This is a genomic window from Chitinophaga sp. GbtcB8 (genome assembly GCF_019091455.1).
Lineage (GTDB): Bacteria > Bacteroidota > Bacteroidia > Chitinophagales > Chitinophagaceae > Chitinophaga.
On record NZ_JAGXJN010000008.1, the window covers coordinates 7600 to 122942 of the forward strand.

General features: G+C 46.7%; 92 protein-coding genes, 1 tRNA gene and 1 pseudogene (1 of these 94 running past the window's edge). 52 read left to right on the forward strand and 42 right to left on the reverse strand.

Translation table 11 applies throughout. The annotated features are described in order from the left end of the window. Window positions 1–1540 (reverse strand): ABC transporter ATP-binding protein (locus KVT36_RS09985; RefSeq protein ID WP_217603356.1); only part of this gene is annotated, 1540 nt, incomplete at its 3' end. Between the two features lie 151 nt (window positions 1541–1691). Here KVT36_RS09985 and rbfA point away from each other — a divergent pair. Next, window positions 1692–2066, forward strand: a complete 375-nt coding sequence (gene rbfA, locus KVT36_RS09990; protein ID WP_089906601.1) for a 30S ribosome-binding factor RbfA — start codon at window positions 1692–1694, stop codon at window positions 2064–2066. A 9-nt stretch (window positions 2067–2075) separates the two neighbouring features. Next, complete coding sequence (locus KVT36_RS09995; protein ID WP_217603357.1) at window positions 2076–3296, forward strand: ABC transporter permease; 1221 nt, start codon at window positions 2076–2078, stop codon at window positions 3294–3296. 233 nt (window positions 3297–3529) lie between these two features. On the opposite strand, the gene KVT36_RS10000 is transcribed toward KVT36_RS09995, so the two are convergent. Further along, a complete protein-coding gene (locus tag KVT36_RS10000; protein ID WP_217603358.1) occupies window positions 3530–4372 on the reverse strand; it encodes a transketolase in 843 nt (280 codons plus the stop codon). Between the two features lie 410 nt (window positions 4373–4782). Between KVT36_RS10000 and KVT36_RS10005 the strand changes: the two genes are divergently transcribed. Together KVT36_RS10005 and frr are read left to right on the forward strand one after the other, a co-directional pair. After that, the gene (locus KVT36_RS10005; protein WP_254639935.1) at window positions 4783–5724 is read left to right on the forward strand and encodes an MraY family glycosyltransferase; all 942 of its coding nucleotides are present in this window, start codon (window positions 4783–4785) and stop codon (window positions 5722–5724) included. 317 nt (window positions 5725–6041) lie between these two features. After that, window positions 6042–6605, forward strand: a complete 564-nt coding sequence (gene frr / locus KVT36_RS10010; protein ID WP_217603360.1) for a ribosome recycling factor — start codon at window positions 6042–6044, stop codon at window positions 6603–6605. A 122-nt stretch (window positions 6606–6727) separates the two neighbouring features. On the opposite strand, the gene KVT36_RS10015 is transcribed toward frr, so the two are convergent. After that, window positions 6728–7591 (reverse strand): DMT family transporter, encoded by an 864-nt coding sequence (locus KVT36_RS10015; RefSeq protein WP_217603361.1) that lies wholly within the window; start codon window positions 7589–7591, stop codon window positions 6728–6730. A gap of 127 nt (window positions 7592–7718) precedes the next feature. Between KVT36_RS10015 and KVT36_RS10020 the strand changes: the two genes are divergently transcribed. The 8 genes from KVT36_RS10020 (at window position 7719) to KVT36_RS10055 (ending at window position 14570) form a co-directional block, all read left to right on the forward strand. Next, window positions 7719–8468: a PPK2 family polyphosphate kinase gene (locus KVT36_RS10020; protein WP_217603362.1), complete on the forward strand. Its 750-nt coding sequence runs from the start codon at window positions 7719–7721 to the stop codon at window positions 8466–8468. 75 nt (window positions 8469–8543) lie between these two features. After that, on the forward strand, window positions 8544–8975 hold the full coding sequence (gene mscL, locus KVT36_RS10025; protein ID WP_217603363.1) for a large conductance mechanosensitive channel protein MscL: 432 nt from the start codon (window positions 8544–8546) through the stop codon (window positions 8973–8975). Between the two features lie 165 nt (window positions 8976–9140). After that, window positions 9141–10082: a DUF3078 domain-containing protein gene (locus KVT36_RS10030; protein WP_217603364.1), complete on the forward strand. Its 942-nt coding sequence runs from the start codon at window positions 9141–9143 to the stop codon at window positions 10080–10082. 96 nt (window positions 10083–10178) lie between these two features. Continuing rightward, entirely contained in the window at window positions 10179–10967 is a 789-nt protein-coding gene (locus KVT36_RS10035; RefSeq protein ID WP_217603365.1) for a segregation/condensation protein A, read from the forward strand. Continuing rightward, window positions 10968–11894 carry a helix-turn-helix domain-containing protein gene (locus tag KVT36_RS10040; RefSeq protein ID WP_217603366.1) on the forward strand — a complete coding sequence of 309 codons (927 nt, stop codon included), beginning with the start codon at window positions 10968–10970 and terminating at the stop codon, window positions 11892–11894. It abuts the gene before it with no gap. Between the two features lie 549 nt (window positions 11895–12443). After that, the gene (locus KVT36_RS10045) at window positions 12444–13322 is read left to right on the forward strand and encodes a pirin family protein (RefSeq protein ID WP_217603367.1); all 879 of its coding nucleotides are present in this window, start codon (window positions 12444–12446) and stop codon (window positions 13320–13322) included. Window positions 13323–13372: 50 nt separating this feature from the next. Then, window positions 13373–13897, forward strand: a complete 525-nt coding sequence (locus tag KVT36_RS10050; protein WP_217603368.1) for a YceI family protein — start codon at window positions 13373–13375, stop codon at window positions 13895–13897. A 262-nt stretch (window positions 13898–14159) separates the two neighbouring features. Beyond that, window positions 14160–14570: an OsmC family protein gene (locus KVT36_RS10055; RefSeq protein ID WP_217603369.1), complete on the forward strand. Its 411-nt coding sequence runs from the start codon at window positions 14160–14162 to the stop codon at window positions 14568–14570. 3 nt (window positions 14571–14573) lie between these two features. Here the strand turns inward: KVT36_RS10055 and KVT36_RS10060 are convergent, their stop codons facing one another. Continuing rightward, window positions 14574–16469, reverse strand: a complete 1896-nt coding sequence (locus KVT36_RS10060) for a glycoside hydrolase family 3 protein (protein WP_217603370.1) — start codon at window positions 16467–16469, stop codon at window positions 14574–14576. 162 nt (window positions 16470–16631) lie between these two features. On the opposite strand from KVT36_RS10060, the gene KVT36_RS10065 reads away from it, so the two are divergent. From KVT36_RS10065 to KVT36_RS10080, 4 genes are all read left to right on the forward strand, one after another. Next, window positions 16632–17345 (forward strand): pirin family protein, encoded by a 714-nt coding sequence (locus tag KVT36_RS10065; RefSeq protein ID WP_217603371.1) that lies wholly within the window; start codon window positions 16632–16634, stop codon window positions 17343–17345. A gap of 137 nt (window positions 17346–17482) precedes the next feature. Beyond that, the gene (locus KVT36_RS10070) at window positions 17483–18556 is read left to right on the forward strand and encodes a mechanosensitive ion channel family protein (protein ID WP_254639936.1); all 1074 of its coding nucleotides are present in this window, start codon (window positions 17483–17485) and stop codon (window positions 18554–18556) included. A gap of 10 nt (window positions 18557–18566) precedes the next feature. Further along, a complete protein-coding gene (locus KVT36_RS10075) occupies window positions 18567–19277 on the forward strand; it encodes an HAD-IIB family hydrolase (protein ID WP_217603372.1) in 711 nt (236 codons plus the stop codon). Between the two features lie 126 nt (window positions 19278–19403). Next, entirely contained in the window at window positions 19404–19772 is a 369-nt protein-coding gene (locus KVT36_RS10080; protein ID WP_217603373.1) for a hypothetical protein, read from the forward strand. 152 nt (window positions 19773–19924) lie between these two features. On the opposite strand, the gene KVT36_RS10085 is transcribed toward KVT36_RS10080, so the two are convergent. The 3 genes from KVT36_RS10085 to dxs form a co-directional block, all read right to left on the reverse strand. Beyond that, window positions 19925–21049 (reverse strand): PAS domain-containing protein, encoded by a 1125-nt coding sequence (locus tag KVT36_RS10085; protein WP_217603374.1) that lies wholly within the window; start codon window positions 21047–21049, stop codon window positions 19925–19927. Between the two features lie 159 nt (window positions 21050–21208). Beyond that, a complete protein-coding gene (locus KVT36_RS10090) occupies window positions 21209–22267 on the reverse strand; it encodes a ferredoxin--NADP reductase (protein ID WP_217603375.1) in 1059 nt (352 codons plus the stop codon). Between the two features lie 208 nt (window positions 22268–22475). Then, complete coding sequence (dxs, locus tag KVT36_RS10095; protein ID WP_217603376.1) at window positions 22476–24401, reverse strand: 1-deoxy-D-xylulose-5-phosphate synthase; 1926 nt, start codon at window positions 24399–24401, stop codon at window positions 22476–22478. A gap of 307 nt (window positions 24402–24708) precedes the next feature. Between dxs and KVT36_RS10100 the strand changes: the two genes are divergently transcribed. After that, complete coding sequence (locus KVT36_RS10100) at window positions 24709–25746, forward strand: sensor histidine kinase (RefSeq protein WP_089908255.1); 1038 nt, start codon at window positions 24709–24711, stop codon at window positions 25744–25746. A gap of 93 nt (window positions 25747–25839) precedes the next feature. Next, on the forward strand, window positions 25840–26568 hold the full coding sequence (locus tag KVT36_RS10105) for a LytTR family DNA-binding domain-containing protein (RefSeq protein WP_089906581.1): 729 nt from the start codon (window positions 25840–25842) through the stop codon (window positions 26566–26568). A 133-nt stretch (window positions 26569–26701) separates the two neighbouring features. Here KVT36_RS10105 and KVT36_RS10110 read toward each other — a convergent pair whose 3' ends face one another. Then, a complete protein-coding gene (locus KVT36_RS10110) occupies window positions 26702–27460 on the reverse strand; it encodes a geranylgeranylglyceryl/heptaprenylglyceryl phosphate synthase (RefSeq protein ID WP_089906580.1) in 759 nt (252 codons plus the stop codon). Between the two features lie 529 nt (window positions 27461–27989). Between KVT36_RS10110 and KVT36_RS10115 the strand changes: the two genes are divergently transcribed. Then, window positions 27990–31349, forward strand: a complete 3360-nt coding sequence (locus tag KVT36_RS10115; RefSeq protein WP_217603377.1) for a vitamin B12-dependent ribonucleotide reductase — start codon at window positions 27990–27992, stop codon at window positions 31347–31349. Window positions 31350–31909: 560 nt separating this feature from the next. Here the strand turns inward: KVT36_RS10115 and KVT36_RS10120 are convergent. Then, window positions 31910–32683: an adenine nucleotide alpha hydrolase gene (locus KVT36_RS10120; protein WP_217603378.1), complete on the reverse strand. Its 774-nt coding sequence runs from the start codon at window positions 32681–32683 to the stop codon at window positions 31910–31912. 59 nt (window positions 32684–32742) lie between these two features. Here KVT36_RS10120 and KVT36_RS10125 point away from each other — a divergent pair, with 59 nt between their 5' ends. Both KVT36_RS10125 and KVT36_RS10130 read left to right on the forward strand, forming a co-directional pair. Then, a complete protein-coding gene (locus tag KVT36_RS10125; protein WP_217603379.1) occupies window positions 32743–33330 on the forward strand; it encodes a hypothetical protein in 588 nt (195 codons plus the stop codon). A 34-nt stretch (window positions 33331–33364) separates the two neighbouring features. Beyond that, window positions 33365–33844: a YcxB family protein gene (locus tag KVT36_RS10130; RefSeq protein ID WP_217603380.1), complete on the forward strand. Its 480-nt coding sequence runs from the start codon at window positions 33365–33367 to the stop codon at window positions 33842–33844. Here the strand turns inward: KVT36_RS10130 and KVT36_RS10135 are convergent. From KVT36_RS10135 to KVT36_RS10155, 5 genes are all read right to left on the reverse strand, one after another. After that, window positions 33837–34229, reverse strand: coding sequence for an AraC family transcriptional regulator (locus KVT36_RS10135; RefSeq protein ID WP_217603381.1), 393 nt, complete (start codon window positions 34227–34229; stop codon window positions 33837–33839). The two genes, KVT36_RS10130 and KVT36_RS10135, sit on opposite strands and share 8 nt — an antisense overlap. 161 nt (window positions 34230–34390) lie before the next feature. Then, a complete protein-coding gene (locus tag KVT36_RS10140; protein WP_217603382.1) occupies window positions 34391–35125 on the reverse strand; it encodes a DUF2490 domain-containing protein in 735 nt (244 codons plus the stop codon). Window positions 35126–35247: 122 nt separating this feature from the next. Further along, complete coding sequence (locus KVT36_RS10145) at window positions 35248–36711, reverse strand: SusD/RagB family nutrient-binding outer membrane lipoprotein (RefSeq protein WP_217603383.1); 1464 nt, start codon at window positions 36709–36711, stop codon at window positions 35248–35250. Window positions 36712–36729: 18 nt separating this feature from the next. After that, entirely contained in the window at window positions 36730–40245 is a 3516-nt protein-coding gene (locus tag KVT36_RS10150; protein WP_217603384.1) for a SusC/RagA family TonB-linked outer membrane protein, read from the reverse strand. Window positions 40246–40400: 155 nt separating this feature from the next. Then, window positions 40401–40850, reverse strand: coding sequence for a GNAT family N-acetyltransferase (locus KVT36_RS10155; protein WP_254639937.1), 450 nt, complete (start codon window positions 40848–40850; stop codon window positions 40401–40403). A gap of 473 nt (window positions 40851–41323) precedes the next feature. Between KVT36_RS10155 and KVT36_RS10160 the strand changes: the two genes are divergently transcribed. After that, window positions 41324–41971: a carboxypeptidase-like regulatory domain-containing protein gene (locus KVT36_RS10160; protein WP_217603385.1), complete on the forward strand. Its 648-nt coding sequence runs from the start codon at window positions 41324–41326 to the stop codon at window positions 41969–41971. Between the two features lie 160 nt (window positions 41972–42131). Here KVT36_RS10160 and KVT36_RS10165 read toward each other — a convergent pair whose 3' ends face one another. The 3 genes from KVT36_RS10165 to KVT36_RS10175 all read right to left on the reverse strand — a co-directional run bounded on the left by KVT36_RS10165 (window position 42132) and on the right by KVT36_RS10175 (window position 47922). Then, window positions 42132–43451, reverse strand: a complete 1320-nt coding sequence (locus KVT36_RS10165; RefSeq protein WP_217603386.1) for a TolC family protein — start codon at window positions 43449–43451, stop codon at window positions 42132–42134. 73 nt (window positions 43452–43524) lie between these two features. Continuing rightward, the gene (locus KVT36_RS10170; protein WP_217603387.1) at window positions 43525–46668 is read right to left on the reverse strand and encodes an efflux RND transporter permease subunit; all 3144 of its coding nucleotides are present in this window, start codon (window positions 46666–46668) and stop codon (window positions 43525–43527) included. A gap of 168 nt (window positions 46669–46836) precedes the next feature. Beyond that, window positions 46837–47922: an efflux RND transporter periplasmic adaptor subunit gene (locus KVT36_RS10175; RefSeq protein WP_217603388.1), complete on the reverse strand. Its 1086-nt coding sequence runs from the start codon at window positions 47920–47922 to the stop codon at window positions 46837–46839. Window positions 47923–48325: 403 nt separating this feature from the next. On the opposite strand from KVT36_RS10175, the gene KVT36_RS10180 reads away from it, so the two are divergent. From KVT36_RS10180 to rnc, 3 genes are read left to right on the forward strand one after another with little or no spacing between them, the layout of a single operon-like run. Beyond that, a complete protein-coding gene (locus KVT36_RS10180; RefSeq protein ID WP_012788038.1) occupies window positions 48326–48562 on the forward strand; it encodes an acyl carrier protein in 237 nt (78 codons plus the stop codon). Window positions 48563–48586: 24 nt separating this feature from the next. Then, window positions 48587–49840, forward strand: a complete 1254-nt coding sequence (gene fabF / locus KVT36_RS10185; RefSeq protein WP_217603389.1) for a beta-ketoacyl-ACP synthase II — start codon at window positions 48587–48589, stop codon at window positions 49838–49840. A gap of 7 nt (window positions 49841–49847) precedes the next feature. Then, on the forward strand, window positions 49848–50567 hold the full coding sequence (gene rnc, locus KVT36_RS10190; RefSeq protein ID WP_368670015.1) for a ribonuclease III: 720 nt from the start codon (window positions 49848–49850) through the stop codon (window positions 50565–50567). 34 nt (window positions 50568–50601) lie between these two features. Here the strand turns inward: rnc and KVT36_RS10195 are convergent, their stop codons facing one another. The 3 genes from KVT36_RS10195 to KVT36_RS10205 all read right to left on the reverse strand — a co-directional run bounded on the left by KVT36_RS10195 (window position 50602) and on the right by KVT36_RS10205 (window position 53142). Next, window positions 50602–51051, reverse strand: a complete 450-nt coding sequence (locus KVT36_RS10195) for a VOC family protein (protein WP_217603391.1) — start codon at window positions 51049–51051, stop codon at window positions 50602–50604. Then, window positions 51048–52088, reverse strand: a complete 1041-nt coding sequence (locus tag KVT36_RS10200; RefSeq protein WP_217603392.1) for a DJ-1/PfpI family protein — start codon at window positions 52086–52088, stop codon at window positions 51048–51050. The genes KVT36_RS10195 and KVT36_RS10200 overlap by 4 nt, the downstream gene beginning before the upstream one ends. 94 nt (window positions 52089–52182) lie before the next feature. Further along, window positions 52183–53142 carry a YafY family protein gene (locus KVT36_RS10205; RefSeq protein WP_217603393.1) on the reverse strand — a complete coding sequence of 320 codons (960 nt, stop codon included), beginning with the start codon at window positions 53140–53142 and terminating at the stop codon, window positions 52183–52185. 1747 nt (window positions 53143–54889) lie between these two features. On the opposite strand from KVT36_RS10205, the gene KVT36_RS10210 reads away from it, so the two are divergent. From KVT36_RS10210 to KVT36_RS10285, 16 genes are all read left to right on the forward strand, one after another. Further along, window positions 54890–55576, forward strand: a complete 687-nt coding sequence (locus KVT36_RS10210; protein ID WP_217603394.1) for a YceI family protein — start codon at window positions 54890–54892, stop codon at window positions 55574–55576. Window positions 55577–55688: 112 nt separating this feature from the next. After that, entirely contained in the window at window positions 55689–56378 is a 690-nt protein-coding gene (locus KVT36_RS10215) for a basic secretory family protein (RefSeq protein ID WP_217603395.1), read from the forward strand. Between the two features lie 275 nt (window positions 56379–56653). Continuing rightward, the gene (locus KVT36_RS10220; RefSeq protein WP_217603396.1) at window positions 56654–57010 is read left to right on the forward strand and encodes a carboxypeptidase-like regulatory domain-containing protein; all 357 of its coding nucleotides are present in this window, start codon (window positions 56654–56656) and stop codon (window positions 57008–57010) included. Window positions 57011–57028: 18 nt separating this feature from the next. Then, window positions 57029–59632: a SusC/RagA family TonB-linked outer membrane protein gene (locus KVT36_RS10225; protein WP_217603483.1), complete on the forward strand. Its 2604-nt coding sequence runs from the start codon at window positions 57029–57031 to the stop codon at window positions 59630–59632. Window positions 59633–59642: 10 nt separating this feature from the next. Beyond that, complete coding sequence (locus tag KVT36_RS10230; protein ID WP_254639938.1) at window positions 59643–61232, forward strand: RagB/SusD family nutrient uptake outer membrane protein; 1590 nt, start codon at window positions 59643–59645, stop codon at window positions 61230–61232. 102 nt (window positions 61233–61334) lie between these two features. Continuing rightward, window positions 61335–61421 (forward strand) — tRNA-Ser (locus KVT36_RS10235). A 693-nt stretch (window positions 61422–62114) separates the two neighbouring features. Next, a complete protein-coding gene (locus KVT36_RS10240; RefSeq protein ID WP_254639939.1) occupies window positions 62115–64274 on the forward strand; it encodes a cbb3-type cytochrome c oxidase subunit I in 2160 nt (719 codons plus the stop codon). A 26-nt stretch (window positions 64275–64300) separates the two neighbouring features. After that, window positions 64301–65308 (forward strand): cytochrome c, encoded by a 1008-nt coding sequence (locus tag KVT36_RS10245; protein WP_217603397.1) that lies wholly within the window; start codon window positions 64301–64303, stop codon window positions 65306–65308. Window positions 65309–65323: 15 nt separating this feature from the next. Next, window positions 65324–65584: a hypothetical protein gene (locus tag KVT36_RS10250; RefSeq protein WP_217603398.1), complete on the forward strand. Its 261-nt coding sequence runs from the start codon at window positions 65324–65326 to the stop codon at window positions 65582–65584. After that, entirely contained in the window at window positions 65584–65988 is a 405-nt protein-coding gene (locus KVT36_RS10255; protein ID WP_217603399.1) for a cytochrome C, read from the forward strand. Before KVT36_RS10250 ends, KVT36_RS10255 begins: the two co-directional genes overlap by 1 nt. A gap of 552 nt (window positions 65989–66540) precedes the next feature. Next, window positions 66541–66957 carry a cupin domain-containing protein gene (locus KVT36_RS10260; protein WP_217603400.1) on the forward strand — a complete coding sequence of 139 codons (417 nt, stop codon included), beginning with the start codon at window positions 66541–66543 and terminating at the stop codon, window positions 66955–66957. A 297-nt stretch (window positions 66958–67254) separates the two neighbouring features. Beyond that, window positions 67255–67608, forward strand: a complete 354-nt coding sequence (locus KVT36_RS10265) for a DUF488 domain-containing protein (protein WP_217603401.1) — start codon at window positions 67255–67257, stop codon at window positions 67606–67608. Between the two features lie 39 nt (window positions 67609–67647). Continuing rightward, on the forward strand, window positions 67648–68112 hold the full coding sequence (locus tag KVT36_RS10270; protein ID WP_217603402.1) for a universal stress protein: 465 nt from the start codon (window positions 67648–67650) through the stop codon (window positions 68110–68112). A gap of 26 nt (window positions 68113–68138) precedes the next feature. Next, window positions 68139–70916, forward strand: a complete 2778-nt coding sequence (gene acnA / locus KVT36_RS10275) for an aconitate hydratase AcnA (RefSeq protein ID WP_217603403.1) — start codon at window positions 68139–68141, stop codon at window positions 70914–70916. Between the two features lie 607 nt (window positions 70917–71523). Then, on the forward strand, window positions 71524–73092 hold the full coding sequence (locus KVT36_RS10280) for an FMN-binding glutamate synthase family protein (protein WP_217603404.1): 1569 nt from the start codon (window positions 71524–71526) through the stop codon (window positions 73090–73092). A 40-nt stretch (window positions 73093–73132) separates the two neighbouring features. After that, window positions 73133–73639, forward strand: coding sequence for a hypothetical protein (locus KVT36_RS10285; protein ID WP_217603405.1), 507 nt, complete (start codon window positions 73133–73135; stop codon window positions 73637–73639). Window positions 73640–73740: 101 nt separating this feature from the next. Here KVT36_RS10285 and KVT36_RS10290 read toward each other — a convergent pair whose 3' ends face one another. Further along, window positions 73741–75156, reverse strand: coding sequence for a PLP-dependent aminotransferase family protein (locus KVT36_RS10290; RefSeq protein WP_217603406.1), 1416 nt, complete (start codon window positions 75154–75156; stop codon window positions 73741–73743). Window positions 75157–75251: 95 nt separating this feature from the next. Here KVT36_RS10290 and KVT36_RS10295 point away from each other — a divergent pair, with 95 nt between their 5' ends. The 4 genes from KVT36_RS10295 (at window position 75252) to KVT36_RS10310 (ending at window position 77545) form a co-directional block, all read left to right on the forward strand. Then, window positions 75252–75686, forward strand: coding sequence for a GNAT family N-acetyltransferase (locus tag KVT36_RS10295; RefSeq protein ID WP_217603407.1), 435 nt, complete (start codon window positions 75252–75254; stop codon window positions 75684–75686). Window positions 75687–75768: 82 nt separating this feature from the next. Beyond that, window positions 75769–76467, forward strand: a complete 699-nt coding sequence (locus KVT36_RS10300) for a YafY family protein (RefSeq protein WP_217603408.1) — start codon at window positions 75769–75771, stop codon at window positions 76465–76467. Window positions 76468–76536: 69 nt separating this feature from the next. Further along, a complete protein-coding gene (locus KVT36_RS10305; protein ID WP_217603409.1) occupies window positions 76537–76953 on the forward strand; it encodes a DUF1761 domain-containing protein in 417 nt (138 codons plus the stop codon). A gap of 10 nt (window positions 76954–76963) precedes the next feature. Beyond that, complete coding sequence (locus KVT36_RS10310; RefSeq protein WP_217603410.1) at window positions 76964–77545, forward strand: YdeI family protein; 582 nt, start codon at window positions 76964–76966, stop codon at window positions 77543–77545. 116 nt (window positions 77546–77661) lie between these two features. On the opposite strand, the gene KVT36_RS10315 is transcribed toward KVT36_RS10310, so the two are convergent. From KVT36_RS10315 to KVT36_RS10340, 6 genes are all read right to left on the reverse strand, one after another. Then, window positions 77662–78498 carry an oxidoreductase gene (locus KVT36_RS10315; RefSeq protein WP_217603411.1) on the reverse strand — a complete coding sequence of 279 codons (837 nt, stop codon included), beginning with the start codon at window positions 78496–78498 and terminating at the stop codon, window positions 77662–77664. Between the two features lie 189 nt (window positions 78499–78687). After that, a complete protein-coding gene (locus tag KVT36_RS10320) occupies window positions 78688–79038 on the reverse strand; it encodes a hypothetical protein (protein WP_217603412.1) in 351 nt (116 codons plus the stop codon). Window positions 79039–79169: 131 nt separating this feature from the next. Continuing rightward, a complete protein-coding gene (locus tag KVT36_RS10325; RefSeq protein ID WP_217603413.1) occupies window positions 79170–79655 on the reverse strand; it encodes a hypothetical protein in 486 nt (161 codons plus the stop codon). Continuing rightward, window positions 79642–80016, reverse strand: a complete 375-nt coding sequence (locus tag KVT36_RS10330; protein WP_217603414.1) for a hypothetical protein — start codon at window positions 80014–80016, stop codon at window positions 79642–79644. The genes KVT36_RS10325 and KVT36_RS10330 overlap by 14 nt, the downstream gene beginning before the upstream one ends. A gap of 9 nt (window positions 80017–80025) precedes the next feature. Beyond that, window positions 80026–84201, reverse strand: coding sequence for a DUF6531 domain-containing protein (locus tag KVT36_RS10335; protein WP_217603415.1), 4176 nt, complete (start codon window positions 84199–84201; stop codon window positions 80026–80028). Between the two features lie 139 nt (window positions 84202–84340). Further along, window positions 84341–85075, reverse strand: a complete 735-nt coding sequence (locus tag KVT36_RS10340) for an N-acetyltransferase (protein ID WP_217603416.1) — start codon at window positions 85073–85075, stop codon at window positions 84341–84343. 337 nt (window positions 85076–85412) lie between these two features. Between KVT36_RS10340 and KVT36_RS10345 the strand changes: the two genes are divergently transcribed. Further along, complete coding sequence (locus KVT36_RS10345; RefSeq protein WP_217603417.1) at window positions 85413–85856, forward strand: MauE/DoxX family redox-associated membrane protein; 444 nt, start codon at window positions 85413–85415, stop codon at window positions 85854–85856. A 168-nt stretch (window positions 85857–86024) separates the two neighbouring features. Here the strand turns inward: KVT36_RS10345 and KVT36_RS10350 are convergent, their stop codons facing one another. The 4 genes from KVT36_RS10350 to KVT36_RS10365 all read right to left on the reverse strand — a co-directional run bounded on the left by KVT36_RS10350 (window position 86025) and on the right by KVT36_RS10365 (window position 88363). Continuing rightward, entirely contained in the window at window positions 86025–86636 is a 612-nt protein-coding gene (locus KVT36_RS10350) for a ClpP family protease (protein ID WP_217603418.1), read from the reverse strand. Between the two features lie 11 nt (window positions 86637–86647). After that, the gene (locus KVT36_RS10355) at window positions 86648–86908 is read right to left on the reverse strand and encodes a hypothetical protein (RefSeq protein ID WP_217603419.1); all 261 of its coding nucleotides are present in this window, start codon (window positions 86906–86908) and stop codon (window positions 86648–86650) included. Beyond that, window positions 86889–87419, reverse strand: a complete 531-nt coding sequence (locus KVT36_RS10360) for an RNA polymerase sigma factor (protein ID WP_217603420.1) — start codon at window positions 87417–87419, stop codon at window positions 86889–86891. Before KVT36_RS10360 ends, KVT36_RS10355 begins: the two co-directional genes overlap by 20 nt. Before the next feature lie 116 nt (window positions 87420–87535). Then, window positions 87536–88363: a class I SAM-dependent methyltransferase gene (locus KVT36_RS10365; protein ID WP_217603421.1), complete on the reverse strand. Its 828-nt coding sequence runs from the start codon at window positions 88361–88363 to the stop codon at window positions 87536–87538. A 641-nt stretch (window positions 88364–89004) separates the two neighbouring features. On the opposite strand from KVT36_RS10365, the gene KVT36_RS10370 reads away from it, so the two are divergent. The 6 genes and pseudogenes from KVT36_RS10370 to KVT36_RS10385 all read left to right on the forward strand — a co-directional run bounded on the left by KVT36_RS10370 (window position 89005) and on the right by KVT36_RS10385 (window position 98507). Beyond that, window positions 89005–92139, forward strand: a complete 3135-nt coding sequence (locus KVT36_RS10370) for a SusC/RagA family TonB-linked outer membrane protein (protein ID WP_254639940.1) — start codon at window positions 89005–89007, stop codon at window positions 92137–92139. 9 nt (window positions 92140–92148) lie between these two features. Beyond that, window positions 92149–93765, forward strand: a complete 1617-nt coding sequence (locus KVT36_RS10375) for a SusD/RagB family nutrient-binding outer membrane lipoprotein (RefSeq protein WP_217603422.1) — start codon at window positions 92149–92151, stop codon at window positions 93763–93765. A gap of 126 nt (window positions 93766–93891) precedes the next feature. After that, window positions 93892–94278, forward strand: a complete 387-nt coding sequence (locus tag KVT36_RS32680; protein WP_254639941.1) for a VCBS repeat-containing protein — start codon at window positions 93892–93894, stop codon at window positions 94276–94278. A 36-nt stretch (window positions 94279–94314) separates the two neighbouring features. Beyond that, window positions 94315–94449: pseudogene (locus KVT36_RS32985) on the forward strand (FG-GAP repeat domain-containing protein); the annotation flags it as partial. Window positions 94450–94455: 6 nt separating this feature from the next. After that, a complete protein-coding gene (locus KVT36_RS10380; protein ID WP_254639942.1) occupies window positions 94456–97182 on the forward strand; it encodes a VCBS repeat-containing protein in 2727 nt (908 codons plus the stop codon). A 2-nt stretch (window positions 97183–97184) separates the two neighbouring features. Next, window positions 97185–98507 (forward strand): vanadium-dependent haloperoxidase, encoded by a 1323-nt coding sequence (locus KVT36_RS10385; RefSeq protein ID WP_217603423.1) that lies wholly within the window; start codon window positions 97185–97187, stop codon window positions 98505–98507. Window positions 98508–98619: 112 nt separating this feature from the next. On the opposite strand, the gene preA is transcribed toward KVT36_RS10385, so the two are convergent. The 11 genes from preA to KVT36_RS10440 form a co-directional block, all read right to left on the reverse strand. After that, window positions 98620–99888, reverse strand: a complete 1269-nt coding sequence (gene preA / locus KVT36_RS10390; RefSeq protein WP_217603424.1) for an NAD-dependent dihydropyrimidine dehydrogenase subunit PreA — start codon at window positions 99886–99888, stop codon at window positions 98620–98622. Between the two features lie 97 nt (window positions 99889–99985). After that, window positions 99986–101329 carry an NAD(P)-dependent oxidoreductase gene (locus KVT36_RS10395; RefSeq protein WP_217603425.1) on the reverse strand — a complete coding sequence of 448 codons (1344 nt, stop codon included), beginning with the start codon at window positions 101327–101329 and terminating at the stop codon, window positions 99986–99988. A 30-nt stretch (window positions 101330–101359) separates the two neighbouring features. Then, window positions 101360–102226, reverse strand: a complete 867-nt coding sequence (locus KVT36_RS10400) for a nitrilase-related carbon-nitrogen hydrolase (RefSeq protein ID WP_217603426.1) — start codon at window positions 102224–102226, stop codon at window positions 101360–101362. Between the two features lie 47 nt (window positions 102227–102273). Next, window positions 102274–103656, reverse strand: a complete 1383-nt coding sequence (gene hydA, locus KVT36_RS10405; protein WP_217603427.1) for a dihydropyrimidinase — start codon at window positions 103654–103656, stop codon at window positions 102274–102276. Next, the gene (locus KVT36_RS10410) at window positions 103640–105127 is read right to left on the reverse strand and encodes an NCS1 family nucleobase:cation symporter-1 (protein WP_217603428.1); all 1488 of its coding nucleotides are present in this window, start codon (window positions 105125–105127) and stop codon (window positions 103640–103642) included. The genes hydA and KVT36_RS10410 overlap by 17 nt, the downstream gene beginning before the upstream one ends. A gap of 46 nt (window positions 105128–105173) precedes the next feature. After that, window positions 105174–106529, reverse strand: a complete 1356-nt coding sequence (locus tag KVT36_RS10415) for an aminotransferase class III-fold pyridoxal phosphate-dependent enzyme (protein WP_217603429.1) — start codon at window positions 106527–106529, stop codon at window positions 105174–105176. A gap of 170 nt (window positions 106530–106699) precedes the next feature. Continuing rightward, entirely contained in the window at window positions 106700–108157 is a 1458-nt protein-coding gene (locus tag KVT36_RS10420) for a CoA-acylating methylmalonate-semialdehyde dehydrogenase (protein ID WP_217603430.1), read from the reverse strand. Window positions 108158–108247: 90 nt separating this feature from the next. Further along, a complete protein-coding gene (locus KVT36_RS10425; RefSeq protein ID WP_217603431.1) occupies window positions 108248–108784 on the reverse strand; it encodes an RNA polymerase sigma-70 factor in 537 nt (178 codons plus the stop codon). Window positions 108785–108927: 143 nt separating this feature from the next. Next, window positions 108928–111015: a T9SS type A sorting domain-containing protein gene (locus tag KVT36_RS10430; protein WP_217603432.1), complete on the reverse strand. Its 2088-nt coding sequence runs from the start codon at window positions 111013–111015 to the stop codon at window positions 108928–108930. Between the two features lie 19 nt (window positions 111016–111034). Continuing rightward, complete coding sequence (locus tag KVT36_RS10435; protein WP_217603433.1) at window positions 111035–112195, reverse strand: carbohydrate-binding protein; 1161 nt, start codon at window positions 112193–112195, stop codon at window positions 111035–111037. Between the two features lie 311 nt (window positions 112196–112506). Then, window positions 112507–115343, reverse strand: the 3' portion of a protein-coding gene (locus KVT36_RS10440; protein WP_217603434.1) for a glycosyl hydrolase family 18 protein. 1276 nt of this gene lie beyond the right edge of the window; only the last 2837 of its 4113 coding nucleotides appear in the window; the start codon falls outside the window, past its right edge — the gene reads right to left on this strand; the stop codon is at window positions 112507–112509.

Consider the following 115343-nt stretch of genomic DNA (forward strand, 5'->3'; position numbering starts at 1 on the left):
GCTGGCGCTGGCCGCCGCTCAGCTTCATGCCACGGTCGCCAATGCTGGTTTCATAACCTTCATCCAGCTGCACAATAAATTCATGCGCATTGGCAATTTTAGCGGCCTGTATCACAGCTTCCTTATCGGCATTGGGCTGGCCAAAAGCAATGTTATTGAATACAGTATCATTAAACAAAATAGCCTCCTGGGATACCATACCCATTAACCCGCGTACGTTTTCCATTTGCAGGTCGCGTATGTCCTGCCCGTCAATGCTGATGCGGCCTTCTGTAACATCATAAAAACGGGGCAGCAGGTCGGCCATGGTTGATTTGCCGGCGCCGCTTTTACCTACCAGCGCTACCATTTTACCTTTCTGAATGCGGAGGTTTATATTTTTCAGCACATCCTGCTGCTCATAGCGGAAAGTAACGTTCTGATACTCGATCTCTTTTTCAAAACTACGTATAGCCCCGGCGTTAGGTTTATCCTGTATGGTGCTGGGTACATCCAGCACGCGCAGCACACGCTCGCCGGCAGCCAGGCCACGGGGCATTACCGCAAAGGCATTGGCAATATTCTTTGCCGGTGCAATGATCTGGAAGTACAGCGCAATGTAGGCAATAAAGGCGGCGGCCGTAAGCTCGCTACGCCCGGTAAGTATAAGATTGCCCGCATACACCATGATAATAACGATCACCAGCACACCCATGGTTTCAGACAGCGGGGAAGCCAGCTCCCGCTGGTTTTGCATAGCCCTTACCGTCTCGGCATAATCCCCGTTCTCCCGGGCAAATTTCTTTTTCATGAAGCCCTCTGCATTAAAGGCCTTGATAATACGTATACCCGATAACGTTTCCTCTGCCGTATTTACAATTTTACCCAGCAAATTCTGGCTTAGAGTCCCCTTTTTCTTTAGCTTGCCGGTGATCAGGGAGATCAGGTAACCCGAAACAGGAAACACCAGCAAAGTGAACAGTGTAAGGGTTTTAGAGAGAATGAACAAAGCAATGAATGTGGAGATGACCTGCAGCGGATCCCGGAAAATAGTTTGCAGGGAGGTTACCACAGAAGCTTCCACCTCTACCACATCGCTGCTGATGGTGGACAGCAGATCGCCTTTACGCTCCTGCTGAAAAAAGCGCAGGGATTGGGTGCTGAACTGTGCATACAGCTTTTCACGCATTCTCATCACCATGGTTACACGCATGCGGGTAAGCACCTTCTGACCCAGGAAGCCAAACAGGTTCTTAAGCAGCACTGCTACCAGCACCACTATGCACACATACACCAGCATACCAAACTTGCCGGTAGTATTCATATAGTAAGTGAGGTAGTAGTTAAAAACATCCTTAAAATAAGCTATAGAAAGTGAGAATTTGGGTAGGTGTGTTACAACGGCCTGCTGCCCGGTGGCAAACAGGGCATCCATCAAAGGCATTACAAGGGTGAAGCTGAACAGGCTGAAAATGGTATAAAGAAAAATATATACTATATATTCCGGCACATAATGGTGGTAGGGCCGGGATAATTGCAGTAAGCGAAAAAACGTTTTCATTCCTAATTATTTGTCTTTTCAGCGGCAATACGGAACCCCGCATTAACCATGCAAGGTTTCATGTATCTTTGCCAGATCAGAATAAGTGCGCAAGTTACTATATTATACGGTTGTATGGTGATACAGCCGTACGACCATACAACTTTACATTATGCAGGAAACTAAGAGGCAGAAACAAGTAGGACAGTTATTACAGAAAGAGCTGAGCGATATTTTTCAGCGGATGGGGTACAACGTTATTGAAGGCGGTATGATATCGCTTTCTGCCGTACGGGTTACACCCGATCTGCTGGAAGCCAGGGTATACCTGAGCATGTTCCAGATAAAAGACAGTGCGGATATGATGGAGCGTATCAAGGAAAGAGGCTGGGAGATCCGCAAGGAACTGGGCATGCGCGTAGGCAAGCAGCTGCGCCGGGTACCCGAGCTTTCCTTTTTCCTGGATGATACACTGGACTATGTGTTCCGTATGGAGGAGCTGTTCAAAAAAATTAAGGACGATGATGCCGGTAAGGAAAACAAGTAAATACTTCTAATGATCTGGCAGTTTGCTTCCCGGTATTTCAGGGCCAAAAAATCAACCAATGCTATTAACATTATAGCATGGGTAAGTGTGGTAGCCATTGGCGTTGGCGCCGGTGCGCTTATTGTTATACTCAGTGTTTTTAATGGTTTTGAAGGGCTGGTAAAGTCCCTGTACTCCTCCTTTTACCCCTCTGTTAAAGTAAGCCCGGTTACGGGTAAAACTATTTTGCTCAGCCCTGCGCAGCTAAAACAAATAGCTGCAGTAAAGGGAGTGGCGCATTACTCCGCAGTAATAGAGGAAAAGGCGGTGATGCAGTTTGGAGAGGAAAAGACCATTGCCACGCTAAAGGGGGTAGACAGCCACTATAATGAAGTAACCCGCGTAAAGGAAAAGGTGGTACGCGGCCGCTTTGATACCGGTGACGAGAACGCATACCGCGCCGTATTGGGCGTAGAGCTGGAAAGCGCGCTGGGTGTGGATGTGGAACGCAGTATGGTACCGGTGGATGTGTATGTGCCCCGCCGCAGCGCCGGTGGGCTGCTGCCCAATGAGGCGCTGAACAGCAGCTATCTGTACCCTGCCGGCGCCTTTGCCATTCAGCAGGAGTTTAACAGCAAATACGTTATTACCCATATTGATTTTATGCGCAAGCTGCTGGAGCTGGGGCCCAATGAAATGTCGGCCCTGGAAATTGCCACAGCCAATGGTACGGAGGATCTGGTGCTGAAACACAGGCTGGAACAGCTATTAGGCCCGCAGTTCAAAGTTCAGACCCGTTATGAGCAAAACCAGGCGCTATATGCTATTATGCAAACGGAAAAGTGGGCGGTGTACGTGATCCTTAGCTTTATACTGATCATAGCTGCGTTTAACATGATCGGTTCCCTGTCCATGTTGGTCATTGAAAAGCAAAAGGATATTACCATCCTGAAAGCGATGGGTGCGCGGCAGCAGCTGATCATGAAAATATTTTTGGCAGAGGGCTTGATCATTGCGGGGATAGGAGCAGGCCTGGGGTTTGGATTAGGTGCCCTGGTATGTTGGATACAGCAGCAGTTTGGCATTATAAAGCTGGAAGGCACTTCTTTCCTGGTAGATGCTTACCCCGTAAGCATGCACCCCATGGATTTTGTGCTGGTAAGCATTACCATTATCGTAATTGGCATAGGCGCCAGCTGGTATCCGGCCAGGCGGGCATCGGTGTTAGGGATAGAGCTGAAGGCAACCTGAGGTTAATTACGGATTGGGTGTTTGCCTGATAGTAAGTTTGTTCCGTAAAAGAACTCAATAACAAAAGGGAAGACGGTTAATAACAACAGTCTTCCCTTTTTATTTTAAATCACTGGTTATCAATCACGAACCACAATCCAGGTGTGCTGCCTAATTTGTAATTATTCATATAATAAATACTTACAATGGCATTTATGCCCGTTTTGGCGGGGTCGTAATTGACTAATTCGTAATTAATAGTCTCCTAAAGTAGTTGCCGGCAGCTGCTCCAGGGCTTTAGCCAGTTGCTCGTCGCTGGGGGCAATACCATGCCATTCATGGTGGCCTTCCATAAAGTCAACTCCTTTACCCATCACAGTTTTCATCATTATGGCAATAGGTTGTCCCTTACCGGTCAGGCCTTTAGCCTTTTCCAGGGTAGCTACCACCTCATCCAGGTCGTTACCATTTTCCAGTACGATCACGTTCCAGCCAAAAGCTTTGAATTTTGCCGGCAGGTCGCCCAGGCCGCCAATCTGGTCGGTAGGGCCGTCAATCTGCTGACCATTCCAGTCAACCGTAATAATCAGGTTATCCACTTTATGGTGGGGGGCAAACATAATGGCTTCCCAAACCTGTCCTTCTTCCAGCTCGCCGTCGCCATGCAGGGAAAACACCAGGCCTTTATCGTTATTCAGCTTTTTGGTCAGTGCAGCGCCTATAGCCACGCTCATACCCTGGCCCAGGGAGCCGCTGGCGATCCGGATACCCGGCAGGTGCTCATGGGTAGTGGGGTGGCCCTGCAGGCGGGAGTTAAGTTTGCGGAAAGTGCTCAGTTCTTCCGTGGGAAAATAACCTGATCTGGCTAATGCGCTGTAATACACCGGGGAAATATGCCCGTTGGACAGTACAAACATATCCTGGTCCCTGGCATCCATGTCAAAGGGCTGGGGTTTGTGCTGCATTACCTTAAAAAATAAGGCGGCAAAATAATCGGTGCATCCCAGGGAGCCACCAGGGTGGCCGCTTTGCACGGCATGTACCATGCGTACAATATCCCTTCTTATCTGAGTGGCAATTTCTTGAAGCTTCGGCATGATAGTTGCAATTTTTTTAAAATGGCAAAACTAAGAGATATTTACCAAGATTTAGAGAGCGGATCCACAAACTTTTACGAAATTAGTGTTCGGGTAGTCACAGTTTTTTAGTTTTTGAATTTTATTGATATTCATTTAATTGAATTTAATATCTTTGTATAATCTAGTATTATAACCCCCTACTGATGGAGAATGTATTAATTGCAAGCGTCCTAAGTTTTGTTGTCACTTATTTTGCAATCCCGGCACTGATCAGGGTTGCAGAATTAAAGCACTTGTACGACGAACCGGATGAAAGAAAATCGCATAAGACCAATATTCCTACCTTAGGGGGTATCGGCTTCTTTTCGGGCTTTGTGATGGCAGCCGCGGTATGTGCACCGTCGCTGGCAAATTCCCCTTTTCAGTATATGATAGCAGCCTTCTTTATCATCTTCATGGTGGGTTTGAAGGACGATATCATAGGGCTGTCTCCGTTAAAAAAGCTCATAGGTCAGCTGATCGCCTCTTTTGCGGTAATATATCTGGGTAACCTCCAGATCAACAGCATGTATGGTTTCCTGGGTATCAATGCTTTACCCCCTCACTTCGGGCTGTTGCTCACTTATTTTACTTTCCTGGTAATTATTAATGCCTTTAACCTGATAGATGGGGTAGACGGCCTGGCCGGCAGCATTGGTATGCTGGTATCCTGTATTATGGGCACTTATTTCCTGTACGCCGGCGAAACGCTGTATGCAGTACTGGGATTTGGCCTGGCCGGCGGGTTGGCAGCTTTCCTGATATATAATATTTCCCCCGCACGTATTTTCATGGGCGATACCGGCTCCCTGCTGGTAGGCCTGGTAAATGCCATCCTCATAGTAAAATTCATAGAAGTAGCTGGCAACCCGGCTGCTAAATTGCCGGTTAATGGCGTACCGGCAGTAGCTTTTGCCATCCTGATAGTACCCCTGTTCGATACGCTGCGGGTATTTTCTATCCGTATGCTCAAAGGCCGGTCCCCTTTCACGGCAGACCGTAACCACATTCACCATTACCTGCTGGAACTGAAGCTGAACCACAAGCAAACCACCCTGGTAGCTGTGGCCTCCAATATAGTATATGTAGCTGCTGCCTTTGCGCTGCAGGACCTGGGTACAAACTACCTGCTGCTCCTGGTAACCGGTTCTGCCGGTATCCTGACCATTGGGCTGTACCTGGCCAAGAAAAAGAAGGCTATACCCAAACCTGTGCCCGCAGCAGTATTACAAACTGTTGCACCGGCAACTGTAACCGTGAACAAAGAGCCGGTTATTGCCAAACCCAAAATACTGAGGGTAAATCCCGAAGGTATGCTGCAGGACAAATAATAACATACGCAGAACGCTAAACGCATAAAGCTGAACGCCTGATACTTCATAGTGTCAGGCGTTTTTGCTTAGGGAGTATCGCATTAGCAGGCAACATGCAGTTGATGTATATCACTGCCTGGGATTCAGCTTTGTGCTTTCAGCTTTAAGCCTTCCGCTTTCTCCCATCCTCTATATACTCCCAGTATTCTATATGTTAACTATTGGATTGTAGCAGCTACGCATTCAGTGTTCTGCGTTCCGCATTTAGCGTTCCACGTTCTTTGACGATTAAAAGAAATCCTGTAGGTTTGCAGGCACTTAACTAATTTTTTGCTATGCAAGACGATCTAGCCTTAATTATGGAGGATGCTACAGATTCCATGGAGAAAGCCATTAAACACCTGGAAGTAGAGCTCACGAAGATCAGGGCCGGTAAAGCAAATCCCCAGATACTGGATGGTTTATCCGTTGACTATTACGGTTCCAGTACCCCGCTTAACCAGGTGGCCAATGTAAGCGTGGCCGATGCACGCACCCTTACCATTCAGCCCTGGGAAAAGAACATGATACAGCCTATTGAAAGGGCTATCATAGCGGCCAATATTGGTCTTAACCCACAGAACGATGGACAGACGATCCGTTTGTTCCTGCCTCCTTTAACAGAAGAGCGCCGCCGGGAGTTTGTAAAACGTGCAGCCGGTGAAGGCGAGCAGGGTAAAGTATCCATCCGCAGCATTCGCCGCGATGCCATTGAAAACATTAAGAAACTGCAGAAAGACGGGTTAAGCGAAGACATTGCCAAAGATGCCGAAGCCGATATCCAAACCCTGACGGATAAATATATTGTCCTGATAGACAAACATTGCGCTACCAAGGAAAAAGAGATTATGGCCATTTAATAAATGTGCTGATATGCAAATGTGCAGATGTGCAAATGATCTTAGGAGATCACCATGCATATCTGCACATTTTATTTGTGGGCTAATTCATCTGCACATCTGCATATCCGCACATCTGCACATCATTTCTTATTCACCAGGTACACCCCTCCCAATATTACGCCCAAACACAATACCTGCACCCAGCCGATCTGCTCACCTGCCAGTAAGCCCCAGCCAATAGCCACTACCGGTAACGCATATGTGACCATGGATGCAAATACAGAACCGGCCTTTTGTATCAGTATATAAAACAATACGGTAGCAATACCGCTGCCCAGCACCCCCAGCGTAGTAGCTGCGGATAAGGATATCCAGGGCGCATGCGGGCCGGTAAACAGCGGGAAAAAGTTGCTGAACAGCAATACCGGGAAAGTGAACACCGCACAAAAGAATAGTGCAATAGAGCTTAGCTGTACAGAGCTGAAACCCTTCAGATAATGGTGCACCAGGCTAATGTTAACCCCATAACAAACCGTAGCCAGTAGTATAAAAAAGCCGTAATACCAGTAGCCGGTGTTAACACCATTGGCAGCAAATAAGCCCACCACACCTAACAGGCCAATGCTAACGCCGATCAGTTGTTTCTTTTCAAACGGGCTTTTAAAAATAACCAGGCCTGCCAGCAGCGCCATTAAAGGGGTAAGCGCATTCAAGATGCCCGCCAGCGCGCTGTCTATGCGGGTTTCCGCCAGGCAAAACAAATAAGCGGGTATACCATTGCCCAAGATGCCGGATAAAATGATCACCGGGATCTTATTACGCGGTGTTTGCCGTATGTATTTGAAAAAAAATGGCAGCAGTGATAAGCCGGCAGCCAGCATGCGTACGCTGGCCACCTGGTAGGATTGCAGGCCTTCCATGCCTATTTTCATCAGTATAAAAGAGCTGCCCCAGGTAAGAGATAATAGTAAAAAGATACTCCAGTGAGCTAGGCGTTTATCCAAGACAGTAGATTTTTTGAGGAACAAAGGTCTGTATAAGCGGCCATTCCCCCAAGTGTTTTCATGGGCCCGCAACAGTTAAGCAACTTATTTGTTAATTTTAGTGACAGCAAGCATATACCCTCCCTTTATGGCAAAGATCAAACTGTCCCACATCAGCACTACGGCGCCCAAAAAACTGGATAAAGAAGTTATTAAAGCTAATACCCGGGACCTGATTACGGAGCTGGATGAGCTGCAGAACCTGTTGTATGCCCAACATCAGCATTCGGTGCTGGTAGTATTACAAGGCATGGATGCCAGCGGTAAAGATGGAGTGGTGCATAATGTGCTGGGGCAAATGAATCCGCTGGGCGTAAGGGTACAGCCGTTTAAAGCCCCAACGGAAGAAGAGATGGAGCATGACTTTTTATGGCGCATCCATCGCCATGTACCAGGCAAAGGCATGATACATGTATTTAACCGCTCGCATTATGAAGATGTATTGATACAACGGGTACATAAGTGGGTAGATGAAAAGACCATTCAGAAAAGAATGGATGCGATCAACGATTTTGAAAAACTATTAACAGAACATAATAACACACATATACTGAAGTTTTACCTGCACATATCCCCCGAAACCCAGGCACAGCGCCTGGAAGAGCGCACACAGGATCCGCGTAAAATGTGGAAGTATAACGCGAATGACCTGGAAGAAGGTAAGCTGTGGAAACAATACCGCAAGGCCTATGAAGATGTGTTTGAGCAGTGTAATAACATCCCCTGGACCATTGTACCATCAGATCACAACTGGTATAAAGAATACGTAGTGGCCAAAACGTTAAAGGATACCCTAAAAGGTCTGAAAATGAAATACCCGGCCTTAAAGCAGAAATAATACCTTAATAATGAACCGGTTCCGGAAGATATGATTATTTTGTGCCCGTAATTCGTAACCATAAAACCTTTCCATATGTCGTTCTTTAAAGAATTCAAAGAATTTGCCGTAAAAGGCAACGTAATGGATCTGGCAGTGGGTGTGATCATTGGAGGAGCTTTTGGCAAGATCGTAACATCGTTGGTAGACAACATTATTATGCCTGTTGTAGGTTTATTCCTGCAAGGCAGAAGCTTTACAGATCAGTTCATATTACTGGACAAAAGTAAAGGAGAGTTTAAAACCCTGGCCGATGCCAAAGCCGCCGGGGTAGCTACATTTGCTTATGGTGCGTTTATTCAGAATATCATTGACTTTATTATTATAGCCTTCTGTGTGTTCCTGCTGGTTAAATTCATGAACCGCTTAACACGTAAAAAAGAAGCAGTTGCACCAGCCGGGCCCCCGGAACTTACTACACAGGAAAAATTGCTCACTGAGATCAGGGATGCGCTTAAATCCAGGTAAGCATTACAGGTATATTATGCTACAAGTTCTTTATTCAATGAATAAGGGAAAGGAAGCCAATTGTTGTAGTCACTGAAAACCTTTGTTACCATGCAACCATTATCGTGCAGTACCATCACGCCGCTGCCGCAAGGCCGGTTTATAAAAAAAACAAACTATTTGCTGATGAAATTGAAGTTTACAGGGTTATTCCTTTTATGCTTTTTAACAGGCATGTATACACTCCATGCCCAGGATTGGAGAACAGAACGTGAGGAGATGGAAAAGAAGTTCAAGCTCACCCAGGAAGATACGGCCAAGGCGCGCTGGCGCAAAGGCGGCCTGTTTAATGTAAATATAAACCAGGGTACTCTTTCCAACTGGGCTGCGGGTGGCGATAAATTCACTTTCTCAGTAGCCTCTACCTTTACCGGTTATATTGCTTACCGGCAGGGGCGCAAAACCTGGGATAATGTGCTGGACCTGGCCTACGGCTATGTAAGAACTACCAGCTTAGGCAGCCGTAAAAGCGATGACCGTATAGACTTTACGAGTAAGTATGGTTATGATATTGGTAACCATTGGTACCTGAGCGCATTATTTAACCTGCGCACCCAGTTCACTAAAGGTTACCTGTACGATAGTGTGCCGCCACAGCTTACCTCCCGTTTCTTTTCACCGGCCTACGTACTGTTAGCGCCCGGTTTTGATTATAAACCGAATGAGGCATTGTCAGTGTTCATGACGCCTATCTCCGCCCGTTTTGTGGTAGTAATGGATGATTATCTCTCCTCCATAGGCGCTTATGGGGTAGATAGCGGCAAACATGTGCTGTACCAGATGGGTGCTTACGTGTCTGTGAACTATGTAAAGGAGATCATGAAGAATATTACTTTCAAAACCCGGCTGGACCTGTTTTCCGACTACCGGCATAACCCCCAGAACATAGATCTGTTTATGACCAACGCATTGATGCTGAAGGTAAATAAATACATTACTGCCAACCTGAATGTAGACCTGATCTATGATGATGATGTTAAGGAATTTGTGAACGAAAAGACCGGTGTAAAGGGGCCACGATTGCAGGTCAAGGAGATTATAGGCGTCGGATTCTCGGCCCGGTTCTAAAGGATTTTCACTATTTTTGATAATGACGTTTATAGTAGCGGCATAAATGTATGCCGCTACTATATTAATTCTTAATTCTTCATTATTAATTACAAGGTGAGCGATAACAGCTACAAAATAAAACTACCGCAATTTGAAGGGCCTTTTGACCTGCTCCTGTTCTTTATAGAAAGGGATGAGCTGGATATTTACAATATTCCCATCAATAAGATCACGCAGGACTTCCTGGAGTATATTCACCACATGAAGTCCCTGAATATTGAGCTGGCCAGTGAGTTCATCCTGTTCGTAGCCACCCTTATGCGTATCAAGGCCAAAACCCTGCTGCCCCGTAAAGAGATAGATGAGCAGGGGAATGAAATTGATCCCCGCCTGGAGCTGGTGGATAAGATCCTGGAATACAAACGGTACAAACAGGCCGCAGCAGAGCTGGCAGAGAAAGAGGCGGAACGTATGCTGCAGATAAAACGCGGTAATATAGCCAAGGAGCTGGCAGAAATAGGGGAAGTGACCAGCGAAGGTACAGAGGTGCAAACCCTCACGCTTTTTAAGCTCACCAAAACCTTTGAAAAGGTAATGCAGCGCATTAAGGCGCAGCAAAATAAACCCCAGCACGTGGTGTATAAGTATGATTACACCATGGAAGGTTCCCGCGAGTATATGATGGACCTGGCCCGTGTGGAAAAAACGCTGGCCTTTGAAAAGATCTTTGACCACTGTAAAGACCGTATTCACGCTATTTTCCTGTTCCTGAGCATGTTGGAGCTGGTGCAGCAGAAATACCTGGGTATTATGGTAGGCGAGGGCCGCAATAACTTTATTATTGATTACGTAGACCCTGCCGACAGGGAAGAAGAAGTAGCAGGTGTGTTTGAAAAAGATTAAATGGCTGAGAAAAGAGATCATATTGAAATAGTGTCCCTGCCGGAGTATGCCAAGGCAGATGCATCCTTTGTGGTATCCACCTTATGCTCCCTTGGGCCTGATTTTTTTGCTCATAACGAAGCGCCCCACCGGCACGAGTTCTATACCATTTACTGGATCAAAAAAGGTGAGCTTACCCATACTATTGATACCGTTACCCATGTGGTAAAGCGGAACACCCTCTTTTTCCTGGCCCCGCGCCAGGTGCATAAAATGCACTTTAGTGAAAAGGTGGATGGTTACATGATCGCTTTCCCGGATGCATTTATGTGCCTGCAGGAAGCCGCTAATATGGCAGGCATCCAGTCCAGCCTGTTCATCAACAACCAGTTCAGCAGCGTTATTACGCTGGATGCAGAACAGGAAAAAGAGTTTGAGGTAATTGTACAGCGTATGATGCGGGAAATGCAGGAGAAAGAAGCCGGTTATGAAACCGCGCTCCATAGCCTGCTGCGTTATTTCCTGGTGCTGGCATCCCGTATAAAAGGCGCCAGCATGGCCGCTGTGCCGGAGCAGTTTGCCGCGCATAACAGCTCCGTATTCCTGCACTTTAAAAACCTGATAGAGGAAAATTACCACCATTTAAAAAATGTGTCCGACTATGCAGACCAGCTGCATATAAAACCCGTGCTGCTGAATGATATCAGCAAGCAGTTATCCGGCATTACCGCCGGCGAGCATATCCGCAACCGCATTATACTGGAAGCCCAGCGCTATTTGTACAATACTGACCTTACAGCTAAGGAAATAGCCTATAAGCTGGGGTTTGAGGATCCGCACTACTTTAGCCGCTTTTTTAAGAAATACACCAATCAAAGCCCTTCTGAGTTCCGGGATGCTGCCCGTGCCGGTGCGCCGGTAAATGGGTTAAGCGCTCCTATCCTGTAAGATCATCCTTTTAAGATGTGAATAATATTGATCTGGGTCAATATGCAGGGGCATATGGTTTTAGTTAAGCATTGTTTAAGGGAATCCATATTGTTATGTTCCCTCCTAAAAAGGCCGCGTAATTGCTGCGCAACCCGTGCGCAATTGCTGCGCAACTAGGGTCCTGCCCTCCTAAAATATTCCTTTTTCCCTACTGACATCCCTGCGCAACTCCTCCCCCCTACATAAAAGCCTACCCTTTTTTATCACCCGGGTTTTCAGCATCCGTCCATCATCTTACTTCATGTTCCTCCCATGTCTTTCCCATGAGTTTCTCATGTCTTTCCCTCCTAAATCCCATGTTTTTCCCTAGTCCATCCCTAGTGAAGTTCATGTCAGGGCCTGGTTGGTATGCCTAAACTATTCATTTCCAATAAATTGATTTCTAAGAGCCCTCTCTTTTACTTTACAGGCCTCCGGTATTTAAAAAAAGTCCACCACTTACATCATTTAATCCATTTCCAACATTTGTTGCAACATGTAATTTTGTATCGTATTCAGGAGGTAATTATGAATATCACGAAAACAACAAAAAAGGTAATTGAAATATATAAAGCGCCGGCGCCGCATATGGTGGGAGACGGATTCAGTGTACAGAACGTGTTTCCCAACGGGAACCGGCTTGGAAGGCGCATCAGCCCCTTCTTTCTGCTGGATTATGGAGCGCCGGCCTACTTTCCGCCCAGCGATAAACCGCGCGGGGTAGATGAACATCCCCACCGCGGATTTGAAACAGTAAGCATTGTATACCAGGGAGCCCTGGAACACCGGGATTCTGCCGGTAACTATGGTAAGCTTTATGCCGGCGATGTGCAGTGGATGACCGCCGCTTCCGGTGTGGTACATGAAGAAAAACATGAAAAAGAGTTCACCAGGCGCGGTGGCACGCTGGAGATAGCACAGTTATGGGTGAACCTGCCCAAAGCATATAAAATGAGCGCACCGCGCTACCAGGAGCTGTTAAAAGAACAGATCCCCGTAGTGCCGATTGGTAACAACAGTAAGGTGCGTGTAATAGCAGGTGCGTTTAATGGTCAGCAAGGGCCCGCCCAGACCTTTACTCCCATCAATTTGCTGGATATAAAGCTGGCAGCCGGTGATACGGTTGATCTGCACCTGCCGGAAGCTTATAACACCGGTATTATAGTGCTGCATGGGGAAGTGAATTATAACGGCACTCATACCGCCCAATCCGTAGAAATAGCAATGTTTGATACTGCCGGCGAGGATATAACGGTAACGGCTATATCCGATGCCACACTGCTGGTGCTGAACGGCCAGCCCATTGATGAACCCATTTTTGCCTACGGCCCATTCTTAATGAACACGCAGCAGGAGATCATGGAAGCTATTGATGATTACAATGCCGGCAAAATGGGACACTTATAAACCTGATAATAACAACAAATAATATAACTAACTACTTAAACAAAAAACATATGACAACCTGGAAAATTGATCCTGCACACAGCGAAGTACAATTCAAGGTAAAACACCTTATGATCACTACCGTTACCGGCCAGTTCGGCAACTTTGATGCTACCGTGGAAGCGCCCGGCGAAGATTTTTCTAACGCCAGCATTAAGTTTGAAACAGAGGTAGCCAGCATCAGCACTAAAAATGCAGACCGTGATGCACACCTGCAGGCCGCTGACTTTTTTGATGCAGCCAATCACCCAAAGATCACTTTTGTATCTAAAGAAGTAAAGAAAATAGACGACGAAAATTATAAAGTAGCCGGCGACCTTACCATTCGTGGTAATACCAAACCGGTAGAGTTAAACGTAGAATACGGTGGTACGCAAAAAGATCCCTGGGGCCAGACCAAAGCTGGTTTTGAGCTTTCCGGTAAGATCAACCGTAAAGAATTTGGCCTCACCTTTCATGCTACTACCGATACCGGTGGCGTAGTATTAGGTGATGATGTGAAACTGCTGGGCAGCGTACAGTTCATTAAACAATAAGGAATATACATAGAGAGGGTTCATACGGACAGACGACCATAATAAGACTAATCAGCAAGGAACAACGGAACAGGAAACACACCTGGCAATGGTGAGATTGATAACGGGGAAAGGAGTAACAGATCAGGAGACCATTAGCAGTACTGTTAAAAGAGATGCAGGAATCAGTTGTCAGGAGAAAACGTAAACCGTCCCGGTTATTACCGGGGCGGTTTTTTTAGTAATTTCATTACCGTTATTTCACCTCAAAAAAAGATAGACAATGAAAAGAACTGCAACTGCTAACTGGCAAGGCACCGGTAAGGAAGGCAAAGGCAATCTTACCACGCAAACGGGCATATTAAATAAAACACCTTATTCATACAGCAGCCGGTTTGAGGAAGGCGCCGGTACTACCCCCGAAGAGCTGATAGCCGCCGCACATGCCGGCTGTTTTTCCATGAAGCTCAGCTTTCTGATATCCGGCGCAGGTTTTACCCCGGAAAATATTGAAACCAAAGCCACCATTACTTTAGAGAATGGCGCCATTACCAACAGCCACCTGGTATTGCACGCCACAGTACCCAACCTGGATAAAGCCCGGTTTGATGAATTTGTAGAAGATGCAAAACATAACTGCCCGGTATCAAAGCTGCTGAATACAAATATCACACTGGAAGCAACACTGGCGTAATGCTCAATAGCTCAGTCCTGCGCCAAACTTATACAATGGGTTCTTAGAATCATACGGCACATCTTCTTTCTGCTGCCGTACGGCTTCCATGGAGGATGGCAGCTCAATAGGCAGCTTACCGCCGGGGTTGGCTTTTCCGAAGATCACATCCAGCACAGCCGCATCACTGGCGCCAAAATCTGCCAGCAGGCCTTTGGCAGCAGCGTTAATTTCAGGTATCACAGCCGGCCGGTCCAGGTAAATGTCTACAATGGTAGGTGTGGTATGCAGCAATTGCAGAATGCTGTCTTTCTGCTTGCCTTTAAAATCAAGATCGCCGTGGTGGAACATCCGTGCAAAAGCATTGGGTGAGTTTACCGGGTACCAGGGCGTGTTCAGGCGTATGATGGCAATATCTGCATCCGCCGGTTTTTCTACCACAATGCCGTATTGCGCGGCTACTTTTGCATCAATATTCTTTATATAAATATGCAGCTTGCCGCTGGGCAGCGGCAGCTTTTTATCATCATTCTTCAGCAGGGTAATGGCTTTGCGCTGGGAGGCTTCCCCGGCTTGCTGAAAGTCCGCATTGCCTATAATGGTGGCTGCATTGTCCACATCTACAAAAGGATTATCAAACAAACCCAGCTCAAACTTCTGGCGCAGCAGCCTTCTAACGGAACTGTCTATACGCGCTTCGCTTACCTGTTTACTTTTTACCAGCTGTACCACCACTTCCGGGAGATTCTCGCCTCCAAACTGGTCCACACCGGCATCCAGCAGCTTTTTCACCCGTTCCGCCGTGTTTAGCTTTTCCACGCCCCAGGCCCTGGCAGGCCAGGTTACATCGCCCATTTTCAGGTCGGTGATCAGGCCCCAGTCTGTACATACCACACCGTCAAAATGATATTTTTCCCGCAGCATACCGGTAATAATAGCTTTGTTATAAGCAAAACCTACATTTTCATTTGTCTGGTCCATAGGTACGCCGTAATAAGGCATGATGGCTGCAGTATGCGCATTAAATGCTGCCTCAAAGGGTATCAGGTGATAGTTGAAATTATGCCCCGGGTATACCTGTCCTTTCTGAAATTCAAAATGCGGGTCCAGTCCTTCTTTTTGCGGGCCGCCGCCGGAGAAGTGTTTGGTCATACAGGCCACGCCCTGTGCATTCAGGGTATCGCCCTGGTAGCCCCGTATATAGGCGGCCGTTAGTTTCGCAGCCAGCTGCGCATCTTCCCCAAAGGTGCCGCTAATGCGTGGCCAGCGTGGTTCTGTAGCCAGGTCGGCCTGCGGGTGCAGGGCTTCGCGGATGCCTGCGGCCAGGTACTCCTGCCGGGATACATTGGCAAAAGTGCGCGTTACCTCCGGATCGCCAATAGCAGCCAGGCCCAAAGGCTCGCACCACTGGGAAAAGCGGGTAGCCTGCATGGCAAAAATGTTATTGCTGAAATGGTTGCGCGGGTCCGATGCGATGGTAACGGGAATGCCCAAACGCGTAGCAGCCGCATGCTGCTGCACATTGTTATACCAGGTAGCCATTTCTTTAGGCCCGGCCGGTATCTGCCACAGGTTAAAGTGGTTCATTTTCTTTTCGTCCATCAGCTTCACAGCTGCCGGCACCGGCATAGGGCTGCCGTCCGGTTTATCATCCAGGGTACCGTCAGCATTTACTTTAGTGCCGTTAATGAATAACATACCGGCTTTTTCTTCCAGCGTCATTTGCCGCAATACATCGCTCACACGCTGTTCCAGCGGCTGCCTTTTATCTTCATAAATATCCAGCTGTTCGTTTTTATTAAGATCACGGAACGTAAAGCCATTTATGGTAAGCGAGCCATCCTTATTCTTTTTAGGGCCGCCCTGTTGGCAGGCTGCCAGCAGGCATGTGCCAAGGATAACGGGGAGCAATGTTTTCATACGTGGGATGTTTTTTGTATTCCTGAATATACGCATAAATTATTCCCGTCTCAACTACACAAAAAGGGAATGTTTTGTACACACTTTTCCGCTTTCCATCCATTCCCATGGCTATTGAAAACACCGAAATTTGTATCATAAATAAAAAAGGAGATCACTTATATGGAAAAGATCATTCATCGTGCAAATAGCCGCGGATATGCTAACCACGGCTGGTTGCAGAGTTATCATACCTTCAGTTTCGCAAATTATTACCAGCCGGAGCGTATTCATTTCGGCGCCTTGCGCGTACTGAATGATGATACGGTAAAAGGAGGAATGGGCTTTGGGCAGCACCCGCACGACAATATGGAAATAGTATCCATACCCTTGCAGGGCGCACTGGAACATAAGGACAATACAGGCCGGCACCAGCAGATCCTGAGTAATGATGTACAGATCATGAGCGCAGGCAGCGGCATTACACACTCAGAGTTTAATGCCTCAAAAACAGAACCGGTAAATTTTTTACAGATCTGGGTATTCCCCAAATTACGTAACATACAACCGCGTTACCAGCAGCAGACCTTTGACCCTGCAGACCGGCATAACCGCCTGCAGACTGTTATTTCGCCGGAAGCCAACAGCGGGGTGTTATGGATCAACCAGGATGCCTGGTTTTCACTGGGGCAGTTTGATGCCGGGCAAAACGTGGAATTAACACCCGCATTACCGGGGCAGGGCAGTTACCTGTTTGTATTGAACGGGCAGCTGGAAGTGGACGGCGAAACGCTGCAAACCCGTGATGCCATTGGTATCTGGGATTATGAAAATGTAAAGGTAAGCATTACCGCGCCCACAGAATTACTGCGTATTGAAGTACCTATGCTGAGCTAACTACATTTTCCGTTAATAAAAAAATAATGCACCTTATATAAAAGATCGGCTTTAAAGGCCGGTCTTTTTTTTAGGATGCTTATTTTGTGCCTGCTATGTAGCATGATATATTTTATTCACCCGTAAAACTGGTTGACATGATGGAGTTATTACAAGAGCAATATTGGGGTAATACATTGTTGAACTACTGTGTTTCACTGGCCATTCTGCTGGTAGGCTTTTTAGTGTTGTTGATACTAAAGCGGTTCTTATTACGCCGGCTGCAAAAATGGGTGGAGAGAACGGACAGTAAAACAGATGATTTTTTGGTAATAGGTATACGGCGTTCGCTGGTACCGGTATTATATGCGGTGTTGAGCTATATAGCTCTTGCTAACCTTGATCTGCCGCCTAAGTGGGATAAGGTAATTAATATCCTCTTTTCCCTGAGTGTTACCATCTTTATAATAAAAGCTATTACTACCACGCTGCAGTTTTTATTAACCGGTTATTTATCCAGACAGGAAAATGGCGAAGAAAAAACCCGCCAGGTAAGAGGGATTATGGTTATCATCACGGCGGTGATATGGATCATGGGCATCCTGTTCTTACTGAATAACTGGGGCGTGAATGTAACTACGTTTGTAGCCGGCTTAGGCATAGGCGGCATTGCTATTGCGTTGGCTGCACAAACCATCCTGGGCGATCTTTTCAGCTATTTCGTGATCTTTTTTGACCGCCCTTTTGAGATAGGCGACTTTATAATTGTGCAGGATAAAATGGGAAGTGTGGAATACATTGGTATTAAAACCACGCGCCTGCGCAGCCTGAGCGGGGAGCAGCTGGTTTTTTCCAATACAGACCTTACTAATTCACGTGTACATAATTATAAGCGTATGGAGCGGCGCCGTATTGTTTTTAAGTTTGGCGTTACCTATCAAACTCCTAAGGAAAAGCTGGCTATGATACCCGGGATAGTGAAAGATATTATTAACAGCCGGGAAGGGTTAATGTTTGACCGGGCGCACTTCCTGAGCTTTGGCAGCTCTCAGCTGGACTATGAAGTGGTATATATTGTGCCCACAGGTGATTTTAATAAGTACATGGATCATCAGCAGGCTATAAACCTGGGTTTATTGGAAGTTTTTGAAAAAGAAGGTATCGAATTTGCTTACCCCACGCAAACATTATTTGTACAGCAGCAAAATGGGGAAGCGCCTAAGCAAGGATAAATTTATAAACATGTTATTACTGGCTACAGATCTGGATGGTACTTTCCTGGGCGGAAGCCCCGCTGACCGCACCGCTTTATATGAATGGATACGGTTGCAGGAGGATCTGTGCCTGGTATTTGTAACCGGCCGTGGCCTGGCCAGTGTACAGCCTTTACTGGATGATGCGGAAATACCCAACCCGGACTATATTATTTGCGATGTAGGCGCCACTGTGGTAAATGGCAGTAACCTGCAGCCTATGCAGCCGCTGCAAAAAGACATTGAAAAAAAGTGGGCCGGAGAGGAGCTGGTGCGCACCCGTATGGAGCAGGTATCCGGCCTTACTTACCAGGAGGTGCCACAGCAAAACCGCTGCTCTTTTTACTACGATGCTACTACCGCTATTGATGTAGCTACACAGATAGCAGCAGAGCTGGGCTGCGATGTAATACAATCCGCCGGCCGTTTCCTGGATGTATTACCCGCCGGCGTAAACAAAGGCAGCACCCTTACACAATTAATACAGTTAATAAATTACCCGGCCGGTAAGGTGCTGGTAGCCGGTGATACAATGAACGACCGCTCCCTGTATGATACCGGTTTCCGCGGGGTAGTGGTAGGCGAGGCAGAACCCGCACTGGTACAGTACACCCTGCACCATATCCATGTGCTGCAAAGCTCAAACCCAGGTGCAGCGGGCATCCTGGACGGCATCAGGTGGTTTGGGAGGAATATGTAAAAAGTTTGTACCTTAGGTATGGCTTTCGCTATATACAATGGATATTGAATATAAGCTATTGGAAATGATGAGTACTCCACTACTATTTTTTTTCATCATTTAACTGCTACAAAAAATCAATACACCATGGAATTTCCAACACAGACTACCGACCTGCAGCAAATCAATTCCTGGAAAAATGAAGTAGATAATGTGCGCCAGGATATGCGTGACATGCGCAGCAGGTTAGAAGAAATGGCACATAAGAAAACCGATGCAGAAATGCTGGCCCATGTTGAGCATTTTCAAAACCAGTTCATTTGTCAGCTGGAAGTGGCGGATGAATTGTTTCATGATCTGAAACAATCTGCCAAAAAACTATCCAACAATGTGTATGTAATCCATGACGACCGTCCTGTATCGGACTATCCCACCCTGCACGATCGTATGGAAACCTTTCAGAAATTATACAGGGAGCTAAGGCATGAATTTCAGCAATTCATATTTAACGGATGATCCCGGCTGTTGAACAGCATTGCTGATCCAGCTTTAAATGAGCCTAACTAAAATTTATTGGAATTAATTTACTTGGCGCAGCTTCGAGAACGCGGGGTTGTAAGGTGTTCCTGCATGCATGTGTGAGCATGTCTCAGCTCTGTTCGTTGTTACTAACTACTGCTTTCGGGTCCGTGCTCAATTTCCCTCACTTTTTCTTCCAGCTTGTGAATAATATCATCCAGCTCAGAAGTGCTGGTGTGCAGCCAGTTTATCAGCTGGTTATTAAGCGTAGGATCTTCATGGCACTGATCTGTGAGCAATTGTGTAATGCCCAGTATAGATACCACGGGGCGCCTTATTTCATGTGAATTGATCCAGGCTATTTCACGTAATCCCTTGCCCTGTTGCAGCAGGCGCCGTATGATCCGTTGTTTTTCTATGATGGGATCAATATCCTGCAGCAGGCCTACTATACGCACCGCTACACTATCTTCCCGTATAATGTAACCGCGGCTCAGCACATTTTTATAACGCCCGTTTGCGCACAGGATGCGGTATTGTTGCTCATAAAACACATCGGTGTTTGCCATGTAACCCCGCAGGTTGTTTAATACGCGCTCCCGGTCGTCAGGGTGCAGCTTATCCAGCCACCAGTCCCTGTTTTTAGCCACCACATCCGGCTGGTAGCCGAAGAGGGTATACAGGCCATGGTTCCAGCTTACATAATCATTTACCGCATCCCAGTCAAAGATGGCGTCTTTAGTGGCTTTGGCCAGCAGCTCATAACGGATGCCCATTTCTTTAGCTTCCAGGCTTTCTTTTATTTTTTCATCCACATCCACTGCCATGATCACGCGGGCTTTGCGGCCCCGGTAGCGCTGATCATGTCCGTATAGCTCTGAGTAAAAGCTGGTACCGTCTTTTTTGCTGTGTTTCCAGATGCCGCGGTAATGTGCGCCATCCTGGTGCAGGCGGCGGTTTTCCACCACCTTTTCCTCTTCCTCCGGATCGCGTATATCCTTAATCGTTAGTGACAGGAATTCTTTTCTGCTAAAGCCATATTTTTCAATAGCGGCCTGGTTCACAGCCAGGAAACGCAGCGTACCGCATTCATAGATCCACATGGGAATTGGATGTGTATTAAACACAAGCTGGTATTGCTCTGCATTGCGATAGCGATGGAACAGGAAAAATAACAACCCTGCGCTTGCCCCGGCAAACGCGCCGTAAGTTACCCAGGCAGGAAGAGAGAGGAAATGGTTGCTCAGATATAACAGGTATACCCATAGGCTCATACTTGCAAGACATCCACAGAACAGCCTAAGCGAGGCATAACGCATATAGGATTTTCGTAAAAATTAGGTTAAAAAGCGCTAAGCAGCAAATAGTTACGCGATGCCTTGAATTAGAATAATTTTTACATTATGATAATTCGCAAGATGGAGTTAATAGGGCTACAACGCTATCACCACCCGCTCACTCACCGCATATCCTACACAGGTAAGCACAAACCCCTGCGCCAGCTCAGTATCCGTCAGCACTTCATTCACGGCCAGCCATACCTTACCCTGTGTACATTTAGCCGTACAGGAGCCACATACACCGCCCTTACAGCTATAAGGCAGGCTAATGCCCTGCTGCAGGGCGCTGCTCAGTATATCCTGGTTGCCCGGTACACTGATCTCATAAGTAGCGTCACCTATGCGCAGCTGCACCTGCTTAACTGATGCATCCTGCGGGCGGCCGGCCTTTTCCAGCTTTACGCCGGTATTCACCACAAAGTTCTCTTTATGCAGCTGCGGCTCATCGAATCCCATAAAGGTGAGCGTCAGCATCACCATCCGCATATAATCCGGCGGCCCGCAAATGAAGAACTGCGCGGCAGTACGGTCAAACGTCAGCAGCTCATTCACCATAGGTTCCAGCAGCAGGTTGCTCAGGCGGCGGGGAATGCCTTTATCATCCGGCATTTGCTGACTGAACAAATAAATGCAGTGCAGCTGTGGGCTAAATTGCACCTGCAGTGCCTGTAGCTGCTGAAAAAAAATAGCCTGTTGCGGGCTGGCGCTGCTGTATACCAGTGTTACACGTGCGGCCGGCTCCCGGTACAGTATGTGTTTGAGTAAAGAAAATACCGGTGTAATGCCGCTGCCTGCAGCAAACAAAAAAATATGACGGGGCTGCGCAGCTATCCTGTCCAGGGTAAAACGTCCGCTGGGCAGCAGGGAGGTAATAATATCGCCCTTTTTCCAGTGGCCGGTAATATAGCGGGATATTTCGCCATTCTGTTTCTGGCGGATGGTAACGGCTAAATGGGCATCAATACCCGGTGTGGAGCTTAAAGAATAAGAGCGGCGGTGGGTAATGCCATGCAGCTCTACCAGGAAGGTCAGGAACTGGCCGGCCTGGTATACCACCGGCTCCGGGCCGGTATTTTCCAGGAGGTACGTATAGGCGTCCGGTGTTTCCTTTATAATATCGGTAATGCGTAAACGAAGATACAGTTCCGGCATACGCTAATTTACGATTATAAGATCTATTGGGAATAGTTCGGGTGGGAGGTCTGTAATCGAAGAAAGGAGATCTATGATTTTAGATTTATTGGGAATAGTTCGAATGAGAGGTCTGTAATAAATGACTTACGATCTTAGATCTATCAGTGCAGATTTAAAAACCCGCTTTCATCTAAATCTAAGATCGTAAATCTAAGATCTAATATCCTCAGGCTATAACAGTGATCTTGCTTTTCAGCATTTCCCGTACTTTGGCTGCAATAGCAGGCGCATCATAGCCGCACTCGCGGTGCAGCTCTTCCGGTTTGCCATGTTCTACAATACGGTCAGGAATGCCTAACATTTTTACCTGTGCCTGGTAGCCGTTCATGGCCATAAATTCCAGGATGGCGCTGCCAAAGCCGCCGGGTAAAGAAGAATCTTCTACCGTAATTACTTTGTTGAAGTTTTGGAATATTTCATGCAGCATGGCAGTATCCAGTGGCTTTACAAAACGCATATCGTAGTGTGCCGGCTGCAAACCATCTGCCAGCAGCTCTTTGCAGGCTTCTGTTACAAAGTTGCCCGGGTGGCCAAGGGAAAGTATCGCAATATCTTTACCGTCGCGGATCTTGCGGCCGGTACCTATTTTAATTTCTTTGAAAGGCTGGCGCCATTCAGGCATAACACCCTGCCCGCGTGGATAGCGGATCACAAACGGCAGCTCGTTAGCCGGCAGCTGCGCGGTGTACATCAGGTTACGCAGCTCCTCTTCATTCATAGGCGCGCTTACCACGAGGTTGGGAATGCAACGCATAAACGCTACATCATAAGCGCCGTGGTGTGTAGGGCCATCATCGCCCACCAGGCCGGCACGGTCCAGGCAAAAAACAACGGGCAGCTTTTGAATGGCTACATCGTGTATCACCTGGTCGTATGCACGCTGCATAAAGGAGGAGTAAATGTTACAGAACACCCGCATACCCTGCGTAGCCAGGCCGGCAGAGAGGGTTACGGCGTGCTGCTCGCAAATACCCACATCAATAGCGCGGTGCGGCATTTTCTCCATCATAAACTTCAGGGATGAGCCGGAAGGCATGGCAGGGGTAATACCCATAATGCTTTCGTTCTGCTCAGCCAGCTCTATGATGGTGTGGCCAAATACATCCTGGTATTTAGGAGGCTGCGGGGTAGTAACCGGCTTTTTAAATATTTCACCGGTTATTTTATCAAACAGGCCCGGCGCATGCCAGGTGGTCTGATCCTGCTCTGCCAGCGCATACCCTTTACCTTTGGTGGTAACAATATGCAGCAGCTTGGGGCCTGGAATATCTTTCAGGTCCTGCAGGGTATCTACCAGCTTAATGATATTATGTCCGTCAATAGGCCCAAAATAGCGCAGCTTAAAGCTTTCAAAGAGGTTACTGGAGCTGGATACCACGCCTTTAAACCCGGCTTCCAGCCTGGAAGCCATTTCCCGGGTAAAACGTTTACCCACCGGCAGCTTGCCCAGCAGGTTCCACACATCATCACGCAGCTTGTTGTATGTGTGTGAGGTGGTAATATCCGTTAAGTATTCTTTGAGCGCGCCCACGTTGGGGTCTATAGACATGCAGTTGTCGTTCAGGATGATCAGCAGGTTGGCATTGGAAACACCTGCGTGGTTCAGGGCCTCAAAGGCCATACCGGCGGTCATGGCGCCATCCCCTATTACGGCAATGTGCTGCCGGTCAAATTCACCTTTCTGCTGGGAGGCAATGGCCATGCCCAAAGCGGCGGAAATAGAGGTGGAGGAGTGGCCTACGCCAAAAGTATCGTACGGGCTTTCATCGCGTTTGGGAAAACCGCTCAGGCCTTTGTACTTACGGTTGGTATGAAAGTTTTCCCGGCGGCCGGTCAGGATCTTATGGCCGTAAGCCTGGTGGCCTACGTCCCACACCAGCTGATCATACGGAGTGTTGAACACGTAATGCAGGGCGGTGGTTAGCTCTACAACTCCCAGGCTGGCCCCAAAGTGCCCACCATGCACGCTTACCACATCAATAATGTATTGACGCAATTCTTCGCTTACCTGGTGAAGCTGCTCTTTGCTGACTTTCCGCAAATCGGCGGGATACTGTATCTGGCCCAGTAGCGGGCCGGGAGTTATGTTCATACCGGATCAGGGTGTATTATAAATATAGGCAAAAATAGCTAAAAAATGCGCAAATACGCAGATGTGCCTATATGCAAATGATTGTCCGGCTTTTAGGCTGATTATCAATTCTTTCTATCCGCACCTCCACCTATCCGCATACCCGCCATTTTGGGATGCCCTCATCTGCAAATCTGCACATTTGCAAATCCGCACATTGATTGTATCCACCTATCCGTACTTCCGCCCATTGATAACATTTACTTTCAGGCCGGCAGTACCGTATGGTATTTTTGAAATAAAGGAACCGTTTACTAATTTCAGATTGATGTTTAGACACATATCAAAATATTGGTGGTGCCAGATCTTGGGATGGACAGCGTATTTTGTGACCAATGTTTTTTTTGCATATTCGTATGTGGGTAAGGTTCAAACATCTTATCTGGTAGATTTTGCGATCTTAATAGCTTTTGGTTTACTATCCACCCATTTGCTCCGTAAGCTGATCAACCGGCAGAACTGGTTCCAGTACAGCTTTGAAAAGCAGGTGCTCCTGTTCTTTTGTTTAATGATCGGATCCGGTGTTATCATTTACCTGGGCGCCACGCTGGTAGGTAACCTGCTGCGCCCGGAATCCAATAAATTATTCACCCGCCGGCAGGTAGTGGGCGGCCTGTTGTCCAACTTCCTCATTACCTCCATCTGGTGGCTTATTTACTTCATCTGGCACTATATAGACCGGAGCCGGAATACGCAGCTGGATAAGCTGAAGCTGGAAAGCACCGTTAAAGAGCTGGAGCTGAAAACTATTAAATCACAGCTGAACCCGCACTTTATTTTTAATGCATTAAACAGCATACGGGCGTTGGTAGATGAAAATCCCCAGCGGGCCCGCACCGCCATTACAGAGCTGTCTAATATTCTGCGCAGCTCCATGCAGGTGGAAAAGGTAGAAACCGTAAGTTTGGAGAACGAATTGAATATTGTAAAGGATTACCTGGCGCTGGAAAACATACGCTTTGAGGAAAGGCTGAAGGTGCAGTATGATATTGACCCGGAAACGCTGGAGCTGCCCATACCCCCGCTCATGTTACAAACCCTGGTGGAAAATGCCATTAAACACGGCATATCACGGGTGGTGAACGGCGGCGTGGTGCGCATTAGCTCCCATATGCGGCAAATGCAGCATGAGCTAACCATTGAAAATACCGGGCAAATAATGGGCAACATCATTAACGGGCAGGGATTTGGCCTGCAAAGCACCCGGCAGCGCTTAAGCCTGTTGTTTGGCCGCCGCGCCTCTTTTGACATTTATAACAAGAACGAACAAACGGTAGAAGCAAAAGTGCTGATGCCCTTAATATAAGCGGTGGCTTTTAGCTATTAGCCTTTAGCCATTAGCGTGAATACGCAGCAAAGCTGATAGCTGCCAGTCATCAACCAAACAAATAGTTTTAAGATGAAGAAAGCATTAATAATCGATGATGAACGCCTGGCCAGGAGCGAGTTAAAAAAACTGCTGGCCGATCACCCGGAGATCGTGATCGTAGGGGAAGCGGTGAATGCAAAAGACGGATTGGAAAAGATTGAAACCCTGCACCCGGACCTCCTGTTCCTGGACATCCAGATGCCGGACAAAACAGGGTTTGATCTGCTGGCGGAGCTGGAAAGAACGCCCCAGGTGATCTTCACCACCGCCTATGATGAACATGCCCTCAAAGCCTTTGAGTACAATGCGCTGGACTACCTGTTAAAACCGGTGGAGCCTAAACGCCTGGCAGATGCCATTCACAAGCTACACCAGCAGGAAGAAAAGGAGCGCCAGGCCGCCGTAGGCGGCATCCGTAATATACTTTCCGAGAACGACCAGGTATTTGTAAAGGATGGCGACCGTTGCTGGTTTGTAAAGCTGCAGGAAATACGCCTGTTTGAAAGCGTGGGCAACTATGCCCGGGTGTATTTTGAGAATAATAAACCCCTGATCCTGAAATCATTAAATGCGCTGGAGGAGCGCCTGGATGAGCGTACCTTTTTCCGGGCCAACCGCAAGCACATTGTGAACCTGCGCATGATAGAAAAAATAGACACCTACTTTAACGGAGGGCTGCTGCTGGAAATGAGGGGCGGGGAAAAGATTGAGGTGAGCCGCCGGCAGGCCGTGAAGTTTAAGGAAATGATGAGCCTTTAAAGAAGTTAGCAGTTAGCTATTGGCAGTTAGCTGTCAGAAGGCCGGTCTATAAAGTAAAAGACCTGTTACATTATGCAATGTAACAGGTCTCTTTATTTGAAATATCTTTTTCCTCGAACTATTCTTTTTCTAACTATTTCACGATCAACGGTGCAGAATGTACTGCATTTGCGATCTCTTTTATCAGGGAAGTATCTTTTTCAATGGCATTACCTACCACAATCACATCAGCGCCTGCTTTACAGTTCAGGTAAGCCTTTTCAGCATCCCGGATACCGCCGCCTACAATAATAGGCACGGTTACCTGGCTGGCTACACGGGCAATCATGCTTTCACTGATGGCATCCCGGGCGCCGCTGCCGGAATCCATATATATCAGCCGCTGGCCCAGCATTTCACCGGCCATAGCCGTACACATGGCAATATCATCCTTATCGGAAGGAATGGGAAAAGTATTACTGATGTAGGAAACCGTAGTGGGAACGCCGCCGTCTATCACCATGTACCCGGTAGGGATCACTTCCAGCCCGCTTTTTTTCACAGCTACTGCAGATACCACGTGCTGGCCTATTAACAGGTCGGCATTACGGCCGGATATTACGCTCAGGTATAATAATGCATCAGCATACTGGGATACCTGGCTGGGGCTGCCGGGGAATAATATCACGGGAATATCGCAGCTGGCTTTAATACGCTGTACACACTCATCCAGGTGTTGGGTAATTACCAGGCTGCCGCCCAGGAATATATAATCCACCTGCGCTGCCGTGCACTTTTCTGCCAGGTCGGTGATACCCGCAGGCGTAACCTTATCCGGATCAATCAGGACGGCAAATGACTTTGTACCTTTTGCTTTTCTTTCAGCGAAAGAAGTGTATAATTTTCTGTACATCAATTAATGCGTTGTTCCGGTTGTCGCAAATGTATAAAAAAATTGGTAATAAGTGACAGCTCATATTGTGGAATAACCGAATATGCATAAGGCTCATTTTTCATGAGAAAGGGCATTCTCCGATGGTAACAACCGGGCTGTTAATTAACATTTACAGCAATGTTTGGGCCATTTTTTGTTTATACACACCTTGTCAAAAGGCTGATACTGAGCCACTTTTAGCTGATTTTGCTGTGGCAGGAGGTTTTCCCGGGCCATAGCCGCCAATCCTGCATATTATCCACAAGCTGTTAATAAGAAAAGCGAGGTATCACGGATTTTAAAAATTAATTTTAAAGTACCTCAACAAGTATTGAAAAATCGATTGTTAAATCCTCCAAACATTGGGATATGTAACCGAGCATGCAGGCCTTTTTCACCCCTGAAAACAGCCGCCCGTAGCGGGTCGCACAAGAAAAGAGTACAGTAAAGGAGTGTGAATAGTGAATGCAAGGTTCCATCCGATTAATGGAACAAACTTATAAAACGGATGAAGCATACCAGTAACCAAAGCGGGCTTGTATTTTCCCGCCATTTTACCAAAGAAGGTAAAAGCCCCTATGAGCAGTTTGAATACGAGTTCCGTTCGTCGGTGATCCGTAATCCTGGTGGTGATGTGGTGTTTGAAATGAACAATGTAGAAGTACCTAAGGCCTGGTCCCAGATAGCAACAGACATACTGGCGCAAAAATATTTCCGGAAAGCGGGCGTGCCCCAGCCGGATGGCTCCAAAGGCCGGGAAACCTCTGTAAAACAGGTGGTGCACCGTATGGCCAATTGCTGGCGTGCCTGGGGTGAGCGGGGTGGTTATTTTGCCAGCGAAAAAGATGCCCAGGTATTTTATGACGAGCTGGCGTATTGTATGCTTAACCAGGGTTGTGTGCCTAATTCCCCACAATGGTTTAATACCGGCCTGCATGAAAGCTATGGCATTACGGGCAAACCCCAGGGCCACTATTTTGTGAACGCCAAAACAGGCGAGCTGGAAAGATCCACCTCCGCCTACGAACGCCCCCAGCCCCATGCGTGTTTTATTTTAAGTGTGAGCGATGACCTGGTGAATGATGGCGGTATTATGGACCTGTGGGTACGGGAAGCCCGGATCTTCAAATATGGCTCCGGCGTAGGCACCAACTTCTCCCACATCCGGGGCGAAGGTGAAAAGCTGAGCGGCGGCGGCACTTCCAGCGGCTTAATGAGCTTTTTAAAAATAGGTGACCGGGCTGCCGGTGCTATTAAATCCGGGGGCACTACCCGCCGGGCAGCCAAAATGGTATGCCTGGACCTGGACCACCCTGAAATAATGGATTTCATTAACTGGAAGGTAGAGGAGGAAAAGAAGGTAGCTGCGCTTATTAACGCCGGTTATTCCTCTGATTATGAGGGCGAGGCATACCGCACCGTAAGCGGCCAGAACTCCAATAACTCCGTACGTATACCCAACAGCTTTTTTCACCGCCTGGCGGAAGATGGCGACTGGGAGCTGAAAGCCCGTATGGATGGCCGTACCATGAAAACAATAAAGGCCAAAGACCTGTGGGACCAGATTGCCTATGCTGCCTGGCGCTGCGCAGATCCCGGCACCCAGTATGATACCACCATCAATGAATGGCATACCTGCCCCCAGGGCGGACGCATTAACGCCTCCAACCCCTGCTCAGAATACATGTTCCTGGATAATACGGCCTGTAACCTGGCATCCGTGAACCTGCGCCGTTTCTTCAACGAGGAAAAAAATGAGTTTGACGTAGCCGGTTTTGAATATACGGTGCGCCTGTGGACCGTGGTGCTGGAAATATCCGTGCACATGGCCCAGTTCCCCTCCAAAGAAGTAGCGCAATTAAGCTATGAATACCGTACCCTGGGCCTGGGGTATGCTAACCTGGGCTCTATGTTAATGGTAAGCGGTATTGCATATGACAGTGAGGAAGCAAGAGGTATTGCGGGCGCTATTACCGCTATTATGACCGGTATCTCCTACAAAACATCTGCAGAAATGGCCGGCCACCTGGGCGCTTTTCCCAAGTATGCAGAGAACCGGGAGGATATGCTGCGTGTAATGCGTAACCACCGCGCAGCTGCGTATGATGCCATAGATGCCTATGAAGGCATTGAAATAAAACCCCAGGGTATTAATGCCCGCTACTGTCCCAACTACCTGCTGAAAGCAGCCACCAAAGCCTGGGACGATGCAGTGCAGCTGGGTGAAAAATATGGCTACCGCAATGCGCAGGCCACGGTAATTGCACCTACCGGCACCATTGGACTGGTAATGGATTGTGATACCACCGGCGTAGAGCCTGATTTTGCGCTGGTAAAATTCAAGAAGCTGAGTGGCGGCGGTTACTTTAAGATCATTAACCAAAGTATTCCCACCGCTTTACAGAACCTGAAATATAAGCCCAATGAAATAAAAACCATTGTGGATTATGCCAAAGGCGCCGGCAGCTTTGCAGGAGCCCCTTACATCAACCATCAGTCATTAAGCGAAAAAGGATTTATTGCAGAAGAAATGAAAAAGCTGGATACTGCAGTAGCATCCTCTTTTGACATTGCTTTTGTATTTAACGTATACACCCTGGGCGAAGAATGCCTGCAGCGTCTGGGCTTTACACCGGAGCAGTATTTTAACATGGAGTTTAGCCTGCTGCATGAGCTGGGCTTTACCGATGAGCAGATAGAAGCTGCAAATGATTATGTATGCGGCACCATGACGGTAGAAGGCGCGCCCTACCTGAAAGCAGAGCACCTGCCTATTTTTGACTGCGCCAATAAGTGCGGTAAAAAAGGCGAGCGTTTTATTCACCCCCATGGCCACATCCGTATGATGGCTGCTACGCAACCGTTTATTTCCGGCGCTATTTCCAAAACCATTAACCTGCCGAATGAAGCAGTGGTAGCGGAAATAGAGGATGCCTATAAATTAAGCTGGGAGCTGGGCCTTAAAGCCTGTGCCCTGTACCGCGATGGTTCTAAGCTGAGCCAGCCACTGAGCAATAAAAGTGATAAAAGGAAAAAGGCAGATGCCGTGGCAGATGAAGCAGCAGCTGCACCCGTAGCCGCATCACAGATCATTGATCTGAACGAGCTAACGATCGATGAGCTGCTGGAAGAAGTGAGCAAGCGTATGCAGGCCAGCCCGGACACTACGCTTAAACGCCAGCTGTCCCGCATTATAGAACGCAAAACATTACCAGCCAAACGCCGGGGCTTTACACAAAAGGCCAAGGTAGGCGGGCAGGCTATTTTCCTGCGCACAGGCGAGTATAATGATGCCACACTGGGTGAAATATTCATAGACCTTGCAAAAGAAGGATCCACTTTGCGCAGCCTGATGAACTGTTTTGCCATAGCGGTTTCTGTGGGATTGCAATACGGGGTGCCACTGGAGGAGTTTGTAGATAAATTTGTGTTCACCCGTTTTGAGCCGGCCGGTATGGTGGATCATCCGAATATTAAGTCCGCCACTTCGCTGATCGATTATATATTCCGGGTATTAGGATATGAGTATTTAGGCAGAACAGACCTCGTACATGTATTGGATGCACCTGGTAATACCGGTGAGGAGGAGGAAGAAAATGAGCAGGCGGCAAGACCCGCGTTATCTAATGTGCATGTTACCTTTTTAACAGGGGGTAATACCTCTAATAATAATCCGGCTGCAGGGGCTAACAAATCGCAGAAACAACCGGCGCTTGCCAAGCAGGCATCCGGCGAAAGCAGCACCCAGGACTACATGCGCAGCATGCAGAGTGATGCGCCTGCCTGTAATACCTGTGGTCATATCACGGTACGATCCGGCACCTGTTATAAATGTTTGAACTGCGGAAACAGCATGGGTTGTAGTTGAATATCAGCCTACTAGCCTTGTTAATGATTTGTTATTCCGCACGGAAAATTTCAACATAAAATAACAGGCACTTACATTTGTATTCAAATAGGGTTTTCATAGGATAGTAACAAATTGAGGGCGCTTTTCTAGGCGCCCTTACTTTTTATACAAAAGTTACCTCCTCTCTCCTTAAAAGATTATTATAGCATATACGTAATTGATCGGATGATGGTTTAAGTTCAAACCATCACTGAGCAGTGCGCTACTACTATCGTTTTATTAATCCTTTGCTTATCATATCAATAGCTTAACACGTTTCGTGTATTTTCAAAAACTCCCCTCTTATTTATTTTATTTTTAATATTAGCTGACTTCTTTGGATATATTATAAATCTTTAACATTCCTATAACACTATAGGGTTTTTTTATATATTTGTATCTGTATTAATTTTTATTATGGTTACTGTCCTATGAAAAACCAAATATTTCTACAAGCGTGACTCTTCATGCACTGTAAATGACTCTCGAAAGCAATGGATAAAACCATTGCTTTTGTTTTTTCAGGGATTTCCAGGAGCTTATTCAGGGGGTAAAAGTTCTTTAAAGAAGAAGCGGTTGTCCCAGTTAGGGTTGATATCCCCGTCCGGCTGGTAGCTACGTTCTACTGTTTCGCCCGGGGTAAAGGCCACCGGCGCCTTAAATAAGGGGCCATCAAATACAAAGGTGTGAAACTCACCGTTTTCCCCGCAGGGGTCTACATCAGCCGGCAGGTCGGCCAGGAACTGTTCGTCAATCAGCCGGCCGGCAAAGCTGCTATCCAGGTAGCGGGCATTGGCGCATACCACTACCGCTTTAAAGCCCGCCTGTATCATTTGCAGCACCAGCTGGCGGCTATCCTGCTTCCAGATGGGAAACACAGCCTGCATGCCTATACGGGCCAGCTGGGCCTCCCGGTATAAGCGCAGGTCGTCCAGGAAAATATCTCCAAAAACAGCGTGCTGAATACCTTCCTGCGTCATGGCGGCCATTTGTGCCTGCATCATCCCATTATAATCCTCCATGGAGGCATGTTCCTGTAAATAGGCTTTTTTCAGGGGAATATTCACCTGGCGGGCCTGTTCATCCAGCAGGGCCTCCCGCACGCCGTGCATGGATACCCGGTTAAAACCCGCATTCAGGGTGGTGAACAGGTAACGTATATCATACAATCCCTGCTGCTGCAGGGTCCAAAGGGCAAAACAGGCATCTTTACCGCTGCTCCAGTTCATAAAGGCAGGTATCATATGTTCAAAATAAGGTGTAATGGATGGGTCCGGAATGTTAAATATTGTTAATTGTAAATGTAAGGTCATTTTGTTTTTTGGGATTTCTAAATTGTATTTTGTATTTTTAAAGTTGAAAATTTACCTATATGAGACCAGGCAAACCCACTTTATCACTGCAACGTATGAGTACCATGCGTGGTTTCATATGGATATTACTTCCGGTAGCAGCCCTGTTATTCACCGCGGTAACCACTTATGCCAACGATGGACATAAGGAAAAGGATAAGGACAAGTGTACAGAGAAATGTGATAATAACGGTGATAAATCTGCCAGCAGCAGCAAGCCTGCTCCCACCATCAATAAAATACCCACAGCCATAAAACCCAGCCGCGTAGAAGAATACGTGTGGATGCTGAACCGTGAGCCTGAGGTAGAGGATGGCGAGCTGGAAAATGCCGTGGTGGACCTGTACAAATGGTACCTGCAAAATGAAACCAGGATCAATAACAATGATTATCTGAAAGGCGGTGGTAAATCACTGGTATTTCCTTTTAAGATAGATGTAAAAACCTTACAGCAATACTTCCAGTTCATTAAAAATAACTTCCCGGGTCTGAATGAAGATGACCTGGATACCAACACCAAGAAAATACTGGCCAACCGCAAGAAATATGCGCCGGTTACAGAAAGGGACGACATGGAAAACCCCATGTCAATAGCCGTTCCCAAGTAGTTGAAGAACCTAAAAAACTGTTGCCTGGCCAATAATGCATGTAGAGTTCAGCTATAACAAGGAGGATGTACTGACCGCATTACGCTATCATTTTATGCAGCGGGGGGAAGTTAAAGTATACCGCATTACCCTGGCAGTTCTGCTGCTTATTACACTCATGGGATTTTTCTTTAACGTGGTTACTTCCAGCGCGCTTATTGGCATATTTATCATGGTGGCAATTATTATATGGGCCTTCTGGTACCTGCTGCCACTCTCTACCTACAACAAAGCCGCTACCTTTAAAGATGAAATAAAGCTGGGTTATTCGGAAGAGGGTTTGCTTATATCTACCCGCACCAGCGATCACCAGCGCCAGCTATACTGGAATAATTTTACACGGCTGGTGGAAACACGTAAATTCTTTTTCCTGTACCGCGATAAAAAATCCTTTCTGCTAATACCCACCAGCGCGTTTGAGAACGATGCAGCGCGTAATACTTTCAGCAATCTTGTAAAAGGAAAAATTAACTAGCCATACTAACCGGCACGGCTACCCTTACCGGTACAGCTGCCTGCTGGCGGTATTTTGAAGGGGTAACACCTGCAAATGCTTTAAACCATTTGGTGAAGTTGGAGGGATCGTATGTGAGGGTGTAGGCTACATCTGCCACGGAATGCTGCGGGTTCTGCAACATTATTTTAGCCTGCTCCATAATCTTTTGCTCATAAAAAAAACAGGGGTGGTGGCCGGTATGCTGTTTTATTACAGTGCTCAGGTGGGTAGGATGAATAAAGAGCTGCGCAGCTATATCCTGCAGCTCATACATGCGGTCTGTTCTGCCGCTTATCAGGTCATCCAGGTGGATATCAATAATCTCCAGGTAATGCTGAAAGATCTCTTCATTTCTACTCATCATACCATTGCATTTAAAAGTTCAGCACAAAGTTCGGTAAATTAAGTGATGTGCAAATGGTGAGCTTTTAAGTATTTGCTTCGTTCGGAATTGAACACATTTGTACTGAAAGTGGACATGTTCCCATTATTAACCTGTTGATTACGAATCCATAGTCCCAACCACTACAACATAAACTCATGTATCACGGAAAAGTGCACAATATGGTTCATGGCTTTATCGCCGGAAGCAAATTGCTGGTAATGGTTCATATACCCTACTTCCACCTTCAGGTTAGGTTTTACGGAATAACCGGGCGCTACTAAAAAGCGGTTCTGATCTATAAACTTATCACTGATCTCGCTGCCCCAGAGGTTCATGAACAGCTCATTTTGCAGGGCTACATAAAAACCGGTAGGCTGTTTTTCCTTCTTCACCGGGAACAGGGTACGGTTAAAATAACGGGCACGGTTACCGTATTTCCAGTCCGTTAATTTCAGATCGCCATTATTGCCTGTGCGGGTTTTTTGCCCGCTCCAGCGCTGTTCCAGGCGCGCACGGTGCGTCATGTTAAACACGCCGGGCTTTTCCATTTTATAAATGAACTGCTCAAAAATGCGGTGCTCCGGCTGGTAAGCATCCAAAGCAGGGCTGTACGTAGGTATATTGGCGTAACCAACCAGGTAACCTGTTTTTTTGTTAGGCATATATTGCAGGCCGCCCCGCATCATGATCTGGCCTTTGGTGCTGATACCATCGCGCATACGGAACTGCACATCAAAAGGCACTGACCAGTGTTTGTTAATGCCGGCGGTACCAAAATAAGTATACCAGTTATAGTAATAATGTGTAAGCGATTGCGCCTGCAGGCCTGCATACAGGCCCTGTAATAATAACAGTACAAATAATAGTTTTCTCATCAGCTTCAAAATTCAGGAGCTTAAAGATAATGGAAAAAAGCTGCCGGAAAAGTAAAGGGCCGTTCTGTTGTTAGCAGAACGGCCCTGATATTTGAACAGTGCCTCCCCCAAGTGATAATTGGCTACTGTTTATTCCACCACAGTTTAGTTTTCTTGGTATCGCCGCCTATGGCGCTGGCTGCAGCATCATAGCTGGCTTTATTCTGCTGCTGCTCACTTACCAGGTAAGTAAGGCGGTAAGGCACATAACTTACATTCGGATCCAGCGAACCATCTGCCGGGGCATGGAACAGGCTGTCGCCGCCGGGTTTCTGGAAGTTCAGGCGGGTTCTTTCAAACCAGCCCTGGAAGCCCTGCGGGTATAGCGCCAGCCATTTCTGGGAGCCTATTACATTGCGCCAGTCGCCGGCTACATAGGGTACACGGGCCAGATAAGCGGCTATGCTATCTGCATTGCTCACGCCCCAGTATTCCATAGAGGCTTTTACGCCGTTCTGGTAGTGGGTGGCTGCATCGCCGGTAACTATACCACGGGCAGCTGCTTCAGCCAGTATGAACTCTACTTCCGGGTAGGTCATCAGGATACCTGCCATATCTGCTGCGTATATACGCTTACCGGGGTAAGAATAATTTACAGGCGGCAGGCGGGTAGGGTTGGTTTCTGATGTGCCGTAAGCCAGGCCACGGTATACACTGTCGGCCGCCTTACGGGCGTAGATGCCCAGGCGCGGATCTGTTACACTGGCCATATAATCTACCAGCGTGGCAGTTACAAAAAATTCAGACAATGGTCTTTCTGATTCGTTGTAAGGAAATTTATTGGGTGCTATGCCCAGGTACTGGAACTGTGCATTATCTGCATTGCTGGTCATAGCCTTGGCATAATTGGCTTCAATAACGGTTTTGGCGGCGGCCGGGTCAGCATCTGCCATGCGGATGCCCAGGCGTAATATTAAGGAGTAAGCCAGTTTTTGCCAGGCCGCTACATTCCCGTTGTACAGCACATCACCGGCATCAAAGCTGGCCAGGGAAGGGTCCATACCGGCTGCTTGTGTAGCCAGGGTATCTATCAGGGATTTGTAAATGGTTTTGGCATCATCATACGCCGGGCGCAGGTTATTTTCATTCAGCTTAAAAGCCTGCGTGTAGGGTACATTACCATATGCATCTGATAAGAACTGTATGATCCATGCTTTCAGGATCTGTGCAATGGCAATCTGGTTCTTGGAATTGGCAATGGGTGTTGCACGGTTCAGCTGTATGATCTGGTCCAGGTTATGGAGCGATACGCTGTACAGGTTATCCCACAGCCCACCGTTAATACCTTCATCCAGCAAATAGCGGCTGTCGTTAGCCTTATCATTCCCGGTCCAGTATTGTGCGTAAGGCATACCTATACGGCCGTTCTGCGGGCCGGCGTACAGGATATCCATGGCCGACTTTTCCGCACCGGTCAGCAAATACTGCGGCTGCGTGGTGGTAGGCTTGGTTGGATCGTGATTAATATCTTCCAGTTTTTTACAACCTGCTATCGCCAGGCAACTCAATAAAAGATAGCAGCTATATTTTAAATATCGTGTAAGCATCTCCGTTAGTTTGTTGTTTTAGAAAGAAACATTCAGGTTCACACCATAGGAACGCAGCGATGGCAGCGCACCTCCTTCAATACCCTGCACGTTGGAGGCAGAGTTGGTAATGTTGGAGGGATCCACATTCGGTGCGTTACTATGTATCAGCCACAGGTTACGGCCGTACAGGGAAATACGGGCTGTCTGTGCGCCTATCTTTTTATACCATGATTCCGGGAAGTTATAACCCAGCTTCACTTCTCGCAGGTACACATAACTAGCATCATACAGGTCTGCTTTACTGATCACGTTACCGAAGTTCTGGCTAAAGTGGTCTTTGGCAGAGATCTTTACTGTATTATCCTTACCATCATCCGTTACGCCCGGTACAATGATGCCGTTCTCACGAATGTTGTTTTCTGCAGTTACATCCAGCAGGCCGGATTTTTTACCATACAGGTTGGTGTAAGAGAAGAAGTCGCCACCATGCTGGAAGTCAACCAGGGCGGATAAGTAAATGCCTTTAAAAGAGAAGCTGTTGGTAACACCGCCTACATAATCAGGGTTGGCGTTGCCGATTGCTTTAATAGCAGATGCCTGGTAAAAGCCCTGTGCCGTTACCTTTTTCCTGCCCTGTTCATCATACACATAATCCGTACCCATAATGGTGCCCAGCGCACTGCCTACTACGGCAGCAATGGATACCTTCCTTGTACGGCGGTCAGTAGCCAGTGTCAGCTGGTCCAGCTGGGTATCAAACTGGTCAATGTTCATATCCAGCAGCTTGTTACGGTTGCGGGCAAAGTTGGCATTAATATCCCAGCGGAAACCACCTTTCAGGCGAATGGGGTTCAGGTTCAAACCTACTTCAAAACCCTGGTTCTGTACGCTGCCGCCATTCACTACTAAAAAGCTGAAACCTGTTGCAGTAGGTACCGGCATGCTAATGATCTGGTCTTTGGTCTTCCTGTTATAATAGGTAACGTCAAAGCCTATACGGCTGTCCAGGAACCGCATTTCTGTACCAAACTCATACTCATTGGTACGCTCCGGTTTCAGGTTCAGGTTGTTCTTTACAGAAGAGAACTGCGTAACGGGATTGGAGCCAAAGGGTGGTATGAAAGCGTAGGTATCATACACCTGGAAAGGATCGGTATCGCTACCTACAGCAGCTAAGCTACCGCGGATCTTACCAAAGTCCATCCACTTCCATTTCAGCAGGTCAGAGAATACCAGGGAAAGGGAGGCAGAGGGATAGATGTATGGATTGTTATCTACATTGATGGTAGAGCTCCAGTCGCTGCGGCCGGTAAGGTCCAGGAACAGGAAGTTCTTGTAACCTAAAGTGGCGGTTGCAAAAGCAGAGTTGATCTGCTTTTCATAGTACTGATCTATAGGCTGGGCGGTTTGTATGGAATTATTCAGGTTATACACACCGGGTATAATAAGGCCGCCTACTGTAGAACCGCCGGTGGTGGTGGCTTTGCGGTGCAGGATGTTACCACCCAGGGTTGCATCCAGTGTAAGGTCGCCGAATTTTTTATCGATATTGGCAGTGAACTGGTAGTTCATTTCACGGGAGTCGCGGATACGTTTTATGTAAGAGCCGGTAATGTTCGGCTGCTGCGACATTCTTTCCTCTGCCTGCATATTATACTGGTCCATGAACACACGGCCACCCAGCGTTAACCAGGGCAGCACGGTATAGTCAAGCCCTACCTGGCCAAACAGGCGGTTACGGGAATCATTCTCATAATCGCGGTAGCTGTTCCAGTAAGGGCCGTTGCTGAACTTCACGGTAGCATCGTCCCAGGTGGTGCGGTTCCAGGTGATCTGTGACCCATCCGGGTATACATAGTTCTTAGCCCTGTTCATATCCAGCTGCCGCTGGCCAAACATGGTGAACTGCAGGGTGGGGTTGGGGCCTGTAAAACCGGTACCAGGGCGGCCTTTTGCCTGTAATATGCTGTAGTTAACAGATGCAACGGCATTTAAATTCTTGGCCAGCTGGTAATTACCGTTTACGGAAACGTTATTCCTGTTTAAGGATGCATTGGGTAATACAAAGGTTTGTTTGGTATTACCGTAAGAGAAGCGGATGGATCCTTTATCGCTGTTGCCTGCAACGGCAATATTATTTGTAAGCGTAGTACCTGTTTTGTAGAAGTCCCTTACATTATTCGGCTGCGGCGCCCAGGGTGCGGTTTTCCCAAAATCCGGGTTGCCTTTATCTTTATCAAATGACCAGTAGTGGCGCACCTGGCGGCCATCTAATTTAGGTCCCCAGGATTCATCTGCATAAAACTGCGGCATCAGGTCATAACGGCCTTTGCCGTTATTATCATCATACGTTGCAGCCTGCTCATTCAGGAAAGCTTCCGGGTGCTGGTTGTAGTATAACGTATCAAATCCGGTATAACCACCACCATACTGGTTCTGGTAATTAGGTAATTTATATACCTGGTCTATCTGCGCATTCAGGCTGTAGGTAATGCCCAGGCCTTTATCAGTATCCGGTTTCTTTTTGGTGGTGATCAGTAACACGCCATTGGATCCGCGGCTGCCGTACAATGCAGTAGCAGCGGCGCCTTTCAGTACAGAGATGTTCTCTATATCTTCCGGGTTAATATCCTGTATGGGGCTGCCGTAATCATACCCGCCGCCACCGTTCTGCTGGCCGGGTTCATTGAGTACGTTGTTGATGATGGGTACACCATCTACCACAATAAAGGCATTGTTATCGCCCAGGATGGATTTATTACCGCGGATGGTCATTTTGGTAGAGCCGCCCATGGAGCCGGTATTGGTGCTAACCTGCAAGCCCGCTACCTTACCGGACAGCGCGTTCACAAAGTTCACTTCTTTGGCTTCCTGTACGGCATTACCGCCTACTTCCTGCAGTGCGTAACCTACGGCGCGGGAATTTTTGCGGATACCCAGCGCGGTTACCACTACTTCCGACAGCTGTTTTTGCCCGGATGCAGCGGCTTTTAATGATACATTGATCGGCTCCTGCCCTTTTACCGGTATGGATTGCTCTCCATACGAAACGGCCGATACCACGATCACATCGTTGTTAGCTGCCTGTATGGTAAACTTACCTGTAGGGTCGGACATTACAGCCTGGCCGGTGTTCTTGTTCAACACCTTGGCGCCCGGGATGGGCGTATTGGCTGTGTCCTGCACCTGGCCTTTAACGGCAAATTTAGGTCCGGTTGATTGCGGCGTGGTATCAGCATTGCCGCCCGGCACTATCAGCGCAGTGTCCTGTGCCAGTTTGCGGGAGGTGTCTTTACGCGCACCGCTGGTATCCTGCGCCGTTTTACCAGAGGTATCTGTTTGTGTTTTTTTAGTGCTGTCCGGGAGTATTACCCCGGAGTTAGCTGGTTGGCCACCTGTAGTATCTTTACGTATGGTTGTGTCTTTTTTGGTAGTATCCTGCTGAACTGTTGAATCTTTACGTACCGGCGCTGTGGTATCCGACTGCGCTTTGCCGGTGGTACAATAAAAAAGACAGCACAGCCCTAACCCGGCGAGTACATGGCTTTTCATAATATATGCGAGATTTTTGATTACGCGGTGATCTACTGGCGAAAGGTGAATGGCTTTCAATAAATCATGGTTTCACTTGTTCAGTTTTCACCCTTTCATGGCTTCCTGTTGTTTCTTTTTTTGATACGGACATTCTCTAAAGTGCATACATACAGTTACAGTGCTTTCATCATTTCATAGTGCGCGATGCCTACTTCCGTAAATTCATTCCCATGGATCTTGTACCCCAACTTTTCATAAAAACCCGCCGCTGTTTTACGGGCGTGCATCATCAGTGTTGTAAAGCCATTCTGTACGGCCTGCTGTTCTGCAAAACTGATAATGCCGCTACCTATGCCCCTGCCCTGGTATGCCTGATCTACTGCCATTTGCCGGAGTTGAATAGTGGTTTCATCAACCGGCGATAATATGCAGCACCCGATCAGTATTTCCTTATCATTATCGTTTCCCTTTGTATAACAACCTAACAGAAAGTCGCTGATCTCCTGTTGCAGATAGTCCGGCGTAAATGTAAGCCCCAGCGGTTTGCGCAAGATCACATCACGTAAGGCTACCATGTCCTGGTAATCACAACTACCGTATTCGATTATACGAAAATGCAGCATACTACAAAAGTGATGGATCTAAGTACAGTATTGCGTTATACGTGATATACCAATGTCCGTCAGCCGGGGTACAACAAACATCGGGCCAGCGGGCCAATCCACTGGCTTTGCGGGGTTTAGGACGGGAGTATGGGGATAGGTGCTTCATATAAAGTGCGTACTGGTGGCGTTGAACAGCGAAATCATTCCGGTAAGGCATAGGATTTGGGTATAATTATCAAAGGTAACCAATAAATGTCAGGGCCCGCCAGGCGGCACTTATATCTGGGGACTATGTCAGCAATGTGTGGATAGAAAGACGGCTGATGGCCATTTTTAACTTTTCATTTGCGAGGGGAAAACTATATTTGATGATGCCTATTCGGAAAAATAGACAGTATACGTATATATACACTGGAGCACTTTTATCACTACTTCTGTTACTGCTGGCCGGTTTACAGCCTGTGTGCGCGCAGCAGGTAAGATTAAATGGGATGGTGGTGGATGCGGATACCAAAACCGGTCTGCCTGCTGTAACCATCATTAACAAGCGTACCCAAACGGGCGCCATGACCAATGAAACCGGCCGCTTCCTGATAGAAGCCATGCCCGGTGATACCATTGAGTTTTCCATGTTAAGCTATTACAAGAAAGAAATAGTAACCCCGCTGGAAGCATCCAGCTTCAACATTTACCTGAATAAAAGGATCTTTGGACTGCAGCAGATAAACGTGCGGGGTAAGAACTACCATAACGATTCACTGGCTACGCGGGAAGAATACGGTAAGTATTTTAACTACAAAAAGCCGGGCGCCATGGATGTGCTGAAAACATTGCCGGCCAACCCCGTAACAGCACTGTCATACCTGATGCCCAGCAAAACCCGCAAACGTAAAGAGCAGTTCCATGAACAGCTGCTGTATTGGGAAAAGGAAAAGTTTATAGATTACCGCTACTCACCGGAGCTGGTGGCAAAAATGACGAAGCTGGAAAGCCCGGAGCTGGACAGCTTTATGCTGCATTACCGCCCTGGTTATAACTTCCTGCAAAATGCAACGGACTACGACCTGCTGCTGTACATTAAACAAAGTTTTGAGCAGTATAAGCAGGAGAAGAAGGAGCAGCCGGCTGCGCAGCAATAATGTGCTGATGTGTTAATATGCTGATGTGCTGGTTTTTGTTGTTGCCTGCCTTGTTAAGGACTTACTTTGCTACAAATATAAAAGCCCTGACAGATCTAAATCGTCAGGGCTTTTTATTTTATCAGTAAATACCAGCATATTAGCACATCAGCATATCAGATCATTGCTTCAGCAGCTCTCCCTTTAACCGTAACAATTCAGTTTCAGCCAGCTTGGTATTATACCGTGCTAAGATCAGGCGGTTAAAAGCATCCTGCAGGCTTTGCTGGGCCAGCTTTACTTCCAGGGTAGTGGAAACGCCCTGCCGGAAACGCTCTAAAGCTACCATAGCATTTTCGCGTGCCAGGCCAATATTCTCTTCTTCCAGCGTTACAGATTGCTTGTAATATTCGTAGTTCTTAAAAGTTGAATCGATGCTGAGACTGACGCGTGTTTGCGCATTCTCCAGCCATAACTTCTGGTACTCCACGTTCAGCTTAGCATTTTTTACCTGCCTTTTTACATCCAGCCCGTTGAAAATAGGAATGGTAGCGGTAAAGCCATAGTTGAATACCCCGTTCTGGTTAAAGATAGGGCTGAAAGAGTTGGTGGCTGCATTGGAATTCACCCTGCTGAAGTTGTATGCGGAGTTAAAGGACACTACCGGGAAGTAAGCGCCCTTAGCGGTTTTCAGATCAATCTGTGAAATGAACAGGTTTTGCTGCGCTACTTTCAGCGCCGCGTTGTTACGCATAATCTCCTGCTGCAGGTTGCCATAGATCAGCTCCAGGTTAATGGGAATAGAATCTTCTACCTCATAGGTGGTGTTAGCCACAGCTACCACCATTAGCTGGTTCAGGGCTGCCTTACGCTGTGAGATAACGGTTTGCTGACGCAGGTATGCTGCCTTTTGCGCGTTATAGTCCACGCGGGATTGCAGCAGGTCTGTTTTAGGCCCCAGCCCGGTCTGGAATTTTGCATCCGACAGCTTTACTCTTTCTTCAGAAATAGACATCTGCTCTGAGAGATTGCGCAGCTGCTGTTTTTGCTGCACTATATCGTAATAGCCATTAATAATATCCGCAATGGTATTGATCATTTGATCGCGCAGGGCCAGGCCGCCCAGGTCGCGCAGGCTTTCCAGGCGCTCGCGGGAGGTGAACATGCGTAACCCGTCAAACAAGGTCCAGTTAAGATTTACGTTGCCCGTGTAGTTGTTGCTTTTAATACCGCTGGTATCCCGCTTATTGCCATTGGCAAATTCCTGCTTAGTGCGGGTATGGCTCCAGGTTCTGCCGCCAGTTGCATTTACGCGGGGTATAAAAGCCATGTTTGCATAGGCATAATCGTTTGCATAGATTGCTGCATCATTCTGCGCCAGCCTGATATCGTAGTTGTTCTTCAGGGCCAGGTCTATGGCCTGGTCCAGTGTAAGCACCTGCTGGGCATGGCCTTGCATGAACCCTAACAGCAGTGTACAAAATATGATAGTTGATCTCATTTTAATTTTAGATATACGATTTACGATTTTAGATTTGAGGTACTTCCACTTCAATCTTAAATCGTAAATAAAATTATGCATGTGCAGCCGCTGCATCTTTACTGATAGAGGCTTCCTGCCCTTCTTCCATCTCCGCCTCTTCTTCCATTTCTTTAGCGGGCTTTCTCCTTGAAAGAAAGCTGTACATAGCCGGTATTACAAATAAGGTAAGTATCAGTGAAAAGATGATGCCTCCTACAATTACAATCCCCAGCGGAATACGGCTGGTGGCCGCTGCGCCCAATGACATGGCAATGGGCAGCGCGCCCAGGGCCATGGCCAGGCTGGTCATGAGAATGGGCCGCAAACGCATGGTAGCTGCATCAATTACTGCGCGTTTTTTTATCATACCACCGTCGCGTTTGTGGTTGGCAAATTCCACGATCAGGATCCCGTTCTTGGTTACCAGCCCAATTAACATGATAACGCCGATCTGTGAAAAGATGTTCCAGGTTTGATTAAACAACCACAACGACAACAGTGCACCGGCAAAGGCCAGCGGCACCGTGATCATAATAATGAGCGGATCTACCCAGCTTTCAAACTGCGCAGCCAGCACCAGGTAAATAAGCACCAGGGCCAGTATCAGCGCAAACATAGTATTGGAGCCGCTTTCCGCAAAGTCGCGGGAGGAGCCGGAGAGCGCGGTGTTAAAGGATTCATGGATCACGCCTTCTTTCTTCAGCCGGTTAAAAATGTTGTACATGGCGTTAATACCATCTCCAATAGTTTTACCCGGCGCCAGGCTGGCGGATACCGTAGCGGATTTGTACCGGTTAAAGTGGTAAATAATGGGCGGGCTGGTTTCTTCCCGTATAGTTACCAGGTTATCCAGCTGAATGGCTTCGCCCAGGTTATTACGCACATAAATGTTCTGCAGGTCGGCAGGGTCATCGCGGTTGGCGCGGAACACCTGGCCCATTACCTGGTATTGCTTGCCATTACGTATAAAATAACCATAGCGCACATTACTGAGCGCCAGCTGCAGGGTTTGTGAAATGTCCTCAACAGAAACACCCAGCTCACTGGCTTTTTCGCGGTTAATGCTAATGCGCAGCTCCGGCTTGTTAAATTTCAGGTCCACATCAATAGCCTGGAAAGTAGGATCGGCATTGGCTTCTTCCAGAAAACGGGGAAGCACTGCTGCCAGTGTATCAAAGTTGATGTGCTGCAGCACAAAGGCTACGGGCAAGCCACCACGGCGGCCTACCTGTATGGTTTGCTGCTCAATGGCAAACACACGGCCTTCCGGAAAGCGGTACATATTCCGGTTCACCATGTCCACAATCTCTTTCTGGGAACGGGTACGGTCATGCGGCTCAGATACTACCACATTGGCAAAAGCCGTATTTACGGCGCCGCCACCGCTAAAGCCCGGCGCAGTTACAGTAAGTATGATATTTTTTTCCGGTATGGAGTCCAGCATGAACCGGCTTAGCTTGTCCACGTAGTTATCCATATAATCAAAGGAGGTGCCTTCCGGCGCTGTTACAGACAGGCGGAACTGGCTGCGGTCTTCTATAGGCGCCAGCTCAGATGGCAGTGTTTTGAACAGTAAATAAACCATCACCAGGCAAGCGCCAATAATAACCACGCCTACCCAGCGTACGCGCATGAACTGCTGCAGGGAGCTTTTATAGCCGTTTTCCATCCACTGGAAAAAAGGTTCTGTTTTGGTATAGAACCAGGAGTGGGTATGTTTTTTCCGGCCAAGCTTTACGTTCAGCACCGGTGTGAGTGTAAGTGATACAAAAGCAGATATGAGCACGGCCCCGGCCACTACAATACCAAACTCCCGGAACAGCCGGCCCACAAATCCCTGCAGGAATACAATGGGCAGGAATACAAAGGCCAGGGTAATGGAGGTGGCTATTACTGCAAAGAAGATCTCTTCCGAACCTTCACGGGCGGCGCGCATGCGCGGCATGCCCGACTCTATTTTCTTATAGATGTTCTCCGTTACCACTATACCATCATCCACCACAAGGCCGGTTGCCAGTACAATGGCCAGCAGCGTTAGTATATTAATGGTAAAGCCGCATATATACATCAGGAAGAATGCGCCTATCAGCGATACCGGTATATCTATCAGCGGGCGGAAGGCCATGAGCCAGTCGCGGAAGAACAGGTATACGATCAGGATCACCAATACAAGCGCCACTATCAGGGTTTCCTGCACTTCAACAATAGACTTTTTGATGAAGCGGGTATTATCCATGGCAATGTTGGTGATAAAATCGTCCGGTATATCTTTCTTGATCTGCTCATAGCGCCGGTAAAATTCGTCGGCTATGGCCACATAGTTGGAGCCGGGCTGTGGCGAAAGCGCCAGGGCTATCATGGGAACGGCGGACTCCTTTAAGATGGTTTCTTCATTTTCCGGACCCAGTACTGCCTGGCCTATATCCCGCAGGTGTATCACCTTGCCATTTACATTTTTTATAATGAGGTCATCAAACTCCTCCTCTGTATCCAGGCGGCCAAAGGTGCGTACTGTAAGCTCAGTGGCATTACCGGCTATTTTACCGGAGGGCAGCTCCACATTTTCCCGCAGCAGGGCATCCTGCACATCAGAGGGGCTGAGGTTGTAGGCAGAGAGGCGGGCGGGGTCCATCCAGATACGCATGGCGTATTTTTTTTCGCCCCAGATACGGATGGAGCTTACGCCGGGAATGGTTTGCAGGCGTTCCAGCAGCACATTGTTGGCATATTCTGTGATCTCCAGCTGGTTGCGTGTACGGCTTTGCACTGTCATGGCAAGAATGGCGTCGGAGTTGGCGTCTTCCTTGGTTACCACGGGCGGCGCATCCAGGTCGGGCGGCAGGTTGCGCAGGGCCTGGGATACTTTGTCGCGCACATCATTGGTGGCGGCTTCCAAATCAATGTTCAGCTCAAACTCCACGGTAATGCTGCTGGTGCCCTGGCTGCTGCTGCTGTTTATGTTCTTGATACCGGCAATGCCGTTGATCTGTTTTTCCAGCGGTTCGGTGATCTGTGTTTCTATAATGTCCGAATTGGCCCCTGCATACGAGGTGCGCACGTTCACAATGGGCGGATCTATAGCCGGAAAGTCCCTTACCCCCAGGAAAGAAAAACCTACTACGCCAAAGATCACAATGATGATGTTCATCACGATCGCCAGTACCGGCCGTTTGAGGGATATGGAAGGAAGACTCATAACACTGCATTTTAATTACGGATTACGCTGAAAGCAAAAAGCTGATCGTGTTTTGCTTTCGGTGTAATTCGCAATTCATGATTTATTATTTTATGCCGTCCATAGACCCATTGTCCGTATTACTTTTAAAACGTAGTATGCAATGGACCGTGGACTATGGACCGTGGACTAATTAACCTTATTATACTTGATCGTCATGCCGGCCCGTAGCTGCATAATACCGCTGGTAATAACGGTATCGCCTATGTTCAGGCCACTGGTTACCTGTATATTGTTCTCGTCCCGTATGCCGGTTTCCACCACTACAAATTTGGCTTTGCCGCTGTCGGCTACAATCACCTTCTTATCCCGGGTGCCGGGTATGATGGCCTGTGTGGGGATCATAATAGCTTCCGGCATATTTTTCAGCGGTATGGTTACCCCGGCAAAGGAGCCTGGCAGCAGCTGGCCGCCATTGGGCATAATGGCCCGTATGCGGATGGTGCGGGTAGCCAGGTCTATCTTCGGGTCCATGGCGTAAATGCTGCCTTTGTAGGTATCATTGTCGCCGGCCACCTTAAAAGTTACGGCATCCCCTAATTTAATAGCGGTGCGGTATTTTTCAGGGATGGAGAAGTCGATCTTCAGCGGGTCTATCTGTTGCAGGGTAGTGATCACCGTGGTGGGCGATACGATGGCCCCCAGGCTCACATTACGCAGGCCCAGGCGGCCGCTGAAGGGCGCGCGCAGCTCTGTTTTCTGCAGCTGGGTGCGGGTATAATCCATATCGGCCCCATAGGCGCTAACCTGGTTGCGGGTTACATCCACATCCTGCTGGCTGATGCCGTTTATCTTTAACAGGTTCTCCTGGCGTTCCAGGGTGGTTTTAGACAGCTGTTGCTGCAGCTGCAGCTTTTGCAGCTGGGCTTTCAGGTCTTCGTCGTAGATCTTTACCAGCAGGGTGCCCTTGGTTACGTTAACCCCTTCTTTAAAATAAAGGCCTACAATACGGCCGGAGATCTCCGGTTTTATTTCCACCTCCTCGTTGCTCTGCAGGGTACCGCTGGCATCAATGGTTTGGTCCAGCCGGGTGGTTTTTACCACGTAGGCATCTGCCAGCAGGGGCCTGCTGCCACCACCACCGCTGCCACGTGTTGCTGCAGGGCCCGCTGGTTCCTTTGTTCCACCGGCCATCTTTTTATAAATAAAGAAAATGACAATTGCTGCTGCAATAGCAAGCAGTACGGTCCTGAGTATCTTTTTACTGCTGGTCATGTTTTGTTTTAGTTCGCCTTATATATATTAATGAGTTCGCCCGGTTTCAGATAACATAGCTCCTTTAGTACAGGTTGCCCCGGCAAATTTAATAAATGGTATAGGTGGTTACGCCGGACGAGTGTTAATTAAAGTTAAGAGTAACCAATACGTATATAAAAGGTTACATTACCGGTTGAATGGTGTTTTTGCGGTTATAACAGCCATTTTCCTGGAATAACGGCCAAAATGGGTTATGGGGTGAAATGCATATTAATAATAATAATCCTGCGAAAGCGGTGCCCACACAGGGTTTGCGGGCATTCTCACCGTTGCGTATGTGTGAAAATTTAGATGCGTAGTTGCCAATTCAATAAAAATTATATTTTTGCAGTCAAGTTTTAAACCAAAAACACTTAAAATTATGTCAGACATTGCATCAAGAGTTAAAAAGATCATCATTGACAAATTGGGCGTTGACGAAGCCGAGGTAACTCCTGAAGCCAGCTTTACCAACGACTTAGGTGCTGACTCTTTGGATACGGTAGAACTGATCATGGAATTCGAAAAAGAATTTAACATCTCCATTCCTGACGAACAAGCTGAAACTATTACTACTGTTGGCCAGGCCGTAGCTTACCTGGAAGAACATGTAAAATAATCCTACTTAACCAGAATTGTTTTAATGCAACCAAAACGCGTAGTCGTTACAGGTTTAGGCGCGCTTACACCGCTCGGCAATTCCGTTCAGGATTACTGGCAGGGGTTGACGAACGGTGTATCCGGCGCCGATTTTATCAGACAATTTGATGCTTCCAAGTTTAAAACCCGTTTTGCTTGCGAACTGAAAAATTTTGATCCCACCCAATATCTTGACAAAAAGGAAGCGCGCAAAATGGATCCGTTTACCCAAACGGCCGTTATTACTGCGGACCATGCTGTACAGGATGCCAACATCAGCCGTCACACTGTGGATATAAACAGGGTAGGTGTTATCTGGGGGACAGGCGTAGGGGGAATGATCAATTTCTGTCATGAAATGAGAGATTTCTACCTGGGGGATGGAACACCACGTTTCAGCCCTTTTCTGATTACGCGCCTGATCACTGACATAGCAGCCGGCCACATTTCTATCCGGCACGGGTTCCGGGGACCTAATTTCTCAGTGGTCTCTGCCTGCGCCTCCTCTACCAACGCTATTATTGAAGCCATGTACCAGATCCGTTACGGGAAGGCTGATATAATGATCACCGGTGGTTCTGAAGACGTGATCAACGAAGCTTGTGTAGGTGGGTTTAATGCTATGAAGGCTTTGTCTGAAAGAAATGATGATCCTAAAATTGCTTCGCGGCCTTTTGACCTTGACAGGGATGGTTTTGTAATGGGCGAAGGAGCAGGCGCACTGGTGCTGGAGTCATATGAACATGCGATAGCCAGGGGCGCCAAGATCTATGTAGAGTTAGCGGGAGGAGCCGCCACGGCTGATGCCCACCATATTACAGCACCGCACCCGGAAGGACTGGGGGCTATGAATGTAATGCGGCTGGCATTGGAAGATGCCGGGATGAGCAACCAGGATATTGATTATATTAATGTGCACGGCACCTCTACGCCTTTGGGCGATGTGGCAGAGGTAAAAGCCATTCAGCAGGTTTTTGGAGAGCACGCATACAAATTAAACATCAGCGCAACCAAATCCATGACCGGGCATTTACTGGGCGCAGCCGGCGCAGTGGAATCCATAGCAGCCATCATGTCTATTATTGACGGCATTATACCTCCTACCATTAATCACTTTACCGACGATCCTATACTGGACGCCCGCTTGAACTTTACTTTTAACGTCGCACAAAAAAGAGCTGTCAACGCTGCATTAAGTAATACCTTTGGCTTCGGCGGCCATAATGCCTCCGTTATTTTCAAAAAATTTGTTGCTTGATTGTGTTGTGAAATTACTGCCAGGATTTTTATATCGCTTCGTAACCAGGAAAAGGCAACTTTACAAAGACCTTTACAACCTGCTTGGCTTTGCGCCAGGTAACTTCTCATTGTACGAAGTGGCCCTTAGCCACCGCTCCAGCAAAGAAAAGTTCCTGGAAAGCAATGAAAGGCTGGAATACCTGGGTGATGCCATTTTGGGCGCCATTATAGGCGATTACCTGTTCCGCAAATACCCCTACAAAACAGAAGGCTATTTAACTGAAATGCGTTCCAAGATCGTGAACCGCCAGCAGCTGAATGAAATAGCCATCAAAATGGGCCTGCGCAAGCTCACCATTTACGATAAATACAACAGCTTTCTTAAGATCAGCCAGATCTTTGGCAATACCCTGGAAGCCCTGGTAGGCGCGGTATACCTGGATAAAGGTTATAACCGTACCAAACAGTTCGTGTACAAACGCATTATCCTGCCCTACATTGACCTGGAATTGCTGGAAAGCGTGGAAATGAACCACAAGAACAAGCTTTACGGCTGGGCCAATAAGAACGGTAAGGTGCTGGAGTTTGAGCTGCTGGAAGAGCAGATGGACAACGGCCGCCGTATTTTTACCGTAGGTGCGGTGGTAGATGGAGAGCTGATCTGCAGCGGCAAAGCCTTTAATAAGAAAGATGCCAGCCAGATAGCTGCCCAGCAAGCCATAGACCTCTTAGGGCTGGGAGAATAAATTATTCCTTGTCACCAGATCATTTTCTGCACTTTTATTTTTCCCCGTCATAATCCGTAATACCGATCACATTCCCGGCCGGGTCCTGTAACTCTGCTGCCCAACCGGTATTAATACGATAGGGCTTTTTGGTAAAGGGCACTCCTTTTCCTGATAACGTGGCATACAGCTCCTGTACGTCTGATACCTGTAATAAAATAGCCGGCCTGGCATCCGGGAACCTGGAGCTGTCTTTTAAGATAATGGCTGCTTCATCATTCCCTACCCGGAATGCCAGCAATCCTTTTTCTGAAAAATCAAAGTGTACGCCCAATCCCAGGGTATTGGCGTAAAACCGGCGGCTTTCCTGCAGGTTATTAGCCGGCAGGAAAAAGTTGTCGATGCAAAGGATCTTGTTAGTATTCATTACACGATGTTTTAGTTTATTGTTATTCATCCAAAGGGCTATTACCAGGATCCAGGGTAGCCAGATGTGCATTTTCATGCGGGATCAGTTTTAATACCTACCTGTACCCGCGTAATGTTAGCCGCAGGGTGTTCAAAGTCGCAGTGAATGTATTGTTCCCTGTTATGGCCGCTCATGGGCAGGCCGGCTGACAGCATACCGTTAATCAGTTTTTCATAGGTCTCATGCAGGTTATCCCAATCGCCGTTGTGCTGCATGCTTACACACTGGAAAGCCGGTACGGTTTTACAGGCATAAGGGGCCGGTACTTCTTTCAGGGTGGTTACCGGCACGCCTATTTCCAGGGTGAAATAACTTTCCGGGTCGCCGTTAAAACCATAGTAATGCCAGTGCTGCGGGCCGGCCAGCTCCAGGTCGTTCGCTATTGCGGCCCGTACCAGCTCTTTGGGAGCCATGCGCACTAAACCCATCATACCGGCCAGGTTGGTGTAGTAGCTGCGGTAAAAGAAGCGGAAAGGGGCTATGTGCTCAATTTGCGGGGCACCGCTTTTCAGAAAGAACTGTAACCAGAAAGACAGGTTCTCGTGCTGTGCTAATCCCAGCTCCTGGTAAATGGCCTGTGTAAATTCTACCATGGCAGTGCCGGTAGCCGTAATAATATGCTGGTCGGTGATAACCGGCGCCTGCACATAATGCTTTGCTGCCTTATAACCCGGCACCCGTGTTTTTAATAACTGCAGATCATTGCTGGTATGCTGCACATGATCCAGGAAACCATGGCGGGCCAGGAAAACAGTGGCGCCGCAAATAGCGGCCAGGGGCTTTTGCGCCTGCACCAGCTGTGTTATCAGGGGAATGAGCTCCCGGTGTTTGCCATTTTCCATTGAATTGCCGCCGGGCAACAGTAAAAAGTCAACAGCTGCAGCATCCACATCTGCCAGGCTTTTAGCAGGGTTTAACACAATGCCTCCGCCGGAAGTAACCGGTTTCCCATCTTCAGAAAAGGTGATCACCTCCACACTGGTAAAGGTGTTTAAACCATATAGGGCAAGCGCAGGTTCCCAGTCGGAATAACCATCAAAAACAAACAGGTAGCAATTTTTAGCTGGCTGCATAACATCAGTTTTTTAATACCGTATGTAAAGCAACACAGGGGGAGTGACAATGTTATGTCAGCAGCAGCAAAAGAATTTTGAAGGGAGGTGCGGTTTAGATATTATAATGAGTGACCAGCTGCCGCGTAAGCTCCTGCATACGTTCGGTCAGCTCATCCGGAGTGATGATGGTTACATCGTTGCCCCACATTAAGATCCAGCGTGCAAAATATTCAAGCGGGTAGCTGTTCATGAACGTAAGCGTTACATGCTGGTCGTCTGCTTTTTCTTCTACCAGCCCGTAGTAATATTTCTGGCTGCCCAGGTAACGCGCTACCCGCTGGTTGAAACATACCTTGTAGGTATGGCTGGGCGCAGGTTCTGAGTTATGGCGCTCCATAAATTCCTGCAGGGAAATGTGTTTGGATTTATCGTAGCTGCTGTTGGTGAGGTGCAGGTTACGGATACGGTCCGTACGGAAGTTGCGGTAGTCGCGGCGCAGCAGGCACCAGGCAATCAGGTACCAGGTATTGTTGTTATGATAAATGCCGATGGGCTCTACTTCTCTTTTGGTGAACTCACTGGTGTGCGCGGCGCGGTATTCCAGCTGCAGCACCTGCTGTTTGCCCAGGGCTTGTTGTATATCTGTAAGAAAGCGGTTGGGAAATTCATCCAGCTGCGGTGCGTGGTTACGTACTACGGCAATATTCTCATCCAGCACTTCCAGGAAATCTTTTTCGCTGCCGCGCAGCACCGCCCTTATTTTTTGCATAGCGCTGCTGAACTGCTGCCGGTTGGAGCGGTCGCTGAATTGTTCCATCAGCTTTTCGCCGGTAAGCAGGGCTGCGGCTTCTTCCCGGTTAAACATTACGGGCGGGAGGTGATAGCCTTCTACTATATAATAACCGGTGCCGGCCTCTGCTCCTATGGGCACACCGGATTCCTGCAGGGCCTTTACATCGCGGTACACGGTGCGCAGGCTAATGTTAAACCGTTCCGCTATTTCGGCGGCTTTAACAATCTTTTTACCCTGGAGCTGGATGAGTATAGCGGAAAGGCGGTCTATGCGGTTCATGAAATGCAATTTAATGTTTCCCTGGCAACCTTATTATATCACATTCCGTATACATGATATTCCCAATTATTATATCTTTAGGTGGGACAATTCGAGAGAGAAACTAAAAAAAATTTTTTTACAGATTAAACCTTTCGTCAAATGGGCTGTCTGATAGATAGCAACTTTCCCGAGGAAATTATAAATAATTGATACTGAGCAATTTTACATCGTTTTCCCCTGAAGATATTTTAAAGTTTTGATGCTACAGTACAGAATATAGGTTAAATGGTAAGTCCCTGCAATTTTTTGCGGGGACCTTTTTTTTACACGCAATTTTCCCCGCAAACGTACGAGTGTTAAATAGTGTTAACGATTTTAGCCTGTTGCTGAAATTTTTTTCAACTTTTTTTGAAGCAGCAGCGCTATTTTTTTTGATAGGGGATAACACTTTCGTGATATGATAAAACCCCTGGATACCGCGGCGGTACTGGTTGTTACCCTGGGGGGCAGAGCGGTCAGGTCCTCTTACAATTCCTGTTCTTAGGAGCGATGATGTTTGTTAAGACGAATGCTTTGGAATGGATAATGCTCCAAGAAATATTTCCTGCAGATGATGTTTTCTTGTTAAAGCCGATGTTTTGAATGGGTGATGCATTGTAAGAACAATGATGCCGGTTGCAAATGCTAAGGCGCTAAAATTCCGTAGACGGATGTTGCGCAAATAGCTTCAAACCTGGCGGTAAAAAAGAGCAAACATGTTCATCCATAAACAGCTATTTATTACCTACTGCACAGGGACAGCAGTGAGCGGCTGCAGCCCGGCCGCACTTTATTATAATTGACCTGTAATCCGCTATCACAGGGCATTTCAGAAAACATAAAATACAGGTTAAAATCTTTTTACGTTAACCGATGATTAACATATTAAAAATTAGAATCTGTTTAATTTCGGTCCTGAAACGAGGGAGATAATCAACCCATCTTCCGGTTCAGGAATAGCTGTTTATTTGAGTTCAAAATATTGGGGTACTGCATTTAAAAAATCATTACCCGGCCATATCTGGAAGGGGGGACATTTTTTATGGCTGCTTTCAGAGCACAAATAAATAAAACGAAATAAACAGCAGTCCTCATCATAACGGCCCCGCATAAAATTCTTTTACCGTACGTATTGTTACGGGTTAACATATTGTCATTGTCATGTGAATGTTTGCAAGAATCATTTTGTGTCTTTTAATGGTTAAACCAAATAGGGAATGAGCCTGATATTCATCAGGCTTCCTTTTTGGGGATAAGCAGGCATCACCTTAAACTTATCGGATGATCTCATACATCATCCGTTTTTTACTAAACGTTGTGTCTTAATGGATAGCTTGACGGAGCTTGATGTCTATCCGGCTCTTACATTTTATGCTGTTATTTTTATTAGTCTACAAATTTTGTAGGATATTATTTGGTAATTCAATAAGCCTCTTTTATATTTGTATCACCACCCTAATTAATCACCACCATTAATTAGTTGATTTATAAAAACCAGCACCTATAAATTAACTAACATGCCTTCAAAACCTTTACTGACCTCATTTTCCGGCTGTATGACCTGTTGTTGCTGAATGCAACTTTTCCTTTCATACCATCTTACTAAAATAATATACTAAGTAAGGATCCAGAACCAACGTTTAACTTTTGTTCTCTGTTGTTAGGCCTGCGGGGCTGCTACGGTAGCCTTGCAGGTATTTGTAACAGGGGCAGTCAATCCTTTTTTATGCAATACGCAGCTTCTTTTGCCTCTATAGGCGTAATCGTTATACTCATCGCATATACTGTACAGTCAACCGTAACACAGGTAAATAAGCTCAGTCCTTTTACTAGCGGTACCGTGCAGCACAGCAACCGTTTATTTGGCAGCAGCACCGCTGTTAAGTCCACCGTTTTCCTGGTAGATAAAACCAACAGCACCCTGATCTGGACAGCCAGGAAAGTAAACGGGCAGCACACCGGCAGTATCCGTATCAGCAAGGGTACCCTGGAGCTGGATAGTAACCAGCTGCAGCGCGGCAGCTTTGAGCTGGATACCCGCTCTATTACGGTTACTGATCTGAAAGATGCAGACAGCAATGCCAAACTGACCAGACATTTAAAAAGCGATGATTTTTTTGCAGTGGAAAAATTCCCTGCCGCTAATTTTACTGTTAACAGTGTAACAGCGGTAAGCGCTAACCAGCATACGGTTACAGGTAAGCTTACCATTAAAGGCATTACCCATGACCTAAGCTTTCCTGCAACGGTTGTTATTAATGGCAGTAAGCTTAGCGCCAAAGCATTGGTGAAAATAGACCGTACCAAATATGATATTAAGTTCCGCTCAAAAAGCTTTTTTGAAAACCTGGGCCATAAAGCGATCTATGATGATTTTGACCTGGATATAACCTTGCTGGCCAGCGCACAGTAATTTGTATCATATCATTTGCCGGTGGGAGGTTTGATCTGCTTGTTGCGCGGCTGGAAGAAAGCAGCTATCTTGGTTGCGCCAACCAATATACAAGCAGATTAAACTAAAAACTATGAGTAAATGGTTAATGGGGGTACCCGCCCTGCTCTTGCCTATGCTGACTGTGCAAGCACAGAACATCAGTAAATACAATAACCGCGATAAGATCCAGCATGGCCGCTATACACTGCTGGTGGTGAACAAAGACTCCACCTTTAACCCGGAGGTAAAGCAAAAGCTGGAAGATGCATTTTTTAAAGTATATCCTAAGCTAGCCGACACGTTCAATAAAAAAACCTTGCGGAAAGTAACCTTTATAATAAACCCTGAATATGAAGGGGTGGCGGCTACCGATGCCAGCAGCGGCGTGGTAAGCCTTAGCCCTGAATGGTTCCGCAAGCACCCGGAAGATATAGATGTGGTTACACACGAAGTAATGCACATTGTACAGAACTATCCGAGTCCTGAACCCGGCTGGTTAACAGAGGGTATTGCAGATTATGTACGTTATGCGTTTGGAATAGATAATGCAGGCGCTAACTGGCAGCTGCCGTCTTACTCACCCGCACAGAATTATACACAAAGCTACCGCACTACTGCCCGCTTCCTGGCGTGGCTGGAAAAGAAAGTAAAACCTGGTATTGTAAAAGTGCTGGATGACAGCATGCGCAACCAGAAATACACCCCGCAGATCTGGCAAACCTTAACCGGTAAAAGCCTGGATGAGCTGTGGAGCAGCTACGCGCAAAACCCGGAATTATAAGGTAATAGATATATAAATTAAGAACGCCGGTGCAGGTTACCTGTACCGGCGTTCCCGTTTTTTAGCCCCCGGAATATCTTATCAAGGTTGCAGGCAGTTAATTTTCGCAAACAATCGGTTAATTAGTGTGACATAGACACTTATTTTACTATGTAATTTTAGTCTCACAGATAGTACTGAACATTCAACCAAAGGAAGCAGACCAGCATCGGCCCGGGGCATAATTAGCCGGTACTGTAATTCATGTAGCTTTTTTACCATTAAAACATATGGACATGCGCTTATTTCACGTTAAGGCCACGCTGTTATTAATACCGTGGTTATTTGCATCGGGGTACCTGCTGGCACAGGGTATACCGGTATCCGGTAAGGTCACAGATGCAAAGGAAGGCAATCCGCTGCCAGGCGTCAGCGTGTCGGTAGCCGGCACCAATACCGGCAGCATTACGGATGTAACCGGTCATTATACACTTACTGCACCTGCCGGCAGCAAAACACTGATCTTTAAGTTTACGGGTATGAAAACCGTGGAGATGCCGCTGAATGGGCGTTCCACCGTGGATATACAGCTGGAATCAACCGAAGTTGGTTTGAATGAAGTAGTAGTAGTAGGTTTTGGTTCGGCGCGTTAAGGCGATGTTACCCGCGCTATTGCCAGTGTAAAATCAGAGAACTTTGTAAAAGGGGCGGTACGCGATGCTGCACAGCTGATACAGGGTAAAGTAGCCGGGTTAACTATATCCACCCCCAGCGGCAACCCTACAGAGAATACACAGATACAGCTGCGCGGAAATACTACCTTAAAGGCAGGCACCTCACCCCTGGTATTGATAGATGGCATTCCCGGTACTTTAAATACAGTAGCGCCGGAAGATATTGAGTCCATTGATGTGCTGAAAGACGGTTCTGCAGCGGCTATTTACGGTACGCGCGGCACCAATGGCGTAATCCTGATCACCACTAAAAAGCTGCATGGCGACATGCGGCCTACTGTGCAGTACGATGGTTATGTAAGTGTGCAAACCATTGCCCGCCGCCCCGAATTTTTAACCGGGGATGATTACCGCCGGCTGATCAAGGAAGGCATTGACTTTGTAGATTACGGCGCCTCTACCGACTGGCTGAAGGAAATTACACGCACCCCGGTGAGCCATACACATAATCTTAGCTTCCAGGGTGGCAGCGCCACTACCAATGTAACTGCATCATTTAACTACCGGAACTGGCAGGGCCTTTTCCTTAACTCCGACAATAAGCAGGTAACCGGCCGTGCGGATGTGAACCACAGTATGCTGGATGGCAAGCTGAAGGCCAACCTGAATGTGATCACCCGCAGCCGCACCTACTGGTCTGGTGTAGATGCCGGGGAAGGAGGTTTTAGCGATGGCAACAGCTTCAATAGTTATGTGTACCGGCAGGCGCTGATACGTAACCCAACAGACAGCGTGCGCAATTCAAAAGGCGACTGGCTGGAACGTAACATTTATTTCTATGATAACCCGGTGGCCTACCTCATGGAATCATACGGGCAAAATGATGAAAGGGAAACGCGCCTGAACGGCAGCCTTACGCTGGAACCCATTAAGGACCTGAAGTTTAAGCTGCTGCTGTCCGGCAATCAATGGTCGGAAACAAGAGGGTATGCAGAAACCAAGAAACATGTATCTACCGTAAAAAATAACCGCAATGGGTATGCCTCCCGCGGCAACTCGGAACGGCGTGATAAACTGCTGGAATTTACCACGGAATATGCGCGCAGCTTTCAAAAGCACCGTTTGAGCTTATTGGGTGGTTACAGCTACCAGGATAATACGCGGGAGAATTTTTATATGCAGAACTGGGATTTCCCAACGGATCAATATTCCTATAACAGCATGGAAACCGGCAATGCCTTAAAACGAGGCGATGCCGTTATGGGCAGCTTTAAGGACAAATGGAAGCTGATTGGTTTCTTCGGAAGGTTAAGCTATAACTGGGATGATAAGTATCTGTTGCTGGCCAGTGTGCGGCATGAAGGATCCACCAAATTCGGCAGCAATAACCGCTGGGGCACATTCCCTGCTGTGTCCCTCGGATGGCGCGTAAGCAAGGAATCTTTTATGAGCGGCCTTACCTGGCTGGATGATCTGAAACTTCGTGCAGGCTTTGGCGTTACCGGTACTATTCCTGATGACCTGTACGCTTCCCTGCGCAGCTTTAATTATGGCAACCGTTTCCTGGTAAACGGGGTATGGGTGCAGGGGCTGGATGCCGTGCGCAACCCCAATGCAGACCTGCGGTGGGAAAAGAAAGAGGAGTATAATATAGGGCTGGACTTTTCATTGATGGACAGCCGCATTTATGGCAGCATAGACGCTTACCGCCGTTTAACAAAAGATGCCTTGTTTGATTACCAGGTACCGGTGCCGCCTTACCCCATGCCGGAGATTGTGGCTAATGCCGCGCAGATCAGGAATACCGGATTGGAGGTGCTGCTGAACTTTGTACCGGTACGTAATAAAAATTTCCAGTGGACATCCGGCTTAAATTATTCCACCAACAAGAACATGCTGGTATCCCTTTCCAGCAGCAGCTTTGCCGCTACCAACGATTACTTTGATGCCGGCTACACCGGGGAGCCTATACAGGAAGCCACCCATCGTGTGCAGGTAGGTAAACCTATCGGTAATTTTTACGGGTATAAGTCTATTGGAATTGATGATAATGGCCGCTGGATCATTGAAGGAAAAGATGGCAAACCTGTAGCCAGCGCCGATAAAAGCCCGGACGATAAAAAGATCCTGGGCAACGGGTTACCCAAACATTTCCTGGGATGGAACAATACGGTGCAGTATAAGAACTTTGACCTGAACATTACCATGCGCGGCGCTTTTGGTTTCCAGGTGCTGAACTTTCAGCGGCTGTTTTATGAGAACCCGAAGGTAGTGCAGTATAACATGCTTAATACTGCGTTTGATAAAGTATATGGTAAAACCCGGCTGAATGATGACCTGGCGCTGGTAAGCTACTATATTGAGAATGGCGATTACTGGAAGATAGATAACGTTACCCTGGGTTACAACTTCAACACCAAAGGTTTAAAGTATATACGGAATGCCCGCATTTATGTAGCAGCCCTGAACCTGGCTACCATTACCGGTTATAAAGGTATTGACCCGGAAGTGAACCGCATTGGCCTGGCGCCTGGTGATGATGAGCGGGATAAGTACCCTACCACCCGCACTTTTACCGCAGGCGTAAACCTTACTTTTTAAAACAATAGTTATGAAAAACAGGCATTGTATATATACAGGTTTGATGATGATAGCTGTGATGTTATTCACAGGCAGCGCATGCACCAAACTGGATCCGGAAACTTTTTCGGAGATCGTGGAAGAAAATATTACTTACAAGGAATCAGATACCGCTGCTATTATTGCGCAGGCCTACAGCCCTTTGCGGCCTGTAATGGCCGACTGGATGGGGCTATTTGACCTGCAGGAAGAAAGCGCTGATGAAATTATTACACCAGCGCGGCCTAACGGCTGGTATGATGGCGGCACCTATCAGCGTATGCATCGCCATACCTGGACCTCTTTGCAGGAACAGCCCAGCTCATTATGGGGGCGTGTATACCTTGGCGTTGTAAATGCCAACCGCGCCATCTCATTAATTGAATCCGGCGAGCTGCCGGTAGGGGCGGCAAAGCCAAGCCTGCTTGCAGAGCTGAAGGCGCTGCGTACTTACTATTACTATATTTTATGCGACAACTTTGGCAATGTACCATTGATCATTGACTACAAGGATCTTTCTGTTCCTAAACAAAGCAAGCGGCAGGAGGTATATGATTTTATGGTAAAGGAGCTGAATGATAATATGGCGCAGCTCCGCGAATCGGCCGGTACCGGCATGTATGGCCGTTTTAATAAATGGGCGGCTAAAACACTGCTGGCTAAAATATATCTGAATGCGCAGGTGTATACCGGTACAGCAGCGTTTCCGCAATGTTTGCAGCAGTGCAATGATATAATACAGGCTGCCGGCACGGTAGGTTATATGCTGGAGCCGCAGTACCGCGATAATTTTAAGACCAATAATGAAACATCCCGGGAGCTGATCTTTACCATTCCTTATGACGATGTGAATGCACTGGGCTTTATTATCCATATGAAAACACTGGATCCCCTGAGCCAGCAGGTATTCCGCATGGAAGCGCAGCCCTGGGGAGGTAACTGTGCGGTGCCGCAGTTCATTGACACCTATGATGCTGCTGACACCCGGTTAAAAGATACCTGGCTGCAGGGCCCGCAGAAAACGCCGGCTGGAGTGGAAGTGATCGACTATGTAAAATATGTGGAGAGCATAGAAAAAAGTAAATCAAATGAAGGTTACCGGATCGGTAAGTACGAGATCAAGGTGGGGGCTAAAGGCTCTTTGAGCAACGACTTCCCCGTATTCCGCTATGCAGATGTGCTGATGATGAAGGCAGAATGCCTGTTACGTGCCGGCCAGACTGCGGAAGCTGCTGCATTGGTAACCCAGGTACGCCAGCGGGCATTTGCCAGCACCACGCCTGCCAAAGCCATAGTTACTGTGGCAGACCTTCAAAAAGGCAGCAGCTACCAATATGGTTACTGGAACAATGGGCAGATCACCGAACTGCAGGGTGGGGCAGATGTTACCTACGGCCGTTTCCTGGATGAGCTGGGCTGGGAATTTGCGGCGGAAGGCCACCGCCGGCAGGACCTGATCCGTTTTGGTATTTTCACTACTAAAAAGTGGTTCCAGCACCGGCCCAACGGGGATAACCGGAAGCTGTTCTTTATACCGCAGGAGGAGATGAATAAGAACCCGAACCTGATACAGAACCCGTAATAAGGCCTATATCCGCCCGCCATGTTAAAGCATGGCGGGCTTTTTTTTGGAATTGTGGGTAAAAACCTTATTTTTGCGTCCCTGAATTGGGAATTTTCAACCGGAGAAGTGCAGGAGTGGTTGAACTGGCACGCCTGGAAAGTGTGTAAACTCGAAAGGGTTTCAAGGGTTCGAATCCCTTCTTCTCCGCTAAAGGGGATTTCAGTATTCTCAAAAAAGGTTGCTCAGAGAATGAGCAACCTTTTTTCTTTTTGGCCTGTTTCTTTATTTCTCAACTGTTCTGGTTTATTATCTTGTCTGATATTATTGGGGTAAATTGAATGGGACAACAATTCAAAGCGAGGGTGTTGTGTAATAGCCTTGAAGCAATTAGTGGAATATAACAGCAACCGGTTCGTGTGCCGCGAACGGTACAATGTTATCAAAAAAAAGGAATCAAGACCACTAACAACCATAACATATTTTGATCATTGTTTGAAACACTGATAATAATTATATTAATAATAAGATCAGAAGAATCATTCTCCAAATAAACCATCCCTTTTTAGATATCTTTTTCATATCAAATCCTTGATTTAATAAATGAGCACTAACCACAATAAGATGAACAGCCTCAGGACGGTTTAAATGCCCGGTGCTACCGGTAAACCGGACAAGATCCGCTAAATAAGATGCGAAGTAATATTCTATCGTAATTTTTAATCAACGTATAGCAAACTTCAAGATCAAAGGCACATCGACTTTATCTTAATTAAGATAAAAATGTCTTTTATTATATTTCCCGTATCTTTACACTCCAATAAGATCTATGTAATGAAAGGAATAAGGTGTTTGAAGAGTTAGTTTTTTTTGAAATAATAAAAGACAAAATTGTCTTATTTTATGAATACGCGAGCTAATAAAACATGGCGCATTTTGTTCACACTTGCTTTTATGCAATTGTTCTTTATTTTATCTGTTAATGCACAGGGTACTTCAAAAGGCGCAGGTCACGCCGGCCTTTTTATTTTTTTGATTCTCTTCCTGGTTGTTGTTCTGGGAATCGCTATATCAACGCTGGCGAAAACGAAGGAGATGATAAGTGAAAATAGGAAAACGAAAGCCAGCTTTAAAGATAAAGATTTTGGCAACTACCTACGGGATCTCGATAGCCGGGAAATTGAAATTATTCTGAAAAGAAAACGCAATCCTTCTAAAGATAATGATGCAGGCGGGTCTGACGGTCTTAAATTTAAAAGCGCATTTTTATCAATTGTTTCATTATTAACTACAACCGGGCTCTTTGCACAGAATAATAAGGGCCAACCAGATTCATTGCTAAGTGAAGAAGGTGTTATTATCACAATCATTTTAGTTATGACGCCAATTGCAATTGGTGTGCTTTTGATGTTTTTGAAGGTTAGGGGACTATTCAGGCAATTCCGCAATAAGAGAAACCTCGCAGAAGCAGATAAACTGGCCGATTATATTTCCAGTTTGGATAACGAAGAAGCTGTGACGGCTTTGGAAAAGCGTAAAGCAGCCCTTGACTATCAGCTCTCACATACAGAACTCGCAGGTGCCTTTTCCGCAGCTGATGAAAAGGGAATGATCAGCAATGCCGGTCCTGCCAGTGGATTGACCTTTGTGGCAATTAAAAAGAAAGCGGTTAAACGGCCGAATATAGATCCACAACTGGCAAAACTAATCTTATGGTACATCGGTACTGCCGCTTTTTGGTTATTATTTGGAACAACAATAGGTGAATATCTTGGCATTAAATTCGTGTCGCCCGATGCAGACCATTTGAGCTGGTTAAGCTTTGGCCGTCTTCGGCCCGTTCACACGAATGCTGTTTTTTGGGGATGGGCGTCCTTAGGTATGCTGGGATTAGGCCATTATATTGTACCCACGGTAAGTAATACGGCGCTTGCCAGTTTAAAGAAAGGATGGTATGCGCTTTGCCTCATTAATGCTTCGGTTGTCATGGGCACGATATGTCTCATGGCTGGTATTAATAATGGCGGTGGGGAATACCGGGAATACATTTGGCCGGTTATGTTACTTTTTGCGATAGGCGTTGTATTGACGTTAATTAATTTCCTGCAAACCATTGCGAAGAGGAAAACAAAGGAGATATACATTTCCAACTGGTATATGGTGGCTGCAGTCATGTTTGCCATAGTCATAATGTTAACTGCCTACATACCTGTGTGGCAAAACGGGTTGGGTGAGACTATTGTACAAGGTTACTACATGCACCAGGGCGTGGGCATGTGGTTTATGTTGTTTACGCTGGGTATAGTTTATTATTTTCTTCCACAGCAGTTAAATAAACCTATTTATTCCTATAGCCTGGGGATACTCGCTTTCTGGACGCAAATCCTGTTTTATACAGTTATAGGAACGCACCATTTTGTTTTTAGTGCAATTCCCTGGTGGTTACAAACGGTTGCTATTGTCGGTAGTATAGGTATGATCATACCGGTTGTAGCAGGTACCACCAATTTCCTTTTGACATTTAAAGGCGCATGGCATAAAGTGGCTGGTAGCTACACCTTACCTTTTTTCCTTATTGGTATCGTATTTTATTTTACAGGCTCCATGCAGGGAACTGCGGAAGCATTTCGTTCAACCAATTTGATCTGGCACTTTACTGATTTTACGGTTGCTCACTCCCATCTTACTATGTATGGCATTATTTCATTCTTTCTGTGGGCTGCCATATACGCGGTGGTGCCAAGGCTTACAGGTAAGGAGCCACCGCAAGTTACAGTAGGCGCCCATTTCTGGTTAGCATTAATTGGATTGTTGTTTTACACCATTCCTTTGATGTATGGAAGCACCATGCGCGGTTGGATGTGGGTAAAAGGTATGCCTTTTATCGATACGGTTACCCACATGGCTCCATATTGGCTCTGGAGAGCTATTGGCGGCAGTCTTATGTGGCTATCCCATATCTTTTTTGCTTATAACGTGTATCGGATGCTGGCAAGCAGAGGAATTACAGATGTAAAAGAAGCAGCATTAAAAAAATTAGAGCAAGGATTGATAAAGAATTAGATTTCATCATTTGTTGAATATGAAACATGGAATTATTTGATAACCATAAAAAGCTATTTAGCACAGCAGCCCTTTTTTTTATTAGCCTTACTATACTGGTAGCCATTACTCCTGCATTAAACAATCAAAAGAATAACCAACCATTGCCCGGCGTAGAACCATTAAGTGAGCAGGCGATAAAAGGGAAGGCTGTTTATATCGCCAATGGTTGTGTAGGCTGTCATACACAACAGGTGCGTAATGTTGATATGGATAAAATATGGGGTGGCCGGCCGGGTATGGCTGCTGATTATGCGCTCAATAAACGCACGGATATCTGGAGGAACACTGCTACCCTGATGGGTACGGAACGCACTGGTCCGGATCTTACAAATATCGGTTCACGGCAACCCAGCTCTGACTGGAATCTCGTTCATTTATATAATCCGAGAATAGTGGTGAAGGAATCCATTATGCCGGCTTATCCCTGGATGTTCACGATTAAAAAAGATCCTGCTAAGGGAGACGTAATTGTTAATGTGCCTGAAGAATACCTCGAAGGAAAGGAAGGGAAAGTAGTGGCTGATAAGGAAGCCCTTTACCTGGTTGCTTACCTGCAATCGCTGAAGCAAGCGAAATTGCCGGATGGCAGTACGGCTGCCGAATTTTTATATAAGAGCGTAGAAAAAGAGCAAGCTGGTGCAACTCCGAAAAAGGCGGTGGATGGAGCCTTGCTGTATGCAACTCATTGTCAAAGTTGTCACCAGGCCAATGGGGAAGGTTTACCTGGCGCATTTCCTTCTCTGAAAGGCAGCCCGATTGTATTGGATGATAATGCAGAATTAATGGTGAACATTATCATGAATGGCTACGATGCGAGGCAAAATTATGGCGTAATGCCGGCGGTGGGAACTAACGCGGGCTTAACGGCCGAAGAAATTGCAGCTATAATGAATCATGAAAAAACGAGCTGGGGCAACAGTGCCCGGCAAATCAGCCCGGAAGAGGTTCAGAAGCTTATTGAATTTGTGAAACTAAATGCTACTACCAAATAATTATAAATAACAGGTATGAAACGAATTCCTTTTTTATTGATACTACTTGCAGGGTTTGGGACAGCTTATTCCTGTCCTGCCTGTAAAAAGCAGCAGCCCGGTATCCTGAAAGGCATTACTCATGGCAGCGGCCCGCAAAGCGGATGGGATTATTTAATTATAGCAGTTGCAGCGGTAATTGTGCTTGCAACCCTTTTCTTTTCGGTGAAATACTTGTTATCACCTGGCGAAAAGAGTGAAAACCATATTAAAAGGATGGCGTTAAACTATGAATAATGAAAGAAAACAGCACCATATTCATTTTCATTGATGATGAGCGGCAGCCAATTGCCAGTTTTGAATCGCCGGTGCATTTTGAGCTGGACACCAGAAAGTTAATTGATGGCAACCATATTCTCAGAATTGTAAGCAAAGATCCTACGGGCAAAGAAGGTATCCGCGTAATACCGTTTGAAGTAAGGAACGGACCCGCCATTGCTATTGAAGGGATCAAAGAAAATGACGTTGTAGATGGGGTGCTGCCATTAATGATCAATGCGTATGGAAAAGGAGATCAAAAGAAGTTTTTAATTGAAGGTAGCGAAACACCTCAGAGCATTCCTTCCTGGGTATGGATATTAATTATTGGTATAGTTGGATGGGTTGCATACTACTTTATTAGTTACCTATCAATCAATTGATGTGTACGATGAGTTACGTAAAAGATATATTGATAGTAGTAGTATTTTAAAATTGAATAGGATATGTATTCAAGGGCTTACACTATTGAATTAGGCTACCTTGGCTAATTTGCCATAAATTATTAGTATATTTGGAAACATGGCAGGTATTATTATAAATATTCTTATCGGTTCGTATAAAAAGCACATTGTGCTTGATATGACAGATTCTTTTACCTGTTCATTTGCAGAATTCTTTCCTTTCTGCATTAAGTTATATTATATCTCCAATTTCAAAGACTTTAGTACGCCTCTCCAGGCCTGACATCCTCAGTTCTTGGGTTGTTTCATGCATCGTCATCGGCGGGCAAATCAATAGCTCAACTCTTATCGTCGATAGCCCATTAGCTATGCATTTGCAAAAAGGTGGATGTACACATGCCTGTTATTGATTTATCGTAATCAATAGCCTGGCAGCTCCAGCACTAAAAAACATCAAAAGCCGTATAGCTGAAGATACGCAGCCCTGGCTGTAGCCCTTATTCCGGAATTAACAAGTTAAATTATAATGCAATGGATGAAAAGTATAATGATTCTACTTCGCAGCGCCCGGAAGGCGACCGCATGATTGATGGCCAATTGGTGAGCATCGATCTGCCGTTATTTATGAAACTGGTCCGGGAAGAAAAACCATGGAAGGATGGCAAACGGAATGCTATAACTGTTTTTAAAACCAGTGGGCTGCGGATTGTTCTTATTGCTTTGCACCAGGGTTCAGAAATGACCAGGCATATTGCCGATGGTATTATCAGTGTGCAGGTTTTGGAGGGCCTGATACAATTTAATACGGATGAACAATCGGTTGAATTAAGTAAAGGACAGATGCTGGCCTTGCATGAGCGAATTCATCATAGCGTAAAAGCGCTGCAGGAATCAATCTTTCTGCTAACTCTTGCAACCTCGTCAGGAGATGAGCAGCATCCTTTGTAAGAATATTGGCATGGAACAGTATAATGTAAAGACAGGTTCAATTGGTAAAGTCACACATGATGTATTGCAGCCCTTAGCTGGAAAACCGCCGGGATATTTCTTTACCCGGTCAAAACGGCAAGCGGGGGTATTCTAATTGAAAGAGATAGATCCACCCAGGGATGTGCAGGAAACGATGAATAAAGTTGTGAAAGCTGAAAATGAAAAGATAGCCGCCACTGGCTATGCAACAGCAGAGACAGTGGCAGACGGCGTTATTCCTGCATGATTCATCATTCACAGCTAAATGCCCGGGCAATGAAAATAAAAATGAAAAGAGTGTATGAAAGGCCTGAGAAAGGAGACGGCAATCGAATCCTTGTAGACAGGCTGTGGCCGCGCGGTCTTACAAAAGAAAAAGCAGAGATCGATTTATGGCTGAAAGACGTGGCTCCCAGCACAGAGCTTCGAAAATGGTTTGGACATGATCCAGGCAAATGGGAAGAATTTCAAGGAAGATATCGCAAGGAGCTTGAGGATAATAAGGAAAATATCGCTGCCCTGAAAGCACAGATAAAAAAAGGGTTAGTTACATTGGTTTACGGCGCAAAGGATGAGGAGCACAATGAAGCGATTGTTTTGAAAAAATGGCTGAGCGATAATTCCATCTGAATAGTGGATAAGATTCGTTTAAACCCTAAAGAAAGTAAAATGAAAAAGATATTAATTGCATTGGACTATGATCCAACTGCGCAGAAGGTTGCAGAGACGGGCTATTATTTAGCAAAAGCTATGAATGCACAATCGGTTTTGTTGCATGTAACTGCAGGCGCTACTTATTACTCCGATCTAAATTATTCCCCTATCATGGGATTTGAGGGTTTTAATAGCTTAAATACGCCCCAAACATTAACTGAGGAATTAAAGAATGTGGCACAGGGGTATCTGGATAAATCAAAAAAATATTTAGGTGACGAAACAATACAGACAGTTGTAAAAAGCGGCGATTTCGGAGAAATGATATTGGATACTGCAAAGGAAGTAAAAGCCGATATAATTGTTATGGGCACCCATAGCCGGCGCGGACTGGAAAAAATATTAATGGGTAGCGTGGCCGAATACGTTTTGCATCGTACTTCAATACCTGTATTGATTATACCAACTAAATCTATCTGATAAAAAGTAATTAAAGCCGCATTACCATGCTCAAAGATCCTTATCAAATAAAAAGGCTATTGACCACGAAAAATGGCACTTTTTCATATTATAGTCTGGCTGAACTTGAAAAGCAGGGGCATAAAATTAATAAGCTGCCTTTTTCTATCCGGATTTTACTGGAAAATGCATTAAGAAATTTTGATGATTTTGCCATCACAAAAGACAATATTGAAACCATCCTTCAATGGAATCCTCTTGGTTCAGACAAGGACATTCCATTTAAGCCCGCCCGTGTATTAATGCAGGACTTTACAGGAGTGCCTGCTGTAGTTGACATTGCTTCCTTACGGTCAGAAATAGCAAGGAAAAATAAAAACCCTAATGAGATAAATCCGTTAATTCCTGTTGATCTTATCATTGATCATTCAGTACAGGTTGATTATTTTGGAACGGAATATTCTTATGCCCGTAATATAGATGAGGAATATAAGCGGAACAATGAACGATACCGGTTTTTGAAATGGGCGCAAAGATCATTCAATAATTTCAGCGTAGTTCCTCCGGGGATGGGCATTTGTCACCAGGTAAACCTGGAATATTTATCCAAAGGCGTAATTGAGCGTAATGGTGAAATTTTTCCTGACACATTAGTGGGGACTGACAGCCATACTCCTATGGTAAATGGGATAGGTGTTGTGGCCTGGGGTGTAGGTGGTATTGAAGCAGAGGCAGCCTTACTCGGGCAACCCATCTATTTTATCATGCCGGAAGTGATCGGCCTGAGGCTTACCGGCAACCTTCCACTTGGTTCTACTGCTACTGACCTGGTATTGACCATTGCATCATTGCTAAGAAAATATGGTGTAGTTGGAAAATTTGTTGAAGTCTTCGGCCCAGGCCTCGATAATCTTTCTGTTCCCGACCGTGCCACTATTGGAAATATGTCTCCTGAATTTGGGTCTACGATTACTTATTTCCCCGTGGATGATAAAACCCTGGAATATATGCGCAGGAGTAACCGGTCGGAAGAACAGGTAAAGTTGGTGGAAGATTATTGTAAGACAAATATGTTGTGGAGAACCGGCGCTGAAGACATTGATTATTCTGATATTGTAGAACTGGATATTTCGATGATCGAACCTTCAGTGGCCGGACCCAAACGCCCGCAGGATAAAATTTTAGTGAAGGAATTTAAATCAAAGTTCGTTGAATTGCTGGACGAGAGCTATGGCCGTAAGTATACGGAAATAAAACAGTTAAGCCGTTGGATGGCGGAAGGAGGCAGCCAGCCTATAAAACCGGCATCAGCTGAAACGGACTCCGAACCGGATATTGAAGAAACGATAGTAAATGGACGAAAAAATGTATGGATAACTATCGGAGAAGAGAGTTTTATGCTCTCGGATGGTGCTGTAGCTATTGCGGCTATTACTTCCTGTACCAATACCTCCAATCCATTTGTGATGATCGGTGCAGGTTTGGTTGCCAGGAAGGCAAGAGAGCATGGATTGAAAACAAAACCATGGGTGAAAACTTCTTTGGCGCCGGGGTCAAAAGTAGTTACGGATTATCTTGAAAAAGCGGATTTGTTAGATGACCTGGAAGCAATGCAGTTCCATACAGTAGGATATGGTTGTACTTCCTGCATTGGTAACTCCGGCCCCCTGCCGGCCTTTGTTGCAAAAGCTATAGATGAACATGATCTTGTGGCAGTTTCTGTACTTTCTGGTAATCGTAATTTTGAAGCAAGAATTCACCCGCAGGTAAGAATGAACTTCTTAATGTCTCCTATGTTTGTGGTAGCATATGCTATTGCAGGCCGGGTTGACATAGACCTGATAAACGAGCCGATCAGCTTCGATCCTAACCGGCAGCCGGTGTATTTAAAAGATATCTGGCCAACCGATAATGAAATTAATGAGTTGATGGGTCAGGTGCTTTCTCCCCTCGATTTCGCTAAGAGTTATGGAGAAATATTTGAAGGCAATGAGATATGGAGGAACCTGACAGTCCCTGATGATACATTGTATGAGTGGGATAAAAGCTCCACCTATATCAGGGAAGCTCCATTTTTCTATAACATTTCCGATAAAGCAGAGCCGCTAAAGGACATTCACGATGCAAGCGTTCTGTTGGTATTGGGTGATAGCATTACTACCGATCATATTTCACCTGCCGGGCAGTTTAATGAACTTTCCGCAGCCGGCGCGTACTTAATCAGCCAGGGTGTGAAAAAAGAAGATTTCAATTCATATGGCTCCAGAAGAGGTAATGATGAAGTAATGTTACGGGGCACTTTTGCCAATGTACGAATAAGAAATAGGCTTATACAAAAAGAAGGTGGTTATACAAAGCATTTTCCTACAGGTGAAGAAATGACAATTTATGATGCTTCGGTGAAATACAAGCAAGCTAAGACACCATTACTGGTACTGGCCGGGAAAGAATACGGAAGTGGCTCTTCCAGAGATTGGGCTGCAAAAGGCGCGTTCCTGCTGGGCATTAAAGCTATACTGGCAGAGAGTTATGAACGGATACACAGGAGCAACCTGGTAGGTATGGGGGTATTACCACTGCAATATGAAAATGGCGATAATGCTGAGAAATTGGGCCTTGCGGGGAATGAGACGTTTACAATAATCGGTATTTCCACAAACTTCAAACCACTAAAAAAGTTAGACGTAATTGCCAGGAAAGAAAATGGAGAGGAGATCAAATTTAAGGTAATTGCCAGGGTGGACTCTAAAATTGAGATCGAATATTACCGCCATGGCGGAATACTTCAATATGTGCTGAGGCAATTCCTTGAAAAAACAAATTAGTCATTTAGCAATGAAAAGGGAAAGTGGAACTATATGGACAATTTGGCAACCCACCCATTAACAGAATAAAAATATTGTTATGATCTGTAGTGAAAAACTGAGGAGGCAACTTAGGAAAAGAAAGAAGGGAAATAATTAACAGCCTAAATGAATTTTTTAACAATTTACCAGTGATTGCTTCCGGATTCTCTTACTTATTAGGCTTATCTTTGCAATATGCCAGGTACAAATAAATATAGTTATAAAATGATCTTCAGGCAAGGATTGCCTGAAACGGCATTTTATTGGACCTGCAATATCTCCAAATTCAGCAGAAAGTTGAATTTCTTTCCAACCTTTAAGGACTTTCATAATTAATCCCCGGCTCACTTATTAATAAGGCCGGGGTCCGGCTTATTTTCCATTTGATCTAAACAATTTTAAAAACTGCTATCCAAACAGGAATAGCAGCGGTGCCCATTTATTGATTTCACCGCTTATTTGATGGATAAGGAGCCGTTATAATTTAATAAATTCTAATAACAACGATCATTGCCTGTAGCATTTGCTAAAAGTAAATATTTGCAGGTGAATAAACATGCTTGTTTGTATGTAAATGGGAATTATTATGGCACGAGACAATAAATCGATTCCGGTTAGCGGAATTATTATACTGGTTTTAATTTTAATAAACATCATCGCAATAAGAGAAGCATTTACCGGAAATGGTATGTGGTACCTGGTTCTCAGCCTCACGTTGCCGTTACTGTTATTGGCAATTGCAAATATCAGGCAGAAGAAGCATGCCATTCTAAGAAACTTTCCTGTTATTGGGTATTTGCGTTATTTATTTGAAACTGTCAGGCCGGAAATACGTCAATATTTTATTGAATCAGACCTTGATGGCAAACCTTTCAACAGGCGCCAGCGATCAATTGTTTATCAAAGAGCAAAAGATGAACAGCAAACGGTTGCCTTTGGAATGCAAACGGATCCGAATGTATCAGGTTTTGAATGGGTAGCGCATTCTGTATATCCAATAAAATTAGAACCGAAAGATTTACGTGTGTGGATCGGAAATCATTTATGCCTGCAGCCTTATCATGCCAGTATTTATAACATTGGCGCTATGAGTTTTGGTGCATTGAGTAAAACTGCTGTTATAGCGCTGAATGAGGGCGCTAAACTGGGAAGTTTTGCGCACAATACAGGTGAGGGTGGAATTAGTGAATATCATCTTAAGGGAGGAGATCTGATCTGGCAAATAGGAACAGGTTATTTTGGTTGCCGGGACGACAACGGAAGATTTCACCCAATTGCATTCCGTAAAAATGCCTTACGCCCACAGGTAAAAATGATTGAGCTAAAATTATCTCAGGGTGCAAAACCCGGCCATGGCGGAATTTTACCGGCTGCAAAAAATACGGCGGAGATAGCTGCAATAAGACAGGTAAAACCGGGAACCACCGTTCATTCTCCGGCAAATCACCAGGAGTTTGATACGCCTGAAGGATTGGCGCGGTTTCTCCAGCTTTTGCGGGAGCTATCGGATGGGAAGCCGGTGGGGTTTAAGATCTGTATTGGGGACAAGCAGGAGTTCATTGATATCTGTAAAGCTATTAGATCAACTGGTTGCATTCCTGATTTCATATCAGTGGATGGCGGTGAGGGTGGTACCGGCGCTGCCCCTTTGGAATTTACTGATCACCTGGGAATGCCTTTATATGAAGCACTGACCTTTGTAAAACAAGCATTAGATGAATTTGATCTCACCAGGCATATTAAGATAATCGCTGCCGGTAAAATAATCACGGGTTTCGACTTACTTAAGGTGCTGTCCTTAGGCGCTTCAGCTTGTTACAGTGCACGGGGGATGATGTTTGCTCTCGGCTGCATCCAGGCATTGATATGTGATAGTGGCAAATGCCCTGTTGGGGTGACCACACAAGATCCTGCATTATACAAAGGGCTGGATCCAACAGATAAGGGAGTAAGAGTTTATAATTTTCATTTGAATACCATAAAGGCAACAAAAGAAATGATGGAGGCATGTGGATTTGATGACGTACAAAAAATACCCGCTTCAAAGTTCTTTCGAAGAGTAGATGAACAAACAATCATGAGCTTCGAAGAAATATATTTTCGAAACTGGGATGTAAAGAAGGATCGCCAGCAATTTTTATTACCATTAAATTAAATGACCATGGAAACGTTTTATTTAAATTAAAACAAACGGTATGTATATATTCTTAATAATATTGGTGCTTTTAATGCCCATCCCTATTTATCTTGGCTTTAGATCGCTTTTTGCAGACAGGCATCATCAGAAAGTATATCAACATGTAAAAGACGCCTTTCAAAGTCTCATAAAAAGACAAGGGCTGTCAATTGCCGAGGTGAATATGTTGGGGAATAGGCTTATCGCTATGGACCGAAATATGAACAAACTTATTTTCGTTGTGTACAAGAATGGTATTACCAGGGAGAACTGCCTCAATCCGAACGAAATAATATCTTGTAAGATTGAAAAAAAATCCAGCGACGTAAGCGGCTATATCCGAAAAGTAAATTTAGAGCTGACTTTTCGGAGGAATGGAGTTATCACCTTTTCATTTTTTGATGAAGAGGTGGATGACTTGTGTGATCTTCCTTCGAGAATAAAAAAGGCACAATACTGGAAAAGACAAATTCAATACCAAATAAGCAGCGTTCCATTAACAAACGTTAATCGGGAAACTATATAGGTTTAATTTAAATGGTATTAATACTGTTTGATCCGTTCGGGATCTTACACATTTAATGGTTACTGCAAAGTTAAGTATTAGGTTTGTTGTGGCGTCATCACTCACAGCATCATCTTCGCCAGCCTGCCAATTTGTATGAGCTTACTCCGCAGCTCTTCCGACCAGCTTAAACCAATACAAAGCCTCATACAGTTTTCAAATTGGTCCTGTAACGTAAACATTCTGCCGGGAGCGATACTGATCTTATGTTTGATCGCGAGATTGTACAGCGCTGTTGTATCAATTTTTTTAGGCAGCTCAACCCATAAGGTAAGCCCGCCCTGTGGCCTGCTTGTTTTGGTGCCTTCCGGAAAATGTTGGGAGATGGTATGTGCGTAGTGCTGATAATTATTATATAATGTCTTGCGTAATTTCCGGAGATGATTTTCATACCGGCCGCTTTTCAGATAGTTAGCTGCGGCTTCCTGTGTAATGGCCGGTGAAGATATTGCATGCGCAAGTTTTAATTTCAGGATCTGCTCCTTGTACCTGCCGGGTGCAACCCAGCCTACACGATAGCCCGGGGCTAATGTTTTAGAAACGGAGCTGCATAAGAGCACTGTTCCGTTTTTATCAAATGACTTACAACATTTGGGCCGGTGGCTGCCAAAATAAAGATCGCCATACAGGTCATCTTCTATGAGTGGAATATTATGTTTAGCCAGCAATGCCACGACCTCCTTTTTATTTTCATCCGGCATACAGCTTCCTAAAGGAGTGCTGAAGTTTGTAACCAAAAGACAAAGATTGATCTTATGAATTGCTTTCTTCAGCGCTTCAATTTTTATACCTGTATTAGGATGAGTAGGCAGCTCAAGCACCTTCAGGCCAATGCTTCCGGCCAGCTGTAAAATGCCGGGGTAAACAGGGCTTTCTATGGCGATGGTATCACCCGGCTTTGCTACCGCCATCATGCAGAATGCCAGCGCATTCATACTTCCTGCAGTAGTAACCAGGTCGTTTTCGTGCAGGCTGCCTTCCCAGGAAATTGAGCGGGCTGCAATGATCTTTCGCAGCTTTTCATTTCCCTGCAATGCTTCATACCCGGCGCCGCTGTCACGGAGCTGCCTGGTGGCGTGCATGATCTCTTTATTCAAGCCTGCCAATGGCAATAATTCATCTGAAGGAACGCCAATGGAAAACAGGGTAAGGTCTTTCCTGCCCATATTCAGATAGACTTTACTGATCATTTCATCCGGCTCTTTATTGCTGCTTATTTGTGAAGGGCTGCTTGTTTCCGGAAGCGGAAGTCTTTTATACGGTAGCTGGCTTACAAAATACCCGGACTGTGGAATTGATTCTATCAGCGACTGTCCTTCCAGCTCCAGGTAAACCCTTTTTGCTGTGTTCATGCTAATGTTATGTTCATGACACAACATTCTGACAGAGGGCAAGCGGTCGCCGGCTTTTAATACTTCCTTTCTGATCAGCTGCGCAATGTTGTTTGATATTTGCAGATATAGAAAATCCTGCTTCATACAATAAAGATAACTGTGTCCATTGAAATATTAAAAACTGTGACTGTATTCATTCCGGGCGCTTGCATAGCTTTGTATAAAAATTATAAAGAAACATGTCAGCAGTAAGCATTAAAACAGGTGTTGAGAATATGGATGTTAAGGTAGTTCATCGTTTCCTGAACGAGGATTCTTACTGGGCTAAGAACATTTCTTTTGAGCTGGTGCAGCATTCGCTGGGGCATTCCTTTTGTGTAGGAGCTTTTATAGATGGGCAGCAGATCGGATTTGGAAGAGTGATCACTGATTATTACACTTTCGGCTGGTTCGCTGATTTCTTTGTATTACCGGCACATCGTGGAAAAGGGATCTCTAAAAAGATGTTATCTTTTATATTGGAACAGCCGTGGTCAAAACGTTTAAGAAGGATCATGCTGAACACAAGCGATGCGCACGGGTTATACCGTCAGTTTGAGTTTAAGGATCTTTCAGGCCCTGCCAAGCTCCTGGAAATTTACAGACCGGATGTTCATTTACAGTATGCAGAATAGCCGAAGCCTTCTGCTGTAAAGCTTTCCGGATGCCATTTTGTAATGTTATCAAAATAACCTTTCTTCATTCCAACATTGCATAATGGATAACACGGACACAAAAAGACTTTCCCGGCTAACTGCAATCCTTACTCAGCTGCAGACCAAACGTATTTTGACCGCTCCCGAACTTGCTGCTAAATTTTCGGTAAGCATCCGGACCATTTACAGAGACATCCGGGCACTGGAGCAAGCCGGTGTTCCAGTTCTGACCGAAGAAGGCAAGGGATATTCGCTGATGGAACATTACAGGCTTCCACCCGTAATGTTTACGGAAAGCGAGGCCAATGCTTTAATTATTGCCGAACAATTGGTCCTGAAAAATAAAGACACATCCTTCATTAAAGATTATTCGGAAGCTATTGACAAAATAAAAGCAGTATTAAACCATAGTGTAAAAGATAAAGCTAATTTACTTTCAGAGAGAACGAGGTTCGATCAAAACCTTAACCGCGAAAGGAACAGTAATAATTTATCTGAGCTGCAGTTTGCACTTACAAACTTTAACCTGGTAAAAATTGAATATACCAACGAAACCCAAAAAATAAGTTCCAGGTTCATTGAACCGTTTGCATTATTAAGCACCCAGGAAAACTGGCTGTTGGTAGCCTGGTGCCGCTTACGGAAAGAGTTCCGGTATTTCCGTCTTGACAGGATCAAAAAGCTGGAGCTGCTTTCTGAAAAATTCACCCCGCACAAAATGACATTACAGGAATATTTTGACAAATTTTATAGTTCCTGAAATACCCCTGACATAGGGCTGTCATCCCGCCCATTTAGATTTGCATTCTAAACAGTAAAAGTCAATTTTATGATTAGTCAATTAGCAAATTTAAATTGGGTCAGCGTTTCACTTGCATTTGTTGTGTATTTTTTGCTCGGGGCCTTATGGTTCACGCTGCTTTTTACTAAGCAGTACAAAATTTCTTTGGGCCGTGAAAACGAAACCCTGCAAAACAACGCGCCTATTTTTATTGTGGGCCCTGCGCTTTGCTCACTGGTGATCACAATTGTGAGCGCAGTTTTAATTTATGCGCTGAACATTCGTCATTTAGCGGATGCTTTGGAGTTTGCTATAGTTATTGGCATTGGATACTTGTTTGCCAATACAGTTAATATTGCCATCAATCCCAATATCCCCCGGCCCATTCTTTATGGAATTATAACCGGTACCTATCATTTATTGGGCATAGTGATCGTAAGCATTATTTTAATTACAATGAAATAATGTGAACGTAATGCAAAAAAAGGAGGTAGCAACTTTTTGTCCGGCAAGCCGGGAAGACTGGCGGCAATGGTTAAAAGAAAACCATCGTTTGAAGGAATCCGTTCTGCTTGTTTACTATAAGAAGAAGTCTAATATTCCATCAGTAATTTATAGTGACGCTGTTGATGAAGCACTTTGTTTTGGCTGGATAGACAGTACACGAACATCCCTGGGCGATGATAAGTTTATGCAGTTTTTCTGCAAACGGAAACCTAAAAGCGTTTGGTCAAAGATCAACAAGGAAAAGGTACAGCGGCTAATCAGCGAAGGGCTTATGACAGCAGCAGGTTACGAGTGTATTGAAACCGCAAAGAAAAATGGTTCATGGATAATTTTAGACGATGTTGAAAAATTAAAAATACCGAAAGACCTGGCCAGCGGATTTAAAAGCAAGTCAGGATCAAAGGACTATTTTATGAGCTTAAGCAGATCTGTCAAAAAAAGCATCTTACAATGGCTGGTACTTGCCAAACGGCCTGAAACAAGGCAAAAAAGGATCAATGAAATAGCGGAACTTGCAAGTCAGAAGCTGAAGCCTAAACAATTCAGATGAAAGAAGTACTTGTTTCAACGTTGTTCCGCCTGGCGGCTAACAGACGGCGCGGATGATTAACAGTTAATATGAGCAACCGGGATCTTAAAGTGGTTGCTCATATTATTTTTATGAGCTTAAGCGCCGGTGCTTAGTTTAGTATTAATGGCTACTGATTTCCAGGCTGCGAGATCCTGTAAAAGTTGTTCGCTATGCTTTTTAATTGCATTTACTGAATCTTCTCCCAGCTGTAATCTTAATGGTGTTTTTTCTGCGGCCAGCGCTTTATCAATAGCGGCAGCAGCTTTTGCCGGATCGCCTTCCTGCGTACCATTCATTCCCCTGGCAAAATTTCTTGTTGCTCCAACGGTTTCCTTGTAAGCATCCAATTCCGGCATATGTTTCATTGCGGCACCTGCTAATTCAGTTCTGAAATTACCTGGTTCTACGATCAGCACTTTTATTCCCAGGGGCGCCAGCTCATCGGCTAAAGCCTCTGAAAAGCCTTCCAGTGCACATTTTGAGGCAGAATATGCGCTGAATCCTGCAAAGGAGAGCTGTCCGCCTAAGCTGCTGATATTAACAATAGCTCCCGATCTTTGCTGTCTGAATATTGGGAGTAAAGCCTGCGTTACGCTTGCGGCGCCAAAGAAATTGGTGTCCATCAGGGCCCGTAATTCGCTCTCTGGTGTTTCTTCAACGGCGCCCACTATGCCATACCCGGCATTATTGATCAGCACATCAACCCGGCCAAAACGATCGATGGTTTTTTTAACCGCAGCGGAGATCTCAGCATTGTCATGTACATCCATTTTTATGGCTTCTACCTGGTCAGGTGCAAGCGCTTTTATGCTTTCCAATTTATCCAGGCGGCGTGCAGTAACTATTACTTTATAACCTTGTGTGATAGCATATTCGGCAAATGCCTTTCCAAAACCTGATGAGGCGCCGGTGATAAACCATACTTTTTCCATGATTGTGTTTTTTATAGACTTATGAGGTTGCTTGATAAGTATATGGGTTATTGATATAATTATACAAATTTGCTGAGAATAATACAAGCATGCTATTTCCTTATTGAAACAACCTGCGTCTCCTGCTGAGTTTACATTTGAAATCAGGTGCACTGCAATTGGCGAATTACTGAGTGTGGAGAAACCAGTTCAATCATCATCATCCATAAACTGAAACGCTTCACAATCGTCTAGTAGCATACGAATACGGAGAGAAATATCCTGATTGTTAGCGGGGTGCTCATGCTTCCCATACTTGTGTATTCTATCGAGGATTTCTACGGCAAATTGATTTGTTTCATCGGGGTTCTGCATTACAATTATCCGTAACCCCAAAAAATCATCCGTATAAACAGTAGGTACTTCATCGCGGATGTAGTTCTCAAATCCGCCGAAGCTATCTTTTTTGGAGGTTAGTCTTTCTGATACAATTTCGGCAACTGCTGTAAGGTCTCTTTTTTCGCAGGTGAAGAACACACTTCCGTATATGCTAAAGGTCATATTTAATGGAACTAACTTTTATAGCAGATATGCATTCAGAATAGCCTAGGGGAACCTTTGCTAAATCAAAATTCATGCTTATACATTTGTACGGCTGATATGCTATAAGGCTGCAAATTTTAAATACCATGTTAACGAATATTGGAGATCTTGATGTTCTCAGGAGAAAGCAGATTAATATCATAATACCGGTCGTAGGTGGAATGGGCGCGGATGGTATCATTCATCAGATCTATTCCTACAAACGGGTTGGACTGTGTGCTGAAAAAAGCCCATTTGAGATTGCCGTCTTTATCTTCCATTGCCACAAATCCCTCATTGCCCATGCCACCTTCTCCACAGTAAATGGTGTCGCCGTTTTCGAGTTTTATGTGTTGGGGGTGGATTGTTACTTCCACCCAAGGATCATTGTTGTATTTTTCAATACTTGACAAGGTAGTGTCACAAATGGGACTTATGTAATAAGATCTTTGCGTATTGCTGATGGTTGTATAAAAATCAAGAATAATGATATTTCCATCATTGAATACAATGCCTTCGCAACCTAATAATATTTGCTTCCGCCAATTTTGTTGAATAACTTCCCGGGCTGTCATGTCATAATTATTCCTGCTCATCTTCGTCTATTAAAATCTCTTCCTGCAAATCGTTTTTTTCTACATACTCCTCATACCAGTCAAAGTATTCGTCGGGAGGAGTACTTTTAATATCAGGATATTTATTCCAATACTCTTCTCCATATACAAGGATCATCGCCCAATGATATTCATATTCATGTGTCATATGTGCAACATCCAGCAGGGTCTTAGGAGGATCTTGTACAATAAAAGAAGCATCTACGATTTCCTTTGCTTCAGCAGCTGATTTTTTCGTATATCTTTCTATGCTTGCAATTACCATTCTGTAGAAGGTATAGTAATTAAAGACTACGTCTTTTCCTGTTGCTTCATCTTTGAATATTAATCCGTCTTTTATCATAATATATTTTTAAGGACAAACTTCACCTACAAGGTGTTTATCGAATAGTTTGGCTGCGTCGTCAGTAAAGAGCGCGGTTTGTTGGCCGATTGGTTTAGGACGTTTGGGACGCCTGCCTTTTATATCCCTGGGATTTGCAAGCATCGGACCGGAAACTATATCAAAATCATGATGTAAATTACCTTTACGCCCATCTGTTACAAACTGACCCCATTCCGCATTTGGAGTGTCAAATGATTTTGTTTTCAACTTTGCTAGTTCTGAATCAGGTACATCGTATTTCAATATTTTTCCGTTTTCACCAGCCCACTTCTGCGCCTGATTTACATCTGTAGTTACATAGAAGCCGGATTGCCCGGAGGGATTGAAATCCAGATTAGGGCGCCCTCTGTTTACATCTATACCATTTTGCCTGATGGCATTAGCGCTGTCCGCCGCCTTGGTAGCATGGAAAAATTCCATCAAACCAATTACGTCTACGGCTATATTTGGATCTCCAACATAGTTATAAAGCCGGCTACCTCCTTCAATTCTTATCGGATCCTGGCTAATATACCCTCCCTCATCCGGGCTATAATACCTGAACCTGTTATAATACAACCCTGTCTCCACATCCTCATACTGCCCCTGGTATCTGAAAGGCACCAGCTCCCGCTCACCTGCTAACTTACGCACCTGGCCATAAATATCCAATTCGCAGGCCCATACTTTTTCACCGGTAGCATCATAAGCCTCACAAGGAGTGCCCAGGTGATCGTTGATAATAGAATACTGCTGCCCGTTAATAATCTTCGCAGCCGGAGCAAAGGTACCATCTTCAAACACCCAGGTAGCCAGGGTTTCAGCTGGTACCGGTTCAGGATGGTTCAAGGCTACATTGCCCAGTTCATCTATAGTAGTAACAGGACGATCCGTGTTGGCATAATCCCACTCATGCAATGGTACATTGCCATCCCATACAAAACGGGTGATGGTTCCGTTGAACTGTTTTTCTATACGCCGGCCTAAAGGATCGTAGCGGAACTCAACCGGCCTGCCATCCGGGCGAACTACCTTTTTCAGCATACCATTGCCATGCCATTCGTATTCCCAGGTAGCGCCGCCTACTGGTGCGGCGGTAACTATTTTTTTAACACGGTTACCTTCATCGTCATAAATAAAACGGGCATCATTGGTTTCCTGCAGCTTGCCGCCGGGCCCATATTTGCGGTCCTTACGTTCAGGTGTTTTATATAAGTTGCCGGTTTTGTCAGGCAGGCGGTAATCATAAGTGCCGTCTTCATACTGGGCCCAGGCCAGGTTTTCAAGATCATCATGACCAAAAGTAACATGGGTGTTATTGATGCCATTAATGATCTGTTTCAGCCGTTGGTTCGGATCCCAGCGATAGTGCCGGCGGCGGAAAGTACGTTGTTCGCTGTTTACGGTGTGGCTTTCGGGCATACCGGAACGGTCATAGGTCCAGCTGCTTTTAATGCCGCCGGGTAAGGTACGTTCTATTTCAAGACCTAAAAGATTACGTTCAATATGCGCGGTCCAGGGGCTTTGCTCAACGGCTGCTTGTGCAAACATACCGGTTACATCACCGGCTGCATTGTGTTGTAATTGTATGAGCGCGCCTAAGCTGCTCTGCAGTTTATTACGCCGTCCGTTGCGGTTATAAGTGCTGTTTGCGGTATATCCATTCTGCCATTCCTGCGTTATGCGGCCCATTATATCGCGCTGGAATTTCACGGTGCTGTGCTCATTCATGGCTTCTATGAGATGGCCGCTGCGGTTGTAGCTATAGGTTTCCCAGCTGCCATCGCTATACTCTGCACGGGTCAGGCGGCCGTTATAGTCATATTCATAACCGGTCCAGCGTTCGCCGGGGCGTTGTACTTTAATTACTTTACCGGCAGCATCTCTTTCATAATTGCGTAGCAGGCCATCAAAGCCGGTTTCCCGGATAATATCGCCACGGTCGTTACGGGAAAAATGATAAGCTTCCCCATGCTCATTCACCAAACCGGTCAGCTGTTCTTCCTTATTATATATGAAGTGCAGCTTTACGCCGTTCTCTTCCCGCATTTTCAGGCTGCCCAGGGGTGTGTAGGCAAAACGTACATTATGGTATTTATCGCGGGCCTGCAGCACTTCATCATATGCGTTGTACTGCAGCTGTACCTGGTTACCATCTGCTAAATTAATTTCCGTTGCACGGCCCAGCGCATCATAACGGATGTACTGTTCCTGCTGCAGCGGGTTGCTTGATCTTATACAACGTCCCCAGGCATCATAGGTCCAGGTGGAGTGGCCGCCATCCGGCAGCGTTAATGCGCTGAGGTTATGATCGGCATCATATTCCAGCAATGATCGTTTGTCCTGCTCATCTTCTATTTTGCTCAGCAGGTTTTTACTGTTATACCGGTATATGGAAATGCGGCCGTCTGCTTCTGTAATGGTATGCAGCAGCCCTTTGAAAGATCCTTTTTTGTGATAGATATAAGTGCGGCTGGCGCCCTGCGGATCACTCACTAATGTTAAGCGCTGCTCCTCATCATAATTAAACGTATAGGCGCTGCCGTCCGGCTGGGTAACACGGGTAATGTTACCCCGTTCATCATAACTATAGCCGGTTACATTGGCTTCTTCATCTATCTCGCGGTAGATCTCAAAATCTTCTGTGTATTCAAGGAAGCTGGAATTACCCAATGGATCTTTGATCTGTGTAACTACAAAATCAGGTGTATAATAATAAGCCGTGCTTTTGCCCAGTGAATTGGTAATGAGGTTATAACCTTTTTCCGGGTAATATTCCAGCCATCCTTCCAGGATACCATCATCGCCCCAGGTATGCACGCAACGTCCCTTATGATCATATTCCCAATAGAAGCTCTGCCCGTTACGGTCTGTTTTGGCCACCATTAAATGGTTGCGGTATTGGATGCGGGTGGTTTGATCCAGCGCATCTGTGATGGTTGCCAGGTCGCCGGCTTCGTTGTAACCGTAACGGATCATCACCTGTTCTGCACCGCGGTGCCGGGCGGTTACGCTGGTCATGCGGCCTGCATCATCATTGGTAATGTGCAGGTGCCGCCCGGCGCTGTCAATTACCCGTACCAGCTCTCCTTTACCATTGTAGTGAAAGCTGATGAGGAAACCAGCTTCATTGCAGATGGAATATAAACGATACTGTTCATCCGTTGAATGAACTTTGCGGAAGTTATAATACAACCGCTCACTATGATCCAGCAATTGAAATTCATCTATATCTGTGCGGGTAAGCGTTAGCTTTTCATGCCGGTTGTAATCCGTGTTGCCTGCATAAGGCAGGGCTTCAAATACTGCGCTGCGGCCATCGCCCAGCAATACAACGGTTGCATGGTCCTGCTCAAATGATTGTACACGCAGGTCATAGCTGAAATGTGTGCCGTGGCCTAATACGCCATTATGCTTACTGTCACTGTTCCAGGAACGCTCCCAGCGCAGCGGAATAGGGCCGGCCAGCTCAAAATCCGTTCCATCATAGATCACAATGCCCTGCACCAGGTCTACCGGTTCAAAGCCTTTTTTACACAGGAACTTACTGAGCTTATTACTGCCCAGTTTCCCTTTAAGCGCATGATTGAATTTAGTGAGCGCTTTTTTACCCAGCTTTCCAACACCTTTCATTAAAGCGCCAAACCCAAAGCTCATGACCAGGTTTAGTAAAGCGCCTGCCCAATCCGGCACATAAGGGCCGCCTACCATTACTGGTTTGCCAAAAGAAAGCGGTATGGAAAAGGAGGTAGGCAGGTACATGCTGGGAATGGGCTTCATTTTTTTGCCGGGCTGCAAAGAAAGCGGAATGCCAATATCGTTACAGGTCATCAGCATATGACCGGAGGGGCTCATTAAGTTGCCTTCAACTTTGGTGGTCTGGCTGCCAAAGAAGTTCACAGAATCATGCCCTATCATAGGGGCCAGCAGGAAAGGCCCGCCCATGGGAATATGGAAGAGGATTATAAAAATACCGGAGGTATCGCTCTTACCGCGGGGTACATGATTGATCTTGGTGGTAGCGCCAATGAATGGAATATAATCCATGGGATCTACCACAAAACCAATGTACGGATGCGGCAGGGGAACGGGAAAGCCTAACAGGATCACGATATGGATGTCCAGGCCTATTACTGGTGTAAAATGTTTGTTGGTTAACAGCATTGTTCAAGTTTTTAACTCACAATGACATTTCGTAGATATTGGGAACAAGACAAAGATATGGTTACTATACAATAAGCATATTCAGGGTTGCAATATAGGTTTTTTGCAAAAAATGTGCGTATTAAATAAAAGCGGAACATTAGGGGAGGGATCCTTTTAATACAAAACCACAACACTTTAAACCGGCTTTCAGCAAGGTGGCTTTGGAGGCCTGGTTCTTAATGTTACAACGGGCAGCCGGCACACGGCCCTGTAAGTAGGCTTCTTTTTTTAGCTCCTGCACAATTAAGCTGCCCAATCCTTTTTGCCGCAGGCCTTCTTTTACGCTCATGTAAATGTCTGCATAAGGAAGGTTGTAGTTCAGCATTAAACCGCCTTCTGCCACCTCTTCACCATCTATTTCCAAAGTATAATTGCCGACGTTATACCTGTTAGGATCTTCAAGCCGTTTTTTGCCGAAGACCACCCCGGGTACCTGCAGGTGCGTGGTATAATGTTCGTCAAATAAAATAGCTTCTGCATTAATGTTCTGCGCATACTCATAGAGCATAGCTGTTAACAGCGCATCATTACTCTGGCATTCAATAAAGGTAGCGCCGCAAGCGGCCCGGAGCTCCGGGAAAATATAATTGGCCTTTGCACGAAAAGGTGGCAGGATGTAAAACTCAAAAATGGCATCCCGGTCCTCTCTTCTGCTTTGGCCCCACACGGCGCCGTAGCCTACCTTTTGCCCGTTTATCATGAACAGGTAAGTATCTGCCCAGTCATACAGGTGGCACTTATCATAAATAAACTGGAAGTTACTTTCGTGTAAAAATAAACTGCGCAGCGGCTGTATATCAGCCAGCGCAACCGGGATTACTTTTATATCCATATGCCGCGGGCGTAAAAATGTGAATGGTTTAGGTGTTCCATCACGTAAAGTACAAAATGCGCAGGAAAGTGGGGTGCGATGGTATAAATGGAAAAACCGGACAAGAAAATCCGGTTTTTTGTCCGCGTGATGCGAAACATGCATATATAATTCCTCGATATGAATTTCGTGCTTTTAAAAACTTTACCAGGATAATGATTCGTTAACGCAATTGTTAATCCAATACTAACAGCAATGGGCGTGCTCAACTACAGTATTTAACGCCGGATTAACCAGAGAATAAATTATTATTTTTATATTTATTGGCTACAGCCAAAAGATTGTCAACGGATCCTCTATGAAAAGAAAAACGGTCGTGGATATTATTGCTTACCTGTTTATTGTGCTCTTCATTTATGCAAGTGTCAATAAACTTATAGACTATGAGAGCTTCAGCGCGGAGCTGGGAAAATCGCCCCTGCTTACTGCTTTTGCCCGCTGGGTAGCCTGGGGCATCCCCGCAATTGAGCTGGTAGTAGTGGTGCTGCTAACCGTGCCTAAATGGGCCCTGGTAGGGTTTTATGCGGCTTTCAGCCTCATGACCATGTTCACCGCGTATATTATTGCCATCCTGAAGTTCAGTGATTTTATTCCCTGCTCCTGCGGGGGCGTGCTGCAAAGCATGAACTGGGATCAGCACCTGGTATTTAATATCTTTTTTATTGTGCTGGGCTTTATAGGCATCCTGTTATACGAGGCAGATGATCATAAAACGGTAAAAGTGCAGCCGGTAGCTGCGTAATGTTATATAACAAATGCAGGGCAAACCGAAACCTGTAAGTAAAAAGTAGGTATTGATCACGAAAACGTATCTTATGTGAACAATTGTCATTAACCAAGATCAATTTTTTTCACCTTATAAGCCGGGGCCCCCTCCGGCTTATGTTTTTCCTTGTTGGCAGAAGGAGCATCAGGATCCGGTAGTTACCGGTTTAGTCAGTAGCTGCAGTTCAGCAGCATTGCCCAGCACTTCATCTACCAGCCCAAAATCTTTGGCTTCGATTGCATTCATAAATTTATCTCTTCTGAAAGTTTCTTCAATCTCATCACTGGTATGGCCGGAATGCTGCCCGATGATGTGGAACAAACGGTTTTGCAGGCGCTCCTGCTCCCGGTAGGCAATACTTACATCTTCCGTATAACCTTTAGCGCCTCCGCTGGTAGGGTGCATATGAATAGTGGCATTGGGCAGGGCATAACGCTGGCCTGCTGCACCGGCAGTAAGGATCACGGTGCCCATGCTGCCCGTAAAACCTACTGCTACTGTAGAAACGGGCGATTTCATACTCTTCATGGTATCATAAATGGCCAGGCCGGCATACACGCTGCCGCCGGGGCAGTGAATGTATAAGCGTACGGGATAATGGTTCTCACTATCCAGGAACAGCAGCTGTGCTACTACCAGGTTGGCTACCTGGTCATCAATACCGGCGCCTAAAAAAATGATCCGTTCCTTTAAGAGCAGGCTATAGATATCATAGGCGCCACGGGTGGCGCTATCCAATACAGTTGGTATTAACATGGCAATAAATTTTATTTAAAAATAGCAATGAGTGCTGCCTGGAAGGCAGGATCTGTGGCGCACAGGTTATCGAAAATGGTTTGCAGCTGCTGCCGTTTTGCGGCCCGGCCCAATGAGCGGATGAGCTGATGTGCCTGTGACTGGGCCTGCACATTTTCCTGCAAAGCGCTATTGGTAAGCATTTGCGCCTGGAACAGCAGCTTATCTTCTGTGCTCATAGCGTGCAGCAGGTACTGGTCAATATGCTGTGCTTCATCCAATGACTTCCTCATAAGCGGCGCTGGTTTTAATGTGATCGCGAACTTTTTCCAGGCACTTGTATTTCTGCACGGTGGCAGAGTGGGTGGTTTTGTAATGGAACTTTTCTGCAATCTCCTGCATGGAGTGCTGCTCATAATAGAACGCCTGTAACAGCTGCATACATTTCCTGCCGGCTGTTTGCAGGTACTGCATCACGGAGCGGCCTTTTTCAGGTACCGGTGTATAAAAATCTTCCGGTATGCTGTAGGCGTCTGTTATATGATCATCCAGCGGTTCCTGGCGGCTATCGGTTTTGAATTTGCGCAGCCATAATATTTTGGTGATGCCCACCAGGTACGCTTTGGCCGATACATGGATGTGCAGCTTTTGCTGCTGCTGTTTTTCCAGGTAAATAACCAGGGCATCATGAAAGAGGTCTTTGGCGGTTTCCAGGTCGCCGCCCAGCTGCTGCACCGTGCGGGCTATCTGGGGGAAGGTGTCCCGGTAAAGATCTGTTAATGCTTGCGCTGCTTGTTCCTGCATAACTATTGGTTTTATATATAATAGTGTCCGCAAAGGGGAAGATATCACCCTTAATTTAAGAAAAAATTTTGCAGCAGCGGGCTCCTGGTGCCTGTACAACCATTCTGTAGCTGCTGCTACACCACTGCATGTACAATAGAAGTACGCCGCGGTGGCTGCAAACCATCTGTACGGCCGGCAAAGTACTTGGCCGCCTGTTCCGGCGTAAAAAAGGATACCGTTGTAAACCCGTGCTGCCGCAGCTTCTGTGCCAGCGCTTCCGGCGTAAAATGTGTGATCCAGGGCTCGCCCAGGTCTGCGGCCCTTTGGCCAAGGTTAGAAAAGTAATCAGCGCTTTTCTGCTGGGAAAAGGTAAGCACCAGCTCTGTACCTTTTGCCAAAGCGCCTGCAAAGCTTAGTGTAGCATCAATAGCTTCCATGGTAAGATAAGTGAGCACGCCCAGCCAGGCAATAAATACCGGTGCATTAAGATCGAACAATGTTTGTTGTAAAACGTTTCTAATAGAAGACGTTTCAAAATCAACCGGTACAAAGCTAAGATTGGGAGGGAGGCTAATGCCGGTTTGTGCCAGCCGGTTCCGTTTTTGCGCCTGGCTATCAGGATGGTCTATTTCAAAAATATGCAGGTCCCTAGCCCATACCGGCTGCCGGTAAGCAAACGTATCAAATCCGGCACCTAATATTATATATTGCCGTATCCCGTTATCAAATGCCAGTTGCAGGGCATCTTCCGTATAACGGCTGCGTAACACTACGTGTGTGCGCATCCTGAAGGCTTCCGGCATTTGATAAATGGCAGGGTTGTCTTGAATGTGCTGTATTACTGCGGGCTCTAATAATTTTAATATTATTTCATCCTGCAGCAGTTTGGGAGTGCCGTCTAACAATTGATGGGCGGCCCGCAGGGCGGCTGCGCCAATGGCAGTTGCGCTGGCTGTTTTCATAATCTTAAATTAACATAGTTAAATATAAAATTAACATAGTTGCATAAATACAATCAAAATGTTACAAACATTCCCATCTGAATGTATGATCTTTAATAGAGTATAGATAGTATGTCTTAATATTTAGTTAAAATAATGTTTGCTTTTAAAGGAAATTAATACTAACTATGTGGCAGATCCGGTAAAGAGTACGCCGGATATTAAGCACTAAGTGATACCTGAACAATGAAGCGGCAGCAATCTTAAGCACCACGATAAATTTTCCATGGATCCCCGATGGGGCCGTATGTAGACTAACTAGATTATTTCAACCAAATTAACGAAACATGTAAAGAATGATGGAACGATGATCGATGTGTTGTTGTTATTCTATTAGAAAATCAATTTACATTATTGTAGTGAACAATTGAATTGACTTTAGGAAGGGTCAGTTGTTATAGATTTCTAAAGGAAATGCATGCCTCCCTCTGAGGTGTATCGGCATCTTTATCTCTAACCAAAATCGGTAAGTATGTATAAAAGAACGATGAAATTTAGCGATACATAAGCGTACAGGCAATACTATGTTTAATAATTGCATGCTGCAAAAGTAGCATGTCGCTCTCTCTATGTCTAAATCAAACCAAAATTAAATCCAATAAATGATGAGACAACTACGTCTGCTGATTATGGCGCTGCTGCTTGGCTCGGCAGCATTTGCACAAACAAGGCAGTTGACAGGTTCTGTCAAGGATGCAACATCCGGGGCAGCGCTTCCCGCCATCACCGTGCAGGTAAAAGGAACGAACATGGCCACTGTAACCGGTGGCGACGGTACCTTCTCCTTAAAAGTACCGCAGGGGGCTTTTACATTACAGGTTTCCCTGGTAGGCTACGGCACTAAAACAATAGAAGTAACGCCTGAACAAACACATCTTGACCTGGTAATGAGTGAAACATCCACTCAGCTGGGCGAGCTGGTAGTAACGGCATTGGGCATATCAAAAGATTCCAAAAAAGTGGGCTACTCCGTTACAAAAGTAGATGGCGGCCTGATGACACAGGCCAGGGAAACCAACGTGGGCCTGTCATTAGCAGGCCGTGTGGCCGGTGTGAATGTACATGGTTCCAGCGGCGGTCCGGGTTCTTCTGCCCGTATCCTGTTAAGGGGTATGCCCAGTATGAATAGTAGTACCGGTAGTACCGGCAGCGGCGCAGGCACCGGCTCACCGCTTTTTGTAATAAATGGTGTACCTATTGATAATACACAACGCGGTTCTTCCGGCGAATGGGGCGGCTCTGATAACGGAGACGGTCTTTCCAACATTAACCCGGATGATATTGAAACCATGTCCGTGCTGAAAGGCCAGTCTGCATCTGCATTATATGGTGCAAGAGCTGCCAACGGCGTTGTTATCATTACCACCAAGACCGGTAAAAAAGGCGCTTTCACCGTGGAGTATAACATGAACTATTCCATGGACAAAGCCATTAACTTTACCGATTTCCAGTATGAATATGGCCAGGGCCGTCAGGGCAGCAAACCGAATAATGCTGCAGATGCACAGGGTACTGCCAGGTTAGCCTGGGGCGCTAAAATGGATGGCTCACAGGTTATCCAGTATGATGGTAAGCAATATGCTTATTCTCCCTTCAAAGACAACATTGCCAACTTTTACAGAACAGGGCCCACCTTTACCAATACAGTAGCTGTTTCCGGCGGTGGCGAGAAAGGTACTTTCCGTTTATCTATGTCTAACCTGGATAACAAATCCATTGTTCGCAACAGTGGATTAGACCGGAAAACCATTAACCTGAACATGGACCAGAAGGTAAGCGACCGGCTGACTGTAAGAGTGCTGGCTAACTATATAGACGAGCAGCAAAAGAACAAACCGCAGATCAGTGACGGGCCTTCAAACCCCAATAACGGTATCTGGCTTGCAGGTAACATCAACGAAAACATACTGGCGCCCGGTTTTGATGCCAATGGAAAGGAAATAGTATTCAGTGATGATAACTATGTAACCAATCCCTGGTTTGTAGTGAGCAAGTATGTAAATAATATAAACAGGAAACGCCTGATCAGTGCCATTACTGCCCGTTATGAGCTTACCAGCTGGTTGTATGCACAAGGCCGTATCGGATATGACCTGGAAAATGACCAGATCCTTAAGGTAACGGCATCCGGCACCAACTTTTCCATACAAACTGAAACCGGTTATTCCGGCAGACTGGAAGAGCAGAGCCGCACCCAGACCTACCAGCTGAATGGTGATGCATTGCTGGGCCTCAGCAAAAAAATAACCTCCGATTTTAGTATAGACGCTGCAGTAGGCGCCAACATACTGAAGAACGGTTATGATTATCAGACCCTCAATGGTGGTCCCTTTATCGTTGATAACCTGTACACCCCTCTTAACGTGGTGAACGCTGGCAAGGACTATAAATACTGGAAAAGGGAAGCACATTCCGGTTATTATACCGCAGACTTTAACTATAAAAGCTACCTGACACTGAGCACTACGGGCAGGTATGATGTGTTCTCCACACTGGCAGGGCCTAATATACCCAAGAGCCAGATGAGGATCTTTACGCCTTCTGTATCCGGTAGCTTTATCTTCTCTGAGCTGGTGAAAGTACCGCATATGGATTACGGCAAGCTGCGTGCATCTTTCGCAAGAACCAGCGGGGAACCTTACGAAGCATATAGAACGGCCGTGTACTATGCCGTGGAAGGCTCTGTTAACGGAGTGCCTACCGGCAGGTTTAGCGATGGTTTGCCCAGCGGTTTGTTAAAACCGTACACCGTAACAGAGCTGGAATTTGGCACGGAGCTGAAGTTCTTTGATAACCGTTTAGGATTTGATGTGTCGTACTTTACGCGCAAAACAAAGAATGAGATCATGCAGGCAGACTTTAGCCGGTCTACCGGTTATACCAAAGGGTATATAGCTACCGGTTCTACCCAAAACAGGGGCCTGGAAGTGTTGGTGACCGGTACGCCTGTTAAGAGCAGGAATTTCAGCTGGAATGCTTCATTCAATTTAACCTCTGTACACAATAAGATCCTGGAAACAGATGCTAATAGTAACCCGGTTTCGCTGGGTACCAACCGGTTCAACCACGGTAATGCCAATACTGTGTTCATAAAAGGAATGGCCGGCCCCCAGATCCAGGTATATGATTACAAGTATGATGCAAAAGGCGATATAGTAGTAGATGCCTCCGGGTTACCCTTAGCCGGCAACCAGGTATACAGGGGCAGCGTATTGCCTACTTTATATGGTGGCTTGAACAACGAGTTTAACTTCAAAGGTGTGAGCCTTGCATTCCTGATAGATTACAATTATGGCAACAAGGTGCTTTCTTCTTCTGCTGCTGAAAGTGTTTACCGCGGCTTGAACAAGTCTACGCTGGTGAACAGGGAAGCTGGTTTCACCGTGGGAGTACGGGAAGATGGTACGCAGAATACCGTACACGCCAGCGCACAGGACTACTACCAGGCAGTGGCTCAAAGGATCACTGCAATAAGTGTACTGGACGGTGATTACATTAAGCTGCGCCAGCTTACACTGGGTTACACCCTTCCTGAGAAAGTATTAGCCGGCGTGCCTTTGATCCGTACCGTACAGGTTTCTTTAGTAGGCCGCAATCTCTGGACAATAATGAAACGCAGTGATAATATTGATCCTGAATCAGGTTTTTCCACCATTGTGAGATATGCAGGTATTGAAGGTACCGGCTTACCTTCCGCCAGGACATACGGTGTAAATGTTAATATCAAATTCAAATAAGCAAGGAACATGAAAAAACTACTGATATATATTGGTATCACTTCTGCACTGCTACAGGCGGGATGTACCAAGAATTTTGAGGAGATCAATACCGATCCCACACAAACGGATGCCGCCCATTATGATCCAAATTATCTTTTGACCAGCGCCCAGTACCTGTTTTCCTCACAGGGCTATAGTATTTCCCTGTTCACCAGCATGTGGGCGCAAACCATGGCATCCACCTCATCGCTGAGCTCCAACTACCTTTCCAATGCCGATAAGTATGTACCATCCAGCGGTACGCCTGATTACCAGGCCCGTCTCTGGAACAACAATTACGGCCAAAGCGACCAGTTCTGGACAGGAGCAGGCAGCATGGTATATGAAGCCGCCAGCTTAACGGCAGATGATGCCTCAAAGGGAAACCTGAACGCCATCTGTAAAATTATGAAAGTGCTGATCCTGCAGGAAGTAACAGATGTGTATGGCGATATTCCTTATTCCCAGGCATTACAGGGTAAGGCAGGCGTTACACAACCAGTGTATGATAAACAGCAGGATGTTTATAACAGCATGCTCAAAGACCTGGATGCTGCCATTGGCCAGCTGAGTGCATCCGGTGGAGCTGTGAGCGGCGACCTGTATTACAAGGGAGATGTTACCAAATGGAAAAAATTCGGCTACTCATTAATGTTACGTCTGGCTATGCGCTTAACAAAAGTAGACGCTGCCACAGCCAAAACATGGGCGGAGAAAGCCGCTGCAGGTGGCACCTTTGCCGGCGTTGCGGATGATGCTTTTATAGCTACCCAGAACAGCACCGGGCATGATAATGCCCAGGCCAGGGTATATAATACAGATATTTACCAGACCCGCTGGAGCAAAACATTTATTGACTATCTCAGGACTAACAATGACCCCCGCCTGGGTGTAATTGCAGAAGTACCTGCTGATGGCCTGGCTGCTAACCAAACTTCCAGCCCCGGCGTAACAACTGCTGCCGTACAGTTAGGGATGCCCAATGGGTATGATCTGAACGGCGGCCCAACAGATATTACGCATGCACCGGGCTACCCCGGTGGTACCGGTACAGGCGCGAATGCTACGCCTATCGGAAAATATTCCCGTCCCCGTACTTCTATGTACGCCAACAGGAGCGGTAATATTTTTGTGCTCACCTACGCAGAAACAGAGCTGATGCTGGCAGAAGCTGCGGCAAGAGGATGGAGCGTAGGCGGTACAGCCCTTGTGCACTACCGCAATGGTGTATCTGCTGCCCTGCAGTCCCTGGCAGTACTGGGTGCAGATGGCGCCATCAGCGCAACTATTGCCGATGCATATGCACTGGCGCATCCGCTGAATATAACTTCACTGGATGCATCCCTGAAACAGATCAATGAGCAATACTGGGCTACTACCGGCGCTTTCTTCCTGTATGTAGAAACATGGATCAACTGGAAAAGATCCGGTTATCCTGTGCTCACTCCCGTAGTTTACCAGGGTAATTTCTCCAACGGTACCATACCCAGAAGGCAGCCTTATCCGCCCATTGAAGCTAACCTGAACAAAGCTAACTACAACGATGCGGTAAGCAGGATAGGAACCGGTGATAACTGGACCTCACGCGTATGGTGGGACAAATAATAACCTGTTTTAAATGTTGATGTAAGAGCAATAAATGTAGAGTAGATGCAGCGGGTAAGTCCGCTGCATCTGCTTTTGTAACCCGGCCTGCTGTGTTGTTGGAGCGGTTGAAAAATATAATGCATCATGCAAAATTCCATTTCCCTGATCATTACTACGGTATTACTTAGCTGGCTGCCCATAGCTGTAAAAGCGCAGCAGCCCCTCTTTGAGCTGTTACCGCCTAAAACCACCAATATCCGTTTCAGTAATGATATTAATGAAACCGAACACCTGAATGTATTAGCCTACGAATATTTTTATAACGGCGGTGGCATAGCCGTAGGCGATATTAATAATGACGGCCTGGACGACCTGTTCTTCACCGCCAACATGGGCCCTAATAAGCTCTACCTGAACCAGGGCAACCTGAAATTTAAAGATATTACCAGGGATGCCGCCAAAGAGCTGGAAGGCCGCAGCGGCGCCTGGAAAACCGGCGTAACCATGTCTGATGTAAATGGCGATGGTTAGCTGGGTATTTAGGTTTGTTACTCCGGCAAAACTACTATTGGGCAACGCCGCAATCAGCTGTTCATAAACCAGGGCAACCTGAAATTTAAAGAAAGCGCCAAAGAATATGGGCTGGATGATCCGGGCTACAGCACCACGGCCGTATTCTTTGATTATGATAATGACGGGGACCTGGATATGTTCCTGCTTAACCATAACGTGATCAAGATAGATAACATGGAGCTGGCCAAACGCCGCGGGGAAACGGATTCCCTGGCAGGCAACAAGCTCTATGAAAATAAGGACAATCACTTTACAGATGTTTCCAAAAAAGCCGGCATTATCCAGAACCCGCTCACATTCGGTTTAGGCGTGGCCGTAGCTGATATTAACCAGGACGGCTGGCCTGATGTATATGTGACCAATGATTATAATGAGCCGGACTACCTGTACCTCAACAACCAGGATGGTACTTTCCGGGAAGATACGCAGAACTGTTTCCGGCATCTTTCCCATTTCTCTATGGGCGTAGATATTGCAGATTATAACAACGATGGCCTGCCGGATGTAATGACACTGGACATGCTGCCGGAAGATAACCGCCGCCAGAAATTATTACAGCTGCAGGAAAATTATGAATCCTTTGAGCTGATGTTATCACAGGGACTATACAAACAGTACATGCGTAATATGCTGCAGCTGAATAATGGCGATGGAACCTTTAGTGAGATAGGGCAGCTTGCGGGGATCTCTAATACCGACTGGAGCTGGTGCCCGCTGCTGGCCGACCTGGATAATGACGGGTATAAAGACCTGTTCATTACCAACGGCTATTTAAGGGACTATACCAACAAAGACTTTTTAAAATATTGGGGCGATTATAAAGTCAAGAAAGCAGTGGACCGTGAACCGGTAATGCTCATGGACCTGGTAACATCCATGCCTTCCACCACCCTGATGAACTACGTTTTCAGGAATGAGCATGACCTTACTTTTTCCAACAAACAAAAAGACTGGGGTTTTACCAAAACCGGTATTTCAAGCGCGGCAGTATATGCAGACCTGGATAATGATGGCGACCTGGACCTGGTGATCAATAACATTAACGAACCGGCAGCAGTGTATAAAAACCTGAGCCGGGAACAGAACAAAGGTAATTACCTGGGCATAAAGCTGCAGGCCAAAACCGGCAATACAGCGGCTATTGGCGCTAAGGTAACAGTGTATGCCAACGGCGGCCTGCAGTATGAGGAAGTGAATCCCGGCAGGGGATATCTTTCTGCCTTGCCTGCCAGCCTGCATTTTGGATTGGGCAGTGCTCAACAGGCAGATTCTGTACGCATTACCTGGCCCGACCATACCACGCAGCTGCTGACCAATGTAACCGCTAACCAGCAGCTGGCAGTAGCCTATGCAGGCGTAACAGCGCCGGTGCTGCAAAAAGATCCTTCAGTCAAAACACTCTTCAGCAGAACAAAAGGTATTATAGGTTATAAACATGAAGATGACCAGGTGAATGACTTTAAGCGGCAGCCGCTTATGTTATTCATGTACTCCAGCGCAGGGCCGGTACTGGCTAAGGGAGATGTGAATAACGACGGCCGGGAGGACCTGTACATCAGCAGCGATAAGAACCAGCCCGGAAGACTGTTTGTACAACAGCCTTCCGGCGCATACAGTATCAGCACTGAATCTGTGCTGGATGCGGAAGATGGCCCGGTAACGGCCGATGCATTGTTCTTTGATGCCAATGGCGATGGGTTTAATGACCTGTACCTGGCCAAAGGCGGTTACGCTTTATTTGAACCCCATACGCCCGCGCTGCAGGATGTTCTGTACCTGAATGATGGCAAGGGCAAACTGGTGTTATCGAAAGGTGTTTTGCCGGATGTTAGCGCTAATAGTAAATCGTGTGTGCGTGCCTGTGATTTTGATAATGACGGTGATATGGACCTGTTCATAGGCGGGCGTGTAATACCCGGCCAGTACCCGGCGCCGCCGGCATCCTGGCTGCTGGTGAATGATGGCAAAGGGAAATTTACTGCTGCTACCGTGCCTTTTGCCAACATTGGTATGGTCACAGATGCGCAGTGGACCGATGTTAATAAAGACGGTCGTAAAGACCTGCTGTTATGCGGGGAGTTTATGCCTGTAACCTTATTCCTGAACACGGCCGAAGGTTTTACAAATAAAACCAGCGATTATTTTGAGCAGATGCCCAAAGGCTGCTGGTTCAGCATGGCATTGGCAGATGTGGATGGCGACGGGCAGGAAGATATTATTGCCGGTAACCTGGGGCTGAACACACAGGTGCATACTTCTGAAAAAGAGCCGGCAGAGCTGTATTATGCAGACTTTGACGGCAATGGCTCTATTGATCCTTTCTTTAACTGTTATATTAAAGGGGTAAGCTATCCTTTTGTAAGCCGGGATGAGCTGAATGACCAGATCTATCCCATGCGCCGCAAATTCAGCTCCTATAAGAATTATGCAGATGCTACCATGAGGGAAATTTTCAGTGCAGATGAATTGTCTAAAGCCGGTAAGCTAACCTTAACAGATTGCCGTACACAATGTTTCCTGCATAAGAACGGCAAATTTGTGGCTGCCCCATTGCCTTTACAGGCGCAGTTTTCCATAGTCACTAAAATTATGACCGGCGACTTTGATCACGATGGCAAAACAGACCTGCTGCTATTTGGCAACCACAGTGATAATCGTTTAAAAATAGGTAGCATGGATGCCAGTTATGGCTGTTTGCTGCAGGGCGATGGCAAGGGGCAATTTAAATATATGCAGCCGGCTGTTTCCGGGTTATCCGTAGCCGGTGATGTAAAGTCTGCCACAGAAATAACCATCAAGGCAGATAAGTATATGGTGATAGGTGTAAATAACGTAGGCGTTTTACTATACAAAGAACAATAGTTATGGGAAAATGGATAATTGTTTGTTTGTTTTTTTGCCAGCTGGGTTATGCCCAGCGGCCCACACCTGAACTTAGCAACCAGGTGCAACCCGCTGTCTGGAATATTACCATGGTAATGCTGCATGATGTGGTGAACCCGCCGGCAGCCGCTCGCTATTATGCTTACTGCACCGCAGCAGCATATGAAATAGTGGCGCAGCATAATAACAGCATGCCCAAAACAGCCGGGTTTATTAAATCGTATCCTGTTATTACCATTAGCGGCGCTAAGGATGATTATAACTATGAAGCTGCTGCGGTATATGCCATACTGGAAGCCGGGCGGCTAATGCTGCCCTCCGGTTTTATGCTGGAAGCGCAGCAGGCAAAACTGCTGAACACGTTTAAAAAAGAAAAGCTTTCGCAAAAAGTAATTGACCGCTCCGTAGCTGTAGCTAAGGAAGTAGTGCCGCAGATCATTAACTGGTCTAAAAAAGACCACTACAACCAGCTGAGCGCACGCGTGCGTTATACACCTAAAAAAGGAGATGGTTACTGGTATCCTACACCGCCGGCTTATATAGAAGCGGTGGAGCCGCATTGGAAAACCATCCGCCCCATGGTAATAGATACCTGTAATGCCTTTGTACCGGAGCCGCCGGTACCTTTCAGTAAAGATAGCGGCAGCGCTTTTTATAACCTGAGCAAAGAAGTGTATGAGGCAGGTATGCATCCCAAACAGGAGGAGCTGGTGATTGCCGCTTTCTGGGATTGTAATCCCTTTGCAGTATCTACCGCGGGGCATATGGCTGTTGGGTTTAAAAAGATAACACCGGGCGGGCACTGGATGAATATTGCAGGTATTGCAGCTAAAAAGGCGAAGCTGGATTTTGATAAAACCCTGCTGCTGCATACCATTACGGCCATCACAGAAATGGATGCGTTCATCAGCTGCTGGGATGAAAAATACCGCAGCGACCGCATACGGCCGGAAACGTATATTAACCGCTACATTGATGTGAACTGGAAACCGCTGCTGCAAACACCGCCCTTCCCGGAATATACCAGCGGGCATAGCGTAATGTCTACCGCCACTGCGCAGGTACTTACTTACCTGATGGGCGATCAGTTTTCTTTTACAGATGATTCAGAAGAAATGTTCGAGATCCGCGCACGCAGCTTTACCTCCTTTATGCAGGCTGCTGCGGAAGCAGCCATTTCACGCCTGTATGGCGGTATTCACTTCCGTGATTCTATTGACAACGGAGCAACACAAGGGAAGAATATTGGCGATAATATTATAGAGAAATTAAAAGCAGCTGGTGTGTTACCCGTGCATTCATGATTATGGCACGGTATATGTGAGTTTATGTACAACTTTGTTACTTACTAACCCATTATAAACATCACTCCTCCACTTTAACCGGTGGCAGGAGTGATTGCTTTTTAGGGCAAATTCAATGATCATTCAACGGCAGCCCTTTCCGCTGATACTCCGTCCAGTTAAGGTATTCCGGGCCTTTGCGATGTTCATCCATGGTAATGCAATCTTCTACGGGGCAAACCAGCTTGCATAAATTACAGCCTACACATTCCTCCGTTTTTACCGTGTAAGTATTATACGGTTTTCCATATTCCAGGTTTATGGACTGGTGCGAGGTATCCTCACAGGCAATGTAACATAAACCGCAATGCACACATTTGTCCTGGTGAATGTTGGCAATAATATGATAGTTAATATCCAGCGCTTCCCATTTGGTGATACGGTTTACAGACTGCCCGATAAAATCATAGAGCGTAGCAAAACCTTTTTCATCCATCCAGTTGTTTAACCCTTCACACAGGTCTTCAATAATACGGAAGCCATGTTTCATTACTGCAGTGCATACCTGCACATTGGAAGCGCCCAGCAGCATAAACTCCACTGCATCTTTCCAGGTGCTGATCCCGCCTATGCCGGAAACGGGTACACGGGACGTAACGGCATCCTGGCTAATGGTGGTAAGCATTTTTAAGGCAATAGGTTTTACCGCCGGGCCGCAATACCCGCCAAATGCAGACTGCCCGCCAACATTCGGATTAGGGATCAGCGTATCCAGGTCAATACCGGTAACGGATTGAATGGTATTAATAAGTGACAGCGCATTCGTACCTGCTTCCACCGCCGCTTTACCGGTGGGTACTACAGAATGCACATTGGGCGTGAGCTTGGTAATAACCGGGATAGTGGCTTTTTCCATTACCCACTCCACTACCATGCGCGCAATTTCAGGGTCCTGGCCAACAGCTGAGCCCATGCCTCTTTCATTCATACCATGAGGGCAGCCGAAGTTCAGCTCTATACCATGTGCGCCGGTATCTTCTACCTTAGCGATCATTTCATGCCAGCTGCTGCGGTCATTATCTGCCATCAGGGACACGATCATAGCGCGGTCCGGGAACAGTTTTACACATTCCCTGATCTCCTGCAGGTTCAGCTCCAGTGGCCGGTCGCTGATAAGCTCTATATTATTAAAGCCCATTACGCGGCTGCCGTGGTAGTCTACCGCAGAGTAACGGCTGGATACATTTTTCACCTGCGATCCCAGTGTTTTCCAGACAATACCACCCCAGCCGGCTTCCAGTGCACGCAGCACATTATACTTTTTATCTGTAGGCGGCGCGCTGGCCAGCCAGAAGGGATTAGGGGATCTGATGCCTAAGAAGTTTGCAGAGATATCAGCCATGTTTAAAAGTTGAAAAAGTTAAAATGAATGCGTCATTGCGAGGAGCAAAGTAAAGCCAGGCTGTGTGGGGCGACGAAGCAATGACGCGATTAATAGATCATTCACTGCTAACTAAATACTCCAGTATCGCAGCTGCACCATCCTTACCTGCCTGTACTGCGTCCACTACCTCTTTACCGCCGTTCACACAATCGCCGCCGGCAAATACGCCGGGAATGTTGGTAACGTTGTCCTTAATGATGATCTTTCCCTGCCGGTGTTCTATTTGCTCACTGGTAATAAGCGCTTCAAAAGGTACTTGTCCTGCTGCTTTAATGATCATATCAACTTCCAGCGTAAAGGTTTGACCCGTGTCTACCGGTGCGCGGCGGCCGCTGGCATCAGCTGCGCTTAGCTGCATAATGCTGCAGATAAGCTGCTGTACTTTCCCATCCTGCCCCTTCACTTCCTTGGGAGCTGCCAGCCATTGCAGCTTGCAGCCATCCAGCTTCGCAATTTCCAGCTCTGCTTCCGTGCAGGGCATTTCCTCCTGCGTTCTGCGGTATACAATGGTCACTTCTTTTGCGCCTAAACGTTTGGCCTGTGTAGCGGCATCTATGGCCGTCATGCCCAAACCTATTACAGCTACCTTATCACCTACCGGTACGGCCGGGTAACCTTTGCTGCGGAGCTCATAAATAAATTGAATGGCATCAACTACACCGTCCAGCGTTTCGCCGGGTATATCCAGCTGCCGCGCCACGCCTACACCAATGCCCAGGTACACGGCATCGTAATCCCTTTGCAGCTCTGGCAGGCTAAGGTTTTTTCCTAACTCTTTATTGTATTGAATGTGAATGCCGCCTAAGGAGGTAATGTAGTTCACCTCATCTTCACAGAACTGCGGCGTTACTTTGTATGCTGCAATACCGTAGGTCATTAACCCGCCGCCTTTACTTTCCTTCTCAAAAATGGTGACTTCAATACCTTCCCGGGAGAGCACATGCGCACAGCTTAAACCGGCAGGGCCTGCGCCTACAACAGCTACTTTTTTACCGGTGGCAGGTTTGCGCTCAAACAGGCGCCATTGGCCACTGATAGCCTTTTCCGTTGAATGCCTTTGCAGTTTGGCAATAGCAATGGGTTTTTCGTGCATCAGGTTGTATACACAGGAACCTTCGCACAGCTTTTCTACCGGGCATACCTTACTGCAGCCACCGCCCATAATGTTGGCGCTGAAAATAGTGTGGGCAGATCCTTTGATGTTATCCGTAGCTATCTGCTTAATGAATTTGGGTATGTTAATACTGGTGGGGCAGCTTTTAATACAGGGCGCGTCATAACAGAACAGGCAGCGGTTAGCCTCTACCAGAGCGGCTTCCCGGCTTTCGAAAGGTGGGTGTATGTCGCTGAAGTTCTGGTCGTATTGTTCTGCGGTCAGGCGGTTGTTCACAATGGCCATAACAATGTATTAATGTCAGGAATAACAGGTTTAAAGCTCTGTGAGCTTGCCGTACGTTTCCGGGCGCCGGTCGCGGAAAAACTGCCATACACTTCTTACTTCCTCTATTTTATCCAGGTCAAACTCGGCTACCAGTAATTCATCTTTATCTTCTGATGCAGTGGCGAATATTTGTCCGCGCGGATCTACAAAATAAGAGCTGCCGTAAAACTTGCCCAGGTTCCAGGGCTGTTCCGTACCTACACGGTTAATGCAGCCCATAAAATACCCGTTGGCAGCTGCGTGCGCAGGCTGTTCCAGCTTCCATAAATATTGGGAAAGGCCGGCCACCGTAGCAGAAGGATTGTACACTATTTCTGCGCCGTTTAATCCCAGGCAGCGGGCGCCATCCGGGAAGTGCCGGTCGTAACAGATGTACACACCTACTTTTGCATAACGTGTTTGAAACACCGGGTAGCCCAGGTTGCCGGGCTTAAAGAAAAACTTTTCCCAGAAACCGGATGTATGCGGAATATGATTTTTGCGGAACTTGCCCAGGTAAGTGCCATCGGCATCAATTACTGCAGCTGTATTGTACAATACGCCGGCCTGCTCTTTTTCATACACCGGCACAATGATCACCATGTTGTACTTTTTAGCATAAGCGGCCATGCGCTCTGTAGTAGGGCCGGGCACTGTTTCTGCAGATGCATACCAGCGTGCATCCTGCCCGGGGCAGAAGTAAGGCGTGCTGAATATTTCCTGCAGGCATAAGATCTGTACGCCTTTTTGTCCTGCTTCCTCTATCAGCGGCAAATGTTTCTGTATCATGGCTTCCTTGATCTCCTCAATGGTTCCTTCACCTTCTGTTTTAGGCAGGCTCATTTGAATAAGGCCGGATTTAATGATTCTTGGCATAATTGTAATTTTTGTTTTCGGTTTATGGTCCATAGCCGATGGTCCGTTCAAATCTTCCCATCCACTTTCCCGCGTTTCACAAACTGGCCGTAACCCTTATCCAGCAGGCATTCCCCGTTGTTAATAGCTACCTTGCCGCGTAACAGCACTGTTTTTATTTTACCGGTCAGCTCCCAGCCTTCGTAGGCGGAATAGTCTACGTTCATATGATGCGCGCCGGCAGTAATGGTATGTTTAGCCTGCGGATCCAGGATCACAATGTCAGCATCGCTGTTTACGGCAATGGTACCTTTGCGGGGGAACATGCCGAATATTTTTGCAGGATTGGTGCAGGCTACTTCCACATATTTATTAAGTGTGATCTTTCCTTTGTGTACCCCTTCGCTATACAACAGCTCCATGCGGTGCTCTATGGCAGGATGGCCGTTGGGGATCTTTGAAAAATCATCTTTACCCATAAGCTTTTGCTCCCATTTAAACGGGCAATGGTCTGTGGCCACTACATTTACCAAACCCTGGTTAATGCCGGCCCATAACGTGGCCTGGTCTTTCTTTTCGCGCAGCGGCGGGCTCATGACCCATTTGGCGCCGTCAAAGTCCTGCTCATATAAAGCAGCATCCAGCAGCAGGTATTGAATGCAGGTTTCTACAAACACATGCTGGTTGCGGCGGGTGGCCTGGCGTACTGCATTCAGCGCACCTTCGCAGGTCATGTGTACAATATATCCCGGGCAGCCGGTGTAGTTGGAAATGTCTGTAAAGCGGCCGCTGGCTTCTGCTTCCGTTACTTCCGGCTGGGAGAGGTAGTGATACAGCGGTGACAATTTTCCTTCTGCCCTGTGTTTGGCTACCAGGTAATCGATCATATCGCCATTGGTAGCGTGCACGGTAACCATGCCGCCATGTTTTTTTACTTCCTGCATCAGCGCTGTCATTTGCCGGTCGTCTATCATCAGCGCACCTTTATAAGCCATAAAGGTTTTGAAAGAGGTAATGCCTTCATGCTCTATAAAAGTTTTGATCTCCTGTTTTGTTGCATCATTAAAATCGGTTACCGCCATATGAAAGCTGTAATCACTCACGCAGTTGCCATTGGAGCGGGAGCGCCATTCATCCAGCGCCGCCTTTAAAGAGCTGCCCTGCTTTTGCAGAATGAAATCTATGACCATGGTAGTACCGCCATGTAATGCAGCACGGGTACCGGTTTCATAGCTGTCACTGGAAAAGGTGCCCATAAAAGGCATCTCCAAATGCACATGCGGATCAATGCCGCCGGGCATTACCAGCATACCTTCCGCATCAATAGTTTCACCGGCTGGTATAGACAGGTTGTTGCCGATCACGGCTATCTTTTCCCCTTCAATAAAAATGTCTGCCACATAATCATCTGCAGCAGTAATGATCCTTCCGTTTTTAATCAAGAGCGACATAAGACGATGTTTCTTTAATAGTTTGAATACCGTGCCGGTAGGTTTGCATCAGCAGCATATACGCAATGCCGCTTACCAGGAAACCTACAAACCAGGCATAATTATAGAGCTGCGCAAGCCATACCGGTACTGCATCCGGCGCAATGGCTTTAATAGTGACCAGGAAACCCGGCACATTCGGTAAAATACCAATGAGCAATGCTGCTACCGCGGGTATATTAAACCCTTTGCTAAAACTGTAGCTGCCGGTTGGATTATACAGCTCCGGTACTACCAGGTATTGCTTGCGTATGAAATAATAATCTGTGATCATAATACCACCCACAGGTCCCAGCAGGCTGGAATAGGCTATGAGCCAGGTAAAGATGTAACCGCTGGGGTCTGCGATCAGCTTCCAGGGAAAAATAAGTATACCCAGCACGCCGGTAATATAACCGCCTTTACGGAAGTTGATGCGCGCCGGCCACAGGTTGGCAAAATCATTAGCGGGGCTTACAATATTAGCTGCAATGTTGGTAGCTAATGTAGAAATAGCCACTGCTATCATGGCAAGGCTTACCAGCAGCTTGCTATCAAATTTTCCGGCCAGCACCAGCGGATCCCAGATGGTGGTGCCATACACAATGGTAGTAGCAGAAGTAACTACCACGCCGATAAAAGAGAACAGCGTCATAGAGGGCGGCAGGCCAATGATCTGCCCTCTTACCTGTGCCTGCTGGCTAACAGCATACCGTGTAAAATCAGGGATGTTGAGGGAAAGCGTTGCCCAGAAACCTACCATGCCGGTAAGCGCCGGTAAAAAGAAATTTAAAAAGCCATTGGCAGAGGTAAACCTGGATGGTTGCTGCAAAATAGGCCCTAAGCCATGGCCCGCGCCAATGGCCCACCACAATAACGCCAACGCAGCTACGGGTAAAAAGATGGCCTTAAACACCAATAATTTCCGGATGCTTTCCACACCCAGGTATACTACATACATATTCAAACACCAGAACAGCAGGAAGGTAATAGCCGGGCCTGTTTTTAAGCCGAAGGATTCAGGGAATACCGTGGGCAGGGTTTCCAGCCAGGGCATCCATAAGCGCAGCATCTGGAATAACGCAAAACCGCCGATCCAGGTTTGAATACCAAACCAGCCACAGGCTACAATAGCCCGCAGTATAGCAGGAATGTTAGCGCCCGTTACGCCAAAGCTGGCCCTGGCAAATACCGGGAAGGGAATGCCGTATTTAGCGCCGGCATGCCCGTTCAGGATCATGGGCACCAATACAATGCTATTACCCAGGAAAATGGTGAAGATGGCCTGCCACCAGTTCATACCTCCTTCAATGAGCGAGCTGGCAAGCATATACGTAGGAATGCACAGGCTCATGCTGATCCACAGCGCTGCATAGTTCCAGGTATTCCAGCTGCGGTTAGCCGGTGATACAGGCGCCAGGTCTTCACTGTAAAGAGAGGAGGTTTCGCTCATGATGGTGATCAGGAATTAGCTATAAGAATCAGGAAATGTGCTTACTTTAATTTTCATATGCATCGTCTGCAATACGGATAGCCTCGCTGATGATGGCCAGCCCTTCATCTACCTGCGCTTTGGTGATACATAAAGGTGGCGCTATAAATACATAGTTCCAGCGTACAAAGGCATACATGCCCAGCTGTTTCAGCCTGGCAGCTACTTTATTCATCACGGCCATTTCACTGGCCGGCGCATTAAAGCGGGCCATAGGCGCTTTGGTAGCGCGGTTCTTCACCAGCTCTATACAACCCAGTAAGCCGGTATTCCTGAAATCGCCAATGCTGGGGTGCTGTTGCTGCAGCAGGGCTACCTGCTGCTCAATATAAGCGCCCATTACAGCGGCATTTTCTATCAGCTGCTCATCTTCATAGATCTGCAGCACCTCTACTGCGGCAGCGCAGCAAACCGGATGGGCTGAGTAGGTAAGCCCCAGCCATAACACCTTATCATCAAAGTAGCTGGCAATGGTATCGCTTACAATTAAAGCGCCTAAGGGAAGGTAACCGGCGGTAATACCTTTGGCGGTAGCTATCATGTCCGGCACTACGCCGTGCACATCACAGGCAAACCATTTGCCCGTGCGGCCAAAACCGCTCATTACTTCATCCGCTATCAGCAGGATGTTGTATTTATCGCAGAGCGCGCGCACTTTTTGTAAATAATCCGGCGGGTATTTAATACAACCGGAAGATCCGCTTTCCCCTTCCATGAGAATGGCGGCTACATTTTCCGGGCCTTCAAATTCAATTACCCGCTCAATATGGCTTACACATTCACGGGAGCAGGATGTAATTTCCTTACCCCAGGGGCAGCGGTAACAATACGGATCTTCCACATGCACCATGTTAGGCGCCTGCTGCGCATCATGCGGCAGCTTGCGGGGATCGCCACCGGCTGTCATGGAGCCATAAGAGGCGCCGTGGAAAGCGCGGTAGCGGGCAATTATTTTGGAACGGCCGGTGTACAAACGCGCCAGCTTAATAGCATTTTCAATGGCTTCTGCGCCGCCAGTGGTAAAGAGCGTTTTATTGAGGTTGCCGGGGCTAATGGCAGCTAACTTTTTTCCCAGCTCACCACGGGCCTGTGTAACGCAGCCGGGTGTAACGTAGCTTACTTCCTGCATTTGCCGCATCACGGCCTGGGTTACACGCTGATTGCCGTGGCCAATGTTCACGTTGATCAAACCGGAAGAGAAATCCAGGTAGCGGTTACCATCATAATCATAGAGGTACACACCTTCTGCATGTTTCACGGCAATAGGGGCAACACCTTTTTGCTTGCTCCAGGAAAAAAGAGTATAGTCCAGGTTGTCCTGTATAATCTGCTGGGTGGCAGACAGGGCGGAGGTTTCAGCCATAGTGTTTAAATTTGCTGTATATCAGTTGACCTTAATTACTTCATTATGTTGGTTGATCGCTTCCTGTTACTTGTAGTACCTTTCTTATGTTATCGTAGTCCTTATTACTTCTTTTACTTATAATATTACGTTCTATGCCATAGACCATCGGCTATGGGCCATGGACTATTTCAACTCATCCAGTTAATCCCTGCTTCAGGATTCCATTTAGTAGTGGTTTTCTTTAGCTTGCTCCAGAATTCTATGGAGCTTTTGCCGGTAATATCGCCTACGCCAAATTTACTTTCATTCCATCCGCCAAAAGAAAAAGGCTCACGGGGTACGGGTACGCCTATATTAACACCTATCATACCGGCATTGGCCTTTTCAATAATATAACGCGCCAGGCTGCCGTTTTGTGTGTACACTGCGGCTGCATTGCCGTAAGGGTTGGCATTTTCTATGGCCAGCGCTTCATCTACCGTATTGGTGCGCAGAATACTGATCACGGGGCCAAATATTTCTTCCTTAGCTACCGCCATATCCGGTTTCACATAGTCTATCACGGTAGGGCCTACGTAGCTGCCCTGCTCTTTGCCTTCCACCACGGTGTTGCGCCCGTCTATCAGGATGCGTGCGCCCTGCTGCTCTGCTTCGGTAATATAACGTTCAATTTTTTCTTTGGATTCCCGGCTGATCACTGCGCCCAGATTTTTGCCCGGGATCACCTTACCGGCTTCTGCGCAGATCTTGTCTATAATATGATCTACCTGGCCCACTGCTATCATGGCCGATGCGGCCATACAGCGCTGCCCTGCGCAGCCGCTCATAGAGGCTACGACGTTCTGCGCGGTCATATCCGGTTTGGCATCCGGCAATACCAGCAAATGATTTTTAGCGCCGCCTAAAGCCAGGCAGCGTTTTAACTGCCCGGTAGCCCGCTGGTATACCAGCTTGGCCACTTTGGTAGAACCTACAAATGATACGGCTTCAATGCCGGGATGGTCGCAGATGGCATTCACCATTTCACTATCGCCATTCACAATATTGAATACGCCGTCCGGCAGGCCCGCTTCCTTTAATAAAGCCGCAATACGGGTCAGGCTAAGGGGTACTTTTTCAGAGGGTTTTATGATCATGCAGTTGCCCAGGGTAAGGGCATTGGGAATGGTCCAGTTAGGCACCATGCTGGGAAAGTTGAACGGCACAATAGAGGCTACCACACCCAGCGGCACATGTTCTGTTCTGCATTCCACGCCTTTGCTTACTTCCAGTATTTCGCCGGTTACCAGCTGTGGCAGCGAGGTGGCAAATTCCGTAAGCTCTATACATTTTTCTATTTCTGCAATGGCTTCGCCCAATGTTTTACCGTTTTCTTCACTCACCAGCTCCGCCAGCTCCTGCAGGTCTCTTTCCAGTAAATATTTATAGCGGAAAAATACCTGCACCCGTTCTTTGATAGGGGTTTGGCTCCAGGCAGGGAAAGCGGCTTTTGCAGCATTAACGGCAGCATCCAGGTCGGCAGCGGTGGAGCAGGGCATCAGCGCCAGCTCCCGGCCGTCTGTGGGTGAAGTAATGGTTAGCAGACGGGTGGAGTCAATATCTGTGAACCGGCCATTAATAAAGTTCTGCATGCGGGGGTATTTCATTGGGCTGCATTTGTTGTATAATATACTGATTTTTTCGCAATGTTAAGATTGCAAAGGAGTTCTTCAGTAATGGCAGCGGGGGGGCTGGTTTCAGCAGCCGGACAGGGATAATACCTGTACGGCCTCACGCAGCTGTTTAATGGCGCGGGCAATATGGTTCTCCACGGTTTTGGGCGAGATGGCTAGTTCCGTGGCAATTTCTTTATAGGATAGTCCTTGCTGGCGGCGCATATTGAAAACGGTTTTACGCATGGGCGGCATGGCGTTAATGGTACGTACCATGTGCTCCATACTATCACGCAGCTCTAATTGTTTATTTTCTGTAACCGGCGCAGCGCTGCTGCTGGCCCAGCCGCTAATGTGGGTTCTTTTAACAGCTTCCTTGCGCAGCTCATCTACCAGAATAGTTTTGGCTATCTGGAAAAGCTGCGTGGAAAGCAACACTCCGTCTGATAAGGCATTCCTTTTTTCCCAGAGGCGGATGAAGGCCTGCTGTACTACTTCCTCTGCCAGGTAATGTGAGCTGGTTTTCTGATACACAAATGCATATAATCTGTGCTGGTACTGATGATATACTTCCCTGAAAACATTGTTACTTCCCTGTTTAATACCGTATAATTCGGTCATTCCTTACCACGATTTGAGTACAAATATTTTCATTTCATTCTGGTTTTTTTTGCATGGCGGCCGTTATCAATTTATTAATTAATTGTAAAAAAAAGGGCCCCGGAAAAACCGGGACCCCTACGTTGTCATAGGATGGGATATTATTAATGTTTGATCACTTTGCGGGTGATCACTTCTTTTCCTACGTAGATCTTGATCAGGTACATGCCGGTTGAAAGGCTGGACAGGTTCACGGGCTGGCCGTTAGAGATACGCTGTGCAGGCCTTACTTCCGTACCATTCATGTTGTACACACGGATATAATACTGATCTACCTTGCTCTTCACTTTCACAGATAAGTTCTGTGTGAAAGGATTGGGCGACAGCACTACATCAATGGTACCATCATCATTGGCAGCTTCCGTTGCAGCAGCAGCGGAGGATGATTTAACCGGTGTAACAAGCGTGATAGGCGCGCTCATTACGGCAGCTTTTGCAGCAGTAGAAGGTTGTACCACTACTGAAGTTGCCCAATCGTTCAGGTTCAGCGGCTGGCCGTTTGCAGTGAGGTTCACCAGGCAGGAGAAGTCGCCGCGGAATACGTAAGCGCTACCACCGAAGTTGATATCCTGGTACAGGATAATTTCATAACCACTTTTCACTTTTAAAGCGGAGATATCATCATTCGGAATACCCAGGGCATTCAGCTGCGCCATATCATATCTGCCGGGCGCCAGGTTAATGGCATAACCGCCGTAATTACAATCCTGGTATACGGTAACTGCGCCGCTGCCGGTACCGCCGGAAATAGTGCCGGTAATGGTATAAGCGCCCAGGGAAGCATAGTTGGAATAACCATCCGTAGCAGGGTTACCTACACCGGTGCCGGTAACAGATACATAATAAGTACCTGCTGCCAGGTTGGCGTTAATAGCCGCAGATAAACCAGCAGGATTTGAAGTAGCAACTACAGCGCCACTGCTGTTAAGCAGGCGTGCCAGTATATCCAGATTAGCATGGCGGGGAGCCGGGTTAAAGTTGATGGTAGCATTACCGCCGGATGTGCTGAAAGAGAATACATCCACATCAGCAGTGCGCTCAATAATACCGCTGCTGTTAATGTTGCCGCCTGTGCCTACGCTGAGAACACCTGCAGATGAAATGGCATTGCCATAATCATCGGCACGGTAACCAACACCAAAAGTGGAGCTGGTCATTTTTGCCAGGTCATCTTCCAGGTTGTTGGCGCTGTTATATTCGCCTTTGCTCCATTGTACAATCGGTTTGTAGTAACCAACACCCATAATAGGCGCCCAGTTACCCTGGCCGGCGTAGTAACCTTCTGCAGGAGAATTTCTACCGTCGTGGCCTAAGCTTAAAGTATGGCCCACTTCGTGTGAAGCAGCATCGCCAGCGCCTTTTACGCCACCATTAAATACCCAGCAGGGGGTATCATCATTCCAGTTAAAGGAGCTGATATAGGCTACGCCACCTGCGCCGGGAGCAGCGGTGTTGGTGGGCGTGAAAATGCAGCGCATTCTCCTGTTCTTGGGATAGGTGTTAAACACCGCTTCGCTGGTAGTGATGTTCATATGGAAGGGCTTGTAATCTTCGCTTACCAGCTCCCATACTTCACGCATTTCAGCTTCTGAGAGGGTGGCAGGTGCGGCGTTAATGGGATTCCCATTATTCCAGGGAGTGCCGGAAACATACTGGCCGTCAAAGTCCAGCAGTACACAGCCATTGGCGCCGGGATAGCTTTGCAGGTCCGCAGGTACAGCGGCTGCAGTTGCACCCTGTGCTGTTACCTGGGAGGTAGCAGGGCCTTCTTCATAATTAATACACAGCACCTTGTTAATGTCTTCTTCTTTTACGAAAACATTACCGGTATTGTCTGAATAATATTTGTATGCTTTTTTGCTTTGCCGTAACACGATGTTACCTTCTACTTTGTTGCCCTGTACGCGAACAAAGAAAGAAGAACCCGGGGTGTTGGCTATTTCACCTGCCAGGAATTCTTCTGTGGCGCTACCGGTAGTACGGAAATTTACTTTAGCATTTAACGTGGTATTAGCGCTTACTCTCAGCTGTGCGCCGCTTACAAATTGCTGTTGCCTGGCCGTTGCCTGCTGGCGGAACTCCTGCACCAGGGTGCGGGTGTTGCCTAAGCTATATTCTTTTTGCTGACCAAAGGCTGTAAAGGAGGCAAGCAGGAATGCGAGGCCTGCTGAATATTTTAGAGCTTTTTTCATAAAGATACTGTTTAAGGGTTTAGAGTTTGGTAATGCGGAACCAGTTAATATTCCAGCCACCGGCTGCTGCATAAATGCCAAAGTTGTAAGTACCGGCATTAATGTTCACAGTTTGGGAAATGGTGGTCCAGTTCTGCCAGCCACCGGTGTTAGGCACATCTACTGCACCCAGTACAATGGAACCGGCGTTCAGGTCCTGTGATAAACGGCCGCCGCCATTCTGGCTGGCTACACGGTATTCGATCTTGTAGCTGCCGGATGTAGGTATGGTGATGCTGTTGTACGCCATCCAGTCGCCGGTTTCAATATAACCTACGTTCTGGCCGCCGCCGGCATCAGTTGTGGTTTCTGTTTGCACGCCCAGCATGCTGCTGTAGCTTTCTGCCTGTACGGTCTGGCTCCATGTGGGGGGAGGATTGGTGCCGCCGCCCTGGTATACGTGTACCCAGTCTACATACATTTTTGCAGGGAAAGCATTGTTATCAATGTTGAAGCCGGGCCAGTTACCGCCAATGGCAAAATTCAGCAGGATGAAAAAGTTCCGGTGAAATTCTTCAGTGCTGTTAATGTTGTTGGCAATATTGGCTTCATTGTACTGTACACCATCTACAAACCATTTGATGGAAGAAGGGTTCCATTCAATAGTGTAGGTGTGGTAACCGGTAACATTCACCGCGGTGCTGGAACCATAGGAGGCATGACCGCCATCAGGCCCCTGCCAGTGAATAGTGCCAACGGCATTGGGCTCAGTATTCACATGCTCCAAAATGTCAATTTCACCACAGGCAGGCCAGTTCACGGTGCTGATGTTATCGCCCAGCATCCAGAAGGCAGGCCATGCACCGGAGAAGGCCGGTATAGCAATGCGGGCTTCTATCTTACCATATGTCCAGGATTTTCTGCCCTGGGTTTTCATCCTGGTAGAGGTGTAGTTATAACCGCCGAAGCTTTCGCGTTTGGCAGTAATTACCAGCTGGTTGTTTTCGATGGTAGCATTTTCACGGCGGTAATATTCCAGCTCATTATTACCCCAGCCGCCACCGCCGGTTTCAAATACCCAGTCCGGGCCAATGCTGCCGTTAAACTCGTCGGCCCATACGAGCTGCCAGTTTTGTGAGAATGCCACCTGCTGTATGCCGGTAAAGGCCATCAGCAGCAATAGAAATTTTACTGGTTTCATTGTGTAAAGGTTTTTAGTGTTTCTGATCAGATGAAACCTTACGGACACGTGGTTTCACAGCTCAAATGTGAATGTGTTAATGGTTTTCAGGATTGCAGATGTTTGCTGCAGTAAGGATTGTTGCCCCGTTAGTATGGGCCGGGTAGTAAGCCGGCAAACCTAACGGGGCAGCGGCTAATTGAAAAGGAAATGGTCTTTGCATATGGTTAAGGTTTAAGGGTGAGTGGGGAGGGCGGTTGAATAGGATGTTAGTTAGAAAAGGGAATGGTCCCGGATGAACCGGGACCATTTTCATTTTTCATTTTTAACTATTACTGTAGCCTTATTACTTTAGCAGTGGCTACGCGATGGGTGCTCCTGTTTTCTACTTTCAGGATCCAGGTACCGGCAGGTAGCTGGCCTGTTTGCAGTTTAATGAACTGGGTGCCTTTGCCGGCAGCAGTTTGTTGTGTTGTTAATACAGGCGCGTTGCCTTTCATATCCACCAGGGATATCTGTAACCTGTCGCCAGGCTGTGCATCCACCCTCACCTGCAGCTCGCTGCCGGTTACGGGGTTTGGATATACTAACAGGTTAGCATTGCTCACCTCTTGTGTTACAGCAGGTGTGCTGGTGCTAACGCTGGTACGTGCCAGGGCGGCGCCGCAGGCTCCCAGTGGTTTCCACCACCAGTCTGCAGTACCGGGTGTTACATTGTACAGTGCATCTGACTGGCTTTCGTAAAGAATGCCGTTGTACACTACGCGGTCGCCTTTACTGTAAATTTTCGGGTACGGCTGGTATGTAGCTACGCCTGCGCAGTTGCCGGTGTTACCACCGCTGGTTACTACTACTGTTACAGCAGCAGAAGCGGATGCGCCTGAGTTGTCAGTAGCTTTAGCGGTGATGGAGTAAGTACCTGCTGCTACGTTAGACCAGGTATAGCTGTAAGGAGAAGAAGTGCTCTCGCCTAATTTGCTGCTGCCATTGAAGAATTCCACTTTTGCTACGCTGCCATCGCTGTCGGTGGCAGTAGCCTGTATGGAGATGCTGGCAGGTGCTGCAAAAGATGCGTTGTTAGCAGGTGAAGTGATGCTGATGCTGGGAGCGCCGTTATTGCCGCTACCGTTACAATCACTTACATACTGCCATACTTTGGAATCGCCGTTGTTGATGTCAGGTTGCTCATTCTGTGTCCACCATTTGGCTTTGTACACTTTGCTGTTGTAAACTACCTGCATATCAGCTGTGTAAACAGAGGTTGCGCTCCATGCGGCAATACCGTTACAACCGTTGTTATTACCGGTGCCTACCACAATGGTAACTGCGGCAGACGTGGTTACTGCGCCTTTGTTATCTGTAGCTTTGGCAGTAAGCGTATAAGTGCCGGCAGCTACATTCGCCCAGCTATAGCTGTAAGGCGCTGCAGTGCTTTCACCCAGCTTGGTACCGCCATTGAAGAACTCTACTTTGGATACAGTGCCGTCATTATCGCTTGCGCTGGCCTGTATGCTTACAGTAGCGGGCGGCGTAAAGGTGGCATTGTTTGCCGGGGAAGTGATGCTTACAGCAGGAGGATTATTTCCCGGGTTTGTAGTACCAAAGAAATACTCATAATAATTGTTCGCAAATTCATCAGCAGTAGATTTATCCCAGTTAATGGACCATGTCATGATACCACGCAGACCGGGATAACCGCCTGCTTTTCTTAACGTATAAGCGCCACCGTAAGACTGGCCTTTGGTCAGATAGTCCAGAGCTTTCTTAACATTGGCAGGTGTAGTGTAACCGCTGCCTGCTGCAGAGGTATTGGCCGGTAAGCCAAATGCTACCTGGTCTTCGCGCAGGGCGGGGAAAGTGAGGTTGGTGCCGCTTACCGGGAAACCAGCCAGCAGCATTTCCGTCATAGCTACAATGAAATCGGATGTGGAAGAGCTGTACACTTTATTATCCAAACCGGTTACAGAGCCGGTGTTATACAGCTGCGGGTGAATGAAGGTCAGCTCATCTTTCACACCGTAGATCACCGGCAGGTAAGCGCCTACCAGCGGAGAATACGCAGCGCCATAGGCTGTTTGTACATAATAGGTTTCAGGCGCCATCGTCAGCCAGCATTCTTTGCCCTGGCCTTTACGATAGTTCACTACTTCCTTGATAGCAGAAACCAGGTTCTGGATCTTGGGTGTAGTAGGATGTGTGAAGTCTTTATCGCCATTATCCAGGATCAGGGTATTACCACCTTCCAGGTCAATGTCAAAACCATCAAAGTTATAAGTGTCGAGTATAGATTTCAGTGAACTTACAAAAGCAGCTTTTTGAGTGGCAGAACCTAAAACAACAATACCATCCTGACCGCCGATAGAGATCAGCACTTTCCTGCCTTGTGATTGCAATAGCGCAATATCGGATTTGAAATCAGCAACGGTGGTGTTTTCCGGTGTAAAGCTCAGGGTAGCCTGGTCAGAACCGGCCAGTGCAAACGCAATCTCTATTACGTTGTACTTAGAGTTTACATCACGTAAACGGATATACTGCGGTGCAGTAGAACCGCCCCAGTTATGCCAGTAACCAACCACCACCTTACCGGTGCCGGGGTTATTAGTGCCGCCGGAGGTTACTGCTACGGTAGCAGCAGTTGAGGTAGTTACAGCGCCTTTGTCGTCAGTAGCTTTGGCCGTAATAACATAAGTACCAACGCCTACGCTGCTCCATGTGTAAGTGTAGGGAGCTGTAGTTTTTTCACCCAGCTTGGTAGCGCCGTTGTAGAACTCAACTTTGGCAACAGAACCATCGCTGTCAGCTGCAGTAGCCGTAATAGTTATGCTGGCAGGTGCAGTGAAAGATGCGTTATTAGCCGGTGAAGAAATGCTTACAGTAGGAGGCACATTGGGATTGGTGCTGGTGCCGCCTGCAAATACTTCGTTCAGCTTATTTACCAGCTTGGATTTGGTGTTGGGGCAATAGATCAGCTTCCCTTTAGGAGTGGTGCTGCTGGTCATGTCGGTCATATCACCGAATACCTGCCATACAATTACGCCACCCAGGCCATTGTCATTAATGTATTTTGCCTTTTCGCCAATAGAGCGTTCGTTATCATAGCTCAGGAAATAATTGCCTTTTGTTTTGTAAGGTACTTTGGCTACATCATCCCAGTACTCTGTCCAGCCGG

Coding starts and splice junctions, on each gene's coding strand:
- rbfA (WP_089906601.1), top strand. CDS start 1,692: ATGCAGGAAACTAAGAGGCAGAAACAAGTAGGACAGTTATTACAGAAA.
- KVT36_RS09995 (WP_217603357.1), top strand. CDS start 2,076: ATGATCTGGCAGTTTGCTTCCCGGTATTTCAGGGCCAAAAAATCAACC.
- KVT36_RS10000 (WP_217603358.1), bottom strand. CDS start 4,372: ATGCCGAAGCTTCAAGAAATTGCCACTCAGATAAGAAGGGATATTGTA.
- KVT36_RS10005 (WP_254639935.1), top strand. CDS start 4,783: ATGATAGCAGCCTTCTTTATCATCTTCATGGTGGGTTTGAAGGACGAT.
- frr (WP_217603360.1), top strand. CDS start 6,042: ATGCAAGACGATCTAGCCTTAATTATGGAGGATGCTACAGATTCCATG.
- KVT36_RS10020 (WP_217603362.1), top strand. CDS start 7,719: ATGGCAAAGATCAAACTGTCCCACATCAGCACTACGGCGCCCAAAAAA.
- mscL (WP_217603363.1), top strand. CDS start 8,544: ATGTCGTTCTTTAAAGAATTCAAAGAATTTGCCGTAAAAGGCAACGTA.
- KVT36_RS10030 (WP_217603364.1), top strand. CDS start 9,141: ATGAAATTGAAGTTTACAGGGTTATTCCTTTTATGCTTTTTAACAGGC.
- KVT36_RS10040 (WP_217603366.1), top strand. CDS start 10,968: ATGGCTGAGAAAAGAGATCATATTGAAATAGTGTCCCTGCCGGAGTAT.
- KVT36_RS10045 (WP_217603367.1), top strand. CDS start 12,444: ATGAATATCACGAAAACAACAAAAAAGGTAATTGAAATATATAAAGCG.
- KVT36_RS10050 (WP_217603368.1), top strand. CDS start 13,373: ATGACAACCTGGAAAATTGATCCTGCACACAGCGAAGTACAATTCAAG.
- KVT36_RS10055 (WP_217603369.1), top strand. CDS start 14,160: ATGAAAAGAACTGCAACTGCTAACTGGCAAGGCACCGGTAAGGAAGGC.
- KVT36_RS10060 (WP_217603370.1), bottom strand. CDS start 16,469: ATGAAAACATTGCTCCCCGTTATCCTTGGCACATGCCTGCTGGCAGCC.
- KVT36_RS10065 (WP_217603371.1), top strand. CDS start 16,632: ATGGAAAAGATCATTCATCGTGCAAATAGCCGCGGATATGCTAACCAC.
- KVT36_RS10070 (WP_254639936.1), top strand. CDS start 17,483: ATGATGGAGTTATTACAAGAGCAATATTGGGGTAATACATTGTTGAAC.
- KVT36_RS10075 (WP_217603372.1), top strand. CDS start 18,567: ATGTTATTACTGGCTACAGATCTGGATGGTACTTTCCTGGGCGGAAGC.
- KVT36_RS10080 (WP_217603373.1), top strand. CDS start 19,404: ATGGAATTTCCAACACAGACTACCGACCTGCAGCAAATCAATTCCTGG.
- KVT36_RS10085 (WP_217603374.1), bottom strand. CDS start 21,049: ATGAGCCTATGGGTATACCTGTTATATCTGAGCAACCATTTCCTCTCT.
- KVT36_RS10090 (WP_217603375.1), bottom strand. CDS start 22,267: ATGCCGGAACTGTATCTTCGTTTACGCATTACCGATATTATAAAGGAA.
- dxs (WP_217603376.1), bottom strand. CDS start 24,401: ATGAACATAACTCCCGGCCCGCTACTGGGCCAGATACAGTATCCCGCC.
- KVT36_RS10100 (WP_089908255.1), top strand. CDS start 24,709: ATGTTTAGACACATATCAAAATATTGGTGGTGCCAGATCTTGGGATGG.
- KVT36_RS10105 (WP_089906581.1), top strand. CDS start 25,840: ATGAAGAAAGCATTAATAATCGATGATGAACGCCTGGCCAGGAGCGAG.
- KVT36_RS10110 (WP_089906580.1), bottom strand. CDS start 27,460: ATGTACAGAAAATTATACACTTCTTTCGCTGAAAGAAAAGCAAAAGGT.
- KVT36_RS10115 (WP_217603377.1), top strand. CDS start 27,990: ATGAAGCATACCAGTAACCAAAGCGGGCTTGTATTTTCCCGCCATTTT.
- KVT36_RS10120 (WP_217603378.1), bottom strand. CDS start 32,683: ATGACCTTACATTTACAATTAACAATATTTAACATTCCGGACCCATCC.
- KVT36_RS10125 (WP_217603379.1), top strand. CDS start 32,743: ATGAGACCAGGCAAACCCACTTTATCACTGCAACGTATGAGTACCATG.
- KVT36_RS10130 (WP_217603380.1), top strand. CDS start 33,365: ATGCATGTAGAGTTCAGCTATAACAAGGAGGATGTACTGACCGCATTA.
- KVT36_RS10135 (WP_217603381.1), bottom strand. CDS start 34,229: ATGATGAGTAGAAATGAAGAGATCTTTCAGCATTACCTGGAGATTATT.
- KVT36_RS10140 (WP_217603382.1), bottom strand. CDS start 35,125: ATGAGAAAACTATTATTTGTACTGTTATTATTACAGGGCCTGTATGCA.
- KVT36_RS10145 (WP_217603383.1), bottom strand. CDS start 36,711: ATGCTTACACGATATTTAAAATATAGCTGCTATCTTTTATTGAGTTGC.
- KVT36_RS10150 (WP_217603384.1), bottom strand. CDS start 40,245: ATGAAAAGCCATGTACTCGCCGGGTTAGGGCTGTGCTGTCTTTTTTAT.
- KVT36_RS10155 (WP_254639937.1), bottom strand. CDS start 40,850: ATGCTGCATTTTCGTATAATCGAATACGGTAGTTGTGATTACCAGGAC.
- KVT36_RS10160 (WP_217603385.1), top strand. CDS start 41,324: ATGGTGGTGGATGCGGATACCAAAACCGGTCTGCCTGCTGTAACCATC.
- KVT36_RS10165 (WP_217603386.1), bottom strand. CDS start 43,451: ATGAGATCAACTATCATATTTTGTACACTGCTGTTAGGGTTCATGCAA.
- KVT36_RS10170 (WP_217603387.1), bottom strand. CDS start 46,668: ATGAGTCTTCCTTCCATATCCCTCAAACGGCCGGTACTGGCGATCGTG.
- KVT36_RS10175 (WP_217603388.1), bottom strand. CDS start 47,922: ATGACCAGCAGTAAAAAGATACTCAGGACCGTACTGCTTGCTATTGCA.
- KVT36_RS10180 (WP_012788038.1), top strand. CDS start 48,326: ATGTCAGACATTGCATCAAGAGTTAAAAAGATCATCATTGACAAATTG.
- fabF (WP_217603389.1), top strand. CDS start 48,587: ATGCAACCAAAACGCGTAGTCGTTACAGGTTTAGGCGCGCTTACACCG.
- KVT36_RS10195 (WP_217603391.1), bottom strand. CDS start 51,051: ATGAAAATGCACATCTGGCTACCCTGGATCCTGGTAATAGCCCTTTGG.
- KVT36_RS10200 (WP_217603392.1), bottom strand. CDS start 52,088: ATGCAGCCAGCTAAAAATTGCTACCTGTTTGTTTTTGATGGTTATTCC.
- KVT36_RS10205 (WP_217603393.1), bottom strand. CDS start 53,142: ATGAACCGCATAGACCGCCTTTCCGCTATACTCATCCAGCTCCAGGGT.
- KVT36_RS10210 (WP_217603394.1), top strand. CDS start 54,890: ATGCAATACGCAGCTTCTTTTGCCTCTATAGGCGTAATCGTTATACTC.
- KVT36_RS10215 (WP_217603395.1), top strand. CDS start 55,689: ATGAGTAAATGGTTAATGGGGGTACCCGCCCTGCTCTTGCCTATGCTG.
- KVT36_RS10220 (WP_217603396.1), top strand. CDS start 56,654: ATGCGCTTATTTCACGTTAAGGCCACGCTGTTATTAATACCGTGGTTA.
- KVT36_RS10230 (WP_254639938.1), top strand. CDS start 59,643: ATGAAAAACAGGCATTGTATATATACAGGTTTGATGATGATAGCTGTG.
- KVT36_RS10240 (WP_254639939.1), top strand. CDS start 62,115: ATGAATACGCGAGCTAATAAAACATGGCGCATTTTGTTCACACTTGCT.
- KVT36_RS10245 (WP_217603397.1), top strand. CDS start 64,301: ATGGAATTATTTGATAACCATAAAAAGCTATTTAGCACAGCAGCCCTT.
- KVT36_RS10250 (WP_217603398.1), top strand. CDS start 65,324: ATGAAACGAATTCCTTTTTTATTGATACTACTTGCAGGGTTTGGGACA.
- KVT36_RS10255 (WP_217603399.1), top strand. CDS start 65,584: ATGAAAGAAAACAGCACCATATTCATTTTCATTGATGATGAGCGGCAG.
- KVT36_RS10260 (WP_217603400.1), top strand. CDS start 66,541: ATGGATGAAAAGTATAATGATTCTACTTCGCAGCGCCCGGAAGGCGAC.
- KVT36_RS10265 (WP_217603401.1), top strand. CDS start 67,255: ATGAAAATAAAAATGAAAAGAGTGTATGAAAGGCCTGAGAAAGGAGAC.
- KVT36_RS10270 (WP_217603402.1), top strand. CDS start 67,648: ATGAAAAAGATATTAATTGCATTGGACTATGATCCAACTGCGCAGAAG.
- acnA (WP_217603403.1), top strand. CDS start 68,139: ATGCTCAAAGATCCTTATCAAATAAAAAGGCTATTGACCACGAAAAAT.
- KVT36_RS10280 (WP_217603404.1), top strand. CDS start 71,524: ATGGCACGAGACAATAAATCGATTCCGGTTAGCGGAATTATTATACTG.
- KVT36_RS10285 (WP_217603405.1), top strand. CDS start 73,133: ATGTATATATTCTTAATAATATTGGTGCTTTTAATGCCCATCCCTATT.
- KVT36_RS10290 (WP_217603406.1), bottom strand. CDS start 75,156: ATGAAGCAGGATTTTCTATATCTGCAAATATCAAACAACATTGCGCAG.
- KVT36_RS10295 (WP_217603407.1), top strand. CDS start 75,252: ATGTCAGCAGTAAGCATTAAAACAGGTGTTGAGAATATGGATGTTAAG.
- KVT36_RS10300 (WP_217603408.1), top strand. CDS start 75,769: ATGGATAACACGGACACAAAAAGACTTTCCCGGCTAACTGCAATCCTT.
- KVT36_RS10305 (WP_217603409.1), top strand. CDS start 76,537: ATGATTAGTCAATTAGCAAATTTAAATTGGGTCAGCGTTTCACTTGCA.
- KVT36_RS10310 (WP_217603410.1), top strand. CDS start 76,964: ATGCAAAAAAAGGAGGTAGCAACTTTTTGTCCGGCAAGCCGGGAAGAC.
- KVT36_RS10315 (WP_217603411.1), bottom strand. CDS start 78,498: ATGGAAAAAGTATGGTTTATCACCGGCGCCTCATCAGGTTTTGGAAAG.
- KVT36_RS10320 (WP_217603412.1), bottom strand. CDS start 79,038: ATGACCTTTAGCATATACGGAAGTGTGTTCTTCACCTGCGAAAAAAGA.
- KVT36_RS10325 (WP_217603413.1), bottom strand. CDS start 79,655: ATGAGCAGGAATAATTATGACATGACAGCCCGGGAAGTTATTCAACAA.
- KVT36_RS10330 (WP_217603414.1), bottom strand. CDS start 80,016: ATGATAAAAGACGGATTAATATTCAAAGATGAAGCAACAGGAAAAGAC.
- KVT36_RS10335 (WP_217603415.1), bottom strand. CDS start 84,201: ATGCTGTTAACCAACAAACATTTTACACCAGTAATAGGCCTGGACATC.
- KVT36_RS10340 (WP_217603416.1), bottom strand. CDS start 85,075: ATGGATATAAAAGTAATCCCGGTTGCGCTGGCTGATATACAGCCGCTG.
- KVT36_RS10345 (WP_217603417.1), top strand. CDS start 85,413: ATGAAAAGAAAAACGGTCGTGGATATTATTGCTTACCTGTTTATTGTG.
- KVT36_RS10350 (WP_217603418.1), bottom strand. CDS start 86,636: ATGTTAATACCAACTGTATTGGATAGCGCCACCCGTGGCGCCTATGAT.
- KVT36_RS10355 (WP_217603419.1), bottom strand. CDS start 86,908: ATGAGGAAGTCATTGGATGAAGCACAGCATATTGACCAGTACCTGCTG.
- KVT36_RS10360 (WP_217603420.1), bottom strand. CDS start 87,419: ATGCAGGAACAAGCAGCGCAAGCATTAACAGATCTTTACCGGGACACC.
- KVT36_RS10365 (WP_217603421.1), bottom strand. CDS start 88,363: ATGAAAACAGCCAGCGCAACTGCCATTGGCGCAGCCGCCCTGCGGGCC.
- KVT36_RS10370 (WP_254639940.1), top strand. CDS start 89,005: ATGATGAGACAACTACGTCTGCTGATTATGGCGCTGCTGCTTGGCTCG.
- KVT36_RS10375 (WP_217603422.1), top strand. CDS start 92,149: ATGAAAAAACTACTGATATATATTGGTATCACTTCTGCACTGCTACAG.
- KVT36_RS32680 (WP_254639941.1), top strand. CDS start 93,892: ATGCAAAATTCCATTTCCCTGATCATTACTACGGTATTACTTAGCTGG.
- KVT36_RS10380 (WP_254639942.1), top strand. CDS start 94,456: ATGTTCCTGCTTAACCATAACGTGATCAAGATAGATAACATGGAGCTG.
- KVT36_RS10385 (WP_217603423.1), top strand. CDS start 97,185: ATGGGAAAATGGATAATTGTTTGTTTGTTTTTTTGCCAGCTGGGTTAT.
- preA (WP_217603424.1), bottom strand. CDS start 99,888: ATGGCTGATATCTCTGCAAACTTCTTAGGCATCAGATCCCCTAATCCC.
- KVT36_RS10395 (WP_217603425.1), bottom strand. CDS start 101,329: ATGGCCATTGTGAACAACCGCCTGACCGCAGAACAATACGACCAGAAC.
- KVT36_RS10400 (WP_217603426.1), bottom strand. CDS start 102,226: ATGCCAAGAATCATTAAATCCGGCCTTATTCAAATGAGCCTGCCTAAA.
- hydA (WP_217603427.1), bottom strand. CDS start 103,656: ATGTCGCTCTTGATTAAAAACGGAAGGATCATTACTGCTGCAGATGAT.
- KVT36_RS10410 (WP_217603428.1), bottom strand. CDS start 105,127: ATGAGCGAAACCTCCTCTCTTTACAGTGAAGACCTGGCGCCTGTATCA.
- KVT36_RS10415 (WP_217603429.1), bottom strand. CDS start 106,529: ATGGCTGAAACCTCCGCCCTGTCTGCCACCCAGCAGATTATACAGGAC.
- KVT36_RS10420 (WP_217603430.1), bottom strand. CDS start 108,157: ATGAAATACCCCCGCATGCAGAACTTTATTAATGGCCGGTTCACAGAT.
- KVT36_RS10425 (WP_217603431.1), bottom strand. CDS start 108,784: ATGACCGAATTATACGGTATTAAACAGGGAAGTAACAATGTTTTCAGG.
- KVT36_RS10430 (WP_217603432.1), bottom strand. CDS start 111,015: ATGAAAAAAGCTCTAAAATATTCAGCAGGCCTCGCATTCCTGCTTGCC.
- KVT36_RS10435 (WP_217603433.1), bottom strand. CDS start 112,195: ATGAAACCAGTAAAATTTCTATTGCTGCTGATGGCCTTTACCGGCATA.